This is a genomic window from Micromonospora sp. NPDC050695 (assembly GCF_040654415.1).
Classification (GTDB): domain Bacteria; phylum Actinomycetota; class Actinomycetes; order Mycobacteriales; family Micromonosporaceae; genus Micromonospora.
In genome coordinates this window covers 40070-155412 of record NZ_JBFAHZ010000003.1, presented here as the reverse complement: position 1 = coordinate 155412, position 115343 = coordinate 40070, and the positions used below count along the sequence as shown (strand labels likewise).

99 protein-coding genes and 4 pseudogenes (1 of these 103 cut by a window edge) are annotated in these 115343 nt (G+C 71.1%); 71 read left to right on the top strand and 32 right to left on the bottom strand.

Annotated features, from left to right (window positions below; translation table 11 throughout):
* The 4 genes from AB0H52_RS03490 to AB0H52_RS03475 form a co-directional block, all read right to left on the bottom strand.
* Positions 1-86: the start of a universal stress protein gene (locus tag AB0H52_RS03490; protein WP_192580335.1), read on the bottom strand. 409 nt of this gene lie to the left of the window's left edge; the window shows 86 of its 495 coding nt (coding positions 1-86); it begins with the start codon at positions 84-86; the stop codon falls past the left edge of the window.
* A gap of 9 nt (positions 87-95) precedes the next feature.
* Positions 96-1715: an MDR family MFS transporter gene (locus tag AB0H52_RS03485; protein WP_357944983.1), complete on the bottom strand. Its 1620-nt coding sequence runs from the start codon at positions 1713-1715 to the stop codon at positions 96-98.
* Between the two features lie 147 nt (positions 1716-1862).
* Complete coding sequence (locus AB0H52_RS03480) at positions 1863-2303, bottom strand: MarR family transcriptional regulator (protein ID WP_225854595.1); 441 nt, start codon at positions 2301-2303, stop codon at positions 1863-1865.
* Positions 2304-2313: 10 nt separating this feature from the next.
* Positions 2314-4041: an alkaline phosphatase D family protein gene (locus AB0H52_RS03475; RefSeq protein WP_357944980.1), complete on the bottom strand. Its 1728-nt coding sequence runs from the start codon at positions 4039-4041 to the stop codon at positions 2314-2316.
* Positions 4042-4191: 150 nt separating this feature from the next.
* On the opposite strand from AB0H52_RS03475, the gene ftsY reads away from it, so the two are divergent.
* The 9 genes from ftsY to AB0H52_RS03430 all read left to right on the top strand — a co-directional run bounded on the left by ftsY (position 4192) and on the right by AB0H52_RS03430 (position 15593).
* Positions 4192-5382, top strand: a complete 1191-nt coding sequence (gene ftsY / locus AB0H52_RS03470; RefSeq protein ID WP_151490815.1) for a signal recognition particle-docking protein FtsY — start codon at positions 4192-4194, stop codon at positions 5380-5382.
* A gap of 6 nt (positions 5383-5388) precedes the next feature.
* Complete coding sequence (locus AB0H52_RS03465; RefSeq protein ID WP_192580334.1) at positions 5389-6252, top strand: aminoglycoside phosphotransferase family protein; 864 nt, start codon at positions 5389-5391, stop codon at positions 6250-6252.
* Between the two features lie 275 nt (positions 6253-6527).
* Positions 6528-7940 (top strand): ammonium transporter, encoded by a 1413-nt coding sequence (locus AB0H52_RS03460; RefSeq protein ID WP_151490814.1) that lies wholly within the window; start codon positions 6528-6530, stop codon positions 7938-7940.
* A 25-nt stretch (positions 7941-7965) separates the two neighbouring features.
* On the top strand, positions 7966-8304 hold the full coding sequence (locus AB0H52_RS03455; protein WP_172862163.1) for a P-II family nitrogen regulator: 339 nt from the start codon (positions 7966-7968) through the stop codon (positions 8302-8304).
* 16 nt (positions 8305-8320) lie between these two features.
* The gene (locus AB0H52_RS03450; RefSeq protein ID WP_357944975.1) at positions 8321-10597 is read left to right on the top strand and encodes a [protein-PII] uridylyltransferase; all 2277 of its coding nucleotides are present in this window, start codon (positions 8321-8323) and stop codon (positions 10595-10597) included.
* 365 nt (positions 10598-10962) lie between these two features.
* Entirely contained in the window at positions 10963-12126 is a 1164-nt protein-coding gene (locus tag AB0H52_RS03445; RefSeq protein ID WP_357944972.1) for a sensor histidine kinase, read from the top strand.
* Positions 12123-12779 (top strand): response regulator transcription factor, encoded by a 657-nt coding sequence (locus AB0H52_RS03440; protein ID WP_357944969.1) that lies wholly within the window; start codon positions 12123-12125, stop codon positions 12777-12779. Before AB0H52_RS03445 ends, AB0H52_RS03440 begins: the two co-directional genes overlap by 4 nt.
* A 114-nt stretch (positions 12780-12893) precedes the next feature.
* On the top strand, positions 12894-14459 hold the full coding sequence (gene ffh, locus AB0H52_RS03435) for a signal recognition particle protein (protein ID WP_357944966.1): 1566 nt from the start codon (positions 12894-12896) through the stop codon (positions 14457-14459).
* 54 nt (positions 14460-14513) lie between these two features.
* Entirely contained in the window at positions 14514-15593 is a 1080-nt protein-coding gene (locus tag AB0H52_RS03430) for an amidohydrolase family protein (RefSeq protein WP_151493269.1), read from the top strand.
* A gap of 316 nt (positions 15594-15909) precedes the next feature.
* On the opposite strand, the gene AB0H52_RS03425 is transcribed toward AB0H52_RS03430, so the two are convergent.
* Complete coding sequence (locus tag AB0H52_RS03425) at positions 15910-16512, bottom strand: TetR family transcriptional regulator (protein WP_151490312.1); 603 nt, start codon at positions 16510-16512, stop codon at positions 15910-15912.
* A gap of 261 nt (positions 16513-16773) precedes the next feature.
* On the opposite strand from AB0H52_RS03425, the gene proS reads away from it, so the two are divergent.
* The 12 genes from proS (at position 16774) to AB0H52_RS03365 (ending at position 24949) form a co-directional block, all read left to right on the top strand.
* Positions 16774-18180, top strand: coding sequence for a proline--tRNA ligase (gene proS, locus AB0H52_RS03420; protein ID WP_151490311.1), 1407 nt, complete (start codon positions 16774-16776; stop codon positions 18178-18180).
* A gap of 37 nt (positions 18181-18217) precedes the next feature.
* Positions 18218-18838 (top strand): DUF402 domain-containing protein, encoded by a 621-nt coding sequence (locus AB0H52_RS03415; protein ID WP_151490313.1) that lies wholly within the window; start codon positions 18218-18220, stop codon positions 18836-18838.
* A 230-nt stretch (positions 18839-19068) separates the two neighbouring features.
* Positions 19069-19542 (top strand): 30S ribosomal protein S16, encoded by a 474-nt coding sequence (gene rpsP / locus AB0H52_RS03410; RefSeq protein ID WP_151490310.1) that lies wholly within the window; start codon positions 19069-19071, stop codon positions 19540-19542.
* Positions 19517-19777 carry an RNA-binding protein gene (locus tag AB0H52_RS03405; protein ID WP_172862164.1) on the top strand — a complete coding sequence of 87 codons (261 nt, stop codon included), beginning with the start codon at positions 19517-19519 and terminating at the stop codon, positions 19775-19777. The genes rpsP and AB0H52_RS03405 overlap by 26 nt, the downstream gene beginning before the upstream one ends.
* Positions 19777-20328, top strand: coding sequence for a ribosome maturation factor RimM (rimM, locus tag AB0H52_RS03400; RefSeq protein WP_151490309.1), 552 nt, complete (start codon positions 19777-19779; stop codon positions 20326-20328). Before AB0H52_RS03405 ends, rimM begins: the two co-directional genes overlap by 1 nt.
* 10 nt (positions 20329-20338) lie before the next feature.
* On the top strand, positions 20339-21112 hold the full coding sequence (trmD, locus tag AB0H52_RS03395) for a tRNA (guanosine(37)-N1)-methyltransferase TrmD (RefSeq protein ID WP_151490308.1): 774 nt from the start codon (positions 20339-20341) through the stop codon (positions 21110-21112).
* Between the two features lie 143 nt (positions 21113-21255).
* Positions 21256-21612 (top strand): 50S ribosomal protein L19, encoded by a 357-nt coding sequence (gene rplS, locus AB0H52_RS03390; protein ID WP_030335223.1) that lies wholly within the window; start codon positions 21256-21258, stop codon positions 21610-21612.
* 181 nt (positions 21613-21793) lie between these two features.
* The gene (gene lepB, locus AB0H52_RS03385; RefSeq protein WP_151490307.1) at positions 21794-22663 is read left to right on the top strand and encodes a signal peptidase I; all 870 of its coding nucleotides are present in this window, start codon (positions 21794-21796) and stop codon (positions 22661-22663) included.
* 10 nt (positions 22664-22673) lie between these two features.
* The gene (gene lepB / locus AB0H52_RS03380; RefSeq protein ID WP_151490306.1) at positions 22674-23309 is read left to right on the top strand and encodes a signal peptidase I; all 636 of its coding nucleotides are present in this window, start codon (positions 22674-22676) and stop codon (positions 23307-23309) included.
* A 49-nt stretch (positions 23310-23358) separates the two neighbouring features.
* Positions 23359-23823, top strand: coding sequence for an NUDIX domain-containing protein (locus tag AB0H52_RS03375; RefSeq protein WP_357944958.1), 465 nt, complete (start codon positions 23359-23361; stop codon positions 23821-23823).
* Positions 23817-24629 (top strand): ribonuclease HII, encoded by an 813-nt coding sequence (locus AB0H52_RS03370; protein WP_151490304.1) that lies wholly within the window; start codon positions 23817-23819, stop codon positions 24627-24629. Before AB0H52_RS03375 ends, AB0H52_RS03370 begins: the two co-directional genes overlap by 7 nt.
* On the top strand, positions 24626-24949 hold the full coding sequence (locus tag AB0H52_RS03365; RefSeq protein ID WP_007075222.1) for a DUF2469 domain-containing protein: 324 nt from the start codon (positions 24626-24628) through the stop codon (positions 24947-24949). Before AB0H52_RS03370 ends, AB0H52_RS03365 begins: the two co-directional genes overlap by 4 nt.
* A gap of 52 nt (positions 24950-25001) precedes the next feature.
* On the opposite strand, the gene AB0H52_RS03360 is transcribed toward AB0H52_RS03365, so the two are convergent.
* On the bottom strand, positions 25002-26129 hold the full coding sequence (locus tag AB0H52_RS03360; RefSeq protein ID WP_151490303.1) for a sulfite oxidase: 1128 nt from the start codon (positions 26127-26129) through the stop codon (positions 25002-25004).
* Between the two features lie 225 nt (positions 26130-26354).
* Here AB0H52_RS03360 and AB0H52_RS03355 point away from each other — a divergent pair, with 225 nt between their 5' ends.
* Positions 26355-27068: a M23 family metallopeptidase gene (locus tag AB0H52_RS03355; protein WP_357944955.1), complete on the top strand. Its 714-nt coding sequence runs from the start codon at positions 26355-26357 to the stop codon at positions 27066-27068.
* 151 nt (positions 27069-27219) lie between these two features.
* On the opposite strand, the pseudogene AB0H52_RS03350 reads toward AB0H52_RS03355, so the two are convergent.
* From AB0H52_RS03350 to AB0H52_RS03330, 5 genes and pseudogenes are all read right to left on the bottom strand, one after another.
* A pseudogene (locus AB0H52_RS03350) lies at positions 27220-27963 on the bottom strand (aminotransferase class V-fold PLP-dependent enzyme); the annotation flags it as partial.
* Between the two features lie 186 nt (positions 27964-28149).
* Entirely contained in the window at positions 28150-29160 is a 1011-nt protein-coding gene (locus AB0H52_RS03345) for a tyrosine recombinase XerC (RefSeq protein ID WP_151490301.1), read from the bottom strand.
* A gap of 281 nt (positions 29161-29441) precedes the next feature.
* Positions 29442-30629, bottom strand: coding sequence for a DNA-processing protein DprA (locus tag AB0H52_RS03340; protein WP_357944952.1), 1188 nt, complete (start codon positions 30627-30629; stop codon positions 29442-29444).
* On the bottom strand, positions 30626-32146 hold the full coding sequence (locus AB0H52_RS03335; RefSeq protein WP_151490299.1) for a YifB family Mg chelatase-like AAA ATPase: 1521 nt from the start codon (positions 32144-32146) through the stop codon (positions 30626-30628). Before AB0H52_RS03335 ends, AB0H52_RS03340 begins: the two co-directional genes overlap by 4 nt.
* 30 nt (positions 32147-32176) lie before the next feature.
* On the bottom strand, positions 32177-32536 hold the full coding sequence (locus AB0H52_RS03330; RefSeq protein WP_151490298.1) for a YraN family protein: 360 nt from the start codon (positions 32534-32536) through the stop codon (positions 32177-32179).
* Between the two features lie 223 nt (positions 32537-32759).
* On the opposite strand from AB0H52_RS03330, the pseudogene AB0H52_RS03325 reads away from it, so the two are divergent.
* From AB0H52_RS03325 to AB0H52_RS03290, 8 genes and pseudogenes are all read left to right on the top strand, one after another.
* A pseudogene (locus tag AB0H52_RS03325) lies at positions 32760-33816 on the top strand (hypothetical protein).
* Between the two features lie 373 nt (positions 33817-34189).
* The gene (gene rpsB, locus AB0H52_RS03320) at positions 34190-35089 is read left to right on the top strand and encodes a 30S ribosomal protein S2 (RefSeq protein WP_151490296.1); all 900 of its coding nucleotides are present in this window, start codon (positions 34190-34192) and stop codon (positions 35087-35089) included.
* A 134-nt stretch (positions 35090-35223) separates the two neighbouring features.
* Positions 35224-36051, top strand: coding sequence for a translation elongation factor Ts (gene tsf / locus AB0H52_RS03315; protein ID WP_151490295.1), 828 nt, complete (start codon positions 35224-35226; stop codon positions 36049-36051).
* A gap of 161 nt (positions 36052-36212) precedes the next feature.
* Positions 36213-36980 (top strand): UMP kinase, encoded by a 768-nt coding sequence (gene pyrH / locus AB0H52_RS03310; RefSeq protein ID WP_151490294.1) that lies wholly within the window; start codon positions 36213-36215, stop codon positions 36978-36980.
* Between the two features lie 87 nt (positions 36981-37067).
* Positions 37068-37625, top strand: coding sequence for a ribosome recycling factor (gene frr / locus AB0H52_RS03305; protein ID WP_088946658.1), 558 nt, complete (start codon positions 37068-37070; stop codon positions 37623-37625).
* A 274-nt stretch (positions 37626-37899) separates the two neighbouring features.
* The gene (locus tag AB0H52_RS03300) at positions 37900-39354 is read left to right on the top strand and encodes a phosphatidate cytidylyltransferase (RefSeq protein ID WP_357944948.1); all 1455 of its coding nucleotides are present in this window, start codon (positions 37900-37902) and stop codon (positions 39352-39354) included.
* Positions 39355-39458: 104 nt separating this feature from the next.
* Positions 39459-40616 (top strand): 23S rRNA (adenine(2503)-C(2))-methyltransferase RlmN, encoded by a 1158-nt coding sequence (gene rlmN / locus AB0H52_RS03295; RefSeq protein ID WP_151490292.1) that lies wholly within the window; start codon positions 39459-39461, stop codon positions 40614-40616.
* A 31-nt stretch (positions 40617-40647) separates the two neighbouring features.
* Positions 40648-41799, top strand: a complete 1152-nt coding sequence (locus AB0H52_RS03290) for a DivIVA domain-containing protein (protein ID WP_278123738.1) — start codon at positions 40648-40650, stop codon at positions 41797-41799.
* Positions 41800-41878: 79 nt separating this feature from the next.
* Here the strand turns inward: AB0H52_RS03290 and AB0H52_RS03285 are convergent, their stop codons facing one another.
* The gene (locus AB0H52_RS03285) at positions 41879-42100 is read right to left on the bottom strand and encodes a DUF2631 domain-containing protein (RefSeq protein WP_151490290.1); all 222 of its coding nucleotides are present in this window, start codon (positions 42098-42100) and stop codon (positions 41879-41881) included.
* A gap of 197 nt (positions 42101-42297) precedes the next feature.
* On the opposite strand from AB0H52_RS03285, the gene AB0H52_RS03280 reads away from it, so the two are divergent.
* Positions 42298-43878: a Rieske 2Fe-2S domain-containing protein gene (locus tag AB0H52_RS03280; RefSeq protein WP_151490289.1), complete on the top strand. Its 1581-nt coding sequence runs from the start codon at positions 42298-42300 to the stop codon at positions 43876-43878.
* Positions 43879-44149: 271 nt separating this feature from the next.
* Here the strand turns inward: AB0H52_RS03280 and AB0H52_RS03275 are convergent, their stop codons facing one another.
* From AB0H52_RS03275 to AB0H52_RS03265, 3 genes are all read right to left on the bottom strand, one after another.
* Positions 44150-45745, bottom strand: a complete 1596-nt coding sequence (locus tag AB0H52_RS03275; protein ID WP_151490968.1) for an NAD(P)/FAD-dependent oxidoreductase — start codon at positions 45743-45745, stop codon at positions 44150-44152.
* An 89-nt stretch (positions 45746-45834) separates the two neighbouring features.
* A complete protein-coding gene (locus tag AB0H52_RS03270; protein WP_357944943.1) occupies positions 45835-47673 on the bottom strand; it encodes a HAMP domain-containing sensor histidine kinase in 1839 nt (612 codons plus the stop codon).
* Positions 47663-48364 (bottom strand): response regulator transcription factor, encoded by a 702-nt coding sequence (locus AB0H52_RS03265; protein WP_192580344.1) that lies wholly within the window; start codon positions 48362-48364, stop codon positions 47663-47665. The genes AB0H52_RS03270 and AB0H52_RS03265 overlap by 11 nt, the downstream gene beginning before the upstream one ends.
* Before the next feature lie 113 nt (positions 48365-48477).
* Between AB0H52_RS03265 and AB0H52_RS03260 the strand changes: the two genes are divergently transcribed.
* The 4 genes from AB0H52_RS03260 to AB0H52_RS03245 are packed head-to-tail and all read left to right on the top strand — an operon-like array spanning position 48478 to position 52145.
* On the top strand, positions 48478-49092 hold the full coding sequence (locus AB0H52_RS03260) for a hypothetical protein (protein ID WP_151490966.1): 615 nt from the start codon (positions 48478-48480) through the stop codon (positions 49090-49092).
* A complete protein-coding gene (locus tag AB0H52_RS03255; RefSeq protein ID WP_225854606.1) occupies positions 49082-50188 on the top strand; it encodes a peptidoglycan-binding domain-containing protein in 1107 nt (368 codons plus the stop codon). The genes AB0H52_RS03260 and AB0H52_RS03255 overlap by 11 nt, the downstream gene beginning before the upstream one ends.
* A 50-nt stretch (positions 50189-50238) precedes the next feature.
* A complete protein-coding gene (locus AB0H52_RS03250; RefSeq protein WP_151490969.1) occupies positions 50239-50931 on the top strand; it encodes an ABC transporter ATP-binding protein in 693 nt (230 codons plus the stop codon).
* Positions 50928-52145, top strand: coding sequence for an ABC transporter permease (locus AB0H52_RS03245; RefSeq protein WP_151490965.1), 1218 nt, complete (start codon positions 50928-50930; stop codon positions 52143-52145). Before AB0H52_RS03250 ends, AB0H52_RS03245 begins: the two co-directional genes overlap by 4 nt.
* Here the strand turns inward: AB0H52_RS03245 and AB0H52_RS03240 are convergent, their stop codons facing one another.
* Positions 52146-52979 (bottom strand): YhjD/YihY/BrkB family envelope integrity protein, encoded by an 834-nt coding sequence (locus tag AB0H52_RS03240; protein WP_151490964.1) that lies wholly within the window; start codon positions 52977-52979, stop codon positions 52146-52148. It abuts the gene before it with no gap.
* 51 nt (positions 52980-53030) lie between these two features.
* On the opposite strand from AB0H52_RS03240, the gene AB0H52_RS03235 reads away from it, so the two are divergent.
* Positions 53031-53615, top strand: a complete 585-nt coding sequence (locus tag AB0H52_RS03235; protein WP_151490963.1) for a GNAT family N-acetyltransferase — start codon at positions 53031-53033, stop codon at positions 53613-53615.
* A gap of 150 nt (positions 53616-53765) precedes the next feature.
* Positions 53766-53852: pseudogene (locus AB0H52_RS03230) on the top strand (XRE family transcriptional regulator); the annotation flags it as partial.
* 156 nt (positions 53853-54008) lie between these two features.
* Here AB0H52_RS03230 and AB0H52_RS03225 read toward each other — a convergent pair.
* A complete protein-coding gene (locus AB0H52_RS03225) occupies positions 54009-57122 on the bottom strand; it encodes a DNRLRE domain-containing protein (RefSeq protein ID WP_151490962.1) in 3114 nt (1037 codons plus the stop codon).
* Positions 57123-57567: 445 nt separating this feature from the next.
* Between AB0H52_RS03225 and AB0H52_RS03220 the strand changes: the two genes are divergently transcribed.
* The gene (locus AB0H52_RS03220; RefSeq protein WP_357944936.1) at positions 57568-65355 is read left to right on the top strand and encodes a ricin-type beta-trefoil lectin domain protein; all 7788 of its coding nucleotides are present in this window, start codon (positions 57568-57570) and stop codon (positions 65353-65355) included.
* Between the two features lie 119 nt (positions 65356-65474).
* Complete coding sequence (locus tag AB0H52_RS03215; protein WP_151488195.1) at positions 65475-65900, top strand: hypothetical protein; 426 nt, start codon at positions 65475-65477, stop codon at positions 65898-65900.
* 468 nt (positions 65901-66368) lie between these two features.
* On the opposite strand, the gene AB0H52_RS03210 is transcribed toward AB0H52_RS03215, so the two are convergent.
* Positions 66369-66941, bottom strand: coding sequence for a GntR family transcriptional regulator (locus tag AB0H52_RS03210; RefSeq protein ID WP_151488194.1), 573 nt, complete (start codon positions 66939-66941; stop codon positions 66369-66371).
* Positions 66942-67096: 155 nt separating this feature from the next.
* Between AB0H52_RS03210 and AB0H52_RS03205 the strand changes: the two genes are divergently transcribed.
* The 5 genes from AB0H52_RS03205 to AB0H52_RS03185 are packed head-to-tail and all read left to right on the top strand — an operon-like array spanning position 67097 to position 71627.
* Complete coding sequence (locus AB0H52_RS03205) at positions 67097-67420, top strand: hypothetical protein (RefSeq protein ID WP_151488193.1); 324 nt, start codon at positions 67097-67099, stop codon at positions 67418-67420.
* Complete coding sequence (locus tag AB0H52_RS03200) at positions 67417-68880, top strand: FtsK/SpoIIIE domain-containing protein (RefSeq protein WP_357944930.1); 1464 nt, start codon at positions 67417-67419, stop codon at positions 68878-68880. The genes AB0H52_RS03205 and AB0H52_RS03200 overlap by 4 nt, the downstream gene beginning before the upstream one ends.
* Entirely contained in the window at positions 68877-70175 is a 1299-nt protein-coding gene (locus tag AB0H52_RS03195) for a replication initiator (RefSeq protein ID WP_357944927.1), read from the top strand. Before AB0H52_RS03200 ends, AB0H52_RS03195 begins: the two co-directional genes overlap by 4 nt.
* Positions 70172-70363: a helix-turn-helix domain-containing protein gene (locus AB0H52_RS03190; RefSeq protein ID WP_018802379.1), complete on the top strand. Its 192-nt coding sequence runs from the start codon at positions 70172-70174 to the stop codon at positions 70361-70363. Before AB0H52_RS03195 ends, AB0H52_RS03190 begins: the two co-directional genes overlap by 4 nt.
* Positions 70353-71627, top strand: coding sequence for a site-specific integrase (locus AB0H52_RS03185; protein WP_357944924.1), 1275 nt, complete (start codon positions 70353-70355; stop codon positions 71625-71627). The genes AB0H52_RS03190 and AB0H52_RS03185 overlap by 11 nt, the downstream gene beginning before the upstream one ends.
* A 32-nt stretch (positions 71628-71659) precedes the next feature.
* Here AB0H52_RS03185 and AB0H52_RS03180 read toward each other — a convergent pair whose 3' ends face one another.
* Positions 71660-71926, bottom strand: coding sequence for a flavin reductase (locus tag AB0H52_RS03180; RefSeq protein WP_151488189.1), 267 nt, complete (start codon positions 71924-71926; stop codon positions 71660-71662).
* Between the two features lie 173 nt (positions 71927-72099).
* On the opposite strand from AB0H52_RS03180, the gene AB0H52_RS03175 reads away from it, so the two are divergent.
* Positions 72100-73293 carry a helix-turn-helix domain-containing protein gene (locus AB0H52_RS03175; protein WP_151488188.1) on the top strand — a complete coding sequence of 398 codons (1194 nt, stop codon included), beginning with the start codon at positions 72100-72102 and terminating at the stop codon, positions 73291-73293.
* A 536-nt stretch (positions 73294-73829) separates the two neighbouring features.
* Complete coding sequence (locus tag AB0H52_RS03170; RefSeq protein ID WP_151490960.1) at positions 73830-74195, top strand: hypothetical protein; 366 nt, start codon at positions 73830-73832, stop codon at positions 74193-74195.
* A gap of 66 nt (positions 74196-74261) precedes the next feature.
* Here AB0H52_RS03170 and AB0H52_RS03165 read toward each other — a convergent pair whose 3' ends face one another.
* Complete coding sequence (locus AB0H52_RS03165; RefSeq protein WP_357944920.1) at positions 74262-75698, bottom strand: IS66 family transposase; 1437 nt, start codon at positions 75696-75698, stop codon at positions 74262-74264.
* On the opposite strand from AB0H52_RS03165, the gene AB0H52_RS03160 reads away from it, so the two are divergent.
* A complete protein-coding gene (locus tag AB0H52_RS03160; protein WP_357945094.1) occupies positions 75591-76061 on the top strand; it encodes an NUDIX domain-containing protein in 471 nt (156 codons plus the stop codon). The two genes, AB0H52_RS03165 and AB0H52_RS03160, sit on opposite strands and share 108 nt — an antisense overlap.
* A gap of 582 nt (positions 76062-76643) precedes the next feature.
* Positions 76644-77042: a hypothetical protein gene (locus tag AB0H52_RS03155; protein ID WP_357944917.1), complete on the top strand. Its 399-nt coding sequence runs from the start codon at positions 76644-76646 to the stop codon at positions 77040-77042.
* A gap of 176 nt (positions 77043-77218) precedes the next feature.
* Here AB0H52_RS03155 and AB0H52_RS03150 read toward each other — a convergent pair whose 3' ends face one another.
* From AB0H52_RS03150 to AB0H52_RS03130, 5 genes are all read right to left on the bottom strand, one after another.
* On the bottom strand, positions 77219-78247 hold the full coding sequence (locus AB0H52_RS03150) for a transposase (protein ID WP_357944914.1): 1029 nt from the start codon (positions 78245-78247) through the stop codon (positions 77219-77221).
* Between the two features lie 552 nt (positions 78248-78799).
* Positions 78800-79117 (bottom strand): helix-turn-helix transcriptional regulator, encoded by a 318-nt coding sequence (locus AB0H52_RS03145; protein WP_151488197.1) that lies wholly within the window; start codon positions 79115-79117, stop codon positions 78800-78802.
* A complete protein-coding gene (locus AB0H52_RS03140; RefSeq protein ID WP_151488196.1) occupies positions 79114-79479 on the bottom strand; it encodes a type II toxin-antitoxin system RelE/ParE family toxin in 366 nt (121 codons plus the stop codon). Before AB0H52_RS03140 ends, AB0H52_RS03145 begins: the two co-directional genes overlap by 4 nt.
* A gap of 610 nt (positions 79480-80089) precedes the next feature.
* Entirely contained in the window at positions 80090-80356 is a 267-nt protein-coding gene (locus AB0H52_RS03135; RefSeq protein ID WP_151488187.1) for a hypothetical protein, read from the bottom strand.
* Positions 80353-80595 (bottom strand): hypothetical protein, encoded by a 243-nt coding sequence (locus tag AB0H52_RS03130; protein ID WP_151488186.1) that lies wholly within the window; start codon positions 80593-80595, stop codon positions 80353-80355. The genes AB0H52_RS03135 and AB0H52_RS03130 overlap by 4 nt, the downstream gene beginning before the upstream one ends.
* 138 nt (positions 80596-80733) lie before the next feature.
* On the opposite strand from AB0H52_RS03130, the gene AB0H52_RS03125 reads away from it, so the two are divergent.
* The 8 genes from AB0H52_RS03125 (at position 80734) to ispG (ending at position 87023) form a co-directional block, all read left to right on the top strand.
* Positions 80734-81615, top strand: a complete 882-nt coding sequence (locus AB0H52_RS03125; RefSeq protein WP_151488185.1) for a helix-turn-helix transcriptional regulator — start codon at positions 80734-80736, stop codon at positions 81613-81615.
* Entirely contained in the window at positions 81605-81802 is a 198-nt protein-coding gene (locus tag AB0H52_RS03120; protein ID WP_151488184.1) for a DUF397 domain-containing protein, read from the top strand. The genes AB0H52_RS03125 and AB0H52_RS03120 overlap by 11 nt, the downstream gene beginning before the upstream one ends.
* Positions 81803-81831: 29 nt before the next feature.
* Positions 81832-82239 carry a hypothetical protein gene (locus tag AB0H52_RS03115; protein WP_357944908.1) on the top strand — a complete coding sequence of 136 codons (408 nt, stop codon included), beginning with the start codon at positions 81832-81834 and terminating at the stop codon, positions 82237-82239.
* A 13-nt stretch (positions 82240-82252) separates the two neighbouring features.
* Positions 82253-82468, top strand: a complete 216-nt coding sequence (locus tag AB0H52_RS03110; protein ID WP_357944905.1) for a hypothetical protein — start codon at positions 82253-82255, stop codon at positions 82466-82468.
* Between the two features lie 106 nt (positions 82469-82574).
* A complete protein-coding gene (locus AB0H52_RS03105) occupies positions 82575-83234 on the top strand; it encodes a Uma2 family endonuclease (RefSeq protein WP_357944902.1) in 660 nt (219 codons plus the stop codon).
* Positions 83235-83380: 146 nt separating this feature from the next.
* Complete coding sequence (dxr, locus tag AB0H52_RS03100; RefSeq protein WP_357944899.1) at positions 83381-84592, top strand: 1-deoxy-D-xylulose-5-phosphate reductoisomerase; 1212 nt, start codon at positions 83381-83383, stop codon at positions 84590-84592.
* On the top strand, positions 84592-85842 hold the full coding sequence (locus AB0H52_RS03095) for a site-2 protease family protein (protein WP_357944896.1): 1251 nt from the start codon (positions 84592-84594) through the stop codon (positions 85840-85842). The genes dxr and AB0H52_RS03095 overlap by 1 nt, the downstream gene beginning before the upstream one ends.
* An 8-nt stretch (positions 85843-85850) precedes the next feature.
* The gene (ispG, locus tag AB0H52_RS03090; protein WP_357944893.1) at positions 85851-87023 is read left to right on the top strand and encodes a flavodoxin-dependent (E)-4-hydroxy-3-methylbut-2-enyl-diphosphate synthase; all 1173 of its coding nucleotides are present in this window, start codon (positions 85851-85853) and stop codon (positions 87021-87023) included.
* An 83-nt stretch (positions 87024-87106) separates the two neighbouring features.
* Here the strand turns inward: ispG and AB0H52_RS03085 are convergent.
* Positions 87107-87274 (bottom strand): annotated as a pseudogene (locus AB0H52_RS03085) (PadR family transcriptional regulator); the annotation flags it as partial.
* 193 nt (positions 87275-87467) lie between these two features.
* On the opposite strand from AB0H52_RS03085, the gene AB0H52_RS03080 reads away from it, so the two are divergent.
* On the top strand, positions 87468-88307 hold the full coding sequence (locus tag AB0H52_RS03080; protein WP_151488178.1) for a DUF4081 domain-containing GNAT family N-acetyltransferase: 840 nt from the start codon (positions 87468-87470) through the stop codon (positions 88305-88307).
* 113 nt (positions 88308-88420) lie between these two features.
* Here AB0H52_RS03080 and AB0H52_RS03075 read toward each other — a convergent pair whose 3' ends face one another.
* Positions 88421-88981 carry a hypothetical protein gene (locus AB0H52_RS03075; RefSeq protein ID WP_357944889.1) on the bottom strand — a complete coding sequence of 187 codons (561 nt, stop codon included), beginning with the start codon at positions 88979-88981 and terminating at the stop codon, positions 88421-88423.
* A gap of 1006 nt (positions 88982-89987) precedes the next feature.
* Between AB0H52_RS03075 and AB0H52_RS03070 the strand changes: the two genes are divergently transcribed.
* On the top strand, positions 89988-93539 hold the full coding sequence (locus AB0H52_RS03070; protein ID WP_151488176.1) for an ABC transporter ATP-binding protein: 3552 nt from the start codon (positions 89988-89990) through the stop codon (positions 93537-93539).
* A gap of 51 nt (positions 93540-93590) precedes the next feature.
* Here AB0H52_RS03070 and AB0H52_RS03065 read toward each other — a convergent pair whose 3' ends face one another.
* From AB0H52_RS03065 to AB0H52_RS03055, 3 genes are all read right to left on the bottom strand, one after another.
* A complete protein-coding gene (locus AB0H52_RS03065) occupies positions 93591-94658 on the bottom strand; it encodes an NADH:flavin oxidoreductase/NADH oxidase (protein ID WP_151488175.1) in 1068 nt (355 codons plus the stop codon).
* 320 nt (positions 94659-94978) lie between these two features.
* Positions 94979-95650: a DUF998 domain-containing protein gene (locus AB0H52_RS03060; RefSeq protein WP_225854143.1), complete on the bottom strand. Its 672-nt coding sequence runs from the start codon at positions 95648-95650 to the stop codon at positions 94979-94981.
* Positions 95643-96608: a glutathione S-transferase C-terminal domain-containing protein gene (locus AB0H52_RS03055; RefSeq protein ID WP_357944885.1), complete on the bottom strand. Its 966-nt coding sequence runs from the start codon at positions 96606-96608 to the stop codon at positions 95643-95645. The genes AB0H52_RS03060 and AB0H52_RS03055 overlap by 8 nt, the downstream gene beginning before the upstream one ends.
* Before the next feature lie 107 nt (positions 96609-96715).
* Here AB0H52_RS03055 and pcaF point away from each other — a divergent pair, with 107 nt between their 5' ends.
* The 11 genes from pcaF (at position 96716) to AB0H52_RS03000 (ending at position 112449) form a co-directional block, all read left to right on the top strand.
* Positions 96716-97921, top strand: a complete 1206-nt coding sequence (gene pcaF, locus AB0H52_RS03050; RefSeq protein WP_151488173.1) for a 3-oxoadipyl-CoA thiolase — start codon at positions 96716-96718, stop codon at positions 97919-97921.
* A gap of 154 nt (positions 97922-98075) precedes the next feature.
* Complete coding sequence (locus AB0H52_RS03045; RefSeq protein ID WP_151488172.1) at positions 98076-98888, top strand: SAM-dependent methyltransferase; 813 nt, start codon at positions 98076-98078, stop codon at positions 98886-98888.
* Positions 98889-98892: 4 nt separating this feature from the next.
* Positions 98893-101049, top strand: coding sequence for an EAL domain-containing protein (locus AB0H52_RS03040; protein WP_357944881.1), 2157 nt, complete (start codon positions 98893-98895; stop codon positions 101047-101049).
* A 64-nt stretch (positions 101050-101113) separates the two neighbouring features.
* A complete protein-coding gene (locus AB0H52_RS03035; protein ID WP_151488170.1) occupies positions 101114-101614 on the top strand; it encodes a DUF456 domain-containing protein in 501 nt (166 codons plus the stop codon).
* Positions 101615-101955: 341 nt separating this feature from the next.
* Positions 101956-103542 (top strand): amino acid permease, encoded by a 1587-nt coding sequence (locus AB0H52_RS03030; protein ID WP_151488169.1) that lies wholly within the window; start codon positions 101956-101958, stop codon positions 103540-103542.
* A gap of 109 nt (positions 103543-103651) precedes the next feature.
* Positions 103652-105016: a glutamine synthetase family protein gene (locus AB0H52_RS03025; RefSeq protein ID WP_357944877.1), complete on the top strand. Its 1365-nt coding sequence runs from the start codon at positions 103652-103654 to the stop codon at positions 105014-105016.
* Between the two features lie 123 nt (positions 105017-105139).
* The gene (locus AB0H52_RS03020) at positions 105140-106495 is read left to right on the top strand and encodes an aldehyde dehydrogenase family protein (protein ID WP_151488167.1); all 1356 of its coding nucleotides are present in this window, start codon (positions 105140-105142) and stop codon (positions 106493-106495) included.
* A 5-nt stretch (positions 106496-106500) separates the two neighbouring features.
* The gene (locus tag AB0H52_RS03015; protein ID WP_357944873.1) at positions 106501-107268 is read left to right on the top strand and encodes a 3-oxoacyl-ACP reductase; all 768 of its coding nucleotides are present in this window, start codon (positions 106501-106503) and stop codon (positions 107266-107268) included.
* Positions 107265-107999, top strand: a complete 735-nt coding sequence (locus tag AB0H52_RS03010) for a gamma-glutamyl-gamma-aminobutyrate hydrolase family protein (protein WP_151488165.1) — start codon at positions 107265-107267, stop codon at positions 107997-107999. Before AB0H52_RS03015 ends, AB0H52_RS03010 begins: the two co-directional genes overlap by 4 nt.
* Before the next feature lie 47 nt (positions 108000-108046).
* A complete protein-coding gene (locus AB0H52_RS03005; protein ID WP_357944870.1) occupies positions 108047-108598 on the top strand; it encodes a pyridoxamine 5'-phosphate oxidase family protein in 552 nt (183 codons plus the stop codon).
* 194 nt (positions 108599-108792) lie between these two features.
* Positions 108793-112449, top strand: a complete 3657-nt coding sequence (locus AB0H52_RS03000) for a SpoIIE family protein phosphatase (protein ID WP_357944867.1) — start codon at positions 108793-108795, stop codon at positions 112447-112449.
* Between the two features lie 27 nt (positions 112450-112476).
* Here AB0H52_RS03000 and AB0H52_RS02995 read toward each other — a convergent pair whose 3' ends face one another.
* Entirely contained in the window at positions 112477-112791 is a 315-nt protein-coding gene (locus tag AB0H52_RS02995) for an STAS domain-containing protein (protein ID WP_192580122.1), read from the bottom strand.
* A 95-nt stretch (positions 112792-112886) separates the two neighbouring features.
* Here AB0H52_RS02995 and map point away from each other — a divergent pair, with 95 nt between their 5' ends.
* Together map and AB0H52_RS02985 are read left to right on the top strand one after the other, a co-directional pair.
* On the top strand, positions 112887-113744 hold the full coding sequence (gene map / locus AB0H52_RS02990) for a type I methionyl aminopeptidase (RefSeq protein ID WP_151488162.1): 858 nt from the start codon (positions 112887-112889) through the stop codon (positions 113742-113744).
* Entirely contained in the window at positions 113741-114454 is a 714-nt protein-coding gene (locus tag AB0H52_RS02985; protein WP_151488161.1) for a VIT1/CCC1 transporter family protein, read from the top strand. The genes map and AB0H52_RS02985 overlap by 4 nt, the downstream gene beginning before the upstream one ends.
* Positions 114455-114460: 6 nt before the next feature.
* Here AB0H52_RS02985 and AB0H52_RS02980 read toward each other — a convergent pair whose 3' ends face one another.
* Entirely contained in the window at positions 114461-115198 is a 738-nt protein-coding gene (locus tag AB0H52_RS02980; RefSeq protein WP_151488160.1) for a nucleotidyltransferase domain-containing protein, read from the bottom strand.
* Positions 115199-115343 lie beyond the last annotated feature (145 nt).

Genomic DNA, 115343 nt, shown 5'->3' with positions numbered 1-115343 from the left:
ACCCGCGGGCCGTCCGTGCCGCGTTCGAAGGGCAGCGGGCGGGTCCGGGGGCCGTACTCCTCGCGGTCCGGTGCTCCCACGCTCATCGCTCTACCTCACCTCTGCTCGCCGGTACGGACGACGGCTGCTCCGGCACCGGCTGCGAGGGTCGATTCCCGCTCGACCTCGTCGGAAACCGGGTTGCCGTTGTGCTGGCGCAGCGGCACCTCCTTGATGAAGGTCACCGCGATCAGGGCGAGCAGCGCGAAGGGAGCGGCGGCCAGGAAGATGTCACCGGCGCCGTGGCCGTACGCGCTCTCCACCACGACCCGCAGCGGGCCGGGCAGGGTGTGCACGTCGGGCAGGGTGCCGCCGCTGCCGGAGCTGGACGCCGGGATGCCGAGCTGGGCCAGCCCGTCGGCGGTGTAGTCCTTGACCTTGTGGGCCAGCACCGCGCCGAGGGCGGATACGCCGATCGCGCCGCCCAGGCTGCGGAAGAACGCCACCACCGAACTGGCCGCGCCGAGCTCGTGTGGGCCGACGGTGTTCTGCACGGCGAGGACGAGGTTCTGCATGGTCAGGCCCAGGCCGACGCCGATCAGCACCATGTAGACGCTGAGCAGGGTGAAGCTGGTGTCCGCGCGCAGCGTGCCCATGAGGGCGAAGCCGATGGTGAGCAGCACCGAGCCGGCCACGAGGAACCGCTTCCAACGGCCGGTCCTGGTGATGATCCGTCCGCCCACCGTCGAGGCGACGAGCAGGCCGAGGATCATCGGCAGGGTCATGAGGCCGGACATGGTCGGGGTCTGGCCGCGGCTGATCTGGAAGTACTGGCCGAGGAAGATCGACGCGCCGAACATGCCGACACCGACCGCGATGCTGGCGACGACGGCGAGGCTGATGGTGCGGTTGCGGAACAGTCGCGGTGGGATCATCGGCTCGGCGGCCCGGGTCTCCACCCGGATCGCCAGCGCGCCGAGGACCAGCGCGCCGAGCACCATGACGGCGGTCTGCCAGGACGCCCAGGCGAACTGGTCGCCGGCGAGCGAGACCCAGATCAGCAGCACCGAGACGGCCGCGGTGATCAGGGTGGCACCCCACCAGTCGATCTCCGCCTTACGCTTGATCACGGGCAGGTGCAGCGTCTTCTGCAACACGATCAGCGCGACGATGGCGAACGGCACGCCGACGTAGAAGCACCAGCGCCAGCCGAGCCAGGAGGTGTCCACGATCACGCCGCCGATCAGCGGGCCGCCGATGGTGCCGACGGCCATCACGGCACCGAGGTAGCCGCTGTAGCGACCCCGCTCGCGCGGGGCGATCATCGTGGCCATGATCACCTGGGCCAGTGCGGTGAGGCCGCCCGCGCCGATGCCCTGGACCACCCGGCAGGCGATCAGCTCACCGGTGCCCTGCGCGAGGCCGGCCAGCACCGAGCCCAGGACATAGATCCCCAGGGCGAGCTGGACCAGGGTCTTCTTGCTGGTCAGGTCGGCGAGCTTGCCCCAGATGGGGGTGGTCGCGGTGGTCGCGAGCAGGGCCGAGGTGACCACCCAGGTGTACGCGGACTGGCCGCCGTGCAGTTCGGTGATGATCCGCGGCAGCGCGTTCGAGATGACCGTGGAGGAGAGGATCGCGACGAACAGGCCCAGCAGCAGGCCGGAGAGTGCCTCCAGGATCTGCCGGTGGGTCATGGTGACGGCGGTCGCCTGGGTGGGCGCTGTCGCCTGGGTCATCGTTGTTGCCTCCGAGCGGAGTCGAGGTGGAACGGCGGTTGACCTGGTACGCGTGGGCCGCCTGGGAGTTGCCCGAAGCAACCGTATGCCTTGGTTGCCTGAAGCAACAACTTGTTGGACCGGCGCCGTATTCCCCGCCGCGCGGCGCTACTGCCAGGAGTCGTTGAACCGACCCAACAGCCGGGCGAACTCCTCGACATCCCGCTCCGGCCAGCCGTCCAGGGCCCGCAGGAACTCCCCCAGCCGCGCGGCGCGGGCCACGTCGAACCGGTGCTGCCCCTCCTCGGTGAGACTGATCTGCGCGGCCCGCCGGTCGCTCGGGTCGGGGTCGCGGTGGACCAGCCCGAGCACCTCCAGCGCGTTGATCTGCCGGCTCAGCGTGCCCTTGCCCACGCCGAGCCGCGCCGCCAACTCGGTCAACCGGATCGACCCACTACGCCGCAACCAGAGCAGCAGCCCGTAGGTGTTCGGTTCGAGGTTCGGGTGCACCTCGCGGGCGATCTCCCAGGAGACCGCCCGGCCACGACGCAGCAGAGCGGTCAACTCGTGCTCGACCGCCCGGATCGGCTCCGGCAGGTGCTCATCCACGGCCTAGAGACTACGGCTCGGTCGACCCGCCGCCGCCCGAGAGTCGGCGTCGCATCACCGGGCGTAGCAGACCGTCCTTCGTGGTGCCCTCGATGGTCACGTCAGCACCCCGCCCCTGATGGGTCAGCGTGGCGACCGCGTTGCCGAAGTAGGGGCCGGCCAGCTTGCGCCAGCGCACCCCCGGGCGGCGGACACCCGCCGAGCGGGCCAACGCCCGGGTCGCCCCGGCCGGCCCGGCCGACCAGCCCAGCCGCATCAGCGGACGGATGCCGGCCGGCACCTGGTTGTGGATCGGCGAGCAGGTGAGCTGGTGTACGGGAGTGACCACCGCCGGGTCGGCGAACCGGGCCCGCGCCACGTACGAGTGGTGCACGTCCCCGGAGAGCACGCTGATCGACGCCGGCGGGGCGTACGCCGGACCGGCGCCCACCCGTGCGCCGGACTCCCTCGGGGTGCCGGTGCCGATCCGGGCGAACGTCTCCGCCATCGCCTCGAAGGAGCGCCGGAACGCGGCCCAGTGCTCCAGGTCCAGTGCGCGGCGCAGCTTCTCCGCCCCGCGCGCCACCCACGGCCGGCGCGAGTCCGCCAACTTCTCGTTCCATGCCTCGATGTGGTGGATGCCCTGCGGCAGCAGCCACGGCAGCGAAGCCCCGACCACCAGGTGGTCGTAGACCCCGTGCGCCTGGTCGAGGAACCAGGACCACTCACCCGGCGGCAGCATCGCCCGGCTGCCCGCGTCGAGCACCCGGCTGCACCGGTTGTCCAGCATGACCAGCCGGGTGCGTCCCAGGTCCAGTGCGTAACTCCACTGGTACTGCACGGCGCGCCAACGCTCCGTGTCGTGCGCCAGGTCGGACTCCTGATCCACCCGGTGCCCGAACTCGCGCAGCACGCCGGTCGCGTCCTCGGCGGCGGCGACCTTCGCGAAGACCGGGTCGGCGGCGATCTCGTCGGGGGACAGGTTGCCCAGATGCTGGTAGACCCAGTACGAGGCCAGCCCGCTGCCGATCCGCTCCGGCCACCACGGCTGCTCGCGCATCTCGGCACGCCACGCCGCCGAGGTGTTCCAGTCGTCGATGATCTCGTGATCGTCGAAGATCATCACGCTCGGCACGGTGGACAGCAGCCAGCGGATCTCCGGATCGCGCCACGACTCCAGGTAGAGCTTGGTGTACTCGTCGAAGCTCACCACCTGGTCGGCCGGGGCACCCTTGGGCCGCCGCCGGCGCCGGCGCAGCAGCCGGCGCACCGTGGGCGAGGTGACGTCGGCGTAGACCTGGTCACCGAGCAGCACCAGCAGGTCGGGCAGCGGGTTGGACTCCGGGTCGGCCATCAACCGCCGGGCGTACGCGTCGAGCGCGTCCGGCGGCAGCTTGCGGGTGGTGGCGTGCTGGGTGGTCTCCCGGCACGAGCCGAAGATCAGATTGACCGGCTGGTCCCGGTCGTCGGCGGCCCGGGTGCGGATCACGCTCGGCGGGAAGCCGCTGCTCGGCACCGGCCAGACCACCTCGTCGTCGACCAGCACCTCGTAGGTGGTCGCGCTGTCCGGGGTGAGCCCCTCCACCACGACCAACGCGTAGTGGTGGTCGTACGCCGAGAAGGTGGGTGCGGTGCCGGTGGCCCCGTCGGCGGTGCGGACGGTGACCACGGCGGGCGCCGCCGTCTCCACCCAGATCGTCGCCCGGGTGTCCACCACTCGCCGCAGGAGTGGGCCGATGAGAAGGTGTGCGGCGGGCATGCGGCCGAGCCTACCGCCGGTTCCCCGCACCGGCCGCGTGCGGTGGCTGAGACCCCGGGCGTCGCCCGGCCGGCGGTCGGCTGCGATCCCGGGCATCGCTCGGGGTGCGGTGGCTGGGACGCCGCCGCCGGCATCTGACAGGATTCCGGCATGGCCGAATATCTCGTCCTCGCTCTGGTCCTGCTCGGTGTGCTGATCGCCGGCACAGTCGGGCTGGTCGTGCCGCGTCTGCGGCGGCGGCCCGAGCCTCCGCTGCCACGCACCGAGGTCGACACCCGGGCCGAAGAGGATCTCGCCGGCCCACCGGTCGAGGCACCCGAGTCCGATCTGTCCACCGGTGTCCTGGTCGAACCGCCGCCGGTGCTCGAGGCGCCCGCGCCGACCGTGGAGGTGCCCGAGCCGACCGCCGGGCGGCTCGTCCGGCTCCGCTCGCGGCTGTCCCGCTCGCAGAACGTCTTCGGCAAGGGCCTGCTCGGCCTGCTCGCCCGCGACCACCTCGACGAGGACGTCTGGGAGGAGATCGAGGACAGCCTGATCACCGCCGACGTCGGCGTCGACGCCACCCGCGACATCGTCGACCGGCTCCGCGAGCGGACCCGGGTGCTGGGCACCCGCTCGGCCTCCGAGCTGCGCGCGCTGCTCGCCGCCGAGCTGGTCAACGCGCTCGACCCGACCCTGGACCGCTCGCTGCGGACCGCCCCGAAGGACGGCGTCCCCGCGGTGGTCCTGGTCGTCGGCGTCAACGGTGCCGGCAAGACCACCACCTGCGGCAAGATCGCCCGGGTGCTGGTGGCCGACGGCCGCACCGTACTGCTCGGCGCCGCCGACACCTTCCGGGCCGCCGCCGCCGACCAGCTGGAGACCTGGGGATCGCGCGTCGGCGCGGAGACCGTCCGTGGCCCGGAGGCCGCCGACCCGGCCAGCGTCGCGTTCGACGCGGTCAAGCGCGGCATCGACACCGGCGTGGACACCGTGCTCATCGACACCGCCGGCCGCCTGCAGAACAAGGTCGGCCTGATGGACGAGCTGGGCAAGGTCAAGCGCGTGGTGGAGAAGCAGGGTCCGATCGACGAGACACTGCTCATCCTCGACGCCACCACCGGGCAGAACGGCCTGGAGCAGGCGCGGGTCTTCACCGAGGTGGTCAACGTGACCGGCGTGGTGCTGACCAAGCTCGACGGCACCGCCAAGGGCGGCATCGTGATCGCCGTGCAGCGCAAGCTCGGCATCCCGGTGAAGCTCGTCGGCCTCGGCGAAGGCAAGGACGATCTGGCCCCGTTCGACCCCGCGCAGTTCGTTGACGCGTTGCTGGGGACCGAGGCCACCGGACGGGACGCGTAGTCTCGGGTGACCACTGACGATCGCGCGTACGCGGGCTGGCGTGACCCCGGCCACCCCTCGCAGCGCCTCGGGAGACCGTACGTGACTTCGCAGGAGATCCCGCTGCACGGCGGCAACGTGAGCACCGTCGTCCGCGTGGGGGACACGGTCCGTCGCAACGCCGGACCGTGGACCCCGTCCGTGCACGCCCTGCTGCGTCACCTGGAGTACGTCGGGTTCACCGGGGCGCCCCGGGCGCTCGGTATGGACGAGCGCAACCGCGAGGTGCTGTCGTACCTGGAGGGGGAGTGCGGGGAGTACCCGCTCGCCCCGCACTGGGTGACCGACGAGGCGCTGGTGACCGTCGCCACCATGCTGCGGATGTTCCACGACGCCCAGTACGGCTTCACGCCGCCGCCGGGAGCGGTCTGGCGCTCGTTCGGGCCGCCGCCGCCGGACACCGAGGTGATCTGCCACCACGACGCCGCGCCGCACAACGTGATCTGGCGTCCGGACGGCACGCTGGGGCTGATCGACTTCGACCTCGCGTCGCCCGGCGCCCGGATCTACGACGTGGCGTACGCGGCCTGGACGTGGGTGCCGATCTTCGCGGACCGGGATTCGATCACGCTGGGCTGGAAGCGTCCGGACCGGCCGCGCCGGTTGCGCCTCTTCGCCGACGCGTACGGGCTGATCCCTCGGGACCGGCACCGGCTGATCCGGACCATCCGCAAGCGGATCGTGGACCACGTCGAGGGGATCCGCCGGATGGCCGCGGCCGGTGAGCCGGCGTTCGTCCGGATCGTGCACAAGGGGCACCTGCGCCGGCCGATGCGCGACCTGCGGCTGCTCGACTACGAGCGGCACGCCCTGGAGAACGCCCTCCGCTGAGCGGTGACCGGTCGATGCTCGGGCGGTCCCGGCAAGCGGGCCGGCCGATGGGCCTGGCCGGTCAGCCATCGACGCCCGCCGTCCGGGCGATCCACCACCGTCCATGCCGCGTACTGTGCGGACTTCGTGACACGTACGAAACAACCCGTCACCAAACGGAAACCAGCACGGGACCCTGGGTGAAACAGCCGGCCGCGAAGCTTCCGCGCAACCGGCCTACGGGCGACGCTGCCCCGGAAAGCCGCGAAGGAGGACTTCACCTTTAGGAGGCCAGCGTGCCTGAAGCACCGACGATCGACGGCGCCAATACCACATGGCTGCTGGTTTCGACCGCGCTCGTGCTGCTCATGACCCCCGGACTGGCGCTGTTCTACGGCGGCCTCAACCGGGCCAAGGGCGTACTCAACATGATGATGATGAGCTTCTCCGCCATCGGGCTCATCTCTATTCTGTGGTGGTTCTACGGCTTCAGCGTCGCCTTCGGGACCGACGTGAACGGCTTCTGGGGCGACCCGGGCGCATACCTCGGCACCAAGACCTTCCTCGCCGAGACCGACCTGTGGGGTGCCACGGCGGAGAACCCCAGCGGCATCGGGATTCCGCTCTACGTGTTCATGGCCTTCCAGATGGTCTTCGCGGTGATCACCGTCGCGCTGATCAGCGGTGCCATCGCCGACCGGGCCAAGTTCGCCGGTTGGCTGCTCTTCGCGTTCGGCTGGGCCACCCTGGTCTACTTCCCGGTCGCGCACTGGGTGTGGGGCGGCGGCATCATCGGCGCCGACATCCACGCACTGGACTTCGCCGGTGGCACCGCGGTGCACATCAACGCCGGTGCGGCGGCCCTGGCCGTGGCTCTGGTGCTCGGCAAGCGACTCGGCTGGCCACGTGAGGGCATGAAGCCGCACAACATCCCGCTCGTCGCGCTCGGTGCCGGTCTGCTGTGGTTCGGGTGGTTCGGGTTCAACGCCGGCTCGGAGCTGACCGTCGACTCGGTCGCCGGTCTCGCCTTCATCAACACGCAGCTCGCCACGGCGGCGGCGGTGCTCGGCTGGATCGCGGTCGAGTGGATCAAGGACCGTAAGCCGACGATGGTCGGTGCCTCGTCCGGCGCCATCGCCGGCCTGGTCGCCATCACCCCGGCCTGTGGCTTCATCGCCCCGTGGGCGTCCGTCCTGCTCGGCATCATCGCCGGTGCGGTCTGCGCGCTCGCCGTCAGCCTCAAGTACCGGCTCGGCTACGACGACTCCCTCGACGTGGTCGGCGTGCACTTCGTCGGCGGCTGGATCGGGTCGCTCTGGCTCGGTCTCTTCGCCACCAACTCGGTCAACGCCGCGATCTCCGACGTGGTGGGCGCCTCGGACGGCCTCTTCTACGGCGGCGGCGCGACCCAGCTCGGGCGGCAGGCCCTCGCCGGCCTGATCGTCACCGCGTGGTCGTTCGGCATCGCCTGGGTGCTCGCCTTCGTCATCGAGAAGACCATCGGCTTCCGCGTCAAGGGCGAGGCCGAGGTCGAGGGCATCGACATCGCCGAGCACGCCGAGAGCAGCTACGACCTGTCCCCGGCGGGCGGCGGCACGGGCAGCGCGTTCGCGATGGCCGGCATCGGCACCCCCGGTGGCGGCACCACGAGCGCCGCCAAGCCGGAGGCGGAGCCCGCCGAGCCGGTCAGCGAAAAGGTCGCCGGTTAACGTTCCTGGGATGGAGGGGTTGGACATGAAGCTGGTGACCGCGGTCATCAAGCCGTACCAACTGGACGCGGTGAAGGAGGCCCTGCACGCCCTCGGGGTGGCCGGGCTGACCGTCAGCGAGGTGCAGGGGTACGGGCGGCAGAAGGGGCACACCGAGGTCTACCGGGGTGCCGAGTACACGGTCGAGTTCCTGCCCAAGATCCGGGTCGAGGTGCTCACCGACGAGATCGACGTGGACAAGGTGGTGGACGCCATCGTCGGCGCCGCCCGTACGGGCAAGATCGGCGACGGCAAGGTCTGGGTCACCGGTGTCGAGGAGGTCGTCCGGGTGCGTACCGGCGAGCGCGGCCTCGACGCTCTCTGATCCGGCCACGACCGACATGACCTCGTTGATCAAGGGGAACGCGTCCGGGCACACCGGTGACGGTGACGCGAACCTCTTGATCAACGAGGTCGTCGGCGTACGCGGGGGGATCGGGGAGGCCGCTCGGCGGGGGCGGGCCGCCGCGTACGACACCTTTCTGCGCGGGCTGCTGCCGGCGCGCGACGGGGTGGCGTTGCTCGCCGTCGGCGGGTTGGGGCGGCGGCAGTGCGCACCGTACGGCGACCTCGACCTCGTCCTGCTGCACGCCGGGGTGCCCGGCACGGACGAGCTGGCCGCCTCGCTGTGGTACCCGATCTGGGACGCCGGCCTGCGACTCGACCACTCGGTACGCACCGTCTCCGAGGCGCTGTCCGTCGCCCAGGACGACGTCAAGGTCGCTCTCGGGCTGCTCGACGCCCGGCTGGTGGTCGGCGACCGGGCGCTGGCCGACTCACTGATCCGCACCGCCGCCGACCACTGGCGGCGTACCGCCGTGCGGCACCTGCCCGGTCTGCGGGAGGTCACCGACGCACGCTGGCAGGCACACGGCGAACTCGCCTTCCTGCTGGAGGGCGACCTCAAGGAGGCCGCCGGCGGGCTGCGCGACGTGGGGTTGCTGCGCGCGATCTCCGCCGCCGGCATCACCGACGCGCTGCGCCCCGCCGTGCGCGCCGCCCACCTGCGCCTGCTGGACGCCCGTGACGCCCTGCACGAGCAGGTCGGCCGCCGGGTCGACCGGCTCGTCGCCCAGGAACGCGACGGCGTGGCCACACTGCTGGGCCTGGAGGACGGCGACGCGCTGCTGCGCCGGGTCGCCGGGGACGCCCGTACGGTCAGCCACGCCCTGGACGACGCCTTCCGGGCCGCCGACCGGCTGCGCTCCGGCCGGTCCCGAGGCGGAAACGGTCGCCCCGGGCGCCGTCCGGTGGCCCGCGACGTCGTCGAACACGACGGTGAGTTGGTGCTCGCGCGGACGGCGATCGGAGCGCGCCCCGACCCGAGCCTGTCGCTGCGGATCGCCGCCGCGGCGGCCGCCACCCGGCTGCCGATCGCCCGAGCCACCTGCGAGTGGCTGGCGGCGTACTGCCCACCGCTGCCCGCCCCCTGGCCGGCCGAGGCCCGGGCCGCGCTGACCACCCTGCTCGGCGCCGGTGCCGGCCTGGTGCCGGCCTGGGAGACGTGCGACCGGTACGGGCTGGTCGACGGCTGGCTGCCGGAGTGGACCCGGCTGCGCAGCCTGCCCCAGCACAACCCGGTGCACCGCTACACCCTGGACCGGCACCTGGTGCAGACCGCCCACGAGGCCAGCCGGCACACCCGCGAGGTGGAACGCCCCGACCTGCTGCTGCTCGGTGCGCTGCTGCACGACATCGGCAAGGGCCTCGCCGGTGACCACAGCACCGTCGGGGTGCCACTCGCCGAGGCGGTGGCGACCCGGATCGGTCTGCCCGCCGCCGAGACCGAGCTGATCGGCAAACTGGTGCGGCTGCACCTGCTGCTGCCCGACGTGGCCACCCGCCGCGACCTGGCCGACCCGGTCACCATCGCCTCGGTGGCGGAGGCCGTCGGTGACACCGGCACGCTCGATCTGCTGCACGCGCTGGTGCGCGCGGACGCGGCGGCGACCGGGCCGGCGGCCTGGTCGGACTGGAAGGGGCGGCTGGTCGCCGAGCTGGTCGCGCGGGTCCGTACCGCGCTGGACACCGGCGTCCTGCCCGAGCCGCCGGCCCCGGACCCGGCGCTGCTGGCCGGGCCGCTGCCGGTCGTCCACCTCACCGGGGACCGGGTGGCGGTGGCGGCGGCCGACCGGCGTGGTCTGCTCGCCACGGTGGCCGGCTGCCTGGCGCTGCACCGACTGGAAGTGATCTCCGCGGACGCCTCGGCGGTTGACGGCCGCGCTCTGGTCGAGTGCCGGGTGCAACCCCGCTACGGCCTACCGCCGGACCCGGTGCCACTCCGCGCTGACCTGCGCCGGGCCGTCGCCGGCGACGTGTCGGTCACCCAGCGGCTACGCGGCCGTGCCCTCGCCAGCCGTGGCGGCGGCGCGGCTCCCCGGGTGGTCTGGCACCGCGAGGCGGCCACCGACGCCGTACTGCTGGAACTGCGCGCCGCCGACGCCGCCGGACTGCTCTACCGGGTGACGTGCGCGCTCGACGAGGCCGGCGCCCTGGTCCGCGCGGCCCGGATCTCCACCCTCGGCGCTGACGTGGTGGACGCCTTCTACCTGGTCGGCGGATGGCCCGACGACGCCACCCGGGCCCGCCTGGAGGCCGCGGTCCTCGCCGCCGTCTGACCCCGGGATGTGCTTCGGATCCTCCAGGAGTTGCGGTTGCGGTTGCGGTTGCGGTTGCGGTCCCGAGCGGCAGGGCCGCGCGCGTCGACGGGCCCGGCGCGTGCCGGGGCGAAGCCGTCTCCGTTGTGGGCCTGATGACTGTGCGGCATCAATATGCCGCACAGTCATCACGCTCACGGGGGCATCCGCCACCGGCTGCCGGCTGCTCTCTCCGCCGTCAGCGTGCGCCGGTGGTGCTCAGCCCCGAGGGTGACAGCGGGACCGCTCGCCCTCGCCGACGGCAAGGCCGGGTACGTCGCGGGACGTAGGAGCGGTGCCGCTCGTGGACGCACGTCGGGGAGCGTCGGCGCGGGCAGAATGACGGCATGCGGCAGAGTGGTCGGCACGGGCGGCGGGACACGGCGGCGGACGCCGCGCTCGCCCTGGTGCTGCTCGGGTTCGGGCTGCTCGCCACCGGTCTGGCCGGCGACAATCAGCCGGGGTCCACGCCGGTCGACACCACCTGCCGGGTGCTGCTCGCCGTCGCCGCGCTCGCCCTGGTGGTCCGGCGCCGCACTCCGGTCGTCACCCTCGCCGTGGTCACCGTGGCCACCTCGACGTACCTGGTGATCGGCTACCCGTACGGGCCGATCCTGCTCACGTTCCTGATCGCGGTGTACACCGTGGCGGTGTGGCTGCCGGTGCGTCCGGCGGCGCTCGCCACCGGTGCCGCGTTCGTGCTGTTGTTGGCGCACGTCTTCTTCGGTCGGGGCCCGGCCCCCGGTTGGGCGGGAGTGTTGCCCGCGTCGGCCTGGGTGGTCGTACCGTTCGCGGTGGGGGTGGTGGTGCGGGTGAGTCGTGAGGCGACCGCGCGCACCCGTGCCGAAGAGGCCCGCAGCCGTGTCGAACAGGCGCGACGGCAGGCCGACGAGGAGCGGCTGCGCATCGCGCAGGAGGTGCACGACGTGGTGGGGCACGGGCTCGCCGCGATCAGCATGCAGGCGGAGATCGCCCTGCACCTGCTGCCGAAGCGGCCGGAGCAGGCGGAGGTGGCCCTGACCGCGATCAGCCGGACCAGCCGGGAGGCCCTGGACGAACTGCGGGTCACCCTCGGCGCGGTGCGACGGGGCGCGGAGCGTGAGCCGGTACCCGGCCTGGCCCGCCTCCCGGCGTTGCGCGAGCGGCTCGCCGGGGCCGGGCTCGCCGTCGAGGTACGCGTGGTCGGTGGCCCCGGGGAGTTGCCCGCCGCGGTGGACCTGGCCGCGTACCGGGTGGTGCAGGAGGCGTTGACCAACGTGCTGCGGCACGCGGGGGTGGCGAGCGCGGAGGTGACCGTGGACTACCGCGCGGACGAGGTGACCGTCGAGGTCACCGACCGGGGGGTGGGGACGGGCCGCGCCGGGGCTGCTCCGGTCGACGACGAGGGCGGCCACGGTCTGGCCGGGATGCGGGAGCGGGTCGCGGCGCTGGGCGGACGGTTGACCACCGGGCCGCGCGCCGGGGGCGGGTTCCGGGTGTACGCCGGGCTGCCCGTGGAGCCCGCGACGTGATCCGGGTGCTGATCGCCGACGACCAGGACCTGGTCCGGCTCGGGCTGCGCGCGCTGGTGGAGAGCGAGGACGACCTGGCGCTGGCCGGCGAGGCGGCCGACGGCCTGCGGGCGGTGGAGCTGGCCCGGCGGGAACGGCCGGACGTGGTGCTGATGGACATCCGGATGCCCGGCATCGACGGCATCGAGGCGACCCGCCGCATCGTCGCCGACCCCGACCTGACGGGTACGCGGGTGGTGGTGCTCACCACCTTCGAGCTGGACGAGTACGTCTTCGACGCCCTGCGGCACGGTGCGAGCGGGTTCCTCACCAAGGACACCCGGCCGGCCGAGTTGCTGCGCGCGATCCGGCTGGTGGCCGAGGGGGAGGCGTTGCTGTCGCCGTCGGTGACCCGGCGGGTGGTGCGGGAGTTCGCCACCCGACCGTCGCGGGTGCCCCGTCCGCACCCCCGGCTGGACACGCTCACCGACCGGGAGCGCCAGGTGGTCGGCCTGGTCGGTGAGGGGCTGAACAACGAGGAGATCGCCGCCCGGTTGGTGGTCAGCCCGGCGACCGCGCGGACCCACGTCAGCCGGGCGATGGGCAAGCTGGGAGCCCGGGATCGGGCCCAGCTCGTCGTCTTCGCGTACCAGTCGGGGTTGGTCTCGGGGTGAGGGCCGGGCCGGGCGACAGCGGCCCCGCGGCCGGGCGGCTACCCTAGCGGTGGCCGGACTCCGCACTGCCGGCCGCGTTGTGCCCGCCGGAACACTGACAAACGGGATGTTCGCGTGTTTGACACCTTGAGTGACCGCCTGTCCGGGATCTTCACCAAGCTCCGCGGCAAGGGGCGGCTCACCGACGCCGACATCGACGCCACCGCGCGCGAGATCCGCCTCGCGCTGCTGGAGGCGGACGTTGCGCTGCCGGTGGTCAAGGGCTTCATCGCGGCCGTCAAGGAGCGCGCCCGCAGCGCCGAGGTCTCGCAGGCGCTGAACCCGGCCCAGCAGATCATCAAGATCGTCAACGAAGAGCTGATCAACGTGCTCGGCGGTGAGGGCCGGCGACTCCAGTTCGCCAAGCAGCCGCCCACCGTGATCATGCTGGCCGGCCTCCAGGGTTCCGGTAAGACGACCCTGGCCGGCAAGTTGGCCCGCTGGCTCAAGGGCCAGGGGCACCAGCCGCTGCTCGTCGCCGCCGACCTCCAGCGTCCCAATGCCGTCGGGCAGCTCCAGGTGCTCGGTGGTCGGGCCGGCGTCGAGGTGTACGCCCCGGAGCCCGGCAACGGCACCGGTGACCCGGTGCAGGTGGCGCGCGCGTCGATCGAGCACGCGAAGCGTGCCGCCCGCGACATCGTCATCGTCGACACCGCCGGCCGGCTCGGCATCGACGCCGAGATGATGCAGCAGGCCGCCGACATCCGCGACGCCGTCTCGCCGGACGAGGTCATCTTCGTCATCGACGCGATGGTCGGTCAGGACGCCGTCCGCACCGCCGAGGCGTTCCGTGACGGCGTCGGCATCACCGGTGTGGTGCTCTCCAAGCTCGACGGCGACGCCCGCGGTGGCGCCGCGCTGTCGGTGCGCGAGGTCACCGGGCAGCCGATCCTGTTCGCCTCCACCGGCGAGAAGTTGGAGGACTTCGACGTCTTCCACCCCGACCGGATGGCCAGCCGGATCCTCGGCATGGGCGACGTCCTCACTCTGATCGAGCAGGCCGAGCAGGCCTTCGACTCCGATCAGAAGGAGAAGATGACCGCCAAGCTGATGGGCGGTGAGCAGTTCACCCTGGACGACTTCCTCGACCAGCTCATCGCGGTGCGGCGGATGGGCCCGATCGCCAACGTGCTGGCCATGATGCCCGGCATGGGGCAGATGAAGGACCAGCTCGCCGAGCTGGACGACAGCCACTTCGACCGGGTCACCGCGATCATCCGGTCGATGACCCCGGGCGAGCGGACCAACCCGAAGATCATCAACGGCTCCCGCCGGGCGCGTATCGCCAACGGCTCCGGGGTCACCGTGATGGACGTCAACCAGCTGCTCAACCGCTTCGCCGACGCGCAGAAGATGATGAAGCAGATGGGCGGCATGATGGGCCTGCCCGGCGGCGGCCGGCGCAAGGCGACCAAGTCGCCGAAGAACAAGCGCAAGGGCACCAAGGGTGGCGGTCGGCCGCGTACCGGTGCCGGCCTTCCGGGCGGCCTTCCGGGCGGCCTTCCGGGTGGCATGCCGCAGCTCCCGCCGGGGATGGACCCGAACGACCTCGCCGGTGGCCAGGGCCTGCCGCCCGGCTTCAAGCTTCCAAAGATCGACTTCAACAAGCTCGGCAAGGGCGGCGACAACCGCCCCCGCTGACGCGTGTCGGTGGCGGCGTCGCGGACCCCGAGGTGATCGGGTAGGACTGTGCGCATGGCTCTTCACGTGCGTGGTGTGCTGCTCCCCGCCGACGAGGTCCGGGATCTCTGGCTGGTCGGCGACCGGGTGACCTTCACCCCGGTGCCCGAGGCGGAGACCGTGGTCGACGGCGGCTTCGTCCTGCCCGGGCTTGTTGACGCGCACTGCCACATCGGCATCGCCCGAGGTGGCGCACCGATCACCTCGCTCGACCAGGCCCGCGAGTTGGCCCACGTCGACCGGGACGCCGGGGTGCTGGCGATCCGCGACGCCGGTTCGCCGTACCCGTACCCCGATCTCGACGACGAGCCGGACCTGCCGCGACTGGCCCGCGCCGGCCGGCACGTCGCGCCGCCGAAGCGCTACCTGCGCGACATCGGCGTGGAGGTCGGTGCGGCCGAGGTCGCCGCCACGGTGGCCGCGCAGGCACGGGCCGGCAACGGCTGGGTCAAGCTGGTCGGCGACTGGATCGACCGTGGCGTGGGCGACCTGGCGCCGTCCTGGGACGCGGACACCCTCACCGCCGCCGTGCGGGCCGCGCACGACGCCGGGGTACGGGCCGCGGTGCACACCTTCTCCGAGTCGGCGGTCGAGATCATGGTGCGGGCCGGGGTCGACTCGGTGGAGCACGGCACCGGGCTCAGCCTCGACCTGATCGACGAGATGGCCCGCCAGGGCACCGCCCTGGTCCCCACAATGATCAACATTGCCACCTTCGGGAGCATCGCCGAGCAGGCGCGGGCCAAGTTCCCCGGGTACGCCGAGCACATGCTCTCGTTGCGCGACCGCTTCCCCGAGGTGGTGCGCGCGGCGCACGAGGCGGGCGTACCGATCTACGTGGGCACCGACGCCGGCGGTGGCATCGACCACGGGCTCGCCGCCGACGAGATGCTGCTGCTGCACGAGCAGGCCGGCATGGCACCGCTCGACGTGCTCGCCGCCGCCTCCTGGGGTGCCCGGGACTGGCTCGGCTTCCCCGGCCTGGTCGAGGGCGGCCTCGCCGACCTGACCGTCTACCCCGAGGATCCCCGCCGCGACCTACGCGTCGTCCGGGCTCCGTCCCGCACGATCCTGCGCGGCCGAGTGATCCGCTAACCGCCCCCGTCCCCGTCCCCGTCCCCGCCCCGGCCCCGCCCCGTCCCCCGTCCCCCGCCCCCGCGCACGCTCTGCTCCTCGCCGCGCCGCTCGTGCTCCGCGCCGGGCGCCGCGCCCGCTCCGCGCCGGGCGCCGCTCGCGCGGCGCGCCCCTCGCAAGATCGCGCTCGATCCAGGATGTAGTGGCCCCGGCGACCTGGGATGCCACTACATCCAGGATCGAGCGCGATCTTGGCGCGGAGGGCCGCGGGCAGCGCGGCGGGGCGGGGTGTGCGGCGCGTGGCGGGGTAGGGGCGTGCCGGGGTACCCGGGGCTGGTCAGTGGGTGAGGCGGGCTGCGGCGCTGAAGAGGTGCACGGCCAGGTCGGCCAGGGCCGTGGCGGTCTGGTCGATCGGGGAGCGGGGGAGCACGATGTGGCTCACCACGAGCCGGACGATCGTGTCGGCGGCGAAGGCCAGCGCGGCCTGGTCCGCTCCCGGCAGGTGGTCGCCGGCCCAGTCGATCAGCGCGCCGGACGCCTCGGTGAGCACGACCTCGGCCCGGGTGGTGAGGTACGGGAGCAACTCGTCGGAGCCGCCTCGGGCACTGGTCAGGATGGCTTTGACCAGCGGGTTGTCGGCGGCCGTGGTGAGGGTGTGCGCGATCGCCGCGTGTGCGCCGGCGCGTACGTCGGAGCCGTGCGCGAGCAGGGCGGCCCGGACGTCGCCGACGAACCGGTCCACCTCGCGGCGGGCGAGCGCCTCGGCCAGCCCCGCCTTGCTGCCGAATTCGTTGTAGACGGTCTGCCGGCTCACCCCCGCCGTGGTGGCCACCCCGCCCATCCGGACCGCGTCCCAGCCTGCGGCGATGGTCCGCGCGCGGGCGGCGTCCACGATCGTGTCCCGCAGCCGCTGGCGGGGCGAGTCCGTCGATGTAGTCATGGTGGTCGAATTCTACGGGCGGTCCGCCGGGCCGCCCAGCGTCGAGCTGCCACCGCGACCCCGCGGGCCCGCCCCAGCGTCGAGCCGCCAGCGCGGCCCGCCCAGCCCGTCGGTCCGTGCGCTGGCGTGCGTGGTCGAGCCGCCAGCACGGGCCGGTAGCCCGCGCGGCACCGCCACCGGTCGCGGTGGCGGGCGGGTGCGACACGGCACGACGGCTCCCGGGCGCGGCGTCGCACCGCGTGACGCATAGGATGTGCGGTCATGGCACGCGTGCTCACTCCCCGCGCGGAGGACTTCCCCCGCTGGTACCAGGACCTGATCGCCAAGGCGAAGCTGGCCGACAACGGCCCGGTCCGCGGCACCATGGTCATCCGACCGGCCGGCTACGCCATCTGGGAGCGGATGCAGCTCGAGATGGACGCCCGGATCAAGGCGGCTGGCGCGGAGAACGCGTACTTCCCGCTGTTCATTCCGGAGAGCTACCTCAAGCGTGAGGCCGAGCACGTCGAGGGCTTCTCGCCGGAGTTGGCGGTGGTCACTCACGGTGGCGGCAAGCAGCTCGCCGAGCCGGTGGTGGTGCGCCCCACCAGCGAGACGGTGATCGGCGAGTTCATGGCCAAGTGGATCGACTCGTACCGGGACCTGCCGCTGCTGCTCAACCAGTGGGCGAACGTGGTCCGGTGGGAGCTGCGGCCACGGATCTTCCTGCGCACCAGTGAGTTCCTCTGGCAGGAGGGGCACACTGCGCACGCCACCCGCGAGGACGCGCGGGCGTACGCGCGGCGGATCCTGCACGAGGCGTACGAGGACCTGATGGTCAACGTGCTCGGCATCCCGGTCGTGGTGGGCCTGAAGACGGCCCGTGAGCGGTTCGCGGGCGCGACGGCCACGTACACCTGCGAAGGCATGATGGGCGACGGCAAGGCGCTGCAGTTGGGCACGAGCCACGAGCTGGGCCAGAACTTCGCCAAGGCGTTCGACATCAGCTACTCCTCGAAGGAGGGCGGTCGGGAGCACGCCTGGACCACCTCGTGGGGCACGTCGACCCGGATGCTGGGCGGCCTGATCATGGCGCACGGCGACGACAACGGTCTGCGGGTGCCGCCGCGGCTGGCGCCCATCCAGGCGTACGTCATGATCGTCAAGGACGGCGAGGGCGTCGCCGAGGCGGCGGCCAAGCTGCTCGACGGCCTGCGGGACGCCGGTGTCCGGGTCGCGCTCGACGACCGGACCGACACCGCGTTCGGCCGCCGGGCCGTCGACGCCGAGCTGCGTGGCTATCCGGTACGCGTCGAGGTCGGCCCCCGTGACCTGGCCGTCGGCAACGCGACGGTGGTGCGCCGTACCGACGGGTCGAAGGCCCCGACGCCGGTCGCCGACGTGGTCGGCGCGGTCCTCGCCGCGCTGGAGGCCGACCAGCAGGTGCTGCACGACCAGGCGTTGGCCAACCGCCAGTCGCGCACCGTGGAGGTGGCCACGCTCGCCGAGGCGATCGACGCCGCCGCGACCGGTTGGGCCCGGGTGCCGTGGTCGGTGGTCGGCGTGGCCGGCGAGGCCGAGGCGAACGGCCAGGGCGTCACGGTGCGCTGCCTGTTGCGTGCCGACGGCTCGGTACCGGACTCGGAGGACGAGCCGGACCTGGTCGCCATCCTCGCCCGCGCCTACTGAGGTGCTCGTCGACCGGTTCGAGCCGGGCCGGCTGATCATGCACCGGAACGTGCGGCACGGCCGGATCGGGTGGGTCCGGCCGGGCCGGGTGGTCAGCGACGACGAGCGGGGTCTGCTGGTCTGGATCGCCCGGGACTCCCCGGTGGCCCACGAGGTGACCGACGCCGGCCTGAACATGCGGTCCGTGCCGTTCGCCCAGTGGATCTCGTCGTCGTACCGGCTGGCGCACGGGCGCTGGAACGGGCCGCCGCTGCTGAAGTTCCTGCCCACCGGGGCGGCGCACTCGGTGTGGTGGTTCCGCGACGCGCAGGGCCGCTTCGCCCACTGGTACGTCAACCTGGAGGAACCCGGCGTGCGCTGGGACGACGGCCCGGTGGCCGGCGTCGACGTGGTGGATCAGGACCTCGACGTGGTGGTACGCCCGGACCTCAGCTGGGAGTGGAAGGACGAGGACGAGTTCGTCGAGCGGCTCGCCTTCGGCGACGACTACTGGGTGAGCGACGAGAAGGCGGTCCGGGCCGAGGGGGAGCGGGTGATCGCCCTCGCGGAGGCTGGCGAGTTCCCGTTCGACGGCACCTGGCGCGACTTCACCCCGCCGTCAGACTGGGACGTACCGGACGAACTTCCGCCGGGATGGGACCGTCCGCCGGTGCGCTGAGGGGTGTTCCGGGTCACCGGTGCGGTGGTGTGCGGGTCCGATGCGGGAGATCGGCAGCGGATCTGGCAGAATAGGTCGCTGGTATCCGGCGCGCGTTCGGCGCCCTCTAACCCGGGCGCGTTGCCAGTCCACCGAGTAGTCTCCGGCCCAACCCCACTGTGCCGGTCGGCGCTCACCCATGCACACCGCCCGTACCGGGCCGGTGAGATCGCAACAGGAGCGAAACAACTGTGGCCGTAAAGATCCGGCTCCTGCGGATGGGCAAGATCCGCAACCCGCAGTACCGCATCGTCATCGCCGACTCGCGCACCAAGCGTGACGGCCGGGCGATCGAGTTCGTCGGGGTGTACCAGCCGAAGGAGGACCCTTCGGTCATCGAGGTCAAGTCGGAGCGGGTCCAGTACTGGCTGTCCGTCGGCGCCCAGCCGAGCGAGGCGGTGCAGCGGCTGCTGGAGCTGACCGGTGACTGGCAGAAGTTCAAGGGCCTGCCGGCCCCGCCGCCGCTGAAGGTCAAGGCCGAGCAGGTCGACCGCAAGGCGGCGTACGAGGCTGAGGCGAAGGCCGCCGCCGGGCTGGCCCCGGAGACCCCGGCCAAGCCGGCCAAGAAGGCCGCCAAGGCTGCCGAGGCTCCGGCCGAGGCGCCGAAGACCGAGGCTCCGGCCGAGGCTCCGGCTGCCGCTGCCGACGCCGGTGAGCAGGCCTGACATGCCTCTGCGTCCGGCGTTGGAGCACCTGGTCAAGGGCATCGTCGACCACCCGGATGACGTCCGGGTGCGGATGGTCGATTCCCGTCGGGGCAAGCGGCTGGAAGTCCGCGTGCACCCCGAGGACCTCGGCACGGTGATCGGGCGGTCCGGCCGGACCGCCAAGGCGCTGCGTCAGGTGATCGGCTCCATCGGCGGGCGCGGAGTACGCGTCGACATCGTCGACTCGTACTGATGCAACTCGTCGTCGGAAGGATCGGCAAGCCGCACGGTGTCCGCGGTGAGGTCACCGTGGAAGTGCGGACCGACGAGCCCGAAGCACGGTTCGCCCCGGGGTCGGTGCTGCGCACCGAACCCGGGGCGGTCCCGCCGCCGGCGGACGGTCCGGGTGTGCCGTTCCGGGTGCCGGCCGAGCTGACCATCGAGGAAGCCCGCTTTCACCAGGGCCGGATGCTCGTCGCCTTCGACGGGATCCTGGACCGCGACGCCGCCGAGGCGCTGCGGGGGACGCTGCTCGTGGTGGACAGCGCCGACGTCGACCCTCCGGAGGACCCGGAGGAGTTCCACGACCACCAGTTGGTGGGTCTGGCCGTGGTCACCCCTGCCGGCGAGCGGCTGGGCGAGGTGTCCCGGATCGACCACGCGCCCTCCTCCGACCTGCTGGTGCTGCGGCGGCCCGAGGGTCGTACCGCGCTGATCCCGTTCGTCCGGGCGATCGTTCCGGAGGTCGACCTGGCCGGTGGACGCGTGATCGTCGACCCGCCGGCCGGACTGCTCGATCTTTAGGACCACCCCCATGCGCGTCGACGTCGTGTCGATCTTCCCGGAGTACTTCGCCCCGCTGGACCTGTCGCTGATCGGTCGTGCCCGGGCCAACGGCGTACTCCAGTTCGCCGTGCACGACCTGCGGACCTGGACGCACGACGTGCACCGCACGGTCGACGACACCCCGTACGGCGGTGGCCCGGGAATGGTGATGCGGCCCGAGCCGTGGGGCGCGGCGCTGGACGCGCTCGCGCCGGCCGAGGCCCCGCCGCCCCGGCTGCTGGTGCCCTCGCCGGCCGGTGCCCCGTTCACGCAGGCCATGGCGCACGAGTTGGCGTCCGAGCCGCACCTGCTCTTCGCCTGTGGCCGGTACGAGGGGATCGACCAGCGGGTGTTGGCGCACGCGGCGACCCGGATGCCGGTCACCGAGGTCTCGCTGGGCGACTACGTGCTCTTCGGTGGTGAGGTGGCGGTGCTGGTGATCCTGGAGGCGGTCACCCGACTGCTGCCCGGGGTGCTGGGCAACGCCGGCTCGCTGGACGAGGAGTCGCACGCGCACGGGCTGCTGGAGGCGCCGATCTACACCAAGCCGCCGAGCTGGCGTGGGCACGACGTGCCGGAGGTGCTCCGCTCCGGCGACCACGGCAGGATCGCGCGGTGGCGGCGCGAGGAGGGGCTGCTGCGGACCGCCGCCCGGCGTCCGGACCTGCTGGCCGCGCTGCCGCCCGATCAGCTCGACAAACGGGACATCGCGGCACTGGATCGGGCCGGATTTCAGCTGCCGCCGGGGGATGTGGCAAAGTAGGGGGGTTGCCGCATCCGTCCGCGCCCGCGGGCGGCTGCGAGGATCCCCGACCGGGGTCGGCCCGCCGACCACCACCCGGGGATCAGAATCACCCACCCGCGCACCGAGTGACGGTGCGCCGTGAGCCTCACGAGGACGCAGCGATGAACATCCTGGACGCCCTTGACGCCCAGTCGAAGCGGACCGACCTTCCCGACTTCCGTGCCGGTGACACCGTCAAGGTGCACGCGCGGGTCGTCGAGGGCAACCGGTCCCGTGTCCAGATCTTCCAGGGCGTCGTGATCCGCCGCCAGGGTGACGGTCTGCGCGAGACCTTCTCGGTCCGCAAGGTCAGCTTCGGTGTCGGCGTCGAGCGGACCTACCCGCTCAACGGCCCGGGCATCGACCGGATCGAGGTCGTGACCCGCGGTGACGTGCGTCGCGCCAAGCTGTACTACCTGCGCGAGCTGCGCGGCAAGAAGGCCAAGATCAAGGAGAAGCGGGAGAAGCAGCCCAGCTGACTTCCCGCTCGCCACGCCGCCTGAGCTGCGCGTATGCCGTACCGACCGGACCGCACTACCCTGGTCGTACGGGCGCAGCCAGGCGGCGTTCCCGCCCACGTGGCGGGCAGCCGTCCACAACCGCCCGTGGAGCCTCGACGAGGCTCCCGGGCGGTGGTGTTTCTGCGGACCGGGGAGTGGCGTGGTGCAGACGCTTGACGAGGACGGCACCGTCGATCCGTGGCGCCGGCGGGTCCGCCGTGGCCGCCGCCAGATGCCCCTCTGGCAGGAGCTTCCGCTGCTGCTGGTGGTCGCGTTCTGCCTCGCGGTGCTGATCCGCACGTTCCTGCTCCAGGCGTTCTTCATCCCGTCCGGTTCGATGGAGGACACTCTCCTCATCGGTGACCGGGTGCTGGTCAACAAGGTCGTCTACGACGTCCGTGACCCGGTACGCGGCGAGGTGGTGGTGTTCCGGGGCACCGACCGCTGGGCGCCGCAGGTCGACGAGCAGCCGGAGCCGGGCTTCGCCGGCAAACTCGCGCGTACCGTCGGCGACCTGGTCGGGGTGAGCCGCCCCGGTGAGAAGGACTTCATCAAGCGGGTCATCGGGCTTCCCGGCGACCGGGTGAAGTGCTGCGACACCCAGGGCCGGGTCACCGTCAACGGCACCCCGCTCAACGAGCCGTACGTCCTGCGGGACTCCCCGTTGGACCTGCCGCCCAACCCGCAGGAGTGCCGCTCCCGGCGCTTCGACGAGGTGGTCGTACCCCCGGGTCAGATCTTCGTCATGGGCGACCACCGCGAGGTCTCGCAGGACGCGCGCTGCCAGGGTCCGGTGCCGATCGACAACGTCGTCGGCCGGGCCTTCATGGTGGTGTGGCCGTCGTCGCGCTGGAGTGCCCTGTCGGTGCCGCCGACCTTCGAGGATGTGGCCGGGCCGGTCACGGCCTCGTCGGGTGCGCCTCCGGTCCGGCCGACCCCGCAGGGTGGTGTGCTGCTGATGCTTCCCCTGGCGGTGGCGCTGCGGGGTTCCCGCGCGTTCCGGACGGTGACGTCCAGTTCGGCAACGTAGGCTCCTTGGCGTGATTGACGAGCAGACCGACAAGCCGCGTAGCTCCTTCTGGAAGGAGCTGCCGATCCTGCTGGGTGTGGCGATCCTGGTCGCGGTGCTGGTCCGCGCCTTCGTGCTGCAGACCTTCTTCATCCCCTCCCCGTCCATGGAGAACACTCTCAAGATCGATGACCGGGTGCTGGTCAACAAGCTGGTCTACGATTTCCGGTCACCGCACCGCGGCGAGGTGATCGTGTTCAAGGCGCCGACGGAGTGGAGCGGCAACCCCGACGGTGAGGACTTCATCAAGCGGGTGATCGGCGTCGGCGGCGACCACGTGGTCTGCTGCGACCCGCAGGAGCGGCTGATCATCAACGGCACGTCGTTGGACGAGCCGTACATCTTCTCGATGGACGGCATCCGCGACAAGCCGGCCGACCAGGAGTTCGACATCACCGTGCCGAAGGGCCGGCTGTGGGTGATGGGCGACCACCGGTCGGCGTCGGGTGACTCGTTGGAGCACTGGCAGCAGTCCGGGCAGAACATCACCGAGGCCACGATTCCCGAGGGTGAGGTCGTCGGGCGGGCGTTCACCGTCTTCTGGCCGGTCAGCCGGGCCACCTGGCTGACCGTTCCGGAGCAGTTCGACGGCATTCCCAAGCCGTAGGACCGATGGGGGCGTGGGCGAACCGCCGCCGGTCTGGCAGGCTGGTGCGGTGACCGTCTACACCCCTCGACGCGCCGCCCGTGTGCTGCTCGTCGACGCGGCCGGTCGGGTGCTGCTTTTCCACGGCTTCGACCCGGCCCGTCCCGGGCACCGCTACTGGTTCACGCCGGGCGGCGGGCTCGACGCGGCGGAGTCGTCGGCGGCGGGCGCCGCCCGGGAGTTGGCCGAGGAGACCGGGCTGCGGATCGCCCCCGCCGAGCTGGGCGAGCCCGTCTGGTCCGACACGACCGAGTTTCCGTTCGACGGCAACTTCTACCGCCAGGAACAGGACTTCTTCCTGCTCCGGGTGCCGTCGTGGCAGGTCGACACCATCGGCTTCAACGACATCGAGCAGCGCAGCATCGCCGGTCACCGCTGGTGGCCGCCGGCCGAGCTGGCCGCCAGCGGCGAGCGGTACTACCCACCCGACCTGCTGGCCCGGCTCCTGCCGCCGGCTGCGGAGCCGTCGTGCTGACCCCGCCGCGCACCGTCGTACGCCGCGAGGCCGGGCTGTACGCGCTGGAACGAGCGCTGCAACGGCGCGGCTTCCGGCACGTGGCGGGTGCCGACGAGGCCGGCCGGGGCGCGTGCGCCGGCCCGCTGGTCGCCGCCGCTGCGGTGCTGCCCGAGGGGCGCCGTGGCGAGATCGACGGGCTGGCCGACTCCAAGCTGCTCACCCCGGCCAGCCGGGAACGGGTGTACGCGGAGGTCGTGGACCGCGCCCTGGCGTACGCCGTGGTGGTCATCCCGGCCGACGAGGTCGACGCCCGGGGCCTGCACGTGTGCAACCTGGCGGCGATGCGCCGGGCGCTCGCCTCGCTGACCACCCGTCCGGAGTACGTGCTGACCGACGGCTTCGGCGTGGACGGCCTGGGCGTGCCGGGGCTGGCGGTGTGGAAGGGTGACCGGGTCGCCGCCTGCGTGGCGGCGGCCAGCGTCCTCGCCAAGGTCACCCGGGACCGGATCATGGTGGAGCTGGACGAGGTGTTCCCGGCGTACGGGTTCGCCGAGCACAAGGGCTACATCACCCCGGAGCACAGCGCCGCCCTGCGGGAGCACGGGCCGTGCCGGGAGCACCGTTTCTCGTACGTCAATGTCGCCGCGGTTTCCGGCCGCGACGGCCGGCCCCCGCGCTCCCGCCGGCCCGCCGGTGTGGGTGCGGACGAGCCGATGGAGCGCTCCGGAGCGTCAGGGGGTACCGTCGGCGTGGCGTTGGGCGAGCAGCCTCGGCCTCCGGCGCCGGTGGGGGAAGATGTGGTCATGGAAGGCGGAGTGCGATGAGCGCGGAAGATCTCGAGAAGTACGAGACCGAGATGGAGCTTCAGCTCTACCGGGAGTACCGCGACATTGTCCGCCAGTTCTCGTACGTGGTGGAGACGGAACGTCGGTTCTACCTGGCCAACCAGGTCGACCTGCACGTGCGCAACTCCGACGGCGAGGTCTACTTCGAGGTCGAGATGCACGACGCGTGGGTGTGGGACATGTACCGTCCGGCCCGCTTCGTGAAGAACGTCCGAGTGATGACCTTCAAGGACGTCAACGTCGAGGAGCTGGAGAAGCCGGACATCTCGCTGCCCGCCGACTCCGGCTTCGGCGGCTGAGCGCACCACCCGGCCGCACTACGGGCCCCCCACCCGTGGCGTAGCCCGCCGGTCACTCGGCCGGCACCACGACCTCGACCCGTTGCACCAGGTTGTTGGCGAAGCCGCCCCGGTTCCACGGCTGCTCCACCGGCTGCGTCCGTCCGGACGCGTCGGTGGCCCGTGCGCCGAGCACGTACCGGCCCGGGGTGGCCGTCCACTCGTACCGCCACCGCCGCCAGGCGAAGTCGCCGCCGTCCGCCGGGTCCAGCTCCGCCGGCACCCAGCTCTGCCCGTCATCGGTGGTCACCTCCACGGCGACCACCGGCGCGTGCCCCGACCAGGCCCGACCGTCCACCGTGCACGGCCCCGCCCGCACCACCCGACGGCGGGACATGAAGTCGGGGAACCCGGGCGGGCGGACCAGCGCGCGGGGCTCGATCCGGGTGACCGGCACGCCCGGGTCGTCGGCATCGCGGCGCAGCCGGTACGCCACCGCGTTCTGGTAGCCCTCGAACGGCTCGGTCCGGATCTCGATCGAGTGGAGCCACTTCACGTGCGCCATGCCGTACCAGCCCGGCACGATCAGTCGCAGCGGCGCGCCGTGCTGCGGCAGCAGGGGAGCACCGTTCATCTCGTACGCCAGCAGCACCTCCTCGCGCAGCGCGTCGGCGACCGGCAGCGCCCGCTGGTAGTCCTGCTCGATCCCGCGTTCGACACCGTGATCGGCGCCGGTGAAGACCACGTCGACCGCGTCCGGCCCGAGGCCCGCCTCGCGCAGCAGAGGAGCGAGGGGCGTACCCGTCCACTCGGCGTTGCCGACCGCCTCCACCAGCCACGGCTGGCTGACCGGCCGAGGGTGCAGCAGCGCCCGGCCGTTGCCGGCGCACTCCAGGGTGACCCGGCGGGTGACCCGGGGCCGCTCGCGCAACTCGGCCAGGGTGACGGCCAACGGCCGATCGACCGCGCCGTCGACGGTCAGCGTGTGCGTGGCCGCGTCCAGCTCCGGGATGTCGTAGTGGATCAGCAGGTAGTGCAGCCCGGCCGGGGTGACGTCGTAGCGCAGCGCCTCCAGCGGAATGCCGTGGTTACGGGCGGCGAGCTGCAACTCCTCCGCGCTGATCGCCTCATCCGGCTCCGCGAGCCGGGACGGGCCGCTCACGTCGGCCACCGTCGGCGTCCGGTCATCGACAGTCGTCATGCTGGCCTCCCCGGTCCGAGCGGCGGCGCGACACCGCACCCGGCCCAGCCTAGGCCCTCCGCGGCGGCCCGAACACGGCCCGGCCCGGACGGCGGGTCAGCGGAAGCGACGTCCGCCATAGCAGATCATTGCCGCCTCTGGATGGTCGTCCACAGCACCTCCGGTTATCCACAGTTCCGTCGCCCGGGGTCGCGGAGGGCCCCGCCCCGGCCCGAGGCTGCCCTCATGCGACCGCCATCCGTCCCGCGCACCCTGCTGCTCTGTGCCGCGTTTCCCCTCGCGCTGACCGTCCAACTCTGCGGTCTGGCCGTCCTCGTGGCGGCGGTGCCCGGCCATCCGCCGGCGCAAGCTGTCCTGGCGTCCTCCTCGGTGGACGCCGACCCGGGTCGGTTCCGCTGGCCGGTCGACGGGCAGCCCCGCCCGGTGCGCCGGTTCGACCCGCCACCCCGGCCGTGGCTGCCCGGGCACCGGGGCGTCGACCTGGCCGCCCCGCCGGGCGCGATGGTCCGTAGCGCCGGGCCGGGCACCGTGCTCTTCGCCGGTCTGGTGGCCGGCCGGCCAGTGGTCACGGTGGGCCACGCCGACGGGCTGCGGACCACCCACGAGCCGGTCCAACCAGCCGTACGCGCAGGCCAGCCGGTCACCGCCGGCGCACCGCTGGGCGAGTTGCTGCCCGGGCATCCGGGCTGCCCGGTCGAGGCGTGCCTGCACTGGGGGCTGCGCCGGGGCGAGGAGTACCTCGACCCGCTCGCCCTGCTCGGCCTCGGCCCGGTACGCCTGCTCCCGGTCCGTGGCCTCAGCGCTGGGCGAGCAGCGCCGGCAGCCGCACGGCCAGCCGTTCGTACTCGTCGGCGGTGTTGTACACCTGACCGGTCAGCCGCAGCCACCCCCGGCCGTCCCAGCTCATCACGGCCACCTCGGTGGCCAGCCGCTCGCTGATCCGCGTCTGCAACGCCCGCGCCGCTTCGATGCTGAGCGCCGTGCCGGCCGGCAGCGGAATGAGGCGCAGCGCCACCCCCGGTCCGCCGGGGTCGGGCAACTGGGCGGGCGGCACCCCCAGGGCGTCCCCCACCACCCGCTGGCCGTACGCGGCGAGAGCGGCATTGTGCGCCCGCACCCGATCGACGCCGAGGCTACGCAACGTGAACAGCCCCGCCGGCGCCGCCAACCAGGACGTGTAGTCGAGGGTGGCCTGCCATTCCACCCGGGCCGGGTAACCGGATTCCTGCTCCCAGGACACCACCAGCGGCTCGATCCGGTCCCGCCATTGCGGGGCCACCGCCAGCAGGGCGGTCCCGCGCGGGGCGTACGCCCACTTGTGCAGGTTGCCCGCCCAGAAGTCGGCGCCGATGCTGCTCACCGTCGTGGAGAGCATGCCCGGCGCGTGCGCGGCGTCCACCAGCACCGGCACGCCGTGCTCGTGGGCCACCCCGACGATGGCGGCGGCGGGGAAAAGCTTGGCGGTGGCCGAGGTGAGCTGGTCGACGACGAGCAGCCGCGTCCTGCCCGGGCGCAGGCCGGCCCGGATGGTCTGGACGATCTGCTCGTCGGTGGCGGCCAGGGGGATGGGCAGGACACGGCTGACCGCCCCGATCCGCCGGCACTCCCGCTGGATGGACAGGCTGACCGCGCCGTACCCGTGGTCGGTGCTGAGCACCTCGTCGCCGGGTCGCAGGCCCACCGACTGGAGCACCACGGCGACGCCGGTGGTGGTGTTGCCGACCAGGGCACTGCCGTCCGGGTCGGCACCCAGGAACCCGGCGAGGTGCCGGCGGGTGTGCGCGACCCGGCCGACCAGCCCCTGGGTGAAGAAGCGCAGCGGGTTGGCCTCCATCTCGTCGCGCAGCCGCTGCTGGACGCGCTGCACGCCGATCGGCACCGCGCCGAACGAGCCGTGGTTGAGATGGCTGACCGCCGGATCCAGGGAGAAGAGCAGGCGGGCGCCCGGGATCGGCTCAGGAGGCTGCGGGACGCTCACCCGATGATCGTAACCGTCCGGTGGTGAGCCCTCCGGCCCTGGTCAGGCACGCGGGTGCGCCTGGCGGTAGGCAGCCCGCAGCCGTTCCACCGAGACGTGCGTGTAGATCTGCGTGCTGGCCAGCGACGAGTGGCCGAGCAGCTCCTGCACGGCGCGCAGGTCCGCACCGCCCTCCAGCAGGTGGGTGGCGGCGGAGTGCCGCAGCCCGTGCGGGCTGGTCCGGGGCAGACCCTCGGCCTCGGCGTACCCGCCGACGACCGAGCGCGCGGTCGTCGGGTTGAGCCGACCACCGCGGGCGCCGAGCAGTAGCGCACTGCCGGAGCGGGCAGTCACCAACACCGGACGTCCCCGGCGCAGCCAGTCGTCCAACGCCCGCTGCGCCGGGACCCCGTACGGCACCGATCGTTCCCGCCCGCCCTTGCCGAACACCCGGATCACCCGTCGGCCGTGGTCGACGTCGCCGACGTCCAGCCCGCACGCCTCGCTCACCCGCACACCGGTGGCGTAGAGCAACTCCAGCAACACCCGATCGCGCAGCAGCACCGCCTCGGCGCCCGCCCGCCTCCTCGCGTCGTCGTCCGCGGTCGCTCCCGTCGTCGTCGCGGCGGCTGGCGTGGCCCGCTGCCGGGTTGGTGCCTCGACCAGGGCGGCGGCCTGGTCGGCGCGCAGGACGCTGGGCAACTCCCGGTGGGCACGCGGGCTGGCCAGTGCGGCACCCACGTCGGCGGGGAGCAGGCCGGCGCGGTGCGCCCACGCGCTGAACGCCCGAGCCGACGCGGCTCGCCGGGCCAGCGACGTACGGGCGGCACCGGTGGTCCGCTGCCGGGCGAGCCAGCTGCGCAGCACGGACAGGTCCAGCTCGCCCAGGTCGACGCAGCCCATCCGCACGGCGTGGTCGAGCAGCGAGACCACATCGGTGACGTACGCGCGGACGGTGTGCGCCGACCGGTTGCGGACCCGGGACAGGTGCTCGGCGAAGTCGTCGACCGCGTCGCGCAGCGCCGGCGGCAGCTCCTGGTGCCTGGCCCGGGTGCCCCGGTCGGGCCGGCTCATCGCGGCCGCACCGGGCGGGGGGCAGCAGGCCGCGCTCGTCTATCGGCTCGGGCACCCCTCGTGACGGCTGGCACGGCACCAGCGTACGGCCGATCGTCGTGCGTCACCGGTCACGCCGGCGGCAGCTCCCTCGGCTGCGACTACCGGCGGTTGGCCCTCCTGATCAGCAGGACGACGAGGCCGCCGAGGAGTGCGACGGACGTGACGAGACAGCACAGCGTGGCGATGTGCCACGGCTTGATCGCACCCATGACCGTGCACCGTAACGGGTCGTCGTCCGCTCAGGTGCCCCGCTTCGGTGTGGCCGGCGGGGCGAGGGCGTAACCGTCGTCGCGTCGGACCACCATGGACAGCTCCTCCAGCAGCGACAACTTGCGCAGCGCGGTCCGCACGTCGACACCGGCGCGGCCGGCGAGCCGGTCCACGTCCATCGCGCCCCGACGGGGAAGCGCCTCCAGCAGCGAACGCGTGTCGTCGTCCAGCGCATCGGTCGGCCGTTGCGGGCCTCGGGCCAGCGGGGCCAGGTCCGCGCCGATCCGGCCCACCTCCTCGAGGACGTGTGCCACACCGGTGACCAGCCGCGCCTTGAGGTGCTCGCGGAGAAACTCGTGTGCGCCGACGGACATCGCCGAGGTCACCGGCCCGGGCACCACCATCGCCACCCGGCCGGTGTAGATGGCACGCCGCGCGGTCTGCGTCGCGCCGCTGCGCGCCGACGCCTCCACCACCACCGTGCCCAGCGTGCCTGCGGCGATCACCCGGTTACGGATGAGGAACCGAGGCCGCAGCGGCTCGGCACCGGGCGGCCACTCGCTGACCAGCAGCCCGGTGTCGGCGATCCGGTCGAAGAGCGCGGTGTTGCCCATCGGGTACGGCCGGTCCACACCACAGGCCAGCACCGCGACGGTCAACCCGCCGGCGTTCAGGGCACCCCGGTGGGCGGCCGCGTCGATCCCGAAGGCACCGCCCGACACCACGGTCCAGTCCCGCTCGGCCAGTCCGTACCCCAACTCGGTGGCGACGTGTTGGCCGTAGCCGGTGGCCGCCCGCGCGCCGACCACGGCCACCGAGCGCTCCATCGCCTCGCCCAGCGGCCAGCTCCCGCGTACCCAGAAGCAGAGCGGTGGGGCGGTCTCACCGTCCACCCGGCGGGTCACGTCCGGAAGTCGCAGCGTCGCGAGACCACGGACGCGGATCGGCCACTCGTCGTCGTCGGGGGTGACCAGGCGGGCGCCGAGCCGGTCCGCCCGCTCCAGTGCCTCGGCCGCGACAGCCCGGGCGTCGCCGGCCGCCGACCGGGCGGCCACCGTGCCGTGCAGCCAGGCGTCCGGGCTGCCGCCGCCGAGCAGCAGGTCCAGTGTCGCCACCGGACCGTGTCGCTCGACCAGTTGGTGCACCACACGGGTGCCCGGCTCGGCCAGCCAGGTCAGCGCCACCCGGGCCAGCCTGCTCTCCTCGTCGGCGCTCACGTCGCCTCCCCCGTCCGTAGTTGGGTCGCCTCGCGTACGTCGCCCAGATCCGGCCGGTCCCGGCCGTCCAGATCCGCGATCGTCCAGGCCATTCGGATCACCCGATCGAAGCCGCGCGCCGACAGCGAGCCGGAGTCGAGCCGACCTCGCAGCTCGGCGGTGACCCGGGCGGGTAGCCGCCACGGCGGTCGGCGCAGGTGCGGGCCGCCCACCTCGGCGTTGAGCCGTCGGCCCAGGCCGGCCCAACGGTCGGCGGCCGCCGCGCGCGCCGCCGCCACCCGCGCGGCCACCGCCGCCGACGACTCGGCGTCACCACCGGACGCCATCAGCTCCGCCGCCCGTACCGGCATCAGTCGCACCTGCACGTCGATCCGGTCGAGCAGCGGCCCGGAGAGCCGGCCCAGGTAGCGGCGGCGCACCAGCGGGGTGCATTCGCAGTGCGCGTCGCCGGCCGGTGTCGCGCACGGACACGGATTGGCGGCCAGCACCAGCTGGGTTCGGGCCGGGTATTCGGTGCCGCCCCCGCTGCGGCTCAGTCGGATGCGGCCGCTCTCCAGTGGCTGGCGCAGCGCCTCCAGCGCGCCTCTGCTGAATTCGGGGGCCTCGTCGAGAAAGAGCACCCCCCGGTGGGCCAGCGACACCGCGCCGGGCCGGGCCAGCCCCGAACCGCCGCCGACCAGCGACGGAATCGTGGCCGTGTGGTGCGGTGCCTGGAAGGGCGGGCGGCGCAGCAGCTGACCGCCCGGGGGCAGCAGCCCGGCGACCGAGTGCAGCGTGGTCACCTCCAACGCCGCGTCGTCGTCCAGCTCGGGCAGGACCGACGGCAGCCGTTCGGCCAGCATCGTCTTGCCGGCGCCCGGAGGACCGAGCAGCGCCAGATGGTGCCCGCCCGCCGCGGCGACCTCCAACGCGCGCCGGCCCACCCCCTGCCCGGCGACCTCGGACAGGTCCGGGCCACCGACGGCCGGCGCCGGGGTGGCCGCCGGTGGCTCGATCAGCGGGCTGCCGTCGCGGACGAACGCGACCAGCCGGTGCAGGGTGTCGACCGCGCGCACCCGTACCCCGGGTATGACCGCGGCCTCGGCGGCGTTGCCGGCCGGCACGATCACCCGCTCGATGCCGGCCCGGGCCGCGGCGGCGACCATCGGGAGTACGCCGCGCACCGGCCGGACCGTCCCGTCCAGCCCCAACTCGCCGAGGATCACCACCCCCTCCAACGGGAGCAGCGGCAGCTCACCCGAGCCGCCGAGCAGCGCTGCGGCGATGGCCAGGTCGAAGGCCGAACCAAACTTCGGCAGCGTCGCGGGCAGCAGGTTCAGGGTGATCCGCCGGTTCGGCCAGCGCTGGCCGGAGTTGACCACGGCGGCCCGGACGCGGTCCCGGGCCTCGTGCAGGGCGGTGTCCGGTAGTCCGGAGATCACCACGGCCGGCAGCCCGGCGGCCAGGTCGACCTCGACCTCGACCAGGTGACCGGTGACCCCGACCAGCCCCACGCACAGCACCTTCGCGTAGCTCATGGCGGTCACCGACCCTTCGGGGTGCGCATCTCAGAACGCACCCTTGAGGTGGTCGACCTGGGCCGGGCCGGCGTCGGGCAGCCGCACCGAGAGCACGTCGAAGCGCACCTCGTCGGCGCTCGTCCCGGTCTCGGCGAGCCAGCGCGCGGCCAGCACCCGCAGGCGGCGGGCCTTGGCTGGTACGACAGCCTCGGCCGGTGTGCCGAAGTCGTCGCCCCGACGGGTCTTCACCTCGCAGATGGCGAGCACCGGGCCGTCCCAGGCGATGATGTCGATCTCTCCGGCCGGGCAGCGCCAGTTTCGGGCGATCGGGCGCAGCCCCGCCTCGGTCAGGTGCTGGGCGGCGCACCGCTCGCCGTACGCGCCGACCGCCTGGTTCCGCTTCGTCATGACTGGCACGGTGCCCGTCGAGGCGGGCGTGCCGCGACCCGAGGACCCCGCGCCTGTGGACAGAGAGCGACCTGTGGACAACCGGACGATCAAGCCCTCGCCGTGCTACGGCACCCGGTATCTCATGATCACTTAATGCTCAGTAGTTCCCAGCGCCACCTGGTGACTGCTGAGCATTAAGTGATCATGATTGGTGGCGCGCTGCCGGGTCGGGCGGGCCGAAATGGCGCGGCCGTGGCCGGTCGCATACGGTGCCGGACGTGGACGGACGACGGAGCTTTCCCGAAGATCAGGAGTCGCGCTGGTATCCCGACGAGCGGGGTCGCGGCTACGGCGAGGCGGAGTGGCGCGCCGCGGGCGAACCGCGCTACCGGGAGGGGGAAATTCCCGAGCAGCGCGACGACACCGGCACAGGTCGCCGCCGTGAACCCGACTCCGGCCGCTTCGGCGCGGTGGACGGGGTGCGCTTCGGTGCGCCCGAATCGGACTCGGGGCGTCTGAGCGCGGTGGACGCGGGCCGGTTCGGTGCGCCCGAGCCGGATTCGGGGCGCTTTGCTGCCGTGGACGCCCAGTCCGGCCGGTTCGAGGCCGACTCGGGACGTTTCGGGGCGGTCGACCCGTTGGGTGACGCGCGGTCGGAGGCGGACGGCTACCGGGCGACCCGGTCCCGCAGGGCGGACCGGGATCCCTCGGAGATCTCCGGCGAACTGCCCGGCCGTCGGGCCGCGCGGGAGCCGGTCGGTGTCGCACCGACCACCCCACCTGAGGCCGCCGGAGATGCGTCGACGGCGGGAGGGGTGCTCGCCGACCAGGCTCGTCCCGCCCCGCTGAGCGCGTACCCGATCGTGGAGCCGACGCGGGCCGGCGGTGAGGCGCCGCATCCGCTGGAGATGCCGACCGGTCCGATGCCGGGAATCGGTCCCCGCGTCGACCTGCCCGCGGGGGAGCCGCCGGCATATCCCCCGGTCGTCGCCGACGGTGTCTACCGGACCCGCCGGCCGGTGCTGGCCGTACTCTTCGCGCTGCTGGTGTTGATCTTCGAGGTTCCGGCGCTGCGGGTGCTGCTGGCCGGGGTGACCGGCGATCCGGTGTCCGCCGGGAACGTGGTGGTGGGCATCGCCCTGGTCGCCGGGCTGCCGATCTTCGCAACCGGGCTGTACGGGCTCCGGACCGGCGGTCTCGCGCTCTCCGACGGCGGCCGCGGCTGGCTGCGCCCGCCGACTGCCTACCTGACCGTCGGGCTGGTGCTCTTCGTGGCCGCCGCGCTCGCCGCCGGGTGATCCGCGGCGCTCGCCGGCTCATTCGCGGTCGATGATCCACGCAACAACCAGGAAATAGTGGCCTCCGATGACGGCGAGGCCACTATTTCCTGGAACGAGCGCGATCAAGCAGGAAGCGGCGCGCGGCACGGAGCGCGCGACGCGGGGCGGAGCAGCACCCGGGGGCGGCTGGGCGGGTGAGGGGCGTACACTGGCCAACTGGCGACCGCCTTGCGCGGTCGACCTCGCGTGCCCTCTTCACGAAATCGTCGTGGAGCGACGGCCTCCCTGGTCCCGATCTTGATCGGGTCCACCATGGGTCGGCGACCAGGCACCAGGACGCCCGGCCGCCGGTCGGGCGTGACAACCAGGGATCTTGAGGAGTAACCCAACCATGGCCGTCGTGACCATGCGTCAGCTGCTGGAGAGCGGTGTCCACTTCGGGCACCAGACCCGGCGCTGGAACCCGAAGATGAAGCGCTTCATCATGACCGAGCGCAACGGCATCTACATCATCGACCTGCGCCAGACCCTCGACTACATCGAGAAGGCGTACGAGTTCGTGCGTGGGACCGTCGCCGAGGGTGGCAGCATCCTGTTCGTCGGCACCAAGAAGCAGGCCCAGGAGGCGATCGCCGAGCAGGCGACCCGGGTCGGCCAGCCGTACGTCAACCACCGCTGGCTCGGTGGCATGCTGACCAACTTCCAGACCGTGTACAAGCGGCTCCAGCGGATGAAGGAGCTGGAGGGCCTGGGTGACCTGAGCGGCACCGCCGCCGGTTACACCAAGAAGGAGACGCTCCAGCTCTCCCGCGAGAAGATCAAGCTGACCCGCACCCTCGGTGGTCTGCGGGACATGCAGAAGCTCCCCGCCGCGGTCTGGATCGTCGACACCAAGAAGGAGCACATCGCCGTCGACGAGGCCCGCAAGCTGGGCATCCCGGTGATCGCGGTGCTGGACACCAACTGTGACCCGGACGAGGTCGACTTCCCGATCCCGGGCAACGACGACGCGATCCGCTCGGCCGAGCTGCTGACCAAGGTCGTCGCCGCCGCCGTCGCGGACGGTCTGATCGCGCGTTCCGGCCGCCGCCGGGGCAGCGACGAGAAGCCCGAGGCGGGCGTCGCGAGCGACGAGCCGCTGACCGAGTGGGAGCGCGAGCTGCTCGAGCCGAAGAAGGCCGACGAGTCGGCGACCCCGGCCGAGCAGCCGGCCGCTGCCGCCGAGCAGCCCGCCGCCGAGCAGCCGGCGCAGGCCGCCACCGAGCAGCCGGCGGCCGCGACCGCGGAGTGACCGCACCGTCGCTGCCCCGCTGTCCGTTTTCCCGGACAGCGGGCAGCGGCGGTACGCCGGGCACGATCCGTCCGGATCCGGGTAACCGGCACCTCTGACCATCCACACGCCGTCTCAACACCGAAGAGAGAGCCATGTCCCACATCACCGCCGCGGACGTCAAGAAGCTCCGCGACCTCACCGGCGCCGGCATGATGGACAGCAAGAAGGCGCTGACCGAGGCCGAGGGCGACTTCGACAAGGCCATCGAGATCCTGCGCGTCAAGGGCGCCAAGGACGTCGGCAAGCGGGCCGGTCGTACGGCCGCCAACGGCCTGGTCGCCCACTCCGGCAAGGCGCTGCTCGAGCTCAACTGCGAGACCGACTTCGTCGCCAAGACCGAGTCGTTCATCGCGCTGGCCCAGCAGCTCGTCGAGCACGGTGAGCGCTCCGGCGTGAACACCGCCGAGGAGCTGCTCGCCACCGAGCTGGACGGCAAGGTCGTCGCCGACCTGATCCAGGAGCAGTCCGCCAAGATCGGCGAGAAGCTGGTGCTCAACCGCTTCGCCAAGGTCGAGGGCACCACCGCGGTCTACCTGCACCGCAAGGCCCAGGACCTGCCGCCGGCCGTTGGTGTGCTGGTGTCGTACACCGGCAAGAGCGACGAGGCGGGCGACGCCGACGCTCGTGGTGTGGCCATGCAGATCGCCGCGATGCGGCCGAAGTACCTCACCCGGGACGAGGTTCCGGCCGAGGTCGTCGAGTCCGAGCGGCGCATCGCCGAGCAGACCGCCCGCGAGGAGAACAAGCCCGAGGCGGCCCTGCCGAAGATCGTCGAGGGTCGGGTGAACGCCTTCTTCAAGGACTACGTCCTCGTCGAGCAGGCGTCCGTGGCCGACAACAAGAAGTCGGTGAAGCAGATGCTGGCCGAGGCCGGCATCGAGGTCACCCGCTTCGTGCGGTTCGAGGTCGGCCAGGCCTGAGCCGCCACCGGGCGCCGCGCGCGCCCGTGTGCAGGAGACGTCGACGAGGAGGCCGCCGGTGTACGTGACAGGCACCGCGGCCTCCTCGTCACATAGGGTCAGCAGCGGCAGGTTCGCGGTACGCGGCGCACGGGGTGTGCGCGTGGGGAAGGGCGGGGCGGATGACGCAGGTTGTGAGTGACCGGACGCTGGCTGTGGACGATCCGACGGCACCGCCGCCGGGGCGCGCCCGCCGGGTGGTGCTGAAGCTCTCCGGTGAGGTGTTCGGTGGCGGCGCGATCGGCGTCGACCCGGACGTCGTCCAGGCCATCGCCCGGCAGATCGCCACCGTGGTCCGCCGCGGCGTGCAGGTTTCCGTGGTCGTCGGCGGCGGCAACTTCTTCCGTGGCGCGGAGCTGCAGAAGCGCGGGATGGACCGGGCCCGCGCCGACTACATGGGCATGCTCGGCACCGTGATGAACTGCCTCGCGTTGCAGGACTTCCTGGAGAAGGAGGGCATCGAGACCCGGGTGCAGAGCGCCATCACCATGGCCCAGGTCGCCGAGCCGTACATCCCGCTGCGGGCGATCCGGCACCTGGAGAAGGGCCGCGTGGTCATCTTCGGCGCCGGTGCCGGCATGCCGTACTTCTCGACCGACACGGTGGCCGCCCAGCGTGCGCTGGAGATCCGGGCCGACGTGGTGCTGATGAGCAAGAACGGCGTGGACGGCGTCTACACCGCCGACCCGCGGATCGACCCCACCGCCAGCAAGCTCGACTCGATCACCTTCTCCGAGGTGCTGCGCCGCAACCTGCGGGTGGCCGACGCGGCGGCGTTCAGCCTCTGCATGGAGAACGGCCTGCCGATGCTGGTCTTCGGTGCGCAGGGTGACGACACCATCATCCGCGCGGTGGGTGGCGACAAGATCGGCACCCTGATCACCGCCTGAGCCCGCCCCGCCCGAGGTGACGGCAGCAGCGGTCCTGACGACTTTCAGCAGAGCCCACGACGAGCACAGAAGGAGGCGAGGAGACCGGTGATCGACGACACCCTCCTCGAGGCCGAGGAGAAGATGGAGCGTGCGGTCGAGCACGCCAAGGAGGAGTTCGGCGCCATCCGTACCGGTCGCGCCAACGCCGCCATGTTCTCCAAGGTCATCATCGACTACTACGGCACGCCCACGCCGCTGACCCAGATGGCGTCCATCGCGGTTCCCGAGCCGCGGATGGCCATCATCAAGCCGTACGACAACTCGCAGATCAACGCGATGGAGAAGGCGATCCGCGACTCGGACCTCGGGGTGAACCCGAACAACGAGGGCAACCAGCTGCGCATCCTGCTCCCGCAGATGACCGAGGAACGCCGCCGCGACATGATCAAGGTGGCTCGGCACAAGGGCGAGGAGGCCAAGGTGGCGATCCGCAACGTCCGCCGCCGTGGCAAGGAGGAGCTGGACCGGATCGTCAAGGACGGCGAGGCCGGCGAGGACGACGGCCGCCGCGCCGAGAAGGAGCTGGACGACCTGACCCAGCGCTACGTCGCCAGCATCGACGACCTGGTCAAGCACAAGGAGACCGAGCTGCTGGAGGTCTGAGGACCGGCCCGGCGTTCGCCAGGTGACGCAGTCGACGTGAGGCCCGACCCCGAACCGGGGGCGGGCCTCGTGCCGTATGCGCGACGGGGCGCGCCATCGTCCGCCTCACCCGATCGGCGGGTGCAGTAGGCTCGGCAGGATTCCCGGCCACCGGGTGGTGAACACCGGGAATCGACCGACCGTCGGGGCGGTCAATCGGAGGAACATCGCGCGTGTAGGGGATGGTTGTGGTCTTGCGTCATGTGGTCGTTCTCGTGCCACGTCGCGGTGCGTGATGTCCCACCCCGACCCCTACACGGGAGAGCCGCGCGGCTGGGACCGACCGGAGCGCCCGGTGGCCCTGCCCTGGCCCGAGACCGAGATCGAGGCGGGTCAGTGGACTCGCCGTCCGTCCGGCCCTGAGCTGTACGCCGAGCCCCGCACCCGCCCGTACGCCGAGCCGGTTCCGGCGGATCCGTACGACGAGCGCGGCCGGGCGGTCCGCCCGGACGACCGGGACCGCTTCGACGACCGCGATCGGCACGACCGCTTCGACGACCGGGACCGTTACGAGGACGACCGCAACCAACCTCACCGGTACGACGACCGGGGCCGTGCCGGTCGGTACGCGGACCGTCCGCCCGCGGGTCGCGACGGCACCCCGACCCGTCACGACGGCCCGCAGCGCTACGACGAGCCGGGCCGCTACGACGAGCCGGGCCGCTACGACGAGCAGCGGCGATTCGACAACGGTGGTGGCCCGGTCCGCTACGACGACGACGTCGACTACCCGACCGCGCAGCTCGCGCCCATCGGGGCGGACATCGGACCGGATCTGGATCCGGAGGTCGAGCCGGAGCCGCCGACCGGTCGGCGGGCGAAGGGTCGACGGCGGGCCAGCGTCGACCGCCCGGCCACCCAGCAGGTGGGCACCGGGCGTGCCGGCCGCAACCTGCCGGCGGCGATCGGGGTGGGGCTCGGCCTCGGCGCGCTGATCGTGGTGCCGCTGGTCTTCTACCCGTTGGCGTTTCTGCCGGTGATCGCCGGAGCCATGGCCGTCGGCATCTGGGAGATGGCCCGCGCGGTCCGCCGCAGCGGCGCGCATCCGCCGCTGGTGCCGCTGGTCGCCGGTGGCGTGCTGACGGTGGGTCTGGCCTGGTTCGCGGGCCCGGACGCGCTCAGCCTGGGACTGCTCGTGACCGTGCTGGGCACCATGATCTGGCGGCTGGGCGACGGCCCGGCCGGCTTCCAGCGGGATCTCACCGCGGCCACCCTGATCGCGGTCTACGTGCCGTTCCTCGGCGGTTTCGCGGCCCTGCTGGCGGCGGCGCCCGACGACGGCCCGCTGCGCATCCTGGCCACGCTGATCGCGGTGGTCCTCTCCGACACGGGTGGGTACGCCGCCGGGGTCTCCTTCGGCCGTCATCCGATGGCCCCGTCGATCAGCCCGAAGAAGTCCTGGGAGGGCTTCGCGGGTTCGGTCACCGCCGCGGCGCTGGGCAGCGCCCTGCTGCTGTGGCTGATGTTGGACGTGGCTCCCTGGTGGGGTGCGCTGTTCGGGGTGGCGGTCTCCTGCGCGGCGGTCCTCGGTGACCTCGCCGAGTCGATGATCAAGCGGGATCTCGGTGTCAAGGACATGAGCAACCTGCTGCCCGGCCACGGTGGCCTGATGGACCGCCTGGACTCGATCCTGTTCGCGGTGCCGACGGCGTACCTGCTGCTGGCGATCTTCGTACCGGTGGTGGGGTGAGGCATGGATCACGGCGCCCCGGTCCTCCCGATCCGGCGGTCGGGACCGGTTCGGCACCTCCGGACGGGTGTGTGCCGCCGGAGGCGTGACACACTGGACCAGCCATGACGAGCCTGCCCTTGATCCCCGCCATCTCGGACGCCCCCACCGCGCGCCGGGCCTCCATGCCCCCTCAGCACCTCGCTGACCTGGACCTGGCCGGTCGCCAGGAGCTGGTGACCGGCCTGGGTGAGCCCGCGTTCCGCGCCAAGCAGGTCTCCAACCACTACTTCGGGCGCCTGGTGCGCGACCCGCAGGCCATGACCGACCTGCCGGCGGCGACCCGGGAGCGGCTGGCCGACCAGCTGCTGCCCACGCTGCTCACCCCGGTCCGGGAGCTGGCCTGCGACGACGGTGCCACCCGCAAGGCGCTCTGGAAGTTGCACGACGGCGCGCTGGTGGAGAGCGTGCTGATGGGCTACCCGGACCGGGTGACCGTCTGCATCTCCAGCCAGGCGGGCTGCGGCATGGCCTGCCCGTTCTGCGCGACCGGCCAGGCCGGGCTGACCCGCAACCTGTCGACCGCCGAGATCGTCGACCAGGCGGTGTACCTGGCCGGCGTGGCGGCGTCCGGCGCGGTCTCCGGCTCACCGCCGCGACTGTCGCACGTCGTGTTCATGGGCATGGGCGAGCCGCTGGCCAACTACAACCGGGTGATCGCGGCGATCCGCCGGCTGGTCAGCCCCGCTCCGGAGGGCCTCGGCCTGTCCCAGCGGCACATCACCGTTTCCACGGTGGGCCTGGTTCCGGCCATCCGCCGACTGGCCAGCGAAGACCTCTCTGTGACCCTTGCGTTGTCGTTGCACGCCCCCGATGATGATCTGCGCGACGAACTCGTGCCGGTAAACCAGCGCTGGAAGGTAGCCGAGGTGCTGGACGCAGCGTGGGACTACGCCGCCCGGACGGGCCGTCGCGTGTCGATCGAGTACGCGATGATCAAGGACGTGAACGACCAGCCGTGGCGAGCCGATCTGCTCGGGCGGCTGTTGGCCGGCAAGTTGGCGCACGTGAACCTCATCCCGCTCAATCCGACGCCGGGCAGCCGCTGGGACGCGAGCCCGAAGCCGGTGGAGCGGGAGTTCGTCCGGCGGTTGCGCGACGCCGGGGTGTCCACCACCGTACGGGACACCCGAGGTCGTGAGATCGACGGCGCGTGTGGCCAGCTCGCCGCCGCCGAGGACACCGACACCAACACCGACCGCGCCGGAGAGGCACCGGCGTGACCGGGCGTGGCGAACGAGACCAGGAGACATAGTGGCGAGTCAGGGTCAGCGTTTCCGGCGCAAGGCGCTCCGCCGGGGATACAAGGTCGACGAGGTGGATGCCTTCCTCGACCGGGTCGAGGCGACGCTCGACGGCCGGCAGGTCGGCGCGCCGGTGGCCTCCCAGGAGGTCCACGATGTCGTCTTCCGGGTCCGGTTCAACGGCTACGACGAGTGGCAGGTCGACCTGCACCTGGACCGCGTCGAGCGACAGCTGGCCGAGCTGGAGGAGCGCACCAGCGCCGGGCGCGGCGGTGACCCCCGGATGGGCCCACCGGACCGGATGGGTCCGCCGATGCGTGACGACCGTGGGGGCATGGTGCCGCAGCCGATGCCGCCGCGGCCGATGCCGGCGCAGCCCGGCCCGCCCGACCGGTACGGCCGCTACGACGAGCCGACGGGTGCCTTCGCCGGTGGGTACGACGCCCCCCGTGGTGGTTACGACGCGCCGCGTGGTCCGGCCGGTCCCGGCCCGATGGGCCCCGGCGGTCCGATGGGCGGGCACGGCGTACCGCCTCGTGGCCTGCCCGCCGGTCCCGGCGGCTACGGGCCGCCCGACGACCCGCGGATGCCCGGCGGCTACGGCCCCCCGGACGACCAGCGCATGCCCGGCGGCTACGGGCCGCCCGACGACCCGCGTTCGTCCGGCGGCTACCCGCCGGAGGAGCCGCGCTTCGACGGCTTCGAGGCCGGCCGGCACGGTCGCGCCGACATGACCGCCGAGATTCGGATGCCGGAACGGGACCTGCGCGACATGCGCCGTGGTCCGGCCGGTCCGCCTCCCATGCCGCAGCCGGGCATCGGTGGTCCGCCGATGGCCGGTCCGCCCGCCGTGGCCGGCCCTCCGATGGCCGGCCCGCCGGTGGGTGGCCCGCCGATGGCCGGTCCTCCCGGCAGTGACCTGTACCGGGTCGACCAGATCCGGCGTAGTTTCCAGGTCCGTCGCTTCGGCAGCGGGTACGACCCGGACCAGGTGGACCGGTTCTTCGAGACCCTGCTCGGCGGCATGCAGCGCCGCAACCCGATGCCGGTCGACCCGAAGGACCTGGATACGCTCCGGTTCGGCCTGGTGCCCGGTGGCTACTTCGAGGCCGAGGTCGACGCCGCGCTCAAGGACGTGCAGGACATCCTCTTCGGGCGCTGAGTCCGACGCGTACGCGACGAGGGCCCGTCCCCGGGTGGGGGCGGGCCCTCGGCGTACGTCAGCCGGGTGTCCGGCGAGGTCAGGAACGCAGGCCGTTGCGCCGCAGCACGGCGTCGCCGATCACGATGATCAGCAGCAGCGCGGCCAGGCCGACCAGCCAGATGTCCTCGACCCTGCCCTCGTGGTTGCCGCAGATCATCGCCAGCAGCGCCAGCGCGGACAGCACCGCGCCGATGCGCCCGGCCTTCCGGTGCCCGGGCTTGTGCTGGTCTGGCGACGTTACCGGCTCGCTTCCTGCCACTGTCGGTCCTTCCCTCGCGATCGGATCTCCGGTTAGTCTGGCACGCCTCCTGCCCGGGGCGGCGCGGTGGGTGTTTCCCGGCCGTTGGCCCTGCCCGCCCAGGCCGGACGTCACTACCGGCGTCGCGGGGCGACGGTCAGACTCCCTCCGGTAGCGTTTGGCGTACACCTGATTGTCTGTTTGAGGGGGACTGTGCGGTGCGAGTGACCGGAACCGGGCACGCCAGTATGCGGATCGACACGGCCGCGGGCAGCATCCTGTGCGACCCGTGGGTCAACCCGGCCTACTTCGCCTCCTGGTTTCCTTTCCCGGACAATTCCCTGCTCGACTGGGAGAGTCTGGGCCAGGTCGACTACCTGTACGTCTCCCACCTGCACCGGGACCACTTCGACGCGAAGCACCTGCGGGACTTCGTCTCCAAGGACGCCACCGTCCTGCTCCCCGAGTTCCCCACCTCGGAGATGGAGGACGAGTTCCGGGCGCTGGGCTTCACGAAGTTCCTGAAGGCGCCCAACGAGCAGGTGGTGGAGCTGCCCGGCGGCCTGAAGATCATGATTCAGGCGCTGACCAGCCCGACCGACGGCCCGATCGGCGACTCGTCGCTCTGGGTGGAGTACGACGGGGTGCGGCTGCTCAACCAGAACGACGCCCGCCCGACCGACCTGAGCGTCTTCGCCGAGCTGGGGCACGTGCACGCGCACCTGCTGCAGTTCTCCGGGGCGATCTGGTATCCGATGGTCTACGAGCTGCCGCAGGCGGCGAAGACGGCGTTCGGCAAGCAGAAGCGCGACCGGCAGTTCGACCGGACGTGGCGCTACATCGACGACCTGAAGGCCGACCACGTCTTCCCGATCGCCGGCCCGCCGTGCTTCCTCGACGACGCGCTGTGGCAGTTCAACGACATCCACGGCGACGAGGGCAACATCTTCCCCGACCAGTCCGTCTTCCTGTCGGAGTACGCCAAGGTCGGCGGCACCAACGGGATCGTGCTGCTGCCGGGCAGCGTCGCGGAGGTCACCACCGAGGGCGCGAGCACCACCCACCCGGTGCCGGTGGACGAGTTCTTCGCGAACAAGGTCGCCCACCTGGAGGAGATGCGGGAGCGCAAGCGCCCCGTCATCGAGGCGGAGAAGGCGTCCTGGCGGCACCCCGAGGTGGACGTGCTCGGCGAGATGAAGCGCCGGATCGAGCCGCTGCTCGACGAGTCGATCTACCTGGCCAAGGGCGTGGGCGGTCCGGTGCGCTTCGATCTGGTGGGGTACGACGGCGAGAGCGTCGAGTCGATCGTGGTGGACTTCCCGGGCAAGGAGGTCCGGCCGTACGCCGACGAGAAGGTCCGCTACCGGTTCCGTACCGAGCGGTCGCTGATCGAGCACCTGCTCTTCATCGACGAGGTGGACTGGGTCAACTCGCTCTTCCTGTCCTGCCGGTTCTCGGCGGCCCGGATCGGCCAGTACAACGAGTTCGTCTACGCGTTCTTCAAGTGCCTGTCGGAGGAGCGTCTCCAGTACGCCGAGGGCTGGTACGACGAGCACGAGCGCAGCACCGACGCCGAGGACATCACGCTGGGCGACTGGGTGGTGCAGCGGCGCTGCCCGCACCTGAAGGCGGACCTGACCCGCTTCGGCATTGTCGAGGGTGACCAGCTCACCTGCCAGCTGCACGGCTGGCGCTTCGACCTGCCCAGCGGCCGCTGCCTGACCAGCGTGGGCCACAAGGTGCGCGCCCACCGCGTCGACGCGGAAACCCCCGCCCCGGCGGGCGAAGCCCTGAGCTGACCCTGCGGCGCTGCCCCTTCCGCACCGCGATCTTGCACTTTCTGCGGGTGCAAAGCACCGCAATCGCCCCAGAACGGCGACCGAAAGTGCAAGATCGCGGGGAGGGGTGCGCGACGAGAGCGGGGCGGGCGTGGCGGGGGCGGACGCGCGGGAGAGCGAGTACCGGTACGGACGCGGCCGGGAGAAGGCGCGTACCTCCTGCTGGTCGGCTACTACCTGATCGGCGGTCCGGGGGATCTCCGACCGTCGGCCGGCGCGACCGGGAACAGGGTCAGCGGCCCAGGTCGGTGAGGATGCGGCGGGCCGCGTTGTGGCCGGCGGCGCCGATCACGCTGCCGGCCGGGTGGCAGCCGGCGCTGCCCGCGTACACGCCGTCGATGCCGGTGGCGTACGGCATCCGGTCGGTGAACGAGACGGTGTTGTCGACGTGGTGGATGTGCCCGCCGGTGATGCCGAAGTGCGCCTCGATGCCCGGCGGGGGCAGCGGCACCGCGTCGGCGATCAGGTCGCCGGTGCCGGTGGCGTACCGCTCGACGATCTCGATGAGCCGGTCGACGTACCCGGGCAGCTCGGCGTCCCAGGTGGTGCCGGCCAGCTCGTAGGGGACCGACTGGACGAACAGCGCCGACGAGTGGTGCCCGGCGGGGTCGGAGAGCGACGGGTCGACGGTGGTGTGCAGGTACCACTCGATGGTGGGCTCCGCCGGCAGCCGCCCGGCCTGCACGTCGGCCCACATGCCGCGCAGCGCGGTCATCGGTGAGGTGGTGTCCCCACCGACCAGCGACGCGGAGCCGGGCAGCAGGTGGATGGTCGAGCCGAACGGGCTCGGTGTGCCCTCGGGCAGGCAGGAGAAGTGCGGCAGCCCGGTGAGCGCCAGGTTGAGCTTCAGGGTGGTGCCGGGGCGGCGGACCGCCGCCATCCGTTCGCCGAGCGGCGCCGGCAGCGCGCCGTCGGGCAACAGGTCCATCAGCCGGTACGGGTCACACGCGCCGAGCACCACCCGGGCGGCGACCTGCCGACCGTCGGCCAGCACGACGCCACTGGCCGCGCCGCCGTCGAGCGTCACCGCGCTCACCGGCGTACCCGTCAGGATGGTCGCACCGGCGGCGCGGGCGGCCTCGGCGAACGTGCGCGAGACCGTGCCCATGCCGCCCTCGGCGATCATCCAGGTGCCGCCGGAGCCGGGCAGCCGGCACATGTTGTGCACGAGGAAGTTGTGGCCGGTGCCGGGGTCGTCCGGGCCGGCGTTGAGCCCGGACAGCCCGTCGGTGACGGCGTACATGCTGACCAGCAGCTCGGAGCGGAACTCGAACCGGGCCAGGTAGTCGGCCACCGAGCCCTGGACGAGGTCGACGAAGACCTGCCGCAACGCCGGACGGACGTACCGCTCGGCGGTCTCCTGGACGGTCAGCGGCTCGGCCAGCCAGGCCGGGGCGAGATCCTCGCGCAGCGCGGCCAGCTCGGCCTGCATGGCGTCGTCGGCGGCCACGTCGGCGGGGGAGAAGAACTCGGCGAGCTGTGCCCGGGTCGCGGTGGTGTCGCTGCCGAAGAGCAGGTACGGCGAGCCGAGGCCGCCCGGCGTGGGCAGGAAGTAGTGCGGGTCGCGGCGCAGCACCGGGATCCGTACGTCGAGGGTGGCGAGCAGCTCCGGCGGCATCAGCCCGAGCAGGTACGAGCCGGTGGAGTGGCGCAGCCCCGGCACCTTCGGGAACGGGTTCTCGGTGCGGGTCGCGCCGCCGAGCACGTCGGCGGCCTCCAGGACGAGGACGTCCAGGCCGGCACGCGCCAGCAGGACCGCGGAGACCAGGCCGTTGTGCCCGGCACCGACGATCACGACGTCGGCGCGGGCCGGAATCTCACCACTCATGCCGCCGCAGCCTAGTCCACCCACCCACCCTCGTGGTGATCAAGAGGTTTGCGTCATCAGACGCCGTCCGGTTGACGCAAACCTCTTGATCAAGAGTGCGGAGCGGGGAGGTGGAGGGTGAAGGTGGAGCCTCGGGTGGGTTCGCTGGTTGCCGTCACCGTGCCCTGGTGGGCCTCGGCGAGCTTGCGGACGATCGCCAGGCCCAGGCCGCTGCCACCGGTCTGCCGACTGCGGGACTTCTCCGCCCGCCAGAAGCGGTCGAACACCCGGGGCAGGTCCGTGGCGCTGATGCCGCTGCCCGTGTCGGCGACGGCGATGGTCACCTCGCCGTCCGCCGTCCGGGCGTCGATCGTCACGCTGCCGCCCGCGGGGGTGTGGCGTACCGCGTTGGCGACCAGGTTGCCGACGGCCTGGCGCAGCCGTACCGGGTCGGCGTACACCTGCGGGTCGGCGTCGACCCGCAGGGCGAGCGTGACACCGGCACGGTCGGCCTGGACGCGGTGCGCCTCCGCCACCTGGGGGAGCAGGTCGGCGAGGTAGACCTGTTCGGGGTGCAGCCGCAGGGCACCGGCGTCCGCCTGGGCGAGGTCCTGCAGGTCGGCGATCACGTGTTGGAGCAGCGTCGCCTCCTCCAGCAGCGAGGACACCAACCTCTGGTCCAGGACGGCGACGCCGTCCTCGGCGGCCTCCAACCAGCCCCGGATGTTGGTGACCGGGGTACGCATCTCGTGGGCGATGTCGCTGACCATCGCCCGGCGTAGCTGTTCCAGGCGTTCGCGCCGCTCGGACATGTCGTTGAACGCCTCGGCCAGCCGGGCGATCTCGTCCCGGCCGGTGACCCGGACGCGGGCGGATCCGTCGCCGTCGCGCATCCGTTGCGCCGCCCCGGTCAGCGCGTGCAGCGGCCGGGTCAGCCGGATGCCGGCGAGCACGGTGACCCCGACGCTGACCAGCAGGACGAGGCCGGCGACCGCCGCGATGCGGATCTGGTTGGCCCGGGACAGGTCGAAGGTCGTGGTGGGGTGACCAGCAGGATCGCTGACGAACAGGGTCGCCGCCGGGGCGACGTAGGCAAGGAGCTGTTCCCGCCGGCTGGTGCCCACGCAGGCGTTGGCCGCGCGGCTGTGATCCTGGGCGGCCGCGGTGAGGTCCGGCTCGGTGTACCGTTCGGGGCGGGGCCTCGTCGTCCAGGTCCAGTCCAGGGCGACGTTCACGGGCGTCAGTTTGCGCCGGGCCAGGCAGGTGTTCACCAGCGCGTTCAGCTGTGCCAGCGCCTTGCGTTCGGTGGCTGTCGGGGCTGCCAGCTCCTCGCGTGCCAGGTCGCAGCGCGCTGAGTCGCTGTCGTTGAGGTCGGTGCCGGGGGTGTTGAGCCGGGGCCGGCCGGTGGGCCCCAGCTCGACGACAACCGCGATCCTGATCCGTACCCGCAGGCACAGGGCGGCCTGGTCCGCCCTGTCGCGCAGCGTCCGGCGCTCGTCGGGTGGGAGCAGGTACGGGCCGGAGGCGCGGGGGTCGATACGCGCGGCGTCGACGGCCGTGCCGGATCCCAGGACCAGGGCGGTGTCGACGGCGAGCGCGTCGACGGTCGCGGACGGCTTCGACGGCAGCGGACCCGCCTCGGGTGCCGAGTCGGCCACCGGCGTGCCGGATTCGGTGGTCAGGGTGATGCGCCGGCCGACCTGCGCGGCGAGCGGTCGCAGGGTCGCGTCGACGCCGTCCCAGGTGGGGTGGGTCGCCGCGTAGCCGACCAGCGTGTCGTAGATGCGGGCGTCGTCGGCGAGCGCCTGCCCCTGTTCCTGCCGGATCGCCCCGGTCGTGGTCCGTACCGCCAGCCAGGCGGTCGCCGCGATCGAGCCGACGGCGATGAGGACGGCCAGCACCAGCAGCCGGAGCAGCAGGCTGCGGTGCAGCGGCACCTCACGCCGCATGGGAGCTCTCCTCGGTGAGCTTGTAGCCGACGCCGTACACCGTCACCAGTCGGGTCGGCTTGCGCGGGTTCGCCTCGATCTTGCGGCGCAGGTTCATGACGTGGACGTCGACGGTCCGGCCGGTGATGTACCGGTCGAACCCGTGCAGGTAGCCGAGAAGCTGGTCGCGGGTGAAGGCCCGTCCGGGTTGGGCGGCCATCGCCTGCAGCAGCTGGAACTCGCCCGGTGTGCAGTCGACGGGTCGTCCGTCGGCGCGTACCTCGTGGCGGACCGGGTCGACGTGCAGGGCACCGACGCGCAGCACCGGATCGGCCAGCCGCGCCGTCCGCTGTCCCCGCCGCAGCAGTGTCCGCACCCGGGCCACCAGTTCGCGAGGGCTGTACGGCTTCGTCATGTAGTCGTCGGCGCCCAGGTCCAGGCCGAGCAGCAGGTCGTCCTCGGTCGACCGGGCGGTCAGCATGAGCACCGGCAGGTCGGACTCGCGGCGCAGGATGCGGCAGACGTCCAGGCCGTCGACCTTCGGCATCATCACGTCGAGGATCAGCAGATCCGGTGAACGTTGGCGGATCTGCTCCAGGGCGGCCCGCCCGTCGCCGACGACGACCACGGTGTGCCCCTCGCGTTCCAGGTAGCGGCGGGCCAACTCGGCCTGCTTCTCGTCGTCCTCGGCCACCAGCACCCGCGCACCCACGGCAGCGACTGTACGTTGCCGAGCCGCCCGCTGGCGGTGCCGCTGAGCTGGGGCTACCGGATGAGCACCAATCTCTGACAGGTCTCTGACAAGTGCTCGTGATGCTGCTCGGCATGACGAAGGCACCACAACGACTCGGGCTCGTCGTGCTCACCCTGCTCGCCGCCGTCCTCAGCGGCTGTGGCGGTGCGACATCCGACGCCGACGCCGACGCCGACGCCGGCAGCACGGCCGATGTCGCCTCCCTCGCCACGGCATCCGTCGCGCCGAGCGCGTCCGCCTCCGGTGCGGCCGCGACCGGCCGCCCCCAGTTGCGTCTGGACATGACCGACGACGAGACGAACCGGCTCTGGAACACCTACAACATCTGCCTGCGGGACAACGGGGTGAAGGAGAACAAGGTCCGCATGGAGGCAGCGGCCGCCGAGGGGCGCAACGTGATCTCCCTGGACCAGAGCGGCGAGCCGAAGGCGGCGTACGTGGCGTGCGCCAACAAGCTGCCGCTCCAGCCACCGGAGCTGGACGAGGAGAGGAACCCGAACTACGTGAGCCAGTGGAACGACTACGTGCAGTGTCTGCGCGGCCGCGGCATGAAGATCCACGCGTTACCGGACGGCTCCGGCTGGACGTACGACGACGGAGTTGCCGACCCGACGGGCGGCCTTGACGCTCCGGCGATGGAAAAGGCCGAGAAGGAGTGCACGATGGAGGCGTTCGGTGGCAAGTAGGCCGAGCCGACGGACGGCGATCGTGGTGGCGCTCGTGACCGTGGTGGTCGCCGTCGGCGCGGGTGTCGGCGTGCTGGCCCTGCGGCGTGATGGCGCCGACGACACGGCGAGCGCCCCGCCGCCGGTGACGACGACGAAGGTGACCCGCACCGACCTGTCGGACAGCCGGTCCCTGGACGGGACGCTCGGCTTCGGCCCGGAGCGGGTGGTCAAGGGGATGGGCGAGGGGATCGTCACCCGGCTGCCGAAGGTGGGCGACACGGTGGCCCGGGGCAAGCCGCTGTACTGGGTCAACGACCGTCCGGTGCCGGTGCTGTTCGGCGACACCCCGCTCTTTCGTACCCTCGACAAGCCCGGCCTGGTGGGCAGCGACGTGCGGATCGTGTGGGACAACCTGAAGGCGCTCGGGTACGCCACCGGTACGCAGCCGACTCGGGCCAAGGACGGCACGAAGATCGACCCGGGTCGGGCTCTGCTCACCGACGCGCTCGTGGCCGCTATCAAGAAGTGGCAGCAGGCGCTCGACCTGGAACCCACCGGCCGGATCGAGGTCGGGCGGGCCGTGGTGCTGTCCGGGCCGGTCCGGGTCAGCGCGGTGAAGGCCCTGCCCGGTGACCCGGTCGCCGGTGAGCTGGTTGCCGTCACCGAGAAGACCAAGCTGGTGACCGTCGCGGTGGAGGCGACCGAGGTCGCCACCATCCGGGTGGGCGCCGCCGTGGCGGTCACCCTGCCGGACAGCTCCGAGATCCCCGGCCGGGTAGCCTCGATCTCGCACACCGTCCAGGGTGGCGGCCCGGACGCGGGAGCCGGCCAGGACGGTCCACCCAAGGTGGACGTCCTCGTCACACCGGTCAAGGCGGCGGACGTGGCGAAGCTGGACGCGGCGTCGGTCCAGGTCACGTTCACCACGAGCACCCGCAAGAACGTGCTGACCGTGCCGGTCGGCGCGCTGGTGGCGCTCCGCGAGGGTGGTCACGCCCTCCAACTGCCCGACGGCGGGTTGCTGGCCGTGGAGACCGGGATGTTCTCCCGCGGTCTCGTCGAGGTCAGCGGTGCCGGCGTCACCGAGGGCCTCCAGGTGGTGACGGCCGCGTGAGCACCGCGATCCCCACCCGCGCCGGGGACGCGCCGACCGAGGTCATCCCGGTGTACGCGGAACCGGTCCTCAGCCTCGACCGGGTGAGCCGGACGTACCCGGGCGGTGTCACCGCGCTGGACGACGTCTCGCTGACCGTCCGCGCCGGTGAACTGCTCGCCATCGTCGGACCGTCCGGTTCCGGCAAGTCGACCCTGCTCAACATCATGGGCACCCTCGACCTGCCCACCAGCGGGCACGTACGCGTCGCCGGGCAGGAGGTCACCGCCCTGTCCGACCGCCGGCTCTCCGCGCTGCGCGGCCGGTGGCTCGGCTTCGTGTTCCAGCAGTTCCACCTCGTCGGAGGGCTCGACGCCGCCGAGAACGTCGCCACCGGGCTGCTCTACGCCGGCGTACCCCGTCGTCGCCGGCGCCGTACGGCGATCGACGCGTTGGCGCGGGTCGGGCTGGCGCACCGGGTCGACCACCTGCCGCACCAACTCTCCGGTGGGGAGCGGCAGCGGGTGGCGATAGCGCGGGCGCTGGTCAACGACCCGGCGCTGGTGCTGGCCGACGAGCCGACCGGCGCCCTGGACACCGCCAACGGGGAGGCGGTGCTGGCTCTGCTGCTGGCGTTGCACGCGGAGGGCACCACCATCGCCGTCATCACCCACGATCGGGACCTCGCCGCCCGTACGCCCCGACAGGTGGACATCCGCGACGGGCGGATCGTCGCCGACACCGTTGACAGGAGCCGCGGATGAGCACGCCGACGTCGACAGCGAACCCTCGGCCACCCCGGCTCGCCCCGACCGACGTACTCCGGCTCGGTCTGCTCGGGCTCACCACCCGGCGGATGCGGGCGGTCCTCTCCGCCCTGGGCATCTCCATCGGCATCGCCACGATGATCGTGGTGGTGGGCATCCCGGCGTCCAGTCAGCGTGACCTGATGAATCAGCTCTCCGCCCTCGGCACGAATCTGCTGCGCGCCGAGCCGGTGCCGGATCGGGATCCGCCAGTGCTGCTGCCCGAGGAATCCGTTGCGATGGTGGACCGGATCGGGCCGGTCGAGACGGTGAGCGCCGTCGCGAACACGCACGTCGCGGTCCGCCGCAACGACCTGGTGGACAGGTACGACACGGCGGGGCTCGCCACGCTGGCCACGCGGCCGGACCTGCTGGACACGGTCAACGGCCGGGTTCGCACCGGCCGTTTCCTCGACGACGGCACGGCGAAGCTGCCGACCGCCGTCCTCGGTTACGTGGCCGCGAGCCGTCTCGGGTTCAGCACCGTGGACCCGGCCCAGCCGCCCCAGGTGCGCATCGCCGAGCGCTGGTTCACCGTGATCGGCGTACTGGAGCCGTTGCCCATCGCACCGGACCTCGACCGGTCGGTGCTGGTCGGTTGGGACGCCGCCCGGGACCTGCTCGGCTTCGACGGTCACCCCACGGTGGTGTACGTGCGGGCCCGCGAGGACGCGTTGGAGAACGTCCGCGCGGTGCTGCCGGCCACGCTCAACCCGCAGCTGCCCGGCCTGGTCCAGGTCAGTCGCCCCTCCGACGCGCTCGCCGCGAAACGGGCCACCGAGAGCACGTTCTCCGCGCTGTTTCTCGGGTTGGCGGCGGTGGCGCTGCTGGTGGGTGGGATCGGGGTGGCCAACACGATGGTCATCTCGGTGCTGGAGCGCCGTCGGGAGATCGGCCTGCGTCGGGCGCTCGGCGCGAACCGTGGCCAGATCCGGGTGCAGTTCCTCACCGAGTCGGTGCTGCTGTCCGTGCTCGGTGGTGCGGCCGGTGCGCTGCTCGGGCTGCTCGCGACGACCGGCTACGCCAGTTATCAGGGCTGGCCCCCGACCATCCCGGTGACCTCGGTGGTCGGCGGGATCGGCGGCGCCCTGCTGGTGGGCATGGCCGCCGGGGTGTACCCGTCGATCCGCGCGGCCCGCCTGACCCCCACCGAAGCCCTCGCCACCCCCTGATCATCCCGGGGAGCGGTGTGCGCGCCAGCGGGAGAGGGCCAGGGTCGCGGAGTAGCCCGCGAGGACGATCACGTGGAACAGGTACAGCCACAGGAGGACGGCCACACCGGCGCCGATGTCGTCGAAGCCGCCGAAGGGCACCCCCAAATCCAGGGGGAACGAGGCGAAGAGCACGAATCCGTGCAGGAAGCCGGAGAGGTTCGCGGCCGTGAACGACCCGATCCCGAGGGTGGAGAGCCAGTCCGGCGATGCCGGCCCGACCACCCGGAACACCCACACCAGCACCGGAGTGAGCACCAGCCAGACCGCCAGGAACGACAGCACCACCCCGAGCACGCCGACCCAGCCGCCCTGCCGCACGAGGCGGGTGGTGAGCGGCAGCGCCAGCAGGATCGACAGTAGTAACGCGGGAGCCGGCGCGAGCAGCGGCAGCAGCAGCAGCCGCCCTCGCCAGCCCACCAGGTGCTCGTCGGTGCGGGGTGCCGCCACCGAGACGAACGCCCGGCGCAGGCCCTCGCCGTACAGCGACGCGGGCAGGACCGAGGCCAGGGCCAGCAGCGGGGTCAGCTCCACCCCGGCGTCGACCAGTGCCTCCACCGCCCGGGGCGCGCCGATCGCGGTGGGCAGCGCCTCCACGGCGTACGAGGTGAGCCGGCGTACCCGCTCGGCCCCGGCGATCAGCGAGGTGAGCCAGATCGCCAGCAGGGCGACCGGCACCACCGCGATCGCCCCGTAGAAGGTGATCGCGGCGGCGTGCAGCGACAGGTCTCGTCCGCGCACCGGGCGGAACGCGGCGCTGGTGATCCGCTTCGCCCGCTGCCATCCGCTGCCCATCGTGGTCCCTTTCCCCGTCGCCGTGTCCGTCACTCCTTAAGATCGCCGGTCATGACTGGTCTCACCACCGAACGCCTGATCCTGCGTGATTGGACCGCCGACCCGGCTGATCTGACCCGGATCTACGACATCTACTCCCGCCCGGAGGTCACCCGCTGGTTGGGAGTTCCCGGCCTGCCGATGACCGACTCGAGCCAGGCCGCCGAGCGGCTGCGCGTGTGGCAGGAGCGGCACGCCGCCGACCACGGCCGGTACGGCACCTGGGCGATCGAGGTACGCGACACCGGCCGGGTGGTAGGCACGGCGCTGCTCAAGCCGCTGCCGGGTCGCGATGAGAAACGGCGTACCGAGGACATCGAGGTGGGTTGGCACCTGCACCCGGACTCGTGGGGTCACGGGTACGCCACCGAGGCGGCGCGGACGCTCGTCGCACGGGAGTTCGCCGCCGGCACCCCGGAGATCTACGCGGTCGTCTCGCCCGGCAACGACGCGTCGATGGCGGTGTGCCGGCGACTCGGCATGGCCCACGTGGGCCGGCGCAGCGACTGGTACGGCGGCGAGGAGCTGGAGACGTTCGTCCTGGCGGCGCGGTCCGGAGCCCCGGACTCCGTAGAGCCGTATACCTCAAAGTCATAAATATGACTCTGAGGTATAGCGCTCGCGTAAGTGGCCGCCCCGAGTTGTCGTTCGGTCATTCACGATGGTCGTTTCACCACTGGCCTGGCGCAATCTTTCGGAGCAGAATGCGGACCAAGGGACGAGGTGTCTTACGCGACGACAGTCAGGGACGGACCGTGCGGCGCGGTCTACCTTGACAAGACCCACGAGATTGCGATCTACGAAGACGCCTGGCGCTCCCTCGGCGAGCGGGCGCTGAGCTCGGCCGTACGCAGCGATTGGCAGGAGCACCGGCTTATCGATCAGGACCAGTGCGGCTGACGTTCGAGGCTGAGACAGCCGTAGCGCAACAACGGGCCCGAGTGAAGAGCTGCTCAAGCCCGTTGTTGCGCGTTGGCGCGACGCGGTGGCTCAGCCGAAGGACTTGACCCCACGCCAGTCGTCGCCCAGGACGACCTTCACCGGACCACCCGTGTTCGTGGTGGACGGGTGGTAGATCCGCATCATGCCGTCCGTGCCGGAGCGGGTCCAGAAATCAGGAACCCGGTCCCCATTCACGTCCGGGATGCTGATCATCGCGCTGATGTTGGCCTCCGACCATCCCGTGCCGTACGAGACGTCGCCGCTGCGGGAGGCGGCGGCCGACTTGAGCGAATCCAGGTTCACGCTGCCCGAGGTCGAGCCGGGCTTGCCGTGCCGGACGTACATGTTGCCGTTGTCCAGGTTCCGCCAGAGCATGTCCGGCGTGCCGTCGAGGTCGATGTCGGCCACGTTGACGACCTCCCGTCGGGCCCAGGCGGTGCCCTCCATCAGGGTCGCCTCCTGGAAGCTCGCGCCCGTGTAGCCGCTCAGCGTCCAGAAGGCGGTCCCCGCTCGCAGAATCAGGTCCGGGAGCTTGTCGCCGGTGATGTCGCCGACCGCCTTGATCTGGGTCCAGGTGTCCGGAGCGGGTATGGGGGTTCCGCCGACTCCGGTGGCCGGTAGGAGGACCCGCAGCCGGCGGTCGACGTCGAAGGTGCCGTACCCGTCACCGGGGTAGAGCCAGAAGCCGCCGTCCGGGGTGCGGGCGAACATGTCGGTCGTGCCGTCGCCCGGGTAGGTGTCGGAGTGCTTGGTGACCAGGGCAGCCTTGCCGGTGCCCGGGTCGAACCAGTGACCGGTCGGGTTCAGCTTGTCTCCGGCGTACGAGCCGACGAGCCACGCGTACAGTTCGCCACCCGTGTCGCCGGCATAGTTGCGCAGGTTGCCCGAGGAGTCCACCAGGAGCAGGTCGGGTATCCCGTCGCCGCCGGTGTCACCAGGGCCGTCAGCGGTCGAGCGGGGCGGCAGGTAGAAGGTGTAGTCGGTGCGGGCGCTGCGGTTGCCGACCGCGTCGTACGCGTAAACGTGCAGGGTGGTGGGACCGGCGTGCCGGGGTGCCAGGTTGGGCACGGTGGCGGTGCCGGCGGTGGCCGGCACGCTCACCGTGCCGATGCTCTCGAACGAGTAGGTGAAGCTCGTGGCGCCGGAGGCGGCGAACGTGATGGGGCCGGTCTCGCCGAACGTGACCGTCGCCCACGTCGCGCCGTCGGGGGTGGCCTCCTTGAAGACGTCGCTGGTGACGTCCGGTGCTGGGGGTGCCGACGCGTCGATGGTGAGGCGGCAGGGCTCGCTGCCGGGTGGGAAGAACGACGACGAGGCGCCCGCCGCGTCTTCGGCGCTCACCTCCCACGAGTAGACCGCCTTGTCCTCCAGGTTGCCGGCGGGGATCGTCAGCGTCGCCTTGCCGGCGCTCGTGGTGGTGACGACGGTGCCCGCCGGAACGGCCGTGCCGTTCTTCCAGAAGCGGAAGCGCAGGCTCTTGAGGTTGCCGTCGGCGTCGGAGGAGGACGCGGACAGGACGATGTTGGTCTTCGCCACCATCACGCCTCCGCCGGTGCCGGGCACACAGGCGCCACCGGGTGAGGTGGTGCCGCCCGTCGGCTCGTTGGGCGGCCGGTTGTAGGTGACGCTCAGCTCCGCGGAGGTGACCTTGAACTTGCGCCAGGTGAAGGTGTCGGACTCGCTGCTGGCGCGCATGCCGAAAGTCAGGTTCGACCAGCCACCGTTGGCGGCGTCCTGGGCGCCCTTCTTTACGTCGAAGCTCACGTAGTCGTCGGTGCAGTTGCTGCCGTAGCCGTAGGCGAAGGAACGCCTCGACTGTTCCTCCTTCCAGGCCGGCTGCTTGTTCCAGGTCGAGCCGCTGGAGATGGAACCGGTGAGCCAGAGCTGCATCTCCCTGGCGCTGCAGCTCCACGAGTGGTTGTTCAGCACCTTGAAGCTCGCCGAGGTGACCGTCGCACCCTTCATCCCGGCGTCGTAGCCCATCCGCCAGAAGGAGCGGGTTCGCAGCGGCGAGTCCTCCTCGTAGCCCACTCGGGCGTCAGTGGTTCCGGAGTTGTAGTTGGTGCCGTTGTAGGTGTTGCCGTTGGGATATTGCGAGTAGACGGTGGCCCACGCCAGCTTGCCGCTGATCAGGGTCGGGTCCAGGAAGATGGGGAAGAGCACGTCCGCGCCGGTGAGCAGCCCGGTGGCGGCGGCGTCGAGGTGCAGTCGTACGTTGCCGGTGCCGTCACCGTCGAGTCGGGTGGGGATCTGGGCCTGGCGGGCGCCGGGCTCGCTGCCGACGAGGCCGGACAGCGCCAGCACGTCGGAGGGCGTGGCGACGGCGGTGCGGGGTCCGGCCTCCGGAGCCTCGGGATCCCGTCCGGCGGAGTCCCACGCGAAGGGGCTGGGGATCGAGCTGACCTCCTCGCCGCTGACCTTGTCCAGGGCGAGGACGCCGCCGGTCGTCGCGTCCCGACGGAAGACCACTGTGTCGGAGCGCAGGCCGTAGGTGAGGGAGCGGACGGCCTGGATCGTGGCGGCCTCACGATTCTTGACGATCAGCAGCTGGCCGAAGCCGCCGTCGTCGCGTGCGACCATGAGCAGGTCCACGCCGGGGTGGACCTCGGGGTAGAGGGCGCGCGGGCCGTCCAGCACCGGCTTCGGCAGGCGACCGGGCCAGGTGTACGCGATGGTGTGACCCTCGACGTCCATTTCGGTCAGGATGCTCGCGGTGCCCTCGGACTGACCGGGGGCGCTGCCGCCGGAGAACCGCACGGGCGTGGCGGCGTTGACCGGACGGATGTCCAGCCCGCCGGTGGCGCTTCCGGCGCGGGTCAGCGTGTTGTCGACCGCCGCCCACTGTCCGGCGGTGTTCTTCGCCCGCTGCGGTACGGCGTGGATCGTCGTGCGCAGCTGCCCGCTCGGCATCGCCCAGGTGAGTGAGGTGGCGGTGGTGGCCGTGTCCACCAGCACGTCTTTGCCGATCTTCAGGGCGTCGGCCATGGCCGACGCCTCGTTGCGGGGTGCGGCCGGCACCGGCGCGAGGGCGGCGCGGCGCGGCTGGTCGCTCCGCGACAGCGGCAGCAGAGTCGCGACCAGTGCGGCCAGCAGGACGCCCAGGGTGAGAGTCAGCCTGGTGCGCGTACGCACGAACGGGCTGAGCAGGCGAGGCACGGTCACGGCGCTTCTACTCCCGTGGGGGGCCGGCGACAAGGGAAGGCACAGCAAGCGGCCCCGTCGGCGGGCCGAGGGGCAAATGCGAGCACACGATCGCATGACGTGAGCCGTTCTCGTCCATCCCGGCAACGTTATAAATCTGTTATATATCGCGCCGGCGTCGCCGAACGTGCGGGCGGAATTCGATCTTGTGTACGTTTTGGTAGCGCGGAACCGCCATGTATAGACAAATCTGTCCACTGTGTCCGGTTGTTGCCATGCGCAGCTAACTGATCACCAATCGTCGAGTGACCCAGATCACCTGATGCCACTTCGGTGACGGACATCTGGCCTTGAGTAGGGACCGCGACTACCGCAGAGTGCTCACGCACGTGCCGACAGTGGCACGTGCTTTTCGCGGTTGTCCGCGCCTTCTCGTTCGTTTTGCGCCTGGGTGGAGTCGACACGTATGCGTGGTATCGGGTTGCTGTCCCGGCGGTGGCATGGCCGACGGACCTCGACGGAGGCGGTCCGCCCTCGTTGGCGGCGTCGTGCACACACCACCTTGGTGCTGTTCCTGTCCACGACACTCGTCGCGACCTCCGTGCCCGCCGCAGCGTGGGCGGTGCCCGGACCCGGCATGAGCCGCGAGGACACCCAGGTCCAGTTGCCGGACGTCCCGGAGAGCAAGCAGGTCGCTCAGAACGGGGAAGCCGACACTGACTTGCTGACCGCCGATCAGGTGCCGGTGGTCCCGTACGTGCCGGGGTCCGTCGAGCCGTGGCAGCAGGACAGCGGCGCCGTGGACCTGACCGGCGTCGTCGCTGGCGAGACCAAGAAGGTCGACGATCTGCCGGTCTCCCTCGGCGTACCGGACGGTGGCGACCCGGCCGCCCTCGCCGGGACCTGGACCGTCGACCTCGCTGCCCCCGAGGCGTCCCAGGCGGCCAGCGTGTCTGGCCTGATCATGAAGATCACGCCGCCGGCCACCGCCGACCCGGCCGCCGAGGTCGCGCTCCACGTCACCTACACGGACTTCGCCGATCTCTACGGTCCGCTGGCCGCCGACCGCTTCGGCGTCATGCTGCTGCCCAACTGCGTCTTCGACGCCCCCGACGCCGGCGACTGCGCCACCGACGGCGGCAGTGGGACGATGTCCGGTGCGGCGAGTGCCCAGGTGGTGCCCAGCGAGGTGAAGCTGTTGCCGGCCACCAAGGCATCGGCCCGCGGCACGGCCACCGCCAACGAGCCGACGCAGCGGGTCGTCACCGGCAAGGTGCCCGTGGGCTCGTTGCTCGGCGCACAGAACGCGACCGGTGGGCCCGGCGCCCGCACGGCCGCGGCGGAAGGCTCGAGTGTCGTCGGCGTGCTGGACACCGGAGCGTCGGCGGCCGGCGACTTCACCGCCACTCCGCTGCTCTCCTCGGGCTCCTGGGCGGCGGGTTCGTCGTCCGGCGCCTTCACCTACTCGTACCAGGTGCAGACCCCCGAGACGGCCGCCGGCCTGATGCCGAAGGTCGCCCTGTCGTACTCCTCGCAGTCGGTGGACGGCCGCACCTCGGCCACCAACAACCAGGCGTCCTGGATCGGTGACGGCTGGGACTACAGCGCGGGGGCGATCACCCGCAGCTACGCCAGCTGCCGGGAGGACTCGAAGAAGCCGGGTGCGAACAACTCCACGCACCGCACCGCCGACCTGTGCTGGGGCTCGAAGAACGCCACCCTGTCGCTTGCCGGCATGACCACCGAACTGGTCTGGGACGAGGGCAAGAAGGCATGGTTCACCGCCAACGGCGACGGCTCCAAGGTCCAGCTGGTGCAGGACACCAGCCTGGCGAACGGCGACGCCGACGGCGAATACTGGATCGTCACCACCCGGGACGGCACCCGCTACCACTTCGGCCGCAACCGCCTGCCCGGCTGGTCCGACCGGGGCAGCGCCGCCGACGACCCGGTCACCAACTCGGTGCTCACCGTGCCCGTCTACAGCAACCACTCGGACGAGCCCTGCTACAAGGCGGGCAACTGGGCCGGCTCCGTCTGCACCGAGGCGTGGCGGTGGTCCCTCGACTACGTCGAGGACATCCACGGCAACGCCATGAGCCTGTGGTGGGAACGCGAGACGAACCACTACGCCCGCAACTTCAACTTCAAGGACCCGGTCAGCTACGACCGTGGCGGCTACCTCGCCCGGATCGACTACGGGCAGCGCGCCAACACCATCTTCTCCGAGGAGCCCCTGGCGCGGATCTCCTTCAGCGTCGCGGAGCGCTGCTTCGCCGAGGGATCCCTCACCTGCACCGACGGCAACTTCGCCAGCACCAACCCCGACAAGTACCGAATCTGGTACGACACCCCGGCCGACCTGCGATGCGTCGGCGGCCAGAAGTGTTGGAACGCCTCGCCGTCCTTCTTCACCCGCAAGCGCCTCGACACGATCACCACGTCGGCGCAGCGGACGTCGGCGAAGTCGCTTCAGCTCGTGGACGAGTACCAGCTCAAGCAGTCGTTCCCGATCCTCAAGACCGGCCCGAACACCGCCCTGTGGCTGGAGTCGATCACCCGTACCGGCCACGGCAGGAACGACGACAAGATCGCGCTCAACGCGGTGCGTTTCGAGTCCAACACCGAGGACATGCCGAACCGCGTCAAGCGGGACAGCCGGCCCGGCTTCTCCCGGCTGCGGATCGCCCGGGTCATCAACGAGTACGGCGGCGAGACCGTCATCAACTACAAGGCGCCGGTGGACGACTGCAAGGAGGGCACCGGGCTACCCGGCAAGAGCGACACCGCCGCGCTGAAGGCCAACGACCGACTGTGCTACCCCGCCTTCTGGCATCCGGACCCGGCCGCCGAGGAGATCGACTGGTTCCAGAAGTACGTCGTCGACAGCGTCGAGGAACTTCCCAACCTGGATGGCGCGTACACCACCATCACCAGGTACGCGTACGGCAAGCCGGCCTGGCGGCTCGCCGAGCAGGAGTTCACCAAGAAGTCCACCCGCACGTACTCCCAGTTCGCCGGCGTCGACCAGGTCACCGTCCTCACTGGTGCCGACGATCCCGACATCGGCAGCAAGCGGACCAAGTCCGTCACCCGCTACTTCCGGGGCATGGGCGACAACGTCTCCGTGAAGGACGCCGCCGAGGTCGAGATCGCCAAGGACCGGGAGGCGTTCGCCGGCCGGGTCGCCGAGGAACTGACGTACGCGAACGCCGACGACGCCGACGGCAACTGGCTCACCCGCAGCGTGACGTACCCCGAGGCGCAGGAACTCGCGTCGCGCTCACGCGACGACGGCCTGAGCCCGCTGAAGGCGTGGCGGGTCACCGAGCCCCGGCAGACCTCGTACACCAGGTCCTCCGGCACCGGCGACGACGCCCGCACTCTGCGCAAGGTCGAGACGACGACGAAGTTCGATGACGCCCTCGGCCTGCCGGAACGCATTGAGTCCCTCGGTGACACCGGCAAGGACGGCGACGAGTCCTGCACCCGGATCGACTACCTGCACCGCGACGACAAGAACCTCATCGGGTTGACCAAGCAGATCCTCACCAGCCCGACGACCTGCGCCGCCGCCAACTTCGACGACCTCAAGACGCTGAGCTCCGCGGGCCGGGTCGCCTACGACGGGCAGGCGTACGACGTCGCCCTTGGCGCCTCGACCCGTGGCCTGGCGAGCCAGACCTGGTCGTTGAAGGGCGACGGCTCCGGCTTCCAGTCCGACGGCACCACCGGCTTCGACGCCATCGGTCGCGTCGTCAGCAGCACCGACCCGGACGGCAAGACCTCCAGGATCACCTACACCCCGGCCACCGGTCAGGCCACCAGCGTCACCGAGGAGAACTCGCTGGGGCACAAGCAGGTCCGGGAGCTGGACCCGGGCCGCGCGGTCACCGTCAAGACCACCGACCTCAACGACCGGGTCAGCGAGGCGAAGTACGACGCGCTGGGCCGCCTCGTCGAGGCTTGGGGCCCGGGGCGTACCCCGTCGTCCACGGCCGTCCCGGACTTCCGGGCCCAGTACACGGTTTCCGCCGGGAAACCGCCGTACGTCACCACCTTCAGCCGGGGGCACGAGAACCGGATCCAGACGTCCGTCACTATCTACGACGGCCTGGGCCGCGAACGGCAGAGCCAGGAGGAGGCCACCGGCAGCGGCCGGCTGATCACCGACACGGAGTACAACAGCTCCGGCGAGGTATGGCGGACCAACAACGCCTACCTGGCCAACGGATCGCCCAGCGGCCAGCTGTTCATGCCGTTCGTGGACCCGGCCAACCCGGCACCCGTACCCAACGCCACCCTCTACACCTACGACGGCCTCGGCCGCGTCACCCAGGAACTGCCCGTACTGGCCGGCAGCGAGCAGTCGGGGCGTGCCACCAGCTACGCGTACGGCGCCGACCACTCCACGGTGATCAACCCGGCGGGTGCGACCTCCTACCGGCTGTTCACCGACGCCCTGGGCCGCACGACCCGGGTCGACACCTTCACCAACACCGCCCGCACCGAGTTCACCACGATGCGGTACGAGCACGACGCGCGCGGCCAGATGGTGAAGGCCACCCACTCCGCCGACCCGACCCGCCCGTGGACCTGGACCTACGACCAGCGCGGCCGGCTGGAGACCGCCACCGACCCGGACTCCGGCACCACCCGGATGACGTACGACCACCGGGACCGGCAGCTGACCTCCACCAACGCCCGCAACGTCACCGTCTGGAACGGCTACGACCAATTGTCCCGCCCGACGCAGCAGCGCCTCGGCGGCAGCACCGGGACACTCCTGGGCGAGTTCACCTACGACACCGTCGCCGGTGGCAAGGGCCTGCCGGCCAGCGCCACCCGGTACACCGACGGCCTGTCGTACACCCAGACGGTCGGCGGCTACAGCGACGACTACCAGCCCACGTCGACGACCCTCACGCTGCCGCAGGCCATCGCCGACACGTGGGGCCTGCGGACCTCCTACACCTACGAATACAGCTACACCGACACCGGTCTGCCCGAGTCGACCACGCTGCCCGCCGTCGGCAGCCTGCCGTCGGAGAAGCTCCTCGTCCGCTACACCAAGGGCGGCCTGCCCCTGTCGGTGTCCGGTAAGGACTGGTATGGCGCGGAGACCGTCTACTCGCCGTACGGGCAGGTGCTGCGGTCCACCCTCGGCGCCCAGCCGTACCGGGTGTGGACGATGGCCTCGTACGACGACGCCAGCGGTGCCCTGAACAGCCAGCAGGTCTACCGCGAGCAGACCGGTGACAAGAGCGTCGTCGGCGGAAACCTCGTCTCGAACCGCTCCTACGCCTACGACGACGCGGGCAACGTCCTCGCGATCCGTGAGCAGGCGACCGGCATCGAGGAGCGGCAGTGCTTCCAGTACGCGCTCGGCCGGGTGAAGACGGCCTGGACCGCGAAGAACCAGGCGCAGTGCTCGCCGGGCCCGGTCAACGCGGACGGCTCCGTCAACGTGGCGGCCGGCCCGGACAAGTCCGGCTACTGGCAGGAGTACGAGTACGACCTGCTCGGTAACCGCACCAAGCTGGTGGAGAAGGACCTGACCGGCGCGACCGCCAAGGACGCCACCAGCACGTACACCTACGGCAAGGCCGACGGCAGTCAGCCGCGCACCCTCACCAAGGTGACCAAGAACTACGTCACCCCGGCCGGTGCTGCGGTCACCGCCGCCGCCGAGCGGCTGTACGAGCTGACCGGCGAGACGAAGTCCGTCACCTCGATCGAGAACGGCGACCAGCAGACCCTGTCCTGGACCTACGACGGCCAGATCGACCGGATCGTCGGTGCGGGCAGCAAGGGCAAGAGCCCGTACGTCGGTCTGGCCGGCAAGTGCCTTGACCTCACCAACGGACTCGCCACCCCCAACCAGCCCCTCATGCTCTACCCGTGCAACGAGTCGCCCGCACAGAAGTGGGCGTTCGCTGCCACGCCGAACCAGAGCAACGCCAACCTGGGCACGCTCGCCGCGTACGACACCTGGTGTCTCCAGCCGGCTGCCAACACCGCGGGCTCGGTCCTCGCGGTGCAGGCATGCACCGGCTCGGCGGGCCAGCAACTGGAACGCCTGTCGACGGGCCAGCTCAAGCACACCGCGTCCGGGCTCTGCGTCGCAGTCAAGGACGCGGCGACCACCGATGGCACGCCGATCGTGTTGGCCGCATGCGCCAATGTGCCCGCGCAACAGTGGGAGGCGCAGGACGAGACCCGGCACATCTACGGGCCGGGTGGCACCCGTCTCCTGACGATCCAGCAGCGCCAGGCCACCCTGAACCTGGGCGAGGCGCAGCTCACCGTGCAGCAGGGCGGGGTGCAGGTCTCCGTACAACGTTCGTACGCGGCGCCGGGTGGCACCGTGGTCCGTTACGCGAACCGTGCGGTCAACGGGTCCAACCTGCTGGCCCTCGCCGGCGACCACCAGGGCAGCACGTACGCCGAGATCGGCATGTACGACACGGCGATGCCGGTGCGGATCCGCAAGCAGGACCCGTTCGGCAACCAGCGTGGCACCACCCCGCTCAGCGTCAACATGCAGAACAACAAGGGATTCCTCGGCGCGGTCCGCGACGACGCCTCCGGCTACACCCCGCTCGGCGCGCGTCTGTACGACCCGAGCGTGGGTCGGTTCCTCTCCGCCGACCCGGTCCTGGATCTGACCGACCCGGCACAGTCCAACGGGTACGCGTACGCCCACAACAACCCGGTGACCCACTCGGACCCGTCCGGTCTGTCGGTGGCGCTGACCGCGTCGGAGACGGCGGCGGCGCTGGCGGGCGCGGGCCTGTCGGCGGCGATGGTCTCCCAGGCGCAGGCGAACATGGGCCGTTCGCTGATGTCGGTGATCCTCGATTCGGCGTGGTACATGCTGAAGGACTTCATCGGGATCAACGACGCCATCAACTGCTTCGGCGGTGACATGTGGGCGTGCGGCAGCCTGATCATCGGAGCGATTCCCTGGGGCAAGATCGGCAAGATCCCGGCCGTGATCCGGGCGATCGACCGGACGATCGCGGCGATCCAGGCGTGGAAGACCGCAAAACGGGCGGCTGAGGCTGTCCTGGCGGCTGTTCGAGCGGCGGAGACGGCGGCGCTGAACGCCAAGAAGTTGGCGATCGAACGGGCGAAGAAAGCAGCCCAGGCAGCCAAGAAGAAGGCCGCCGACAAGATCAACACGACCAGTAACAAGGCGACGAACGCCACGAAGAAGACCGGAAACCCGGTCCAGAAACAGGCCCAGGCGAAGGGCAACCCGAAGGGATCCTCGGCCGCATCGAGTGGCGCCGGCAAGGGCGGTGCCGGCAAGGGCGACTCGAAGCCCGGCGGTGCGTCGGGTGCCTCCGGCCGCAGTAATGGCGGGGCCAGCGGAGGAGGCGGCGCCGGGAAGTCTGACGGCGGCGAGTCGTGCCTCACCAACAGCTTCGTCCCGGGAACCAAAGTCCTGATGGCCGATGGATCCGCTAAGCCGATCGAGGACGTGAAGCCGGGCGACAAGGTCCAGGTCACTGATCCGGAGACGGGTCGGGTCGAGGTGGAGACGGTCACCGCCGCGATCAAGGGCGATGGTGTCAAGCACCTGGTGAAGGTCACCATCGACACCGACGGTGAGCAGGGATCAGGCACGGCCGAGGTCACGGCGACCGACGGTCACCCGTTCTGGGTGCCGGAGCTGAACGAGTGGGTCGACGCCACCGACCTGCGATCCGGCCAGATGCTGCGGACCAGTGCCGGCACCCTCGTGCAGATCACGGCGGTCGAACGCTGGACCACCCCGTGGGCCACCGTCCACAACCTCACCGTCGCCAACACCCACACGTACTATGTGATCGCCGGCAACACACCAGTGCTCGTCCACAACTGCAATACGACGATCTACCGAGTGCAGACAGACCACCCGGATAGCCAGCGGCTTTCCGTTGATGGGGGTGGCAACGTGTCGATTAATGGTGACGGGATGCTTCATCTGAACATGAGCGGAGATATTGCTCACTCCGAGCAGTTCCGTGGCTCAGGCGGACAGATCGTTGCCTTCGACGTCCCGACGTCGTACGTGAATAGTGTCAGGTCGGCGGCCATTAGCCAGCGCCGTCCCTCGGGGATGAGTCGGCGACAGTGGAATATATTCTCGGCGGGGCGTCCACAGATTGACGACCCTGGGAAGGGTCCGGACTTGTACGGCTTGCCATCGGAAATGTTTCCGGGACTCTTGGGGGCAATAATACCTGGATCTGGGAGGGTCTTATGACTCCGGACAGTGAGCTCGCTCGGACAAAGTCGCGTCCGGAAATAGGGCCATCAGGGCCTTTGGCTGCCTTCTATGTGGAGGTCGCTAGCTGGGATGAATCTGACAGGTTCGCGCAGCGTGTGAGGGAGCTTGTTCGTGCGGGCATTGAGGTGTCGGCTACATGTGACTTCGAAGCGGACGATTTGCCGGAAACGGGTCTTCCAGCCTGGATGAACGAGGCGGGCTTCCTTCAAGAACAGAATGATGCCAAGCTCAGATACTCTTTGCATCGCGGCGATGAGAGCTGGACGATGCAGGATCTCCTCTTTTCGTTTGACCCGCGACAGCGAAGTTGGGAATGGTGGGATATTACCCGGATTGCCGCAAATGTTGTGCAGATTTGGGTGGATTCACGAGGGGAGCCCGTGTTCGCGTGCGACGAGCTGAGGTGGATTTGTTACCTCAGCGGTGCGCGTTCCCTAGTGGGGCCTTTGCTCATGCCATCTGAGGCCTGGAAAAGTATGCCGTCTATCGGTATTGTGCCCGACTCGACCGGGGTGATCTGACGTAGATCCGTGACGGCCCGCAAAGGGCAAGCTCGATTGGCATTGGAGCGGATGAAGGCTGTTGGGCGGGTCGTCACGTGTCGATCCGCCCTTCGCCTCTGTGCGTCGCAGGGCATAGGTGCGCGTGCCGGTTGCTGTCAGGGCTGATGTCAGATACCTAGAACGTATGCGAATGGGTCGATCTAATTGTCGGGCTGGATGCCGAAGTTGCGGCTTCCTCGTTGGCACGGCGCGTAGCGGCGTGGCGTCGATCCCCGGAACCCGTCGCGTGGGTTGACCCGTGATGGGATCGTCACGGCCTTGATCGCTTCGACTGGGAAGCTCGCCTGGTCGCCCTGCTCGTCGCCTGGGCGCGTGCGCGCGGGCCGAAGGCTGTAGCGCGTGCGCGCGGCCCGGCTGGGCCGGGCCGTCTTGATTAGGTGAAGCAGTTTTTAGCCCAGTGGTTCCATCGGTGGCGGGGCTGCTGGGCTATGCCTTGGGGTTGCGGCGCTGCTTCTTCGGTGCCGGCTGGTCGGCGGGCTCGGAAGCTCCGCTGGCAGCGGCTCGTCCGAGGTTGGCTTCGTAGGCGGCGAGGTCGTCGGCGAGGTCGGTGTGTGCTTGTTGGAGGGTGGCGAGTTCTTCGGTGGCTTGCCAGGCGGCGGCGGTGTCCTTGTTCATGAACGCATCGACGATCTTGCCGCTGATGCGGTCGCGTTCGAGCAGGTAGAGGGCGAGGCGCCGGTTGAGTGCCGGGTTGTCGCTGATGACCGGGGTCTGGGTGGTTGCGGCGATGGGGTGGCGGTCGGCGTCGGTGCCGATGCGTTGGGGTGCCTGGGGGTGGACGAAGGTGCCTTTGCCGACGACGGCGTAGGTGAGGCCGCGGTGTTGCAGCTCGCGTAGCGCCCGTTGGGCGGTCATGGAGGCGACGCCGTAGGTGTCGGCCATGCGCCGGGCGGTGGGGAGCACGTCGCCGGGGGCGAGTTTGCCGGTGCGGATCTGGTCGACGATGTCGTCGACGACCCGTTGGAACAGGGCGCGTCGGTCGTCGGCGTCGTGCGGCATGTGCTGATCGTAGTCGTCTTGTCCTGATTGAGCTACACGGGCTACTCAAGATTCCTGGGTCAAACCCCTTGACTAGATCACGATTGTCACGTGAAGCTTAGGAAGCCTAGTAACCACGCCGTTGGGGTGTGGTGGGCGAACGAAGGAGAACGCTCGTGTTGGTACTGCCGATTGACGGTGGTAGGGGACTGCTGGTGCTCGCCGGGGCGACACCGCAGTTCAAGGACAAGGAGAACGGGGTTGCCGCCACGGACCGCGCCACGGGTGCGCCGTTGGTGGAGGTGCCCCTGGCGTTGACGGCCGAGGGCGGAACTCCGCAGGTGTTGCGGGTGTCGGTGCCGCAGCCGTCGGTGCCGAAGGACCTCGCGGTCGGCCAGTGGGTGAAGGCGTCCGGGCTGACGTTGGTGGCGGGGGAGAAGAACGGCCGGCCGTGGCAGATCTTCCGCGCGTCGGCGTTGACGGCGGTGAAGCCTGGATGACGACGATCGATTCGAATCATCTGAGATTGCTCACCCTGCTTCCCGCCGTGCTGCTGGGCGTGGCGGCCATCGTGGTGGTCGTCTGGCTGGCCGCGCACCTGCTGCGGTATCTGCTCACTGACGCCGAGATCCGGCCCGCGATGCGTGTTGGCTGGCGGATCCGGTGGACGTGGCGTCGGACCGCCGTGCGGGTGGGCCTGGTCCAGACCGAACGCGTCCGTCCGCCGTTGTGGTCGTCCCGGCCGCAGACGGTGGTGGTGCGGCGGGAGCTGGTTCCGCCGGTCCGGGTACGGGCGCGACGCTGGGGTGTCGAGGTCGATGCTTCCACGGTCGGCCGGCTCGGCCTGGCCGAATTCCAGAACGCCGCCGGGCATCTCGCCGACGCGTGGCGGGTGCCGCAGGTCCGGGTAGCGCAGGTCCGTCCCGGCATGGTCCGGCTGCGGGCGCTGCTGGTTGACCCGCTGACCCAACCGACCGCCTGGAACGGGCAGACCACCACCGCCGACCACGTGCAGACATGGTCGGCGGGTGTCGACGCCGACAGTCAGCCGGTCACCATCCGCTCGTCCGGGGTGTCCGGGGTGGTGATCGCGGGGCTGGCCGGCTTCGGCAAGACCTCGCTTCTGAACGCCCGGTTCTGTCAACTCGCGCCGAGTCCGGCGGTGCAGTTCGTGTTGATCGACGGCAAGGGCGGCCCGGACTACGACGAGCTGTTACGTCGGGCGTGGCTGTCGGCGAAGGATGACCCGGAGCAGGTCCGTGATCATTTGGCGCGGGTGCATGAGCTGATGACGGGTCGTCAGCGGTGTATCCGGGCGGTGCTCGGGGTGAAGAACGTGTGGCATCTCGGCCCGTCCGCCTCGTGGCCGCTGGTTGTGGTGGTGATCGATGAGGCGCACACGTTTTTCAACGAGTCCAAGGGCACCGACGTCGAGTCGAAGAAGCGCGATGCGGTGTCGCGGCAGACGGCCCGGCTGGTGGAGGAGTTGGTGCGTAAGGGCCGCAACGTCGGTGTCCAGGTGATCCTGGCGACGCAGAAGGCGACCGGGGATGCGATCCCGACGAAGATCCGGGACAACTGCCAGGTCGCGGTCAGTTTCGCGCAGCGCACCAGCGAGGCGGCCACGGCGGTGCTCGGCTCGGACATCACCGGCTTTCCGGATGAGCATCCGCGCCGGTTGCAGGACCCCGCCTACATCGGGGTCGCCTCGATGGTCGCCGAAGGCCGGCCCGGGTTCACCCTCGTCCGCACCCCGTACGTCAGTGACGCCACCGCTGGCCGGATCGCATCGGACACCGCCGCACTGGTGCGTGACCCGCTGCGGCTGCTCGCCGACGCCGCCAGGGCAGAACGTCCCGGCAGCCAGGACAGGGAGGGCGGCGGCTCATTCCGCCAAGAACACCCCGCCGCTCTCCCCGCAAGCAGCCCTCCCACGAGTGGAGAGGAGCTGCGCCGATGATGCCATCCACCCCTCATGGCGACCCCGACACCCTGCTCCGCATCGCCGCCGCTCAGGAGGTGGAGGGACGGGTCGGTGTGTGCCGGCATCCGATCCGGTTGACAGGGCGTGGTCTGCTGGTCGAGGCCGGCACCGGGCGTGTCCTCGCCGACACCGGCGACCGGCAGACGATCATGGTGCGGTGCCGTAACCGGCGTGCCGCGCGGTGTCCGGCGTGTTCGACGTTGTACAAGCTCGACGCCTTCCACCTGATCGCCGCCGGTCTCCGCGATGAGCCCACCACCGTGGCCCGGCCGCGGGTGTTCGTGACGGTGACCGCGCCGTCGTTCGGGCCGGTACACCTCGGCCCCGCCCGGCACGGTGTCCTGCGTCCCTGCCACCCCGATCGGTCCGTATGCGGTCGGTGGCACCTGCCGGACGATCCGCTGATCGGCACCCCCCTCGAACCGGACGGCTACGACTATCCGGGGCAGGTGCTGTTCAACGCCCAGGCCGGAATGCTGTGGGCGCGGTTCACCACCGAGGCACGCCGCACGCTCGCGGCTGTGGCGGGTCTGTCCCGGCGCGAGGCTGCCCGGCAGGTGCGGATGGCCTTCGCCAAGGTCGCCGAGTTCCAGGCGCGGGGAGTGGTCCACTTCCACGCGATTGTCAGGCTCGACGGGCCGGACGGCCTGCCCACCCCGCCGCCGACCTGGGCCACAATCCCCGTCCTGGAAACCGCGATCCGCCGGGCGGTCCCCGTCGTCGCCGTCGCCACGCCAGCGGTCGTTGGCGGGCGTGTGCTGCGGTGGGGTCGGCAGGTCGATATCCAGCCCCTTCCCGCAGGGGATGTGGTGGTGGCCCGGTACGTGGCGAAGTACGCCACGAAGACCGCCGAGGCCGTCGGCGTCGACGTGCCACCGCTGTTCTGCCGCGCATGCCGAGGCGACGGCTTGCGCCCCGCCGATGGGGCTCGCCGTTGGTGTCGGGTCTGTTCGGGCACCGGCCGGCGTCCCGGCGTCAGCCTCGACCGGCTTCCCGCGCACGGCCGCGTGTTGGTGGAGACCTGCTGGCGGCTTGGTGGACTGCCCGAACTGCGAGGGCTGCGGCTGCGCCGGTGGGCGCACCAGCTCGGCTACCGGGGCCACGTCACCAGCAAGTCACTGGCCTACTCGACCACCTTCGCCGCGCTACGTGGTGAGCGGCGCCGGTGGCGGCTGACCCGCCACGCCGAGGCTGTCGGTGTCGACCCGAGCACCGACCTGCTCACCGTTGGGGACTGGCGCTACACCGGCCAGCTCGGGGAGGGCATGTGAGCAGTCCTGATCTATTGACGGTCACCGACGTGATGGCCCGGCTGCAAGTCGGCCGGCACACCGTCTACGACCTCATCCGCTCCCGCCGGCTGCATTCGGTCCGCATCGGCCGTTGCCGCCGCATTCCCGCCCGGTCCCTGGCCGGCTACCTCGACTCACTGACCAAGGAGGCCGATCATGGCCGGTAGAAAGGCCAACGGCGAAGGCACGATCTTTCAGCGCGCCGACGGCCGATGGTGCGGCGCCGGCTACGTCCTCGCCGCCGACGGCACCCGTAAGCGCATCTACGTCTACGGCACCACCCGCCGCCAGGCGGCCGACAAGCTCGCCGAGAAGCTGGCCGACTCGAACCGGGGCCTGGTCGTAGCCGCAGACCCGAACCTCACCGTCGGCGAGTACCTGACCGCGTGGCTGACCGGCGTCGCCCGGCACCGGCTCCGCGCCACCACGTACGTCACGTACGAGTCCCTGGTCCGCCGGTTCCTGATCCCCGGCCTCGGCGCACGCAAACTCGGCACGCTCACGGTCCGGGATGTGCGGACCTTCCTCGACCGGCTTCCGAGCGTGTGCCAGTGCTGCGCGCAGGGCTGGGACGCCAGACGGAACCCGACGCATCCGGTCAAGGCCCGTCGGCCGCGCTGCTGCGCGATCGGCAGCTGCTGCAACAAGCACATCCGCCCGGCGACAGTCCGCTACATCCGGGCAGTCCTCTCGGCTGCGCTCGCGGACGGCGTCCGCGAAGACCTTCTCGGCCGCAACGTCGCCAGCTCGGTACGGCTACCCACCCCGCGCAGCGACTTCCAACCGTTCACCGCCGGCGAGGCACGCCGCTACCTGCTCGCCGCCGCCTACCACCGCCACGGGCCCCTGTTCGAACTGGCCCTCCGCACCGGACTACGGCGAGGCGAACTGCTCGGCCTGCAATGGGACGACATCGACCTCGACACCGGACACCTGTACGTACGGCGCACCCTGGCCCGCACCCGAGGCGGCCCGACGTTCCAGCCGGTCAAGACCCACCGCTCCGCGCGGCGCATCGTCCTGCCCCGCGACTGCGTCACCGCACTCAAGCGCTACCAAAGGCGGCAGGACATCGACCGGCGCGAGGCCGCCGACGAGTGGACCGAAACCGGGCTCGTGTTCGCCAACAGCACGGGCGGGCCGATGGACCCGGCCGCAGTGCACCGCCACCACCAGGCCATCTGCGAACTCGCCGACGTCCGCTACATCCGCTTCCACGACCTGAGACACACCTGCGCCACGCTGCTGCTGGAACAGGGCGTGGACCTGGTGACGATCAAGGACCTGCTCGGTCACGCGCAGATCCATACCACCGCCGACATCTACTCTCACGTCCGGCTACGCCTGCAACGCCACGCCGTCGAATCCATGGACCAGGCGCTGCAACCCGATCAGCCCGACGACGACTCCGACACCACCTCCGACGACTGAACCCGACCAACCGAGAACGCGCCCCGCCGGGATCACCGCCCCGGCGGGGCGCTCTCGCTACTGTGGCGGCCGTCGGATGGCTCGTAGGGCCAGGTGAAGAACCGGCGATACAGCGTCCCCGACGTGGTGGCCGGCATGTCCACGCACGCCTCGACGAAGAACCGCGACAGGTAGAGCATCAGCGACACCCGCGCCCCGGCGAACTCCGCCAACAACTGGCGCTTGCGCGACGGGCACGGCCACGCCAGCCCACACCCCGCACAGCTCCACGCCGGGCGAACCGGCACGTGCATCGACATCGCTGCTCATCCCTCCGGAGACGTGTGGTCTACGGTGGGAGGGCCGGGCACGCACCCGGGTATGAAGACTGCCGATCTTCGTAACCGGTCCCGGCCCTCCCGGAACAGCACCAGCCAGGTCCGGACTCGATGCACGTCCCCGCTGGGCCTGCCACCAGGATCAGCGGAAAGAGATGACCATGGAACCACCGCAGAGTCTTCCCCCGTCTACACCCGACACCGCCGACCTCGGCGCGAAGCTGCGGGCCGCCCGTGAGGCCGCCGGTCACAGTCTTGCCGGCATGGCCGCGCTCACCCACTTCAGCAAGCCCTACCTCGGCCTCGTCGAAACCGGCCGCCGCCCTGCCACCCCCGACGTCGTCGAACGCTACGAACACGCCCTCGGCGTGCCGATCGGTACCCCACACGACCCGGTCCGGCTTACCCACGAATGGCTCATCGGCGACCCACCCGTCCCCGCGCAGCTACGCGCCGGCCGTCGTATCGGCACCGGGCTCATCAGGGCGCTGGAATCCCGGGTGATCGAACTTCGGCACCTGGACGACACCGTCGGCAGCCGCACCCTGCTCCCCGTCATCCGCACCGAACTCGACCAGGCCGAGCACCTCGCCCGCACCGCCTCTTACACCGATGCCTCCGGTAAACGGCTGTACACCGTGATCGGTGAACTGGCCCAACTCGCCGGCTGGGTCGCCAGCGACGCCGGCCGCTACCCCGACGCCCAACGCCTCTACATGTCCGGCGTCACCGCCGCCGACGTAGCCGGCGACCGGGCACTCGGCGCGCAACTGCTGTCCAGCCTCGCCTACCAGATCACCAACGTCGGCAAACGTGAAGACGCGCTGCTCATCGCCCGGTCCGCCGTCACCGGCGCCCCCGATGCCAGTCCACTCGTACGCGCGCTGCTGCTGGAACGCCTCGCCTGGGCCGCCGCCCGAGCCCGCGACACCGACACCACCCGCCGTGCCCTCGACGCCGTCGACGACGCGTACGACCAGCGTTCCGGCAACGTCGCCGAGCCCGAATGGGTCTACTGGCTCAACCGGACCGAGATCGATGTCATGGCCGCCCGCTGCCTCATCGAACTCGGCCAACCCGCCACCGCCGAACCCCTGCTGACGCGAGCACTCGCCACCTACAACCGCGACCACGCCCGCGAGGTCGCTCTCTACCAAACCTGGCTCGCCGAAGGCCACGCTCGTGCAGGCGAGTTCGACGCCGCTCGCGCCGTCCTGCGCCGCATCGACAGCACCGCCATCGACGCCGGGTCCGCACGCCTCCACCGCCGCATCGCCGCCGTCGATCGCCTCATCGACCGCCGCGCACAGAAGAAGCCCGCCAACAGCACCAGACGACCGACCGAGTAGACGCCCCGGCCGACGGCTCGCTCAGCCCGACGTGCGCCCACGTTGCTGTCACGACTGCGGTCAAAATCGTCGACAATCGATTAACTGTCGACGGGAGGTTGAGCGAAAGCCCAGCTCCCTGCCAAGATCGACACCATGACGTCGCCGCAGCCGCCGTAACAACGCCACACGTACTATGTGATCGCCGGCAACACACCGGTACTCGTACACAACTGCGGTGGCGACACTCCTGCGCCGTACATGGCGGGCAAGCCACTCGGGCCGGAGCGGCCGGACGCTAATCCGCTTCAGGGCACACGGTACACGGAGAAGGTTCAGGAGCAGATCAAGAGTGGCGATGATCATGCGTTCCCTGCGTCAATTGACACCTTGCCAACGATGCGGGATACGTCGATGGTCAAGGGGGGTGACGGGATTTCACGTCTGCATGTAAAGCTTCCCGGCTCCGTGAATGGTTCGAGGGGTACGTTCCATTGGATTGTTGAGTCTGATGGTTCGATTAACCATCGATTCTTTGATCGGAGGATGAAGTAACCATGGTCAGCGAAGTTCAGTCCAACATGCTCAGTTTGCTGCCTCCTGACCTGGCTGAACTTGCCTTTGATCTCAGTGCGGTCGCTGGATCGAAAGAGTACTGCTTTCCCCTCTCCGCAGCTCCTGCAGTGCTCAAAATACTTCTGGTGAACGGTGTGGCTCTGCTTGGCGGAGACCTTTGGGAGTTTAAAAATGGCGAGTACTACCCGTCAGGTGAGAACTGGTACACGGAGTCTGTGGAAGGGGAGCTGGCAGAGATTCGTGAGGCGCGAGTTGGAGCGACCGCAAGACAATTCTTTGCCCGCTATGCGAATGCGGGCGACAGGCGAGTCACGTTCGTCGTGAAGTCCAACCCGGCGGCCTCCTGATGCTTAAAGTCGGAGTAACTGGATAGGTGTCTCTGTTTGGGCAGGTAGGAACGGTTGAGGAGACGATCAGGTGGTGGTGGGGATCCAGGGGTTGCCGGTGGCGGCTTGGATCAGGGCGTCGAGGGTGTTGATGCCTTGTCTGGTCGCGGTGGCGGTGTAGCTGCGGATCGCGGCGAAGTGCTGCGCGCCGGTGAGGGTGCGCATGCTCCCGGATACTTTGATCCGCAGTTTCGGCATCCGGATGGTCTGCTCCGCCGCATTGTTGTCGAACGGCACGGCAGGGTTGGTGACGGACCGCAGGTAGTCGGCTCGCCGCTCGCGTAGCCGCAGGAACAGGTTGTGGTGTTTGCGTTCCAGCGGGGTGGTCCGGGCGGTGGTCGCTTCAGCGCCGAGGATCACGGCGGAACGCAGCAGGTGTAGCGGTTCGGCGATCACCCTCTGGTCGGGTTCGCGGTCCTCGGCGCGAGCGGCGCACACGAGCCGCCACAAGCTGGTCAGGGCGGTGATGGCCTGCTGGGAGAGGTCGGCGACCTGCCCGGTGGCGGTGTCAGTGACATACACCAACTCCCGCAGCACGTGGGCGTTGCACAGGGCGTGGGTGGCGGCGGTGTAGGTGTCGTACGGCGCCCACGCGTCGTGCACCGCGACGCCGGTGAACCGGGGCAGCACGTCGGCGTCGTTCATCGCCTCGGTGCCCCGTCGAGGGTGCACGCTGAGCAGCACATCCGTGGCGGTGGAGGCGGAGTGCAGCCATGCCAACTTCCCGGCGGTACGCAAGCCGGTCTCGTCGAAGTGGGCCACCGGCGCGGCTGCGACCCGGTCGCCGATAACCGGCAACACCTTGTCGATGATCCCGAGGGCGGTGCGTTTGACCCAGCACGCCACCGTGGTGGCGGCGACCGGAACGCCGAACAGGTCGGACAGCGCCTCAGCGGTGCGACTGACCGACAGGAACTGCCCGTGCAGCAGGTACACCCCGATCGCGGCCAGCCGCGGCCCGTAGGCCACCGGTGCGGTCGCCTGCGCCGGCGCTGTGCCGGTGGTGCGCTGTCCGCAGGGGCAGGCCACCGTGACGATCTGATGCTCGGTCACCACGATCTTCGGGTCCGGGATGTCGAACACCTGCCGGCGGGCCACCCGCACCGGTAAGGCGCCGGTCAGACCGGCACCACACCCCCCACAGGCGGCCGGAACATGCCGGACGATCACATCAGGGTCGGCGACCTGTTCCAGCGTCGTCCCCGGCTGCCCGGCCGGACGGCCCGGACCCCGACCCGATCTTCCCCGCAGCGACTTCGGCGCCGGCTTGGCCAGCCCATCCGACGACGGCGGCTTCGACGAGTTCGACGACGACTGCTTCAACCGGGCCTCAAGCTCAGCGACCCGGCCCAGCACCTGCTCCAGCCGAGCGGTCAAATCCGCGACCACGCCCCCACCGCGAACAGCCTCGTCCCCGGCGCCGCCGCCATCGTCACCGACGACCACGGTCGCGTGCTGTTGCAACGGCGCACCGACTCCGGCAACTGGTCCCTACCCGGCGGCGCCATGGACATCGGCGAAACCCTTCAACAGTGCGCCGTCCGCGAGGTCAAAGAGGAGACCGGCCTCGACATCGAGATCACCGGCCTGCTCGGCATCTACACCGACCCCGCGCACGTCATCGCGTACGCCGACGGTGAGGTCCGGCAGGAGTTCACCGTGACCTACCTCGCCCGAGTCACCGGCGGCACGCTGACCGTCAGCGACGAGTCCACCGAGGTCCGCTTCATCCAGCCCACCGACTTCGCCCACATCCCCATCTACGACACCGTCCGACTCCGCCTCCACCACCACGCCGAGCACCGCGACACCCCCTACCTCGGATAACGCCACCCATCGATGCCCTGACCACTGAAGGGCGTGGACGTCTCCCCAGGTTGCCGGCACCGTCGCCGTCAACACCGATAGATTTCGATGCAGCGAGTTGGTGCCACACGCGAAAGGTCAGGTGAAACGCCATGAACGCGTAAGTCACACTGCGTGACGGGGTGAAAATCCCACACGTACTATGTGCTCGCCGGCGATGCGCCGGTGCTCGTACACAACTGCAACGACGCAGCGAAGCACAGCGTGGATAACCTTGCGGACTCGCTAGGCGACGATGTGGTATTCCGTTACACGACCGAAGGTGATCACGCCAAAATTATGGCCGGCGGTGTGGTAACTGCGAACGCAAAGGGCGTCACATACTTTACAAGGGAGATGCTTAGCTTTAAGGAAACGAGCAACGCGCTCTTCATGGGAAGGGGTGGGGACCGAGGAACTCACCTGATCGCGTTCAGGTTGCCCGCTGGGACTAAACTGGCGCCTGGCTCACAACCCAACGAGCTCGTGCACGCGGGGTCGTTCAGGTTCAAACTCGATGACGTGGTTTTCCATGGCCCGAATCCATTCGGATGATGAGGAAGTATGTTCGAGATCGACAACGTCGACGAGCTTTACGCACTTCAGAAGGGTTTGATGGAGATCCGCTTCAATGCGGCCGATGTGGATTGGGCGGTGAAAGGTAGCCCGTTCCTGAGTCGCGTACATGAGCGGCTAGTTGAGACGATCATTGCGCATCACGAAGCAATCGGGGAGTCGCGGAAGGCGCAAGGTTGGCGTGATTGGCGTCGCTTCGAAGCGCGAGCAATGGAACGCCCTGCCGTACGCGATTACCTGGCTGAAATGTGGGGTGAGTTACCTACGCCGGAAGTCAAGAGAGAGGCTGTGGTCGATCAAATGCGCCCGTTCGTCTTCTCGGATGAGAACGTAACGGAAATGATCGCCGAAATTGAAGCAGAGTGGCGCAAGCGGGCGGCTCTTTGATTTCCAAACGTTCGACCCTGATTCTTCGTGGGTCTGGCGTCGATCGATGACCAGCGAGCTTGCATCGTTGTTGGTGGATGTATCGGCTCTGTTGGGTGTGGTTGTGGGCCGGCTGTCGCGCCGGTGGCGTGGTCTCCTGGGGTTCCTCCTGGTCGTTGGGGCGGTGGTGTGGGTGGTCAGGTGGCGGGCATGGGCATCCGACGGATGATCTCGATCGCGGTGGCCAGGTCGGTGGCCCAGGGCCAGGTTCGGGGTAGGCGTAGCCACCGGTAGCGGCGGGCTCGGACCAGGCGTGCGGGGGTCTGGAAGATCCGGTAACGCAGTGTTTTGGGCTCGGCTTTGGCCAGGGCGCTGGTCAGCGCGTAGAGGCGCATCCACGCGGTGAGGTCCACGGCGATGGTGACGGCGGCGCAGCAGGCCTTGTTGACCTGCCATTGTTTGGACGGCAGATGCCCGAGGCCGGTGTCCTTGGTGGTGCGTACGTCGTCTTCGACGCGGGCGTGTACGCGGTGACGGGTGTCGGCGCGCTGCACGGACAGGCCGTCCGGGCCGTGGGCGCCGGTGTTGGTGACGAACGCCGAGTACCGGTAGCCGCAGGTGTCGAACAGGGTGGCCTGTTCGTGGTCGAACAGCTTGCGCCGGCGCACGATGACCCGCATCGTCTTCGGCCGTTTCAGGCCGGTCAGCCGCTCGCGGAGCAGGTCGGTGATCTCGGTGACCTGAAGGCCGTCGATGACCTCGCCGGTGGTGTTGGACAGGCACGGGACCCACCAGTCGTCGGGCCGGCGGTTGCATGCCGCCCGGACGTGTTCGTCGACGTCGAACCCGATCGAGTACGCCACTCGACGCCCGCCGGTCTGGTCGAGGCTGTGCAGCCAGTCGATGAGCGTGTGTGAGGCGCCGGCCCCGTCGGAGGTGATCAGCAGGTCGTCGCGTCGGTTGGCGGGTATCTGCGCGATGGCCTGGCGCAGTACCTCGATCAGATCGGCGGCGGTGTTCGCCCCGGCGTTGCCGGGGCGGGGCATCAGGGCGGCCAGTTCACCGGTGTTGTCGATCCACACACCGAGGCTGTGGAACCCGAACGTCTTCTTGAACGTCGCCTCGGCGTGTTCCTTGCGGGAATGGGCCACGGTGATGGTGCCATCCACCCGCAGCACGATCGTGTCGCCCATGCTCAGGCCACCGGCGTAGGTCGCCTCCGGCACGCCAGCCGGTAGCAGGCTCCACAGATGCGCGCGCCTTCGCCCGCGCGGCGTCGATGCGGTGCAGAGCGCTGTCGCTGATCTCACCCAGCGCGCGCAGGGCGGTGGTGTCCGAGGCCACGAGCCCGAACAACGCGGCCTGGGCCCGTAGCGCCTCGATGTCGTACACGTCTGTCCCGCCAGCGGCGATCGAACACGCGATGTCAGTCAGGACCCGGCCCCGGTCATGGACCGGATCGAATCCCGGCCTGGCCAGCACGGTGGAGATGCCCGCCGTCAGGCCGGTGCGGTCGGCGAGCATGCGGAGGCCCGCCACCCCGACCATCGCCACCACCCCGTCACCGTCGGCGGTGACACGCAGGTCCTTCGACCATCCAGTAAGCTCACGCACGTCGGAAGTGCCTCCTCGCAAGAGATCCTGGCAGATGTCGCAATCACCATTTTCCCTTGCCTGGCAGGCACTTCCGCGTTTCCGGGCCTCACGAAACCGTTACAAGATCACGACCCCGTGAATATCCAGGGTTGAGCCAGTCGGATCTTGGCGTACTGATTGAGCTATGCAATGGCGGCGATGTCGCCGTCGTCGAAGTAGATGGCTTGGTGCAGACGTCCGCCGAGGGCGTCGGCGTAGCGGGCGACGACATCTTGGCCGGAGATCTTGCCCTGTTCGATCTGGGACACGCGGCCCTTCGTGACGCCCATGCGGTCGGCCACCTGCTGCTGCGTCAGACCCCGCGCGCGGCGTACCTCGGCGAGACGGTGTCCGACCACGGTGGCGAGAAGTTCCTGCTTGCCTTCCTCGACGGCCTGTTCGCCGCCGGCGCGCTCGACGTGGGCGGCGCGGATGTCGCTCCAGCGGGCGTAGCTGCTCATGGCTGTCGGCCCTCCTCCTCGGCGCGTTCCTTCAGGTAGATCTCGTAGCGTTGCTCGGCCAGGGGGATCGCTTCGGTGTACCACTGCTGCCATCGTCCTGCCTTGTCTCCGGCGACAAGCAGGATGCTGGAGCGCCATGGGTCGAAAGCGAACAGGATGCGTACGGTGCCGGGGCGCAGCTCTTTGAGGTTGGCGATCGACGAGCCGTGGATCGTGTCGACCAGCGGCCGGCCGAGCCCGGGGCCAGCTTCAGCGAGCAAATCGATGGCTTGCACGACGCGGGCGTGAATGAGTGGATCGAGGCCGTCCATCCACTCCTGTACCTCGTTGACGAGGTAGATCTCCCACTCGCCAGCAGCCACCAGCGGAGTATAGCATCCGCTATACCGGGGGCGTTGGTGCGAGCTCGATCCATCGACGTGGGAGGGCCGGACGGACCTGGGCCGCCTGTGGCGGTCTCTCCAGGTTGCCGTCATCGTCGCCGTCAACACCGATAGATTTCGATGCGGCGAGTAGGCGCCACCCACGAAAGGTCAGGTGAAACGCCATAAACACGTAAGTCACACTGCGTGACGGGGTGAAAATCCCACACGTACTATGTGCTCGCCGGCAACACTCCGGTCTGCGGGAGGAAGATCAGCCGCCGGTCGGTGAGGACGGCGAACTGTTTCTTGGTCTGCGACAGCGCGTGGCCCACCGCCCCGGCGCCGGCCGTGATCAGTCCCTGCGAGCGACCGTCCCGAGTCGACCCGCCGAGTAACTCCCGACCATCGCCCGGGTCGCGGTGACCGGCTGTTCCCCGGGCTGCAGGATCGACGCCACCGGCTCGAACGCGCGCGACTGAAGTTTCTGGTTCATGTGGTCCCCTCCGTGTTTGACCATGAACACCGCTGGTGCTCGCGGAGCAGGACACGCTGGGCCATCCGTCGATCAGACGCACGATCATGACGATCGGTCATGCTCGGCGTCGGGTCACCCGCGGCGACGGGCCAGCCCGCAGGGGCCGTCGTGGGCGTCGGGCCGCCGGCAACGGTCCGCGCCGTCGAGCTGGGCGTCGCAGAACACTCGGGTACGCAGAAACTGCGCGTCCTCCTCGCTGAGCGTGGTTTCACCGAAGTCGACGACGGCGAGGTGACCGAGCGAGTCGCGCAGCGCCACGGCCAGCGCCGTGACCTCGTCGAGACTGGTCAGAGTGGTCGGCAGGTGGATGATCCAGCGGGGCTCGGTTGCGACGCTCATGGCAGGACCACCGTTCCTCCGCCCACCAACGTCTGGATCTGCCCGTCGGTCAGGCCGCGTTCGTGGAGGACGCGGCGGCCCCAGCGGTGCAGCCGGCACGGGTGCCGAGCGTCGTCCTTGCGGCAGCGCTCGCCGTCCGGTCGCTGCACGGGGGCGTGCACGCTGACCGCCCGTAGCGCGAACACGACGTCCTCTTTGGTCACGTAGGGCGGTAGCGGCAGCTCGTCGGTCGTCTCCATGGCCGTCCTTCGGTCGGGGTGTTCGGGGGAGGTGGTCATCAACGAGCGTCATTCTGATGCTGGCCTGGCGCAATCTTTCGGGGCAGAATGCGGACCAAGGGATGAGGTGTCTTACGCGACGACAGTCAGGGAGATGACGTGGACGACTCCGGCAGCACAGTTCCACGGAGGCAGCTCGGCAGATACCTGAGAGAGCTTCGCGAAAACGCGTACGTGACAGTCACCGCGGCGGCCAAGGAATTGGAGTGGTCGGCACCCCGGATCTGGCGGTACGAGACCGGGCAGGTCTCCATGCACCCGAACGATGTGGCGGCCATGTGCCGCGTCTACGGCGCGTCCCCGGAGACGATCGAGACGATGCGGGCGCTGGCCCGGGAGACCAAGGCGCACGGCTGGTGGCACAGCTACGGCGAGGCGATCAAGGACTGGTTCAAGCTGTACGTCGGCCTGGAAGCCGCCGCCACGAGGATTCGGAAGTACGAAGCCGATCTCATCCCGGGCTTGTTGCAGACGGTCGAGTACATGACCGAGCTGATCGCCACCGACCAGCCGCAGTTGGGCGAGTCGGAGCGTCAGGCGAAGGTCGACGTGCGGCTTCGCCGCCAGCGCCTGCTGGCTCGGGCGGTGCCCAGGGCTCCACGCCTCGACGTCATCCTGAGCGAGGCGGTGCTGCGCCGCCCACTGCGCGATCGTGCGGCGATGGCCCGGCAGTTGGAGTCGCTTGTGGTGTCGTCGCGGCAGCACAACATCGGCATCCGGGTGCTGCCGTTCGATGCGGGGCTGGTCCGCTGGGCGCAGGCCGGCACCTTCACGATGCTCGACTTCCCGTCCGACGTGCGCGAGCCGGAGCCGACGACCATCTACATGGACGGGCCGTGCGGCGCGGTCTACCTTGACAAGACCCACGAGATCGAGATCTACGAAGACGCGTGGCGCTCCCTCGGCGAGCGGGCGCTCAGCGCCGACGAGTCCCGCGAGTCGATCGCGGCCATGGCGAAGGAGATGACCGATGGTGCGTGACGGAGTCTGGCGTACGTCGACCCGGTCCGGCAGTGAGGGCGACTGCGTCGAGGTGGCGGGGTTCGCCGAGACGGTCGGCGTACGCGACAGCAAGGACCGGCAGGGGCCGGCGCTGACCTTCACCGAGTCGGCCTGGTCCGACTTCGTCGTGGCGACCCGTGCAAGGCAGTTCACCACCCGCCGCTGAGGTCCCGCGATGTCCGGGGAGCGTCTGCCGTGACCGATCACCATGCCTATCTGAACATCCGCTCCCGCTGCGGAGCCACCTTCGATCTTTCGGTCAGGTTGCCCGACCAGGTCTTCCGTGAAATCGGCGACGAGTCGCTGTTCTGTGAGTTCGACAGGGTCCTCACCCCGGAGTTCTGGCCGGCGCTCTCTGCGATGGCCCGTTGGCATGGCGACGAGCACGTCGAGCTGCTGGTCCTTGAGCCGGATTGCGATGGGTACTACCTCTCGGAGTACCAGTCCTACCCAGCTCTATCGTTGTCCGTCGAGGCCGGCGAGGACGACTACTGGGCGCTGATTTGGTCACGAGGCTGCCAGAGACATCTTCGGTTCGATCGCGATTTCGGCGAACGTCGTTGCGGTGACCGGGCCTTCCCGCAGATGGGGATGCTGGGGTGAGCGGGATCCTGAAGTGGCGGTCTTCCGGGGGTTTCCCACCTCGGCGGTGCGCGGCGAATGGCAGGAGCAGTTCGGGCCCATGCTGGACGCATCCGGCGCGCTGCAGGAGTACCTCCTGCGGGCGTTTCCCGGTTGGACCGTCCCGGACGTGTGGGCCGCAACCCTTGCCGCCAATTACGGCGACGGGGTCGTGCCACCCCGGCTCGTTGATCAGGATCAGTGCGGTTGACCGTGAGTCACTTGGGTTGTCGGACTGGGTGTGCGATGACGCGTTCTGAGGGCTGCGGTGGCTAGGCTGAGCTGAGCAGAATGTCCCGCTGAGGGGGTGAGCCCGGATGGCCCAGGCAGCGTTCGCACCGGAGCCGGCGCCGCAGCACACCGAGCCGTCGTTCGACGTGCTGCGGTGGCACGACGAGCCGTGGACCGCGCAGCTCGCCCTCGACCTGTTGCCGGAGACCAACGGCCCCAAGGTTGAGGTCCTGAGCGGAAGCGTGATCGTGACACCACCCGCGGGAATCGATCATCAGTCGGTCGAGCGGGAGCTGCCATATGTGCTGCACCGTGCTGCGCGGAAGGCCGGATTCTGGGTCTATCCGGAGATCAACGTCCTCTCCGGGGATGATCTCTTCATTCCGGACATCGCTGTGCTGCGCAAATCAGGTGGTGGCCGTACGACGGTTCCCATCGCCGAGGCGGTGCTGCTGGGGGAGATCGTGTCCCCCGGAAATCGACGCAAGGACGTGATCGATCGACCCCGGGAGTACGCCGCCGCCGGTGTGCCGTTCTTCCTGCGGGTGGACCTGCGCAACCGGGTGCCGACCATCGCCCTGTTCGAGTTGGTCGACGGGGAGTACCGGCCGTTGGCCGCCGCTGCGGCAGGGAGCATCTTCGCGATGCGGGAGCCGTTCGAGTTCGCCATCGACCCGGCAGAACTACTGGACGAGGAGGGGCCGACGGATGTAGCCGCGACCGACTCGGCCGGTGGCACTTCTTGATCGACACGGTTTCGGCGATGTGGGGGTGTCCGAGAGCTGGGGATACCCCGACATCGGCGATCTGGAGTTGATCAGCGCCGCGAGCGCGGAGGGCGACGGCTGAGGCTCCCAGCGGGCGTTCAGCGGCGGTGGGGAAGAATAGCCGCGTGACTTCCCCCCGCGACCTTGTTCTGCTCGGGTCCACCGGTTCGATCGGCACGCAGGCCGTCGACATCGTCCGGCGTAACCCGGACCGGTTCCGGGTGGTCGCCGTGGGTGCGGGCGGCGGCAACGTCGAGCTGCTCGCCGCGCAGGCCCTGGAGTTGGGCGTCGAGGTGGTCGGGGTGGCCAAGGCGTCCGCCGCGCAGGACCTCCAGCTCGCGTTCTATGCCGAGGCGAGTCGGCGTGGGTGGGCCACCGGCGACTTCAAGCTCCCCAAGATCGTGGCCGGGCCGGACGCGATGACCGAGCTGGCCCAGTGGCCGTGCGACGTCGTGCTCAACGGGGTGGTCGGCTCGCTGGGCCTCGCTCCTACGCTGGCCGCACTGCGTGGTGGTCGTACTCTCGCCCTGGCCAACAAGGAGTCGCTCGTGGCCGGCGGCCCGCTGGTGAAGGCCGCGGTGACGCGGCCGGGGCAGATCGTGCCGGTCGACTCGGAGCATTCGGCGCTGGCCCAGTGCCTGCGGTCCGGGTCGCGCGGCGAGGTGCGGCGGCTGGTCGTCACGGCCAGCGGCGGGCCGTTCCGGGGTCGGCGGTGCGACGAGTTGACGCAGGTCACACCCGAGCAGGCGCTCGCCCACCCGACGTGGAACATGGGACCGGTCGTCACGATCAACTCGGCGACGATGGTCAACAAGGCGTTGGAGGTGATCGAGGCGCACGAGTTGTTCGACGTGCCCTACGCCGACATCACCGTCATGGTGCACCCGCAATCGGTGATCCACTCGATGGTCGAGTTCGTCGACGGGTCGACGATCGCGCAGGCCAGCCCACCGGACATGCGGCTGCCGATCGCCCTGGGCATCGGCTGGCCGGACCGGGTGCCCGAAGCCGCCTCCGCCGTCGACTGGACGGCCGCGCACACCTGGGAATTCGCGCCGCTGGACGACCAGGCGTTCCCGGCCGTGGCGCTGGCCAAGGCCGCCGGGGAGGCCGGGCGCTGCCGCCCGGCGATCTACAACGCGGCGAACGAGGAGTGCGTGGCAGCGTTCGTGGCCGGCCGGCTGCCGTTCCTGGGGATCGTCGACACCCTGGAGCGGGTGTTGGAGGACGCTCCGGACTTCGCCGAACCAGGTACCGTCGAGGACGTGCTCGCGGCCGAGTCGTGGGCGCGCGCGCACGCCCAGGAGATCATCGCGGGTTCGGTGGAAGGAGCTTGATGGCTAACCTGCTCGGGGTGGCGCTCTTCGCCCTGGCCATTCTCGTCTCGGTGAGCCTGCACGAGGCCGGTCACATGCTGACCGCCAAGGCATTCGGGATGAAGGTCACCAAATACTTCGTCGGCTTCGGCCCGACCCTGTGGTCGTTCAAGCGGGGTGAGACCGAGTACGGCATCAAGGGCATTCCGCTCGGCGGCTTCTGCAAGATCGTCGGGATGACCGCGCAGGACGACGACGTCGACCCGGCCGACGAGCCGCGCGCGATGTGGCGCTACCCGGTCTGGAAGCGGACGATCGTCATGTCCGCAGGCTCGATCACCCACTTCGCGCTGGCGCTGATCGCCATCTGGATCGCCGCCGTCTCCCTGGGCCTGCCCAACCAGAACTTCCCCACCACCGACGCGGAGATCCGCCAGGAGCCGGCGGTGATCGCGCTGTCCGACTGCGTGATCCCCGACAGCGCACCCCGGGCCTGCGCCCCCGGCGACGCCGCCAGCCCCGCCGCCCAGGCGCAACTGCGCGACGGCGACCGGATCACCTCGGTCAACGGCACGCCGATCAACAACTACGGCGAGTTGCTCGTCGCCCTGCGCGCGCTCAAGCCGGGCGACACCGCGAAGCTCGACTACGTCCGCGACGGGCAGCCGGGCACGACCAGCACGGTCCTCGCGCAGACCCAGCGGCCGCCGCTCGACGACCCGAAGGGTACCGTCGCTCCCGTGGCCGCGCTCGGCGTCGGCCTCGTGCCCACCACGCCCACCCGCGTGACGTACGGGCCGGTCGCCGCGTTCGGCGCCACCGCCGACTTCACCAAGGAGTTGGCCGTCGGCACCGTCCAGGCGTTGCAGCGGCTCCCGCAGAAGGTCCCCGCCCTGTGGACCGCCATCACCGGCGGCGAACGTGACGTGGACACCCCGATCAGCGTCGTCGGCGCCAGCCGGCTCGGCGGCGAGGCGTTCGCCAACAAGGCGTGGCTGCTGTTCGTGACGCTGTTCATCTCACTGAACTTCTTCATCGGCGTGTTCAACCTGCTGCCGCTGCTCCCACTCGACGGCGGCCACATCGCCATCGCCTGGTTCGAACGGGCGCGCTCCTGGCTGTACGCGAAGATCGGCCGCGCCGACCCCGGGCGGGTCGACTACCTCAAACTGATGCCCTTCACGTACGTGGTGATCCTGATCGGTGGCGTGTTCACGTTGCTGACCATCACCGCGGACGTCGTCAACCCGATCACGCTCTTCCCAAGGTGAGTGCTGAAGTGACCGCAATCAGTCTCGGTATGCCGGCCGTACCGCCCCCGCCGCTCGCTCCCCGCCGCGCCAGCCGCCAGATCATGGTCGGCTCGGTGCCGGTCGGTGGCGGTGCGCCGGTGTCCGTGCAGTCGATGACCACCACCCTCACCTCCGACGTCAACGCCACGCTCCAGCAGATCGCCGAGCTGACCGCGTCCGGCTGCCAGATCGTCCGGGTGGCGGTGCCGTCCCAGGACGACGTCGAGGCCCTGCCGGCGATCGCCAAGAAGTCGCAGATCCCGGTCATCGCCGACATCCACTTCCAGCCCAAGTACGTCTTCGCCGCCATCGACGCCGGCTGCGCGGCCGTCCGGGTCAACCCGGGCAACATCCGCCAGTTCGACGACAAGGTCAAGGAGATCGCTCGTGCCGCCGGGGCGGCGGGGGTGCCGATCCGCATCGGCGTCAACGCCGGCTCCCTGGACAAGCGGCTGCTGTCCAAGTACGGCAAGGCGACCGCCGAGGCGCTCGTCGAGTCGGCGCTGTGGGAGTGCTCGCTGTTCGAGGAGCACGGCTTCCGCGACATCAAGATCTCGGTCAAGCACAACGACCCCGTCGTGATGATCCGCGCGTACCGGCAGCTCGCCGAACAGTGCGACTACCCGCTGCACCTGGGCGTCACCGAGGCCGGCCCGGCCTTCCAGGGCACCATCAAGTCGGCGGTCGCCTTCGGCGCCCTGCTCGCCGAGGGCATCGGCGACACCATCCGGGTGTCGCTGTCCGCCCCGCCGGTCGAGGAGATCAAGGTCGGCAACCAGATCCTGGAGTCGCTGGGTCTGCGCGAGCGCGGCCTGGAGATCGTCTCCTGCCCGTCCTGCGGGCGCGCCCAGGTGGACGTGTACAAGCTCGCCGAGGAGGTCACCGCCGGCCTGGAAGGGCTGCCGGTGCCGCTGCGGGTCGCCGTCATGGGCTGCGTCGTCAACGGTCCGGGTGAGGCCCGCGAGGCCGACCTCGGCGTCGCCTCGGGCAACGGCAAGGGCCAGATCTTCGTCAAGGGGCAGGTCGTCAGGACGGTGCCCGAGGCGCAGATCGTGGAGACGCTCATCGAAGAGGCGCTGCGGATCGCCGACGAGATGGGCGCCGAGCTTCCCGAGGAGCTGCGCGGGCTGGTCACCGGCCCGACGGTCACCGTGCACTGATTTTCCTTGTGGAAAAGCGGCCGTTCCCCGCACGGGGAACGGCCGCTTTTCTGTGCGCTGTGCTCGTGTGGCGCTGGCGCGCGTCACTCGGATTCGGCGAGGATCGCATACAGCTTGCGGCGGGTTTCGTCGAGCACCTGGGCGGCCCGCTCACGCTGGTCGTCGGTGCCGTTCATCATCACCTGCCGCAGGGCGTTCATCGCCTGCGCGCCGGAGTCGCGGATGTCGTGCCAGCTGCTCACCGTGCCCTGGGCGGCACAAGCCGTACCTGGGTGGATCGCGCTGGGAGTGCTGTTCCTCCCGCTCGGTGCCCTGGTGCCCCCGGTTGTCGGGTGGGCCGGCCGGACCCGTTCGACCAGCCCGGCCACCGAGCCGCTGACCGTCTGAGGCCGGGCTCGCCACTCGGCCGGCGAGGTGGGGGGTGGATCTGGCAGGCTGGTAGTCGTGCTGACGGTGCCGGTACGGCAACTGGGGGAATCGGAGCGCCGCGCGGTCGAGCGCCTGCTCGATCGTGACCCGTTCGCGGGCGCGCAGGTCGCCGAGCGCATCGCCGCGCGCGGGCTGTCCTGGTGGCGGGCCGAAGGGCGGATCCTGGGGTACGGCGCCCGGCGCAACCTCGAATCGCTGTGCTGGCTCGGCGGCAACCTGACGCCGGTGCTCGCCAGCGACGCCGCCGTGTCCGCCTTCGCCGATCTGCTCGCCGGGGAGGAGCGGCTCTGCTCCTCCATCGTCGGCCGAGCGGACGCCGTCCTCGGCCTCTGGGACCGGCTCTCCGGCACGTGGGGCCCGGCCCGCGACGTCCGCCCCAACCAGCCGCTCCTGGCCACCGACACCCTGCCGGCCGTACCGGCCGATCCAGAGGTACGCCGCGTCCGCTCCGGCGAGGTCGACCGACTGTTTCCGGCAGCCGTCGCCATGTACACCGAGGAGGTCGGCGTCTCCCCGCTGGCCGAGGACGCCGGTCGTAGCTACCGCCGCCGGGTCAACGACCTGGTCCGCGCCGGCCGCGCGTACGCCCGGTTCGTCGACGGCAAGGTCGTGTTCAAGGCCGAGTTGGCCGTCGTGACCAAACGGACCGCCCAGGTCCAGGGCGTGTGGGTCGCGCCGGAGTGGCGGGGTCGCGGCATCGCCGCCGGTGCGATGGCCGCAGTGGTACGCGACGCGCTGCTCCGGGTCGCCCCCACGGTCAGCCTGTACGTCAACGACTTCAACCTTCCGGCCCGCCGGGTGTACGAGCGCTGCGGCTTCCAACCGGTCGGCACCCTCGCCACCGTCCTCTTCTGAGCGGGGGCTTCTGCCCACGGCGTTCCTTGTGGTCGCGGGCCTGTCTTCGATCCACGATTCACGTCTGGGTATGACGAAGGCCGGCACTCTGTCGAGTGCCGGCCTTCGGTGTGTCAGCTGTTCCAGTGCTGGTTGACCAGGTCGGTGGCCTGCTGTTCCCACTGGGCGTAGGCGTCCGGGTAGGCCGACACCTGCACGGTCTGCGCGGCGTCGGTCAGCGCCATGTCCTGCCAACCGTCGACCTGCTTGAGGCCCTTGAGGAACGCCGTCGTCGAGTAGCCGGGGTCGGTGATCTGCTCCGGCGTGCCCCAACCGGAGCTCGGGCGCTGCTGGAACAGGCCCAACGAGTCGTGGTCGTTCATATCGCCGAGGTGGCCGAGGTTCTCCAGCTTCGACTCCTGCAAGCTCGTCGCGATCGAGATCACCGCGGCGCGTTCGGGCAGGCCGGCCTTCTTCGTCGCGGCGATGATCGCCTTGACGTTCGCGGTCTGCTCACCGTTGAGGTCGATGTGCGACTGCTCGCCCTGCGGCTTCGGCGCACCAGTCTGCACCGCCACCGCGACGGGCTTGGCGTCGACCGGGTTGGCGTGGGCGGCGATCGGACCGGCGAACACACCACCGGCGAACGCGAGACCCGCAACGGACAGCACACTCTTACGGAAGATCGTGGTCATGGGGGTAGCTCCTTCGGGGGTAGGAACACCCACACCGCCAAGGGGGAAAACGGCGGGCAGGGTGTGAGCACCTCGTCCGGCGCTGCACAAACACACGGGAGAAAGTCTGCGGACCCGCGAGCCGGGGGCTCGCGGCGCCGGTGTCGGCGGCCTACCAAGCGCGGGGGCTCGGGGCGCCGGGACCGGATGCAACGACCGGCGGGCCGGGGGTCATTCCCGGGGGCGGACCCATCCAGCGGCGCCCGCATCACGGCGGCGCCTGGTCGCTGGCCGGGTCTGCAACGACCGGACCGGGCCGGGCATTCCAACCCCGCGTCGGGGTCGAGCCGGCGGCGGTGGTCCTGCGATCGTCAGGGTGTGTAACGACCCCCGGCCCGGCATGATTCCGCCGCCGGGGTGCACCCGGTCACAGCGCAGAAGGCCCCGAGACGGACAGAGCCCCCATCCGGCACGGCAGGCGCGGCCGGGTCACAGCAACAAACCCCCACGGCCGGACAAACCGCCGACCCCACGCGACCAGCCACGGCCCATGTGAGCCGTGCGGGCGGTGATCCACTCGGATTCCATGAAGGCGGGGCGTCCAGGGCTGGTTGATGCCCCGATATGGCGATCTTTTGGTGATCACGCCTCGCACCTACGCTGGGTCATGTTTGCCTCGACCAGGCCGACCTGACCGCGCTGCGCAAGCGGATGACCGCGATGGCCGCCACGGCGCGGCAGATCGCGGACGCGGCGCCGCACCTGGCCGACGACGTGGCCGCCGCGCGCGGCAAGGTCGACGAACTGGCCGCCGGGCTGGGCACCCTCGCCGACGGCAGCGCCGAGTTGCGACCACCGTGGACGACTAGACGATTCGTGGCCGGTCCGAACAGGGCTTGCTCGGCATCGTGCGAAGGGTTGCGCAGACCTGACCGGAAGCCCTGCTCAGGGCGGGTAAATCGGTTGAGTCGACGGGGGTGTTGCCGGCACGCTGGGTGTTCCGCCACCCACGTCCGGAGGACCTCCGATGCGCCTGCTCCGTGATCTGTGGGGCACCTCGCCACGCCGCCTGACGGTCGTGGCCATCCTGATCGTCCTCGGCGCCGCGGGTCAGGCGGGCGCGTCGGCGCTGGCCGGCCCGGTGCTGCTGCACCGCTCGACCGGCTTCTTCACGGTGCTGGCGGTGGCGCTGGTCGCCGTGGTGCTCAGCGACCTCGCGGTCAGCCTGCTGATGGCCAGCCTGACGGCGGACTGGTCCGCCGACGTCCGACGGCGGCTGTGCCAGGTGGCTCTCGGGCAGGACCTGCCCACCCTGGAGACCACCCCGGTCGGCGAGATGCTGGACCGCATCGACGGCGACGTCTACCAGGTGGCCTCGTCGGTGCGCAACGAGGGCACCCGGCTGGCCCAGGGGCTCTGCGTGGGCCTGCTGTCGATGGTGGTCACGCTGGCGGTCTGGTGGCCGGCCGGGCTCGCCATGCTGGCGCTCACCGTGGCGCTCGCCGTCGGCCTGCGCCGGCCGACCGCGCGGATCGCCCCGGCCCGGATGGCCGAGGAGGAGGCGTGGTCGGACCTGGCCGCGGTGATGGAGGAGGCCGTCCACGGGCAGGACGACGTGCGGACCAGCCTGGCCCGGCCGTACGTCTTGCGGCTGTACGCCCGACGGGCCGCGGCCGTGCTCTCCCGCGGCCGGCGGGTGTGGGTGATGTCGGCCCGGGTGAACGCGACAGCCGCGGCGACGATCCGGGGCGGGATCGCCGCGGTGGTGCTCGGCGGAGCGTGGGCACTGGCCACCGGCCAGATCGACGCCGCCCGGCTGACCGCCGTCTGGCTGCTCGCCCTGGCCTTCGGCGCCACGGTCGAGCACCTGAGCCGGATGGTGCCGGAGTTGCAGTACGCGCTGGGTGCCTGGGCCCGGGTGCAACTGCTCCAGGATGCCCGGCAGGAGCCGGCGGGCGGGGTCAGTCCCACCGACGGTGACCTGCGCATTCGTGACCTGACCTTCGGTTACCAGGTCGGCGACTCCGAGGGCGCTCGGGGGCCGGCGCTCCGCGGGGTCAGCCTCACCTTCACCCGTGGTCGCTCGTACGCGTTGATCGGTCGGACCGGTTCCGGGAAGTCGACCCTGGCGAAGGTGCTCACCCGGGCCGTGGACGTGCCACCGGGGGCGGTCTTCCTCGGCGACACCGACCTGTGCGACCTCGACGTCGAGGAGTTGCGCCGGTGGGTGGCCGTGGTGCCGCAACGCACCGAGATCCTCGCCGGAACGCTGGCCGAGAACGTGGCGCTCTTCGACCCGGCGCTGCTCGATGCCGCCGCTCGTGCCCTCGACGAGCTGGGCCTGACCGGCTGGATCGCCGAGCTGCCCGACGGCCTGGGGACCCGGCTGGGCGAGGGCGGCCACGTCCTCTCGGCGGGGCAGGAGCAGCTCGTGGCGTTCGCCCGGATCCTGGTCCGCGACCCGCACGTGGTGATCCTCGACGAGGCCACGGCACGGCTCGACCCGGTCACCGAGGCGCGGGTGCAGCGGGCCACCGAGCGGCTGCTGCGCGACCGGATCGGCGTCGTCATCGCACACCGGCTCTCCTCGGTGCGCCGCTGCGACGAGGTGGTGGTGTTGGCCGACGGCGCGGTGGTGGAGGCCGGCCCGCTGGAGGCGTCGACCCGCTTCGCCGAGCTGTTGGCGACCAGCCACGCCGCCGCGTACGTCGGTGCCGGGCCGGCGGGGCGCACCGCCACCGATCTGCTCCCCGCCCCCGGCGAGGCCTGGCCGGACCTGCCGTTGCCGGCCGACCCGGCGCCGACGGGGCCATGGCCGGACCAGTCCGCCGAACGGCCGGACGGCGCGGGAGACCGTCCCGTCGCGCCGGCGCGGGCCGACCCGCCGCCGCTGCCGCCCGACCCCAGGGCCCGGACGCTGCGGGAGATCGTGCGGCTGTGCGGCAACGACCCCCGGTACGGGCTGGCGGCGGTCGCGATGTTCCTGCTGATCACCCTGCTCGGGCTGGACGGCCCGGTGCTGCCCTGGCTCTGGGCCGACCTGGTCGACGGCGTCGGCGGGCCGTACCTGCCGGCGCTGGGGATCGTCGCCGGGCTGCTGGTCACCCTGCCGGTGCCGTACTACACCCACATCTGGTTCCCCCAGTGGTGGGTGGGTCAGATGCTGCGGATCAGCCTGCGCCTGGTGCACGGGCAGACCGGGCCGCGTCGGGTCAGCCGACACACCCCGGCCGAGGTGGTGGCGCAGGGCGGTGACACCGAGCGGGTGGTCCAGCTCGCCGACAACGTGCTGGACCAGATGGTCGCCGTGGTCCTGGTGGTGGCCATGACGCTGGTCTCCGGCAGCTTCGTACCGGCGTTGTTCTTCGCCGGCACGATGGTGGTCTCCGGGCTGGCCGCGACGCTCTTCGGGCCAAAGCTGGAGCGCTCGGCGCGGGCCACCGTCGCGGCCCGGGCCGCCTTCGCCACGGCGCTGGTCTCGACGCTGTCGGCGGCACGGTCGGTGAAGCTGGCCGGGGCGACCGGGTCGGTGCTGCGTCACCTGGCCAACCTGGACGCGCTGCGCAGTGACCGGCAGCGCCGGGAGATCAGCGTGCAGGTGTGGTCCCGCTCCACCCCGTCGCTGGCCAGTGGCCTGTTGCCGATCGCGGCGTGGGCGCTCTATCTGGCCGGTGACCTCTCCGCCGGCGCGGTCCTGGTGGCTGTCGCCACCCTGTCGGCGGCCCGCTGGATCGCCTGGACCACCGCGTCGCTGATCTCCCAGCTGCCCTCGGCGCGCGTGTGGACCCGGCGGACGGTGGCGATGACCGGGGTGAGCGCGTACTCGGCGGCCGTGCCGGACGTGGACCTGGTCGCCGGGACGGCACCCGCGCCGACGTCGCCGCCCCGCCACCCGCTGCGCCGGCTGGAGCTGCGTGGCTTCGGGGTGGTGCACTCCGACGGCGTGCTGGCCGTGCGCGACGTCGACCTGACCGTGTCGCGCGGGCAGTTGGTGCTGGTCGTCGGGCCGGTCGGCTCCGGAAAGTCGTCCCTGCTGCGGGCGTTGGCCGGGATCGTGCACCACACCGGGGAGCTGTCGTGGAACGGTGACCCGGTCACCGAGCCCGAGCTGTTCCTGCGACCCAACCAGGTCGGCTACGTCGGTCAGTTGCCCCGGGTGCTCTCCGGCACGGTGGCCGACAACGTCACGCTCGGCCACCAGGTGGACGCCGCCGCGGCGATCTCCACCGCCCAGCTCGACCATGACCTGGCCGCCGCGGGCGGCGGGTTGGGTCTGCTCATCGGGCACAAGGGCACCCGGCTCTCCGGCGGTCAGCTTCAGCGGCTGGCGTTGGCACGGGCGTTGGCGCCGCGTACCGAACTGCTGGTCGCGGACGACGTGTCGTCGGCGCTGGACGTCACCACCGAGCTGGCGCTGTGGGAGGCGCTGCGCGAGCACGGGGTGACCGTCGTCGGCTCGACCGCGAAGCGGGCCGCGCTGGTCCGCGCCGACCACGTGGTGGTGCTGCTCGGCGGCACGGTGGCGGCCCAGGGGTCGTGGCGCGACCTGGAGGGCGACTGGTCGCACCTCGCCGGCTGACGTCGGTCGGGCGGCCGCCGAGCACGGCGGCGGCCACCCGACCGGCGGGGTTCAGGCGGCGCGGGCGTACTGGGCGGGCCCGCTGTACGCGACGCCGAGCTTCGCGGCGGCGCGGCGGGGCCAGTACGGGTCACGCAGCAGCTCCCGACCGAGCAGCACCAGGTCGGCGTCGCCACTGGCGATGATCTGCTCGGCGTGCTCCGGCTCCACGATGAGGCCCACCGCGCCGGTCGGCACACCGGCCTCGCGGCGGATCTGGGCGGCCAGCGGCACCTGGTAGCCGGGGCTGAGGGCGATCCGCTGGTGCGGGCTCACGCCACCGGTGGAGGTGTCGACGAGATCCACGCCGACACCGGCCAGCTCACTGGCGAGCACGACGCTGTCCTCGATCGTCCAGCCGCCCTCGACCCAGTCGGTGGCGGAGATCCGGGTGAGCACCGGCACGTCCTCGCCGACCACGGCACGCACCGCGCGGGCCACGTCCAGGGTGAGTTTCATCCGACCGGCCCGGTCACCGCCGTACTCGTCGGTGCGCTTGTTGGTCAGCGGCGAGAGGAACTCGTTGAGCAGGTAGCCGTGCGCGGCGTGGACTTCCACGGCGGCGAACCCGGCGTCGAGAGCGCGTTCCGCGGCGGCGGCGAACGCGTCCACGACGCCGGCGATGCCCGCCGCGTCGAGGGCGGTGGGCACCCGGTAGGTGGCGTTGTACGGCTCCGGGCTCGGCGCGACCGGCGTCCAGCCGCCCTCCGAGTCCGGTACGCCACCGTCGGCCGGCGCCCACGGCCGGTAGGTGGACGCCTTGAACCCGGCGTGCGCGAGCTGGACGGCCGGCACCGCGCCATGTGCGGCGACGAAGGCGGTGACGGGTCGCCACGCGTCCACGTGCGCGCCGGACCACAGCCCGGTGTCCTGGGGGCTGATCCGCCCCTCGGGGAGTACGGCGGTGGCCTCGGTCAGCACCAGCCCGGCTCCGCCCACGGCGCGGGTGCCGAGGTGGATCAGGTGCCAGTCGGTGGGCAGGCCGTCGGGGCCGGCCGAGTACTGGCACATGGGCGCCATGGCGATCCGGTTGGGCAGGGTGACCCCGCGCAGGGCGAGTGGTGTGAACAGGGAGCTCATGTCGTCATCCTCTCGATACGGCGTCGGACCCCCCGAACGAGGGGTCCGACGCGGTAAGAACGGGTCAGGCGGGGACGGGGTTCAGTTCCGGCCGGATGTCGGCGGCGGCTGGCTCCGGCTCGGTGCGGTCCCGATGGCGCAGCCGGACGTATCCAATGGTCTGATCCGGGCGGGGTGGGAGCGTTACGCCCGACAGATGCCGCTGGCCTGCAGTCGGAGATCGACATACAGGCGAACGGTGAGGCCCCAGACATTGGTCATCGGTGACCGACGTTACCCCGGCACGCCTCCATCGCAACGAGTGTCAGCCGTGAGGCTCCTTACAGACCGTCCCGCTGGCGGGTCAGCGCCAACGCGGTGGCGGTGGTCAGGCCCCAGAGCACCACGAGCCCGAGGACCAGCCGCTCCACCATGCCCACCAGGGCGCCCCGGCCGACGACGAGCATGGCCAGCCCGACCGTGGCGCAGAGCGGCAACGTCAGCGCGACCGTGCCGCCGGACACCCGCCGTACCACCGGGCCGACCGGCCCGGACACGGTGAGCGCGACCATGGCGAAGACCACCACCGCGGTCGCCGCGATGCTCGCGCCGCCGTGCACGAGGTCGGCCACCGTGGTCCGCTCGAACGGCGGCAACGGACAACCGGCCGAGCAGGTCACCGCCCCCGACACGGCCGTGAGAACGGCACCGCTGGCGAGCAGAGCCGGCGCCGCCCGCACACCGGGAGGCAGCGCCGCGGCGACCAACAGCAACGCGGCGGCCAGGGCGAGAACCCCGATCCGGTACGTCACGGCGTGCGCGCTGCCGGCGATACCGGCCTCACTGACGTACCCCGTGAGCCCTGGACCGGGACCGGCGACCAGCGCGACCGTCACCGCGGCCGCGCCGGCCAGCGTGCATCCGGCGGCGGCGGCCGACGCGGCGACCCGGCGCCCGACATCCGCCCGGATGCCCGGCGTGCTCGCGGTGCCGGCCCGGGCCCGCTCAGCCACGCCCGTGCGGCGTCGTCCAGCCGGACTCGTCGGGCCCCAGCGGCACGATCCCACTCGGGTTGATCTCGTGGTGGGTGCCGTAGTAGTGCCGCTTGATGTGGTCGAAGTCCACGGTCTCCCCGAAACCCGGCGTCTGGAACAGGTCCCGGGCGTACGCCCAGAGCACCGGCATCTCGGTCAGCTTGGAGCGGTTGCACTTGAAGTGCCCGTGGTACGCGGCGTCGAAGCGGACCAGCGTGGTGAACAGCCGCACGTCGGCCTCGGTGATCGCGTCGCCCATCAGGTAGCGCTGCCCGTCGAGCCGGTCGGAGAGCAGGTCGAGCCGGGCGAAGAGCGCCCGGAACGCCTCGTCGTACGCCTCCTGGGAGGTGGCGAACCCGCATCGGTAGACGCCGTTGTTGACGTCGGCGTGGATGTCGGTCATCAGCGCGTCCATCTCCGGGCGCAGCTCGACCGGGTACAGGTCCGGTGCGTCGGGCGCGTGCAGCCGCCGCCACTCGGTGGAGAAGTCGAGGGTGAGCTGCGGGTAGTCGTTGGTGACCACCCGCCCGGTCAGGGTGTCGACCAGCGCCGGCACGGTCACCCGGCCGGTGTAGTCCGGGTCGGTGGCCAGGTACGCCTCGGAGAGGAAGCCGACGCCGAGGACCGGGTCGAAGCCGTCCGGGTCGAGGGCGAACGCCCAGCCCCGCTCGTCGCGGATCGGGTCGACGGTGCCCAGCGAGATCGCGTCGTCCAGCCCGAGCAGACCGCGCACGATCCTCGCCCGGTGCGCCCACGGGCAGGCACGGCACCAGATCAGCCGGTACCAGCCGGCCTCCAGGGGCCAGCGGTCCTGCTCGTCCGGGCCGCCACCGGGCGGGGAGGTCGAATCGGCGGTGACCCGACCGGTGAACCGGTTGGGCTGGCGGACGAACGCTCCGCCGCCACTGGTCTCTGCGCTGAACTGGGCCCGGGCCATGCCGTCAACCTATCCGCTGCCGGCGCGGATATCCTGGCGGCCGGCAGCCCCCCGCGACCCGGTGGGTGTGCCCCACCCCCGCCGTCTGCACCCCCGAAGGACTCGCGATGACCGTGGCATACCTGGTGGCCGGTGTCCGTACCCCGATCGGCCGGTACGCCGGCGCGTTGGCCGGAGTCCGCCCCGACGACCTGGCCGCACACGTGATCCGCGAGCTGGTCGAGCGCCATCCGTCGGTGGACTGGGCCCGGGTGGACGACGTGGTGCTGGGCTGCGCCAACCAGGCCGGCGAGGACAACCGCAACGTGGCCCGGATGGCGGCCCTGCTGGCCGGCCTGCCCGAGGAGGTGCCGGGCAGCACGGTCAACCGGCTCTGCGGCTCCGGCCTGGACGCCCTCGCCACCGCCGCGCGGTCCATCGTCGCCGGGGACGCCGAGCTGGTCGTCGCGGGTGGCGTGGAGAGCATGAGCCGGGCGCCGTTCGTCATGCCGAAGGCGACGTCGGCGTACTCCCGCTCGGCCGAGGTGTACGACACCACGCTGGGCTGGCGGCTGGTCAACCCGCTGATGCGCGACGGCTGGGGGGTCGACTCGATGCCGGAGACGGCGGAGAACGTGGCCGCCGAGTACGGCGTGAGTCGCGCCGAGCAGGACGCGTTCGCGTACCGCTCGCAGCAGCGCGCGGCCAAGGCGCAGGCCGACGGCCGGTTCGCCGAGGAGATCGTGGCGGTGACCGTGCCGGCCGGGCGCGGGGAGACCCGGCTGGTCGAGGTCGACGAGCACCCCCGGGAGACCACGCTAGCGAAGCTGGCGGCGCTGCCCACCCCGTTCCGTGCCGGCGGCACGGTGACCGCCGGGAACTCCTCGGGTGTCAACGACGGCGCGGTCGCGTTGCTGGTGGCCAGCGAGGCGGCGGTGGCCCGGTACGAACTCACTCCGCTGGCCCGTATCGGGGGCGCGGCGGCGGCCGGTGTGCCGCCCCGGATCATGGGAATCGGTCCCGTCCCGGCCACCCGCAAGCTACTCGACCGGGCCGGTGTGCAGCTGGGGGCGGTGGACGTGGTGGAGCTGAACGAGGCGTTCGCCGCGCAGTCCGTGGCGGTGCTGCGCGAGTTGGGGCTGCCCGTCGACGCCGAGCACGTCAACCCGAACGGCGGCGCCATCGCGTTGGGGCACCCGTTGGGCGCCAGCGGTGCCCGGCTGGCGTTGACCGCCGCGCTGGAGTTGCGGCGGCGCGGTGGGCGTCGGGCCCTGGCCACCATGTGCATCGGTGTCGGGCAGGGCATCTCGCTGCTGCTGGAGTCCGCCGGCTGAGTGCGGAAACAGCGCGAAGGGATCTCCCGAACGCTGGAGTCGGCGGCCTAGAGTGGTCCACACCACACCACTCGACCCGCGGGTCCGCCGGTGGTCGCACACGCCCGTCGACGCCGGTGCCGCCCGTGCCGCGGCGATGAACTGGGGAGCACAGATGCCGGACGGACTGCCGACCGAGATCGATCTGACCAGGCCGAGCGCGGCCCGGGTGTACGACTATTTCCTGGGCGGGGCGCACAACTTCGAGATCGACCGGCAGTTGGCCGAGCAGATCGCCAGCATGACCCCGAACCTCGCCGCGACCATGCGCTCCGGCCGCGAGTTCCTGCGCCGGGCCGTCCGGGTGCTGCTCGACGCCGGCATCGACCAGTTCCTCGACATCGGCTCCGGAATTCCCACCGTGGGCAACGTGCACGAGGTGGCCCAGGCGGCGAACCCCAAGGCCCGGGTGGTGTACGTCGACATCGACCCGGTGGCCGTCGCGCACAGCCGCGAACTGCTCGCCGGCAACGACCTGACCGGTGTGATCCACGCCGACCTGCGGGAGCCGGAGCGGATCCTCGCCGAGACCCGCCAGCTCGGGCTGATCGACTTCAGCCGGCCGATGGGCATCCTGCTGGCCGGGGTGGTGCACTTCGTGCCGGACGCCGACCACCCCGATGCGATCCTGGCCACCCTGCGGGCCGCCGCCGCGCCGGGGAGTTTCCTGGTCATCTCGCACTCCACCTTCGAGGACCAGCCGCAGGAGATGCTGGACGCCCAGCGGCTCTCCGCGCGTACCGACACCGAGATCGCCCTGCGCTCGCGTGCCCAGGTCACCGGCTTCTTCGGCGACTGGACCGTCCTCGAACCGGGTGTCGTGCACATGCCGCTCTGGCGTCCGGACTCACCGTCCGACGTGGACGAGCACCCGGAGCGGTTCGGCGCCTTCGGGGGCGTCGCCCGGTACGACCAGCCCGCCGGCTGATCCCGTGGCCGCCGTCGGGGATCCCATCGGTGCCGACGTCGGCCGGGGCGGCGCCGAGGGCTACGCCGCCGACTGGGCCCGTGCGGTGCGCCGGCTCGGTTTCGTGCCGCTGAGCGCGGCCGAGACCGAGCGGCTGCTGCTGGCGCACACCGTCCGGTTGGCGCAGGCGGTGCGCACGGAGCCGTTCACCGCCCGCCCCGCGGAGGAGGTCGGTCGCGCCCTGGTGGAGGCCCATCTCACCGAGCCTCGGGCACTGGAATGGTCGTTGCGTGCCCTCGGCACGGACTTCCCCCGCCGGGTGCTGGCGGCCGACGGGTGGCCGGCGGACCTGACCGAGCGGATCGCGGCCGTACAGGGTGGGCTGGCCGCCGGGTACGCCCGGGCGCTGCGGGACCGCACCTTCGCCCAGCAGGAACGGATCGCCCGGTCGGCCTGGCAGGCGCGCGACGAGGTCGAGCAGGCGCTGCGGGACAGCGAGGCACGGTTCCGGGCGGTGTTCACCGGCGCGGCGATCGGGATCGGCATCGCCGGGGTGGACGGTCAGATCATCGACGTCAACCAGGCGTTCGCCGACATGCTGGGCTACTCGATCGAGGAACTGTGCCGGATCAACGTGGCGGCGTTGTTCCACGCCGACGACGCCGCCGGCATGTGGGAGCTGTATCAGCAACTCATCGAGGGCAAACAGGACGCGGCCCGGGTGGAGAAGCGCTACCACCGCAAGGACGGCAGCGTGGTCTGGACGGACCTGGCCGTCTCGCTGATCCGGCACGACGACGGCCGGCCCCGGTTCACCGTTGCCATGATCGAGGACATCACCGAGCGGTACGAACTCCAGCAGCGGCTGCGGTTCCAGGCCCTGCACGACCCGCTGACCGGGCTGCCCAACCGGACGCTGTTCTTCGAGACGTTGGGCCGGGTCCTCGACGCCGCCGCGGCGGCGGACCGCCGCGTCGGGGTGTGCTTCCTCGACCTGGACGGGTTCAAGGCGATCAACGACAGCCTCGGCCACGACCTCGGCGACCGGCTGCTGGTGATGATCGGCCGGCGGCTGGCCGAGTGTGTGGCCGACCACGGCCACCTGGTCGCCCGGATGGGCGGCGACGAGTTCGTGATCCTGGTCGACGGCGGTGAGGACGCGGTGGCCGTGGCGAAGACGGCCCTCGCTGCCGTCGCCGCCCCGGTGCACGTCGGTGACCAGCAGTTGGCGGTCTCGGCCAGCGTGGGCACCGTGGAGTGCCCGGTCGCGGAGACCAGCGCCTCGGAGTTGATGAAGGCCGCCGACACGACGCTGTACTGGGCCAAGGCGGCGGGTCGGGGCCGGTGGGCGGTCTACGACCCGGAGCGCAGCGCACGGGACATGGCCCGGGCGGCGCTGGTCGCCGGGCTGCCGGCGGCCCTGGAGCGGGGCGAGTTCGTGCTGCACTACCAGCCGATCGTGTCGCTGCTGGAGGGCCGCATGCTCGCGGTGGAGGCGCTGGTCCGGTGGAAGCACCCCGAGCTGGGCCTGATCGGGCCGGACCGGTTCATCGGCCTCGCCGAGGAGACCGGCCTGATCGTCGGGCTCGGCGAGTGGGTGCTGCGCACCGCGTGCCGCGACGCCGAACGGTGGTGGCGGGAGTTCCCCGACGCCCGACTGGTGGTCAGCGTCAACCTGGCGGCCCGGCAGGCCGACGACCCCGCGATCGTGGACACCGTGGCCGACGCGCTGGCCACCAGCGGGTTGCCCGAGGAACTGCTGCAACTGGAGCTGACCGAGAGCGCCGTGATGGGCAGCGCCGGTGAGCCGCTGCGCAGCCTGCACCGGCTCGCCGACCTGGGCGTCCGACTGGCGGTGGACGACTTCGGCACCGGCTACTCCAACCTGGCGTACCTGCGGCGGCTGCCGATCCACTGCCTGAAGCTGGCCGGCCCGTTCGTCGAGGGCATCCGCGCCGACGGTACGGATGTGGCGGCCGATCACCGCGACGAGCGGATCGTCGACGCGTTGGTGCGGTTGGCCCACGCCCTGGAGCTGTGGGTCACCGCCGAGGCGGTGGAGACCGGGGTGCAGGCCGAGCGGCTACGGGCGCTGCGGTGCGACACCGGGCAGGGCCGGTATTTCGGCGCGCCGTCGCCGGCCGAGACGATCACCGCCCGGCTGCGTGGCGGGGCGGCGTGATGGGTGCGCGCGGGGGATCGTTGCGTCCGGGACGGTCCCGATGGTGGCGACGAAAGGCGACGGCGTGAGCCTGAACGACTCGCAGACGGTGGTGACCGTGGTGGCCGCGTTGGCCATCCTGGCCGGGCTGGCCGGCGTGGTGGTGCCCGGCCTGCCGGCGCTGCCGCTGTGCTGGGGCGGGGTGCTCGTCTGGGCGATCTTCGGCGGCGCCGGCCCGGGTGGGTGGGTGGTGTTCGCCGCCGCGACGCTGGTCGCCGCCGGCGGCACGGTGGTCAAGTACGCCTGGCCCGGTCGCAACCTGAAGCGCACCGGCGTGCCCACGTCGACGCTGCTCGCCGGCGCGGTGCTCGGCATCGTCGGGTTCTTCGTGATCCCGGTGGTGGGGCTGCTGCTCGGCTTCGTCGTCGGGGTGTGGGCGGCGGAGCGGCTGCGCCTGGGCAGCAACCAGTTGGCCTGGCCGTCCACGGTGCAGGCGCTCAAGGCCGCCGGCCTGTCCATGCTTGTCGAGTTCACCGCCGGCCTGCTGATCGCCGCCGCCTGGGTGACCGGCCTCCTCCTGCTCTGACCTCCCGCGAGCCCTTCCTCCGCTGATCAAGAGGTTTGCGTCAGAATTCGCGCCCCGCGTGACGCGAACCTCTTGATCACCGCGGAGATGGGGGCGCGGGGCACCGGCCCGTGAGAGAGGAAGGTGTGCCCCGCGCCGCCGCGGTCCGGGCGGTCCGAGTGCCCGGGTAGGCCCGTCGCGAACGGGCTGGTCACAGGCTCAAGGATGGGGCCGGCGGGCGCGCGCGGCAACGCAATTAGCCCGGCGGCGGTGAGATTCCCACCCGCACCGTATTGACCGCCCTTGATCGGCGGGACGACACTTTGCGCACTCGTACGCGGAATCCCTCAGGGAGGTGTGCAGTGGCCACGACGCCCGTGCCGACCGCCGAGCAGCCGATGGACGACGATGCCCGACGGCTCGCCGAACTCGGCTACAAGCAGGAGCTGCGCCGCAAGTGGAGCGGCTTCTCCAACTTCGCCATCTCGTTCTCGATCATTTCGATCCTGGCCGGCTGTTTCACCACCTTCGGGCAGGCGTGGAACAACGGTGGACCGGTCGCCATCTCCTGGGGCTGGCCGCTGATCTCGCTGTTCATCTTGATCATCGGCTTCTGCATGGCGGAGCTGGTGTCGGCGTACCCCACCGCGGGCGGGATCTACTGGTGGGCGGCGACCATGGGTCGGCCGGTGCACGGCTGGTTCACCGGCTGGCTCAACCTGATCGGCCTGGTCGCGGTCACCGCCTCGGTCGACTACGGGTGCGCGACGTTTCTCAACCTCACCCTGTCGGCGCTGTTCGACGGCTGGGCGGGGACGCTACGCCAGGCCTTCCTGCTCTTCGTGATCATCCTGGTGCTGCACGGTCTGATCAACATCTTCGGGCACCGGATCATCGACGTACTCCAGAATGTCTCGGTCTGGTGGCACGTGGCCGGCGCGGCCGTCGTGGTGGCCATCCTGGTCTTCGTCCCGGACAACCACCAGAGCTTCCAGTTCGTGTTCACCGAGCGGTTCAACAACTCCGGCTTCGGTGATGGCGACGTCGGCGGGCTGACGTTCTGGTTCTACGTGCTGCCGCTGGGCTTCCTGCTGACCCAGTACACGATCACCGGCTTCGACGCCTGCGCGCACGTCTCCGAGGAGACCCGGGGCGCCTCGCAGGCCGCCGCCCGAGGGCTCTGGCAGTCGATCTTCTACTCGGCGGTCGGCGGCTGGATCCTGCTGCTGGCGTTCCTGTTCGCGGCCACCGACGTCGAGGCGGTCAACGCGGCCGGCGGCTTCTCCGGTGCCATCTTCGAGTCCGCGCTCACCCCGGTCTTCTTCAAGATCGTCATCATCATCTCCACCATCGGGCAGTTCTTCTGCGGAATGAGCTGCGTGACCTCGATGAGCCGGATGGCGTACGCGTTCAGCCGCGACCGGGCGGTCCCCGGCTGGCGGTTGTGGTCCTCGGTCGACCGCAACGGCACCCCGGTCAAGGCGATCATCGGCGCCACCGTGGCCGGTCTGGTGCTCACTTTGCCGGCGCTGTACGAGAGCTCCGCCGGCATCCCGATCGCGTTCTACGCGGTGGTGTCCGTCGCGGTGCTCGGGCTCTACCTGTCCTTCCTCATCCCGATCGCGCTGCGACTGCGAATGGGTGACCGGTTCACCCCCGGCCCGTGGACCCTCGGGCGGAAGTACAAACTGCTCGGCTGGATCGCGGTCATCGAGATCGCGATCATCGCGGTCTACTTCGTGCTGCCGATCGTGCCCGCCGGGGTGCCCGGCAGCGACGACTTCACCTGGTCGGCGGTGAACTACGCGCCGCTCGCCGTGGGCGGGGTGCTGCTGGTGGTCGCCGTCTGGTGGTACGCCTCGGCCCGCAAGTGGTTTACCGGCCCGGTCCGCACCGTCGAGGACCCGACCGTCGAGTCTCAGCCGGCGGCGGTCGACGGACCGGACTGACGGGGTCGATCAGGGTCGCGCGGATCCCACCGTGGTTTGCCGCCGACCGCGCCGGGGGCATTGACGGTGATCCGGTTTGCCAGTAGACCTTGGTGATGGAGGCCCGCGAATGAGAAGAGCTCCGCTCACGCTGGAACAACTGCGGGTCGCCGTCGCCGAGGGCGAGATCGACACGGTGGTGCTGGCCCTTGTCGACATGCAGGGCCGCCTCCAGGGCAAACGATTCCACGCGCCGTACTTCCTCGACCAGGTGGTGGCCAACGGCAGCGAGGGGTGCAACTACCTGCTCGCCGTGGACGTCGACATGAACACCGTCGACGGGTACGCGATGTCGAGCTGGGACCGCGGCTACGGCGACTTCGCGATGGTGCCGGACTTCGACACGCTGCGGCGGACGCCCTGGCAGCCCGGTTCCGCGCTGCTCCTGGCAGACCTGACCTGGCTGGACGGCTCCGGTGACGTGGTCGCCTCACCCCGGCAGATCCTGCGCCGGCAACTGGACCGGCTGGCCGAGCACGGGCTCACCGCGTACGCCGGCACCGAGCTGGAGTTCGTGCTGTTCCGCGACTCGTACGAGGACGCCTGGCGGCGTGGCTACCGCGATCTCACCCCGGCCAACCAGTACAACGTGGACTACTCCCTGCTCGGCACCGCCCGGGTCGAGCCGCTGCTGCGCCGGATCCGCACCGAGATGGCCGGCGCCGGGCTGACCCCGGAGAGCGCCAAGGGCGAGTGCAACCTGGGCCAGCACGAGATCGCCTTCCGGTACGACGAGGCGGTCGCCTGCGCCGACCACCACGTGATCTACAAGAACGGCGCCAAGGAGATCGCCGCCCAGGAGGGCATGGCGATCACCTTCATGGCCAAGCCGAACGAGCGGGAGGGCAACTCCTGCCACATCCACTTCTCGTTGCGGGACTCGTCGGGCTCGTCGGCGATGCTCGGTGACGGGCCGGCGCGCCTGTCGCAGACCGGGCAGCGGGTGCTCGCCGGTCTGCTCGCCACCATGCGGGAGTTCAGCCTGCTCTTCGCCCCGAACATCAACTCCTACAAGCGCTACCAGCCGGGGTCGTTCGCCCCGACGGCGTTGCGCTGGGGTGTGGACAACCGCACCTGCGCGCTGCGGGTGGTCGGGCACGGGCAGGGCATGCGGGTGGAGAACCGGGTGCCCGGCGCCGACGTCAACCCGTACCTGGCAATCGCCGGGCTGGTCGCCGGCGCGCTGCACGGCATCGACCGGGAGCTGGAGCTGGACGGGGAGTGCACCGGCAACGCGTACGACGACCCGGAGGCCGAGCGCGTCCCCGGCACCCTGCGCGACGCCCTCGCCCTGTGGGAGGCGTCGACGGTGGCCCGGGAGGCGTTCGGCGACGAGGTGGTGGCGCACTACGCCAACCAGGCGAGAGTGGAGTTGACGGCGTTCGACGCCGCGGTGACGGACTGGGAGCTGACCCGTGGTTTCGAGCGCCTCTGACCCCTCCGTCCCCACCCCTCACCGCGTCGATCATGAAGTTGTGGTGGGCGGAGAGTAGCGTGAGGCGGCTTTTGTGGGGCACCACAACTCCATGATCGACCGGGTGAAGAGGGGGTGGGGCGTGTGACGGTTCTGGTGGATCCCGCTCGTGGGGTGGGGTTTCTGGAGGTTGCTGCGGCCTCGGTGGACGAGGTCGACTCCGTCATCGCGCGGGCTTCTCGTGCTTTCGAGAGTTGGCGGGGGGTCGCTCCGGGGGACCGGGCTCGGTTGCTGCGGCGGTTCGCGTCCGTTGTCGACGCGCATCTCGACGAGCTGGCCGCGCTGGAGGTGCGCAACTCGGGGCACACGATCGGCAACGCCCGCTGGGAGGCCGGCAACGTCCGCGACGTGCTGGACTACTACGCCGGAGCGCCGGAGCGGCTGACCGGGCGGCAGATCCCGGTGCCCGGCGGGCTGGACGTCACCTTCCACGAGCCACTCGGCGTGGTCGGGGTGATCGTGCCGTGGAACTTCCCCATGCCGATCGCCGGCTGGGGGTTCGCCCCGGCCCTCGCGGCCGGCAACACCGTGGTGCTCAAACCCGCCGAGCTGACCCCCCTCACCGCACTGCGCCTGGCCGAGTTGGCCCGCGAGGCCGGCCTGCCCGACGACGTGTTCACCGTGCTGCCGGGCGAGGGCGCGGTGGTGGGGGAGCGGTTCGTCAGCCACCCAGCGGTCCGCAAGATCTGCTTCACCGGCTCCACCGCGGTCGGCACGCGCATCATGGCCGGCTGCGCCACCCAGGTGAAGCGGCTCACCCTGGAGTTGGGCGGCAAGAGCGCGAACATCGTCTTCGCCGACGCCGACCTGGAACGCGCCGCCGCGACCGCGCCCGGCGCGGTCTTCGACAACGCCGGCCAGGACTGCTGCGCACGGTCGCGGATCCTCGTCCAACGCCCGGTGTACGACCGCTTCCTGGAACTGCTCGAACCGGCGGTCCGGGCGGTACGGGTGGAGGACCCGGGCCGGGACACCGCCGAGATGGGGCCGCTGATCTCCGCCGCGCAGCGCGACCGGGTCGCCGGGTACGTGACCGGGGCGAAGGTCGCGTTCACCGGGTCCTGCCCCGACGGCCCCGGTTTCTGGCACGCGCCGACCGTGCTGCTGGCCGACTCGCCGGCCGACCGGCACTGGCGGGAGGAGATCTTCGGCCCGGTGGTCTCGGTGCTCCCCTTCGACGACGAGGCCGACGCGATCCGGCTCGCCAACGACACCGAGTACGGCCTTTCCGGCTCGATCTGGACCCGGGACGTGGGCCGCGCCCTCCGGCTCGCCCGCGCCGTCGAGTCGGGCAACCTCAGCGTCAACTCGCACTCCTCGGTGCGCTACTGGACCCCGTTCGGTGGGATGAAGCGTTCCGGGCTCGGCCGTGAGCTGGGCCCCGACGCTCTGCACTCCTTCACGGACGTCAAGAACGTGTTCATCGCGACGGAGGAGTGACGCCAGTGCAGGGTCGGTTGCAGGACCGGGTGGCCGTGGTCACCGGAGCGGGCAGCGGCATCGGGTTGGCCACCGTGCGGCGGTTCGCCGCCGAGGGGGCCCGGGTCGTCTGCGTGGACATCGACGAGGTGGCCGGTACGAAGGCCGCCGAGAAGTGCGGCGGCGAGTTCGTGTCCACCGACGTGGCCGACGAGTCGGCGGTACGCGACCTGTTCGACGGGGTGGCCGACCGGCACGGCCGGGTGGACATCGCGTTCAACAACGCCGGCATCTCGCCGCCGGACGACGAATCCATCCTGGACACCGGCCTCGACGCCTGGGAGCGGGTGCTGCGGGTCAACACCACGAGCGTCTACCTCTGCTGCAAGTACGCGATCCCGCACATGCGCCGGCAGGGCAAGGGGTCGATCATCAACACCGCCTCGTTCGTGGCGTTGATGGGTGCCGCGACGTCGCAGATCGCGTACACCGCCAGCAAGGGCGGGGTGCTGGCGATGACCCGCGAGCTGGGTGTGCAGTTCGCCCGCGAGGGCATCCGGGTCAACGCGCTCTGCCCCGGGCCGGTGGCGACCCCGCTGCTGCTGGAGCTGTTCGCCGCCGACCCGGAGCGGGCCGCCCGTCGGCTGGTGCACGTGCCGATGGGACGGTTCGGACAGCCGGAGGAGATCGCCGCCGCGGTGGCGTTCCTGGCCAGCGACGACGCCTCGTTCATGACCGCCGCGCAGTTCGTGGTCGACGGCGGCATCACGGGCGCGTACGTCACCCCGCTGTGAGGCGGCCGCTGATCGGGATCAGCGCGTACGTCGAGCCGGCCGACTGGGCGGTCTGGCGGGGCGTGCCGGCCGTGCTGGTGCCGCAGGCGTACGTGCGGGCGGTGACCGCCGCCGGCGGCCGGGCGGTGGTGGTGCCTCCGGACGACCAGGACGCCGACGTGGTGGCCGTCCTCGACGGGCTGCTGCTGGCCGGGGGTGCCGACGTGGGCCCGGGGCGGTACGGCCAGCCACCGCATCCGCGTACCGAGGACCGGCCGGACCGGGACGCCGGTGAACTGACCCTGCTGGCCGCCGCGCTCGCCGCCGGGTTGCCGGTGCTCGGTGTCTGCCGGGGTATGCAGCTGCTCGCCGTCGCCTACGGCGGTGCCCTGCACCAGCACCTGCCGGACGTGGTCGGTCACGACGAGCACCGCCCGGCACCCGGCGTCTACGGCGACCACGCGGTGCGGTTCGCGGCGGGCAGCCTCGCCGCGGCGGTGTTGGCCGGGGTGGACCGGGTCAACTCGTACCACCACCAGGCGGTGGCCGATCCGGGTCGACTGTCCGTCACCGGTTGGGCGGCGGACGGCGTGATCGAGGCGGTGGAGGACCCGGCCCTGCCGTTCGTACTCGGTGTGCAGTGGCATCCGGAGAACGAGTCGGACCCGCGTCCGATCGCCGCGCTGGTCGAGGCGGCCGGCCGGCGTCCGCCGGTCGTCGCGGCCGCACCTGCGGCGCTGCGCCCGGTGTGACGTACGTCGCCCCCGCCCGCGCGAACGCGCGGTGGGAGGATCGGCGCATGGGCACGGTGTATCTGGAGATCGACGGTCGGCTGCGGGACTTCATCGCGGCCCAGCCGGTCTTCTTCGTGGCGACCGCACCGTCCGGTGCCGAGGGGCACGTCAACGTCTCACCGAAGGGCATGCGGGGCACGTTCGTGATCCTCGGCCCGCACCGGGTGGCGTACCTCGACTATCACGGCAGTGGTGCCGAGACCATCGCCCACCTGCGGGACAACGGCCGCATCACGCTGATGTTCTGCGCCTTCGACGGGCCGCCGAAGATCGTCCGGCTGCACGGCGGGGGCAGCAGCGTCGCGGTGACCGAGGACGCCTTCGTCGATCGGCTCGCCGAGTTCCCCACGCCACCGGACGTGCACGCGGTGCGGGCCGTGATCACCGTCGACGTCGAGCGGGTCAGCGACTCCTGCGGCTACGCGGTGCCGCTGATGGACTACCGCGCCGAACGCGACCTGTTGCTCAGCTCACACTCCCGTCGTACCGCCGATGACCTGGTGGTCTACCGGGCCACCAAGAACGCGGCGAGCATCGACGGACTGCCCGTCTTCTGACCTGGCCGGGCACCGCGGCGCCACCGGCCCGGCCGCCGCCGCCCACTCCGACCGCGGCTCACCGACGGATGGGGTGGAGATAATCAGCGTCCGAGGAACGGTACGCGTTACGTTGCTGGTCCGTTGGGGTACAAGTCGGAGCACAGCGGGTGGAGATCAACGGCTGAGGGGTACGGCCGGAGCGGGGAGGCTGCATGAGCTCGGCCCAGGGGGGCGCGGACGCCGGGCATCCCTTCACGGACGGCGGGGAGATCCCCCCGATGCTGGCTGCGGCGTTCGCGGCCGGCGGTGAGCTGGGCGAGCGGATGCGCGACTTCGACTGGTCCACCACCCCGCTGGGCGCGCCCGGACGCTGGCCGGTCGCACTCTCCACCGCGGCCGGCATGATGCTCGCCTCCAGCGCGCAGATCGTCATGTTCTGGGGCGACGACCAGCTCGCCTTCTACAACGACGCCTACCGACCGACCATCGGCGCCAAGCACCCGCACGTGTTGGGTCAGCCGGCCGGCCAGCACTGGGCGGAGACCTGGGACGTGCTCGGCCCGCTGCTGGACGGCGTCCGGCGCACCGGAAGCTCCTACCGCGGCGAGGACCATCCCTTCCTGCTGGACCGGTACGGGTTCGTCGAGGAGACCTACTTCAACGTCTCGTACGACCCGATCCGCGGTGACGACGGCACGGTCAGCGGCGTCTACTGCATCGTCAACGAGACCACCGGGCGGGTGCTCGGCGAACGCCGGCTGCGGGCACTGGCCGAGCTGGGCGCCGACCTGGCCGACGTGGCCAACGCCGCCGAGCTGGGCCGGGCCGCCGCCGCGGTCCTCGAACGGCACCGGGCCGACGTGCCCTTCGCACTGATCTACCTGGGCGACGACAGCGGTCGCCTCGTCCTGGCCGGTGCCAGCGGCACGGGCCAGGCGACCGTCGGCGCCACCGCCGACCTGCTCGCCCGGGCTGCCGCCGACGGTGAGCCGGTCACCGTCGATGTGGCGCAACTGCTCGACCGGCCACCCGCCGACGCGGCCGACGAGGCCCTCATGCTGCCCGTCACGGCGGCCAACGAGACGGTCGGCGCGCTGGTCGTCGGCGTGGCCCGCCGGCTGCCGCTCGGCGACGACTACCGCGATTTCCTCGACCTGGTCGCCGCGCAGATCTCCCGGGCCGTCGGCAAGCAGCGGGCGTACGAGCAGGAGCGGGCCCGCGCCGCCGAGCTGGCCGCCCTCGACCAGGCGAAGACCCACTTCTTCGCCAACGTCAGCCACGAGTTCCGTACGCCGCTGACCCTGGTGCTCGGCCCTCTGGAGGACATGCTGGCCGACCCGGCGCTGCCGGTCGCCGACATCGAGCGCCTCACGATGATGCACCGCAACGCGTTGCGGCTGCTCAAGCTCGTCAACACCGTGCTGGACTTCTCCCGGCTGGAGTCGGGTCGCCTCGCCGCCCGCTACCAGCCCACCGACCTGTCCGGCTACACCGCCCGGCTGGCCAGCACCTTCCGTTCGGCCACCGACCGGGCCGGGTTGCGGCTGGTGGTGGACTGCCCGCCGCTGGCCGCGCCGGTCTTCGTCGACCGGGACATGTGGGAGAAGATCGTCCTCAACCTGGTGTCGAACGCGGTCAAGTTCACCTTCGACGGCGAGATCCGGGTCCGCGTCCGGGCCGTGGAGGCCGGTGCCCGACTGGAGGTCACCGACACCGGCGTGGGAATCGTGCCGGCCGAACTGCCGCACGTCTTCGAACGGTTCCACCGGGTGCCCGGGGTGCGCGCCCGCACGCACGAGGGCACCGGCATCGGCCTGGCGCTGGTCCGGGAGCTGGTCGAGATGCACGGCGGCGAGGTCGGTCTGACCAGTCGCGTCGACGAGGGCAGCACCTTCGCGGTGACCATCCCGTTCGGGTCGGCGCACCTGCCCGCCGACCGGGTCGAGGCGTTCGGCCCGCCCGCCGGCGAGCCCGAGCAGGCCCGCCTCTACGTGGCGGAGACCGTGCTGTGGAGCGGCGCGGGGCACCTGCCGGAGGTCGACAGCGGGCCGACGACGATCACCCCGGCCGGTCGGATCCTCGTGGTCGACGACAACGTGGACCTGCGCGAGCACGTCACCCGCCTGCTCTCCCCGACCTGGGAGGTGGTCACCGCCAGCGACGGGCTGGCGGCCCTGCCACTCGCCCAGGAGGGCGCGTTCGACCTGGTTCTCACCGACGTGATGATGCCCCGGCTGGACGGGTTCGGGCTGGTCGGCGCCCTGCGCGCCGACCCGCGTACCCGGCATGTGCCGATCGTGCTGCTCTCCGCCCGCGCCGGGTCCGCGGAGGCCGTCGCCGGTCTCTCCGTCGGCGCCGACGACTACCTCACCAAGCCGTTCTCCGGGCAGGAGCTGATCGCCCGGGTGCGCGCCAACGTGGAGTTGGGCCAGCTGCGTGGGCAGATCATCCGCCGGCTCCGGGCGCTGGCCGACGCGGCGGTCGCGGTGAACACCGCCCGATCCACCGCCGACGTGCTCCAGGTCGCGGCCCGGCACGCGCTCAGCCTCGCCGAGGCGGCCCGGGTGGTCATCACGACGGGCGACGCCCGCGCCGAGGCGGACGCCGGCGGTACCACCGCCGCCGACCCGTCCTTCGTGGCCGAGCTGACCGGCACCACCGGCGAGCAGCTCGGCGAGCTGCGGGTCTGGCGGGCGGCCGGCGACGCCGCCCAGACCGACGACGCCGCGCTCACCCAACTGGCCCGGCTGGTCGGGGTGCGACTGGAGAACGCCCAGCTCTACGAGGCCGAACACCGCATCGCCACCACCCTGCAGCACAGCCTGCTGCCCCGAACGTTGCCCCAACTGCCCGGCGCGGTCGTGGCCAGCCGTTACCTGCCCGGCAGCGCCGACGTCGAGGTCGGCGGCGACTGGTACGACGTGATCGCGCTGGACGGCGACGAGCTGGTGCTCGTCATCGGCGACGTGGTCGGCAAGGGCGTCCGGGCCGCGGCCGCGATGGGGCAACTGCGCAACGCGCTGCGGGCGTACGTGCTGGAGGGCTTCGACCCGGCCGAGTCGCTGACCCGGCTCAACCGGCTGGTCGCCTCCACCGAGGGCCGTTCCTTCGCGACCGTGGTCTGCCTGCTGTTCAACCCGCGCACCGGCCGGCTGCGGTACGCCAGCGCCGGTCACCCCTCCCCGCTGCTGATCCGAGGAGGCGACGTGGCGTTCCTGCACGACCGCGCGCTCGGCCCGCCGGTCGGCGCCATCCCCGACACGACCTACCAGGTGGTCGACGGGGAGCTGCACGCCGGCGACCGGTTGCTGCTCTACACCGACGGCCTCATCGAGGACCGCAAACTCGGCATCGACACCGCGCTGGCGCAGCTCCGCGCCGACGCCGCCACCTCGGGCGAGCACGTGGTGGACCTGATCGACGCGGTGGTCGAGCGGGTCGTCGGGCAGCGACGCCGCGACGACGTGGCGGTGCTCGGCCTGGAGGCCGCCGAGCTGAACCGCTTCGCGTTGCGGCTGCCGGCGGACCCGACGCGGCTGAGCGTGCTGCGCAAGCGCCTGGAGGACTTCCTCGTCGCGCACTCCGTCGGCGAGACCGACCTGTTCGACCTGACCGTTGCCGTCTCCGAGGCCGCCGCCAACGCCATCGAGCACCCCGTGCACCCCGCCGAGCCGATGATCAGCGTGGAGGTGGCCATCGAGGACCGCACCGTCACCGCCACGGTGCGCGACAGCGGGCGGTGGCGGGAGTCGACCGGCTCCGGGTTCCGGGGGCGCGGCCTGTCCCTGATCAAGGCACTGGGGGACCTGTCGGTGCGGCGTACCGATGAGGGCACCGAGGTGACGCTGCGCCGGGAGCTGCAGGGCTGACCCCGCGCCCGGTGACGGCCGGGTCGGCTAGGCCGGCCTGAGCCAGCTCTGCTCGCCCAGGCCGGAGATCTCCAACACCCGACGGACCTGCCGCGACGGCAGCACCGTGAGCGTGCCGGGGAACTGCTGGGCGAGCCGGACCAGGGCATGGATGGCGGCCGAATCGAAGAAGGTGACCGCGCTCAGGTCCAGCGTGATCTGCTCGGCGGGCTCGCGCAGCGCGGTCTGGAGCATGGTGTCGGCGGTCGCCATGTCGACCTCGCCGGCCACCACGACGTGGAGGTGGTCACCGTCGATCTCCGCGCTGGCGGAGAAGACGGGTGGTGCTCCCCCTTGATCCACGCAGACACCATGGCACAGCCGACCTGGCGGGGCAACAACCCCTCCGGGGCGGCCGTGGCGTGGGTCACCGGCGGCTCCGGCGATAGGCTTGCGCCATGACCGTCCGTCCGCCGCTGACACCAGGCGCGCTCTCCCCGCTGCGACCGGTGCCGTCCCACATCGCCCGACCGGAGTACGTGGGTAAGAAGGGCCCGCAGGAGTGGCGTGGCTCCCACGTGCAGACGCCGGAGACCATCGAGAAGATGCGGATCGCCAGCCGGTTGGCCGCCCAGGCGACCCAGCTCGCCGGCGAGCACTGCAAGCCCGGCGTGACCACCGACGAGATCGACAAGGTGGTGCACGAGTTCCTCTGCGACCACGGCGCGTACCCGTCGACGCTCGGCTACCGGGGCTTCCCCAAATCCTGCTGCACCAGCCTCAACGAGGTCGTCTGCCACGGCATCCCGGACTCCACGGTCATCCAGGACGGCGACATCATCAACGTCGACGTCACCGCGTACATCGGTGGGGTGCACGGTGACACCGACGCCACCTTCTGCGTCGGCGAGGTCAGCGAGGAGGCCCGACTGCTGGTCGAGCGGACCCACGAGGCGATGATGCGCGGTATCCGCGCCGTCGCCCCGGGCCGCCAGATCAACGTCGTGGGCCGGGTCATCGAGTCGTACGCCAAGCGGTTCGGCTACGGCGTGGTCCGCGACTTCACCGGCCACGGCATCGGCGAGTCCTTCCACAGCGGGCTCTACGTGCCGCACTACGACAGCCCCCGACCCACCGACGTCATGGAGCCGGGGATGACCTTCACCATCGAGCCGATGATCACGCTCGGCACCTACCAGTACGACATGTGGGACGACGGGTGGACCGTCGTCACGAAGGACCGGAAGTGGACGGCCCAGTTCGAACACACCATCGTGGTGACCGACAACGGCCACGAGATCCTGACCCTGCCGTGACCGACGCCCCTGCCGCGCTGCGTGAGGCGCACCACGCCGACGTCTCCGGTGGCTGGCTGCGCCCGGCCGTCTTCGGCGCCATGGACGGCCTGGTCACCAACATCGCCCTGATCGCCGGCGTCGGAGGCGGCGGTGTGTCGCCGCGCAGCATCGTGCTGACCGGCTCCGCCGGCCTGGTCGCCGGGGCGATCTCGATGGGCCTCGGCGAGTACACCAGCGTCCGCTCCGCCAACGAACAGGTCGCCGCCGAGGTCGCCAAGGAACGGCGCGAGCTGGAGCGGCACCCCGAGGCGGAGGCCCGCGAGCTGGCCGACGCCTGGGTGGCCCGTGGCCTGCCCCGGGACCTGGCCACCCAGGTCGCGGAAGCGGTGCGCCGCGACCCGGAGGAGGCCCTGCGGGTGCACGTCCGCGAGGAGTTGGGCGTCGACCCCGACGACCAGCCCAGCCCGTGGGCCGCGGCGATCTCGTCGTTCCTGTTCTTCTCGGCGGGAGCGCTGGTGCCGCTGCTGACGTACCTGTTCGGTGCCACCCAGCTGTGGCTGGCGCTCGCCGTCGGCGGCCTCGGACTGTTCGCCGCCGGGGCGGTGGTGGCCCGCTTCACCAGCCGGCCCTGGTGGACCAGCGGCCTACGCCAGCTGGTGCTGGGCGCCGCGGCGGCCGGCGCCACCTACCTGATCGGCATGCTGATCGGGGTGCAGGGCGGGCTGTGACCCGCCTCAGCCGGTGAGCAACTCGTCGACCGTGCCGTCCACCGGCCGGCCGCGGGCGGTCAGCTCGTCGGCCTGCCGGCCCAGCACCGCACCCACCTCGGTCATGTCCGCCCCGGCCAGACCGGTGCGCCGCACGGCGTCGCCGGGATCACGGAAATAGGTGCGACTCAGCAGGCCGGTCACCGTCGCCGCCGCCAACCGTGCCTCGCCGAGCATCAGCAACGCCTGGTCGGTCTCGTACCACTCGGCCAGCCGGGCGGCCCGGGCGTGCGCCGCGCTGCCCCGATACCACGCCTGCCGGGCCGCGCTGCTGAACTCCGCCGGCCGAGCCCGGGCCAACCGCCCGAGATGCTCGTCGCGCAGCGTCCGCAGCCAACCCGTCGGGTCGTGCAACGCCCGGGTCGTGACGTACCGGTCGGCGGTGAGCGGCCAGAGCGAGGAGAGCACCCGGGCCTGCGCGAGGTAGTCCTCGGCGGCGGCCACGGTCAGGTCGACGAGCACCCCGTCCACCCGGCGGGTCGCCAACGGGGGACCGGTGCCGGGCCGGTAGGTCACCACCAGCATGCCCACCTCGCTGTCCCCACCACCGTCATCGTCGCCGTGCGCCAGGGGACCGTGCACCGCGACCGCGAGCACATCGGCGGGAAACCGTCGCCCGATGGCCTCGGCCACCCGCTCCGCCACCGTCCACCGTCGATCGTCGAGGCCCCGACCGACACCGGCCTGTCCGCTGCTCGCGCTCACGGGTCCGCCTTTGTTCGCGACTGCGGGGCTCGCAGGCCCGGCTCACTCCTCGCGCTCACGGGTCCGCCTTTGTTCGCGACTGCGGGGCTCGCAGGCCCGGCTCACTCCTCGCGCTCACGGGTCCGCCTTTGTTCGCGACTGCGGG

What these genes read in the sequence shown, in the direction of transcription:
- AB0H52_RS03485 (WP_357944983.1), bottom strand. Translation starts at nt 1,715, where the DNA reads ATGACCCAGGCGACAGCGCCCACCCAGGCGACCGCCGTCACCATGACC.
- AB0H52_RS03475 (WP_357944980.1), bottom strand. Translation starts at nt 4,041, where the DNA reads ATGCCCGCCGCACACCTTCTCATCGGCCCACTCCTGCGGCGAGTGGTG.
- ftsY (WP_151490815.1), top strand. Translation starts at nt 4,192, where the DNA reads ATGGCCGAATATCTCGTCCTCGCTCTGGTCCTGCTCGGTGTGCTGATC.
- AB0H52_RS03455 (WP_172862163.1), top strand. Translation starts at nt 7,966, where the DNA reads ATGAAGCTGGTGACCGCGGTCATCAAGCCGTACCAACTGGACGCGGTG.
- AB0H52_RS03450 (WP_357944975.1), top strand. Translation starts at nt 8,321, where the DNA reads ATGACCTCGTTGATCAAGGGGAACGCGTCCGGGCACACCGGTGACGGT.
- AB0H52_RS03445 (WP_357944972.1), top strand. Translation starts at nt 10,963, where the DNA reads ATGCGGCAGAGTGGTCGGCACGGGCGGCGGGACACGGCGGCGGACGCC.
- AB0H52_RS03430 (WP_151493269.1), top strand. Translation starts at nt 14,514, where the DNA reads ATGGCTCTTCACGTGCGTGGTGTGCTGCTCCCCGCCGACGAGGTCCGG.
- AB0H52_RS03425 (WP_151490312.1), bottom strand. Translation starts at nt 16,512, where the DNA reads ATGACTACATCGACGGACTCGCCCCGCCAGCGGCTGCGGGACACGATC.
- proS (WP_151490311.1), top strand. Translation starts at nt 16,774, where the DNA reads ATGGCACGCGTGCTCACTCCCCGCGCGGAGGACTTCCCCCGCTGGTAC.
- AB0H52_RS03415 (WP_151490313.1), top strand. Translation starts at nt 18,218, where the DNA reads ATGCACCGGAACGTGCGGCACGGCCGGATCGGGTGGGTCCGGCCGGGC.
- rimM (WP_151490309.1), top strand. Translation starts at nt 19,777, where the DNA reads ATGCAACTCGTCGTCGGAAGGATCGGCAAGCCGCACGGTGTCCGCGGT.
- trmD (WP_151490308.1), top strand. Translation starts at nt 20,339, where the DNA reads ATGCGCGTCGACGTCGTGTCGATCTTCCCGGAGTACTTCGCCCCGCTG.
- rplS (WP_030335223.1), top strand. Translation starts at nt 21,256, where the DNA reads ATGAACATCCTGGACGCCCTTGACGCCCAGTCGAAGCGGACCGACCTT.
- AB0H52_RS03365 (WP_007075222.1), top strand. Translation starts at nt 24,626, where the DNA reads ATGAGCGCGGAAGATCTCGAGAAGTACGAGACCGAGATGGAGCTTCAG.
- AB0H52_RS03360 (WP_151490303.1), bottom strand. Translation starts at nt 26,129, where the DNA reads ATGACGACTGTCGATGACCGGACGCCGACGGTGGCCGACGTGAGCGGC.
- AB0H52_RS03355 (WP_357944955.1), top strand. Translation starts at nt 26,355, where the DNA reads ATGCGACCGCCATCCGTCCCGCGCACCCTGCTGCTCTGTGCCGCGTTT.
- AB0H52_RS03345 (WP_151490301.1), bottom strand. Translation starts at nt 29,160, where the DNA reads ATGAGCCGGCCCGACCGGGGCACCCGGGCCAGGCACCAGGAGCTGCCG.
- AB0H52_RS03335 (WP_151490299.1), bottom strand. Translation starts at nt 32,146, where the DNA reads ATGAGCTACGCGAAGGTGCTGTGCGTGGGGCTGGTCGGGGTCACCGGT.
- AB0H52_RS03330 (WP_151490298.1), bottom strand. Translation starts at nt 32,536, where the DNA reads ATGACGAAGCGGAACCAGGCGGTCGGCGCGTACGGCGAGCGGTGCGCC.
- rpsB (WP_151490296.1), top strand. Translation starts at nt 34,190, where the DNA reads ATGGCCGTCGTGACCATGCGTCAGCTGCTGGAGAGCGGTGTCCACTTC.
- tsf (WP_151490295.1), top strand. Translation starts at nt 35,224, where the DNA reads ATGTCCCACATCACCGCCGCGGACGTCAAGAAGCTCCGCGACCTCACC.
- pyrH (WP_151490294.1), top strand. Translation starts at nt 36,213, where the DNA reads ATGACGCAGGTTGTGAGTGACCGGACGCTGGCTGTGGACGATCCGACG.
- AB0H52_RS03300 (WP_357944948.1), top strand. Translation starts at nt 37,900, where the DNA reads ATGTCCCACCCCGACCCCTACACGGGAGAGCCGCGCGGCTGGGACCGA.
- rlmN (WP_151490292.1), top strand. Translation starts at nt 39,459, where the DNA reads ATGACGAGCCTGCCCTTGATCCCCGCCATCTCGGACGCCCCCACCGCG.
- AB0H52_RS03275 (WP_151490968.1), bottom strand. Translation starts at nt 45,745, where the DNA reads ATGAGTGGTGAGATTCCGGCCCGCGCCGACGTCGTGATCGTCGGTGCC.
- AB0H52_RS03270 (WP_357944943.1), bottom strand. Translation starts at nt 47,673, where the DNA reads ATGCGGCGTGAGGTGCCGCTGCACCGCAGCCTGCTGCTCCGGCTGCTG.
- AB0H52_RS03260 (WP_151490966.1), top strand. Translation starts at nt 48,478, where the DNA reads ATGACGAAGGCACCACAACGACTCGGGCTCGTCGTGCTCACCCTGCTC.
- AB0H52_RS03245 (WP_151490965.1), top strand. Translation starts at nt 50,928, where the DNA reads ATGAGCACGCCGACGTCGACAGCGAACCCTCGGCCACCCCGGCTCGCC.
- AB0H52_RS03240 (WP_151490964.1), bottom strand. Translation starts at nt 52,979, where the DNA reads ATGGGCAGCGGATGGCAGCGGGCGAAGCGGATCACCAGCGCCGCGTTC.
- AB0H52_RS03235 (WP_151490963.1), top strand. Translation starts at nt 53,031, where the DNA reads ATGACTGGTCTCACCACCGAACGCCTGATCCTGCGTGATTGGACCGCC.
- AB0H52_RS03220 (WP_357944936.1), top strand. Translation starts at nt 57,568, where the DNA reads ATGCGTGGTATCGGGTTGCTGTCCCGGCGGTGGCATGGCCGACGGACC.
- AB0H52_RS03210 (WP_151488194.1), bottom strand. Translation starts at nt 66,941, where the DNA reads ATGCCGCACGACGCCGACGACCGACGCGCCCTGTTCCAACGGGTCGTC.
- AB0H52_RS03200 (WP_357944930.1), top strand. Translation starts at nt 67,417, where the DNA reads ATGACGACGATCGATTCGAATCATCTGAGATTGCTCACCCTGCTTCCC.
- AB0H52_RS03195 (WP_357944927.1), top strand. Translation starts at nt 68,877, where the DNA reads ATGATGCCATCCACCCCTCATGGCGACCCCGACACCCTGCTCCGCATC.
- AB0H52_RS03185 (WP_357944924.1), top strand. Translation starts at nt 70,353, where the DNA reads ATGGCCGGTAGAAAGGCCAACGGCGAAGGCACGATCTTTCAGCGCGCC.
- AB0H52_RS03180 (WP_151488189.1), bottom strand. Translation starts at nt 71,926, where the DNA reads ATGTCGATGCACGTGCCGGTTCGCCCGGCGTGGAGCTGTGCGGGGTGT.
- AB0H52_RS03175 (WP_151488188.1), top strand. Translation starts at nt 72,100, where the DNA reads ATGACCATGGAACCACCGCAGAGTCTTCCCCCGTCTACACCCGACACC.
- AB0H52_RS03170 (WP_151490960.1), top strand. Translation starts at nt 73,830, where the DNA reads ATGGTCAGCGAAGTTCAGTCCAACATGCTCAGTTTGCTGCCTCCTGAC.
- AB0H52_RS03155 (WP_357944917.1), top strand. Translation starts at nt 76,644, where the DNA reads ATGTTCGAGATCGACAACGTCGACGAGCTTTACGCACTTCAGAAGGGT.
- AB0H52_RS03145 (WP_151488197.1), bottom strand. Translation starts at nt 79,117, where the DNA reads ATGAGCAGCTACGCCCGCTGGAGCGACATCCGCGCCGCCCACGTCGAG.
- AB0H52_RS03135 (WP_151488187.1), bottom strand. Translation starts at nt 80,356, where the DNA reads ATGAGCGTCGCAACCGAGCCCCGCTGGATCATCCACCTGCCGACCACT.
- AB0H52_RS03130 (WP_151488186.1), bottom strand. Translation starts at nt 80,595, where the DNA reads ATGGAGACGACCGACGAGCTGCCGCTACCGCCCTACGTGACCAAAGAG.
- AB0H52_RS03120 (WP_151488184.1), top strand. Translation starts at nt 81,605, where the DNA reads ATGGTGCGTGACGGAGTCTGGCGTACGTCGACCCGGTCCGGCAGTGAG.
- AB0H52_RS03105 (WP_357944902.1), top strand. Translation starts at nt 82,575, where the DNA reads ATGGCCCAGGCAGCGTTCGCACCGGAGCCGGCGCCGCAGCACACCGAG.
- AB0H52_RS03095 (WP_357944896.1), top strand. Translation starts at nt 84,592, where the DNA reads ATGGCTAACCTGCTCGGGGTGGCGCTCTTCGCCCTGGCCATTCTCGTC.
- AB0H52_RS03075 (WP_357944889.1), bottom strand. Translation starts at nt 88,981, where the DNA reads ATGACCACGATCTTCCGTAAGAGTGTGCTGTCCGTTGCGGGTCTCGCG.
- AB0H52_RS03070 (WP_151488176.1), top strand. Translation starts at nt 89,988, where the DNA reads ATGCGCCTGCTCCGTGATCTGTGGGGCACCTCGCCACGCCGCCTGACG.
- AB0H52_RS03065 (WP_151488175.1), bottom strand. Translation starts at nt 94,658, where the DNA reads ATGAGCTCCCTGTTCACACCACTCGCCCTGCGCGGGGTCACCCTGCCC.
- AB0H52_RS03055 (WP_357944885.1), bottom strand. Translation starts at nt 96,608, where the DNA reads ATGGCCCGGGCCCAGTTCAGCGCAGAGACCAGTGGCGGCGGAGCGTTC.
- pcaF (WP_151488173.1), top strand. Translation starts at nt 96,716, where the DNA reads ATGACCGTGGCATACCTGGTGGCCGGTGTCCGTACCCCGATCGGCCGG.
- AB0H52_RS03045 (WP_151488172.1), top strand. Translation starts at nt 98,076, where the DNA reads ATGCCGGACGGACTGCCGACCGAGATCGATCTGACCAGGCCGAGCGCG.
- AB0H52_RS03025 (WP_357944877.1), top strand. Translation starts at nt 103,652, where the DNA reads ATGAGAAGAGCTCCGCTCACGCTGGAACAACTGCGGGTCGCCGTCGCC.
- AB0H52_RS03005 (WP_357944870.1), top strand. Translation starts at nt 108,047, where the DNA reads ATGGGCACGGTGTATCTGGAGATCGACGGTCGGCTGCGGGACTTCATC.
- AB0H52_RS03000 (WP_357944867.1), top strand. Translation starts at nt 108,793, where the DNA reads ATGAGCTCGGCCCAGGGGGGCGCGGACGCCGGGCATCCCTTCACGGAC.
- map (WP_151488162.1), top strand. Translation starts at nt 112,887, where the DNA reads ATGACCGTCCGTCCGCCGCTGACACCAGGCGCGCTCTCCCCGCTGCGA.